General features: G+C 34.3%; 125 protein-coding genes and 1 other annotated feature. Of the genes, 47 read left to right on the top strand and 78 right to left on the bottom strand.

Annotated features, from left to right (window positions below):
• Window positions 1-194 precede the first annotated feature (194 nt).
• On the bottom strand, window positions 195-827 hold the full coding sequence (locus tag QA612_RS16695) for a YpjP family protein (protein ID WP_278284954.1): 633 nt from the start codon (window positions 825-827) through the stop codon (window positions 195-197).
• A 265-nt stretch (window positions 828-1092) separates the two neighbouring features.
• On the opposite strand from QA612_RS16695, the gene QA612_RS16700 reads away from it, so the two are divergent.
• Complete coding sequence (locus QA612_RS16700) at window positions 1093-1290, top strand: hypothetical protein (protein ID WP_278284955.1); 198 nt, start codon at window positions 1093-1095, stop codon at window positions 1288-1290.
• 171 nt (window positions 1291-1461) lie between these two features.
• Here QA612_RS16700 and QA612_RS16705 read toward each other — a convergent pair whose 3' ends face one another.
• Window positions 1462-2619 carry a glucose-1-phosphate adenylyltransferase gene (locus tag QA612_RS16705; RefSeq protein WP_278284956.1) on the bottom strand — a complete coding sequence of 386 codons (1158 nt, stop codon included), beginning with the start codon at window positions 2617-2619 and terminating at the stop codon, window positions 1462-1464.
• Between the two features lie 541 nt (window positions 2620-3160).
• Between QA612_RS16705 and yjcZ the strand changes: the two genes are divergently transcribed.
• Together yjcZ and QA612_RS16715 are read left to right on the top strand one after the other, a co-directional pair.
• A complete protein-coding gene (gene yjcZ, locus QA612_RS16710; RefSeq protein WP_278284957.1) occupies window positions 3161-3268 on the top strand; it encodes a sporulation protein YjcZ in 108 nt (35 codons plus the stop codon).
• Window positions 3269-3419: 151 nt separating this feature from the next.
• Window positions 3420-3563: a YjcZ family sporulation protein gene (locus QA612_RS16715; RefSeq protein WP_278284958.1), complete on the top strand. Its 144-nt coding sequence runs from the start codon at window positions 3420-3422 to the stop codon at window positions 3561-3563.
• Between the two features lie 62 nt (window positions 3564-3625).
• On the opposite strand, the gene QA612_RS16720 is transcribed toward QA612_RS16715, so the two are convergent.
• The 3 genes from QA612_RS16720 to QA612_RS16730 form a co-directional block, all read right to left on the bottom strand.
• The gene (locus QA612_RS16720; RefSeq protein WP_278284959.1) at window positions 3626-5392 is read right to left on the bottom strand and encodes a Rieske (2Fe-2S) protein; all 1767 of its coding nucleotides are present in this window, start codon (window positions 5390-5392) and stop codon (window positions 3626-3628) included.
• A 132-nt stretch (window positions 5393-5524) separates the two neighbouring features.
• Window positions 5525-6247: an HAD family hydrolase gene (locus QA612_RS16725; RefSeq protein ID WP_278284960.1), complete on the bottom strand. Its 723-nt coding sequence runs from the start codon at window positions 6245-6247 to the stop codon at window positions 5525-5527.
• Window positions 6248-6283: 36 nt separating this feature from the next.
• Window positions 6284-7417, bottom strand: a complete 1134-nt coding sequence (locus QA612_RS16730; protein ID WP_278284961.1) for an NAD(P)/FAD-dependent oxidoreductase — start codon at window positions 7415-7417, stop codon at window positions 6284-6286.
• Window positions 7418-7597: 180 nt separating this feature from the next.
• On the opposite strand from QA612_RS16730, the gene QA612_RS16735 reads away from it, so the two are divergent.
• Window positions 7598-8200: a hypothetical protein gene (locus tag QA612_RS16735; RefSeq protein WP_278284962.1), complete on the top strand. Its 603-nt coding sequence runs from the start codon at window positions 7598-7600 to the stop codon at window positions 8198-8200.
• Between the two features lie 190 nt (window positions 8201-8390).
• Here the strand turns inward: QA612_RS16735 and QA612_RS16740 are convergent, their stop codons facing one another.
• A complete protein-coding gene (locus tag QA612_RS16740; protein WP_278284963.1) occupies window positions 8391-9140 on the bottom strand; it encodes a sulfite exporter TauE/SafE family protein in 750 nt (249 codons plus the stop codon).
• Window positions 9141-9390: 250 nt separating this feature from the next.
• Between QA612_RS16740 and QA612_RS16745 the strand changes: the two genes are divergently transcribed.
• Together QA612_RS16745 and sda are read left to right on the top strand one after the other, a co-directional pair.
• Window positions 9391-9504 carry a sporulation protein YjcZ gene (locus tag QA612_RS16745; RefSeq protein ID WP_278284964.1) on the top strand — a complete coding sequence of 38 codons (114 nt, stop codon included), beginning with the start codon at window positions 9391-9393 and terminating at the stop codon, window positions 9502-9504.
• Between the two features lie 375 nt (window positions 9505-9879).
• Window positions 9880-10023 carry a sporulation histidine kinase inhibitor Sda gene (gene sda, locus QA612_RS16750; RefSeq protein WP_278284965.1) on the top strand — a complete coding sequence of 48 codons (144 nt, stop codon included), beginning with the start codon at window positions 9880-9882 and terminating at the stop codon, window positions 10021-10023.
• Window positions 10024-10289: 266 nt separating this feature from the next.
• Here the strand turns inward: sda and QA612_RS16755 are convergent, their stop codons facing one another.
• Window positions 10290-10430, bottom strand: a complete 141-nt coding sequence (locus QA612_RS16755; protein ID WP_278284966.1) for a hypothetical protein — start codon at window positions 10428-10430, stop codon at window positions 10290-10292.
• A gap of 342 nt (window positions 10431-10772) precedes the next feature.
• On the opposite strand from QA612_RS16755, the gene QA612_RS22520 reads away from it, so the two are divergent.
• Both QA612_RS22520 and QA612_RS16760 read left to right on the top strand, forming a co-directional pair.
• A complete protein-coding gene (locus tag QA612_RS22520) occupies window positions 10773-10877 on the top strand; it encodes a YjcZ family sporulation protein (RefSeq protein ID WP_481804452.1) in 105 nt (34 codons plus the stop codon).
• A 197-nt stretch (window positions 10878-11074) separates the two neighbouring features.
• On the top strand, window positions 11075-11170 hold the full coding sequence (locus tag QA612_RS16760) for a YjcZ family sporulation protein (protein WP_278284967.1): 96 nt from the start codon (window positions 11075-11077) through the stop codon (window positions 11168-11170).
• A gap of 118 nt (window positions 11171-11288) precedes the next feature.
• On the opposite strand, the gene QA612_RS16765 is transcribed toward QA612_RS16760, so the two are convergent.
• The 4 genes from QA612_RS16765 to QA612_RS16780 all read right to left on the bottom strand — a co-directional run bounded on the left by QA612_RS16765 (window position 11289) and on the right by QA612_RS16780 (window position 14559).
• Entirely contained in the window at window positions 11289-11939 is a 651-nt protein-coding gene (locus tag QA612_RS16765) for a glycoside hydrolase domain-containing protein (protein WP_278284968.1), read from the bottom strand.
• A gap of 160 nt (window positions 11940-12099) precedes the next feature.
• A complete protein-coding gene (gene fosM / locus QA612_RS16770) occupies window positions 12100-12522 on the bottom strand; it encodes a FosM family fosfomycin resistance protein (protein WP_278284969.1) in 423 nt (140 codons plus the stop codon).
• 996 nt (window positions 12523-13518) lie between these two features.
• Window positions 13519-13851 carry a metal-sulfur cluster assembly factor gene (locus QA612_RS16775; RefSeq protein ID WP_278284970.1) on the bottom strand — a complete coding sequence of 111 codons (333 nt, stop codon included), beginning with the start codon at window positions 13849-13851 and terminating at the stop codon, window positions 13519-13521.
• A gap of 201 nt (window positions 13852-14052) precedes the next feature.
• Complete coding sequence (locus QA612_RS16780; RefSeq protein ID WP_278284971.1) at window positions 14053-14559, bottom strand: DoxX family protein; 507 nt, start codon at window positions 14557-14559, stop codon at window positions 14053-14055.
• A gap of 397 nt (window positions 14560-14956) precedes the next feature.
• Between QA612_RS16780 and QA612_RS16785 the strand changes: the two genes are divergently transcribed.
• The 3 genes from QA612_RS16785 to QA612_RS16795 all read left to right on the top strand — a co-directional run bounded on the left by QA612_RS16785 (window position 14957) and on the right by QA612_RS16795 (window position 17300).
• On the top strand, window positions 14957-16345 hold the full coding sequence (locus tag QA612_RS16785) for an MFS transporter (RefSeq protein ID WP_278284972.1): 1389 nt from the start codon (window positions 14957-14959) through the stop codon (window positions 16343-16345).
• Window positions 16346-16721: 376 nt separating this feature from the next.
• Window positions 16722-16991, top strand: a complete 270-nt coding sequence (locus QA612_RS16790; RefSeq protein WP_278284973.1) for a hypothetical protein — start codon at window positions 16722-16724, stop codon at window positions 16989-16991.
• A 57-nt stretch (window positions 16992-17048) separates the two neighbouring features.
• A complete protein-coding gene (locus tag QA612_RS16795) occupies window positions 17049-17300 on the top strand; it encodes a hypothetical protein (RefSeq protein ID WP_278284974.1) in 252 nt (83 codons plus the stop codon).
• Window positions 17301-17452: 152 nt separating this feature from the next.
• On the opposite strand, the gene QA612_RS16800 is transcribed toward QA612_RS16795, so the two are convergent.
• The 4 genes from QA612_RS16800 to fabI form a co-directional block, all read right to left on the bottom strand.
• Window positions 17453-17695, bottom strand: coding sequence for a hypothetical protein (locus tag QA612_RS16800; RefSeq protein ID WP_278284975.1), 243 nt, complete (start codon window positions 17693-17695; stop codon window positions 17453-17455).
• 100 nt (window positions 17696-17795) lie between these two features.
• Window positions 17796-18155 (bottom strand): hypothetical protein, encoded by a 360-nt coding sequence (locus QA612_RS16805; RefSeq protein WP_278284976.1) that lies wholly within the window; start codon window positions 18153-18155, stop codon window positions 17796-17798.
• A 134-nt stretch (window positions 18156-18289) separates the two neighbouring features.
• Entirely contained in the window at window positions 18290-18640 is a 351-nt protein-coding gene (locus QA612_RS16810) for a DUF1360 domain-containing protein (RefSeq protein ID WP_278284977.1), read from the bottom strand.
• A gap of 616 nt (window positions 18641-19256) precedes the next feature.
• The gene (gene fabI / locus QA612_RS16815) at window positions 19257-20036 is read right to left on the bottom strand and encodes an enoyl-ACP reductase FabI (protein WP_278284978.1); all 780 of its coding nucleotides are present in this window, start codon (window positions 20034-20036) and stop codon (window positions 19257-19259) included.
• A gap of 352 nt (window positions 20037-20388) precedes the next feature.
• On the opposite strand from fabI, the gene prpE reads away from it, so the two are divergent.
• Window positions 20389-21135, top strand: coding sequence for a bis(5'-nucleosyl)-tetraphosphatase PrpE (prpE, locus tag QA612_RS16820; protein ID WP_278284979.1), 747 nt, complete (start codon window positions 20389-20391; stop codon window positions 21133-21135).
• Window positions 21136-21226: 91 nt separating this feature from the next.
• On the opposite strand, the gene QA612_RS16825 is transcribed toward prpE, so the two are convergent.
• The 4 genes from QA612_RS16825 to QA612_RS16840 form a co-directional block, all read right to left on the bottom strand.
• Entirely contained in the window at window positions 21227-22138 is a 912-nt protein-coding gene (locus QA612_RS16825; RefSeq protein WP_278284980.1) for an RluA family pseudouridine synthase, read from the bottom strand.
• A gap of 2 nt (window positions 22139-22140) precedes the next feature.
• Entirely contained in the window at window positions 22141-22935 is a 795-nt protein-coding gene (locus tag QA612_RS16830) for an NAD kinase (protein ID WP_278284981.1), read from the bottom strand.
• Window positions 22936-22963: 28 nt separating this feature from the next.
• Window positions 22964-23593: a GTP diphosphokinase gene (yjbM, locus tag QA612_RS16835; protein WP_278284982.1), complete on the bottom strand. Its 630-nt coding sequence runs from the start codon at window positions 23591-23593 to the stop codon at window positions 22964-22966.
• A 243-nt stretch (window positions 23594-23836) separates the two neighbouring features.
• A complete protein-coding gene (locus QA612_RS16840) occupies window positions 23837-24226 on the bottom strand; it encodes a UPF0738 family protein (protein ID WP_278284983.1) in 390 nt (129 codons plus the stop codon).
• 711 nt (window positions 24227-24937) lie between these two features.
• Here QA612_RS16840 and QA612_RS16845 point away from each other — a divergent pair.
• From QA612_RS16845 to QA612_RS16860, 4 genes are all read left to right on the top strand, one after another.
• The gene (locus QA612_RS16845) at window positions 24938-25534 is read left to right on the top strand and encodes a CYTH domain-containing protein (protein ID WP_278284984.1); all 597 of its coding nucleotides are present in this window, start codon (window positions 24938-24940) and stop codon (window positions 25532-25534) included.
• A 10-nt stretch (window positions 25535-25544) separates the two neighbouring features.
• The gene (locus tag QA612_RS16850; protein ID WP_278284985.1) at window positions 25545-26201 is read left to right on the top strand and encodes a lytic transglycosylase domain-containing protein; all 657 of its coding nucleotides are present in this window, start codon (window positions 25545-25547) and stop codon (window positions 26199-26201) included.
• Window positions 26202-26509: 308 nt separating this feature from the next.
• A complete protein-coding gene (locus tag QA612_RS16855; protein WP_278284986.1) occupies window positions 26510-26890 on the top strand; it encodes a globin domain-containing protein in 381 nt (126 codons plus the stop codon).
• Window positions 26891-26922: 32 nt separating this feature from the next.
• Complete coding sequence (locus QA612_RS16860) at window positions 26923-27846, top strand: ClpXP adapter SpxH family protein (RefSeq protein ID WP_278284987.1); 924 nt, start codon at window positions 26923-26925, stop codon at window positions 27844-27846.
• An 826-nt stretch (window positions 27847-28672) separates the two neighbouring features.
• On the opposite strand, the gene pepF is transcribed toward QA612_RS16860, so the two are convergent.
• The 4 genes from pepF to mecA all read right to left on the bottom strand — a co-directional run bounded on the left by pepF (window position 28673) and on the right by mecA (window position 34749).
• On the bottom strand, window positions 28673-30487 hold the full coding sequence (pepF, locus tag QA612_RS16865) for an oligoendopeptidase F (protein WP_278284988.1): 1815 nt from the start codon (window positions 30485-30487) through the stop codon (window positions 28673-28675).
• A gap of 89 nt (window positions 30488-30576) precedes the next feature.
• Window positions 30577-31845 (bottom strand): competence protein CoiA, encoded by a 1269-nt coding sequence (locus tag QA612_RS16870; RefSeq protein WP_278284989.1) that lies wholly within the window; start codon window positions 31843-31845, stop codon window positions 30577-30579.
• Window positions 31846-31996: 151 nt separating this feature from the next.
• Entirely contained in the window at window positions 31997-33508 is a 1512-nt protein-coding gene (gene cls / locus QA612_RS16875) for a cardiolipin synthase (protein WP_278284990.1), read from the bottom strand.
• A gap of 587 nt (window positions 33509-34095) precedes the next feature.
• Window positions 34096-34749 (bottom strand): adaptor protein MecA, encoded by a 654-nt coding sequence (mecA, locus tag QA612_RS16880; protein WP_278284991.1) that lies wholly within the window; start codon window positions 34747-34749, stop codon window positions 34096-34098.
• A gap of 323 nt (window positions 34750-35072) precedes the next feature.
• On the opposite strand from mecA, the gene QA612_RS16885 reads away from it, so the two are divergent.
• Window positions 35073-35768 (top strand): TerC family protein, encoded by a 696-nt coding sequence (locus QA612_RS16885; protein ID WP_278284992.1) that lies wholly within the window; start codon window positions 35073-35075, stop codon window positions 35766-35768.
• A gap of 61 nt (window positions 35769-35829) precedes the next feature.
• Here QA612_RS16885 and spxA read toward each other — a convergent pair whose 3' ends face one another.
• The 4 genes from spxA to QA612_RS16905 form a co-directional block, all read right to left on the bottom strand.
• Window positions 35830-36231: a transcriptional regulator SpxA gene (gene spxA, locus QA612_RS16890; RefSeq protein WP_278284993.1), complete on the bottom strand. Its 402-nt coding sequence runs from the start codon at window positions 36229-36231 to the stop codon at window positions 35830-35832.
• 437 nt (window positions 36232-36668) lie between these two features.
• Window positions 36669-36797, bottom strand: a complete 129-nt coding sequence (locus QA612_RS16895; protein WP_278284994.1) for a hypothetical protein — start codon at window positions 36795-36797, stop codon at window positions 36669-36671.
• Window positions 36798-36830: 33 nt separating this feature from the next.
• Window positions 36831-37394, bottom strand: a complete 564-nt coding sequence (locus QA612_RS16900) for a GNAT family N-acetyltransferase (protein WP_278284995.1) — start codon at window positions 37392-37394, stop codon at window positions 36831-36833.
• A 260-nt stretch (window positions 37395-37654) separates the two neighbouring features.
• Window positions 37655-38866, bottom strand: a complete 1212-nt coding sequence (locus QA612_RS16905) for a putative glycoside hydrolase (protein ID WP_278284996.1) — start codon at window positions 38864-38866, stop codon at window positions 37655-37657.
• A gap of 804 nt (window positions 38867-39670) precedes the next feature.
• Here QA612_RS16905 and QA612_RS16910 point away from each other — a divergent pair.
• Both QA612_RS16910 and QA612_RS16915 read left to right on the top strand, forming a co-directional pair.
• Window positions 39671-40216: an HD domain-containing protein gene (locus QA612_RS16910; RefSeq protein ID WP_278284997.1), complete on the top strand. Its 546-nt coding sequence runs from the start codon at window positions 39671-39673 to the stop codon at window positions 40214-40216.
• Between the two features lie 297 nt (window positions 40217-40513).
• Window positions 40514-41521, top strand: a complete 1008-nt coding sequence (locus tag QA612_RS16915; protein WP_278284998.1) for a sodium:calcium antiporter — start codon at window positions 40514-40516, stop codon at window positions 41519-41521.
• Between the two features lie 71 nt (window positions 41522-41592).
• Here the strand turns inward: QA612_RS16915 and QA612_RS16920 are convergent, their stop codons facing one another.
• Window positions 41593-42150 carry a TlpA disulfide reductase family protein gene (locus tag QA612_RS16920; protein ID WP_278284999.1) on the bottom strand — a complete coding sequence of 186 codons (558 nt, stop codon included), beginning with the start codon at window positions 42148-42150 and terminating at the stop codon, window positions 41593-41595.
• A gap of 103 nt (window positions 42151-42253) precedes the next feature.
• Window positions 42254-42504: a binding site (T-box leader), on the top strand.
• Between the two features lie 52 nt (window positions 42505-42556).
• On the opposite strand from QA612_RS16920, the gene trpS reads away from it, so the two are divergent.
• The gene (trpS, locus tag QA612_RS16925) at window positions 42557-43543 is read left to right on the top strand and encodes a tryptophan--tRNA ligase (RefSeq protein WP_278285000.1); all 987 of its coding nucleotides are present in this window, start codon (window positions 42557-42559) and stop codon (window positions 43541-43543) included.
• Between the two features lie 116 nt (window positions 43544-43659).
• Here the strand turns inward: trpS and QA612_RS16930 are convergent, their stop codons facing one another.
• The 3 genes from QA612_RS16930 to QA612_RS16940 form a co-directional block, all read right to left on the bottom strand.
• Entirely contained in the window at window positions 43660-44418 is a 759-nt protein-coding gene (locus tag QA612_RS16930) for a YjbA family protein (RefSeq protein ID WP_278285001.1), read from the bottom strand.
• Window positions 44419-44566: 148 nt separating this feature from the next.
• Entirely contained in the window at window positions 44567-44776 is a 210-nt protein-coding gene (locus QA612_RS16935) for a YuzI family membrane protein (protein ID WP_278285002.1), read from the bottom strand.
• Window positions 44777-44930: 154 nt separating this feature from the next.
• On the bottom strand, window positions 44931-45761 hold the full coding sequence (locus tag QA612_RS16940) for a DUF2268 domain-containing putative Zn-dependent protease (RefSeq protein ID WP_278285003.1): 831 nt from the start codon (window positions 45759-45761) through the stop codon (window positions 44931-44933).
• Between the two features lie 500 nt (window positions 45762-46261).
• On the opposite strand from QA612_RS16940, the gene QA612_RS16945 reads away from it, so the two are divergent.
• Window positions 46262-46975, top strand: coding sequence for a Crp/Fnr family transcriptional regulator (locus tag QA612_RS16945; protein ID WP_278285004.1), 714 nt, complete (start codon window positions 46262-46264; stop codon window positions 46973-46975).
• 49 nt (window positions 46976-47024) lie between these two features.
• Here the strand turns inward: QA612_RS16945 and QA612_RS16950 are convergent, their stop codons facing one another.
• The 11 genes from QA612_RS16950 to QA612_RS17000 form a co-directional block, all read right to left on the bottom strand.
• Window positions 47025-47654, bottom strand: a complete 630-nt coding sequence (locus QA612_RS16950) for a response regulator transcription factor (protein ID WP_278285005.1) — start codon at window positions 47652-47654, stop codon at window positions 47025-47027.
• Window positions 47647-48816: a sensor histidine kinase gene (locus tag QA612_RS16955; RefSeq protein ID WP_278285006.1), complete on the bottom strand. Its 1170-nt coding sequence runs from the start codon at window positions 48814-48816 to the stop codon at window positions 47647-47649. Before QA612_RS16955 ends, QA612_RS16950 begins: the two co-directional genes overlap by 8 nt.
• Window positions 48809-49630, bottom strand: a complete 822-nt coding sequence (gene liaF, locus QA612_RS16960; protein ID WP_278285007.1) for a cell wall-active antibiotics response protein LiaF — start codon at window positions 49628-49630, stop codon at window positions 48809-48811. The genes QA612_RS16955 and liaF overlap by 8 nt, the downstream gene beginning before the upstream one ends.
• Before the next feature lie 300 nt (window positions 49631-49930).
• Window positions 49931-51172 carry a beta-ketoacyl-ACP synthase II gene (gene fabF, locus QA612_RS16965; RefSeq protein ID WP_278285008.1) on the bottom strand — a complete coding sequence of 414 codons (1242 nt, stop codon included), beginning with the start codon at window positions 51170-51172 and terminating at the stop codon, window positions 49931-49933.
• Window positions 51173-51225: 53 nt separating this feature from the next.
• Window positions 51226-52158, bottom strand: coding sequence for a beta-ketoacyl-ACP synthase III (locus tag QA612_RS16970; protein ID WP_278285009.1), 933 nt, complete (start codon window positions 52156-52158; stop codon window positions 51226-51228).
• Window positions 52159-52339: 181 nt separating this feature from the next.
• On the bottom strand, window positions 52340-52726 hold the full coding sequence (locus QA612_RS16975; protein ID WP_278285010.1) for a hypothetical protein: 387 nt from the start codon (window positions 52724-52726) through the stop codon (window positions 52340-52342).
• A 128-nt stretch (window positions 52727-52854) separates the two neighbouring features.
• Window positions 52855-53187, bottom strand: coding sequence for a hypothetical protein (locus tag QA612_RS16980; RefSeq protein WP_278285011.1), 333 nt, complete (start codon window positions 53185-53187; stop codon window positions 52855-52857).
• 100 nt (window positions 53188-53287) lie between these two features.
• On the bottom strand, window positions 53288-54247 hold the full coding sequence (locus tag QA612_RS16985; protein WP_278285012.1) for a BMP family ABC transporter substrate-binding protein: 960 nt from the start codon (window positions 54245-54247) through the stop codon (window positions 53288-53290).
• A gap of 378 nt (window positions 54248-54625) precedes the next feature.
• Window positions 54626-55378 (bottom strand): hypothetical protein, encoded by a 753-nt coding sequence (locus tag QA612_RS16990; protein WP_278285013.1) that lies wholly within the window; start codon window positions 55376-55378, stop codon window positions 54626-54628.
• A 554-nt stretch (window positions 55379-55932) separates the two neighbouring features.
• A complete protein-coding gene (locus tag QA612_RS16995; RefSeq protein ID WP_278285014.1) occupies window positions 55933-56112 on the bottom strand; it encodes a YjzC family protein in 180 nt (59 codons plus the stop codon).
• A gap of 72 nt (window positions 56113-56184) precedes the next feature.
• A complete protein-coding gene (locus tag QA612_RS17000) occupies window positions 56185-56910 on the bottom strand; it encodes a YwiC-like family protein (RefSeq protein ID WP_278285015.1) in 726 nt (241 codons plus the stop codon).
• A gap of 171 nt (window positions 56911-57081) precedes the next feature.
• On the opposite strand from QA612_RS17000, the gene QA612_RS17005 reads away from it, so the two are divergent.
• A complete protein-coding gene (locus tag QA612_RS17005) occupies window positions 57082-57615 on the top strand; it encodes a hypothetical protein (protein WP_278285016.1) in 534 nt (177 codons plus the stop codon).
• A 66-nt stretch (window positions 57616-57681) separates the two neighbouring features.
• On the opposite strand, the gene QA612_RS17010 is transcribed toward QA612_RS17005, so the two are convergent.
• The 10 genes from QA612_RS17010 to lpdD all read right to left on the bottom strand — a co-directional run bounded on the left by QA612_RS17010 (window position 57682) and on the right by lpdD (window position 67209).
• The gene (locus QA612_RS17010) at window positions 57682-58392 is read right to left on the bottom strand and encodes a Crp/Fnr family transcriptional regulator (protein ID WP_278285017.1); all 711 of its coding nucleotides are present in this window, start codon (window positions 58390-58392) and stop codon (window positions 57682-57684) included.
• A gap of 165 nt (window positions 58393-58557) precedes the next feature.
• Window positions 58558-60075 carry an MFS transporter gene (locus QA612_RS17015; RefSeq protein WP_278285018.1) on the bottom strand — a complete coding sequence of 506 codons (1518 nt, stop codon included), beginning with the start codon at window positions 60073-60075 and terminating at the stop codon, window positions 58558-58560.
• A 112-nt stretch (window positions 60076-60187) separates the two neighbouring features.
• Window positions 60188-61480, bottom strand: coding sequence for a NarK family nitrate/nitrite MFS transporter (locus QA612_RS17020; protein WP_278285019.1), 1293 nt, complete (start codon window positions 61478-61480; stop codon window positions 60188-60190).
• A gap of 63 nt (window positions 61481-61543) precedes the next feature.
• Complete coding sequence (locus QA612_RS17025; protein ID WP_278285020.1) at window positions 61544-61744, bottom strand: hypothetical protein; 201 nt, start codon at window positions 61742-61744, stop codon at window positions 61544-61546.
• A complete protein-coding gene (locus QA612_RS17030; protein ID WP_278285021.1) occupies window positions 61737-62270 on the bottom strand; it encodes a QcrA and Rieske domain-containing protein in 534 nt (177 codons plus the stop codon). The genes QA612_RS17025 and QA612_RS17030 overlap by 8 nt, the downstream gene beginning before the upstream one ends.
• A gap of 36 nt (window positions 62271-62306) precedes the next feature.
• Window positions 62307-62849, bottom strand: coding sequence for a 4Fe-4S dicluster domain-containing protein (locus QA612_RS17035; protein ID WP_278285022.1), 543 nt, complete (start codon window positions 62847-62849; stop codon window positions 62307-62309).
• 22 nt (window positions 62850-62871) lie between these two features.
• Window positions 62872-64995 carry a formate dehydrogenase subunit alpha gene (gene fdhF / locus QA612_RS17040; protein ID WP_278285023.1) on the bottom strand — a complete coding sequence of 708 codons (2124 nt, stop codon included), beginning with the start codon at window positions 64993-64995 and terminating at the stop codon, window positions 62872-62874.
• Window positions 64992-66137, bottom strand: coding sequence for an MFS transporter (locus QA612_RS17045; RefSeq protein ID WP_278285024.1), 1146 nt, complete (start codon window positions 66135-66137; stop codon window positions 64992-64994). Before QA612_RS17045 ends, fdhF begins: the two co-directional genes overlap by 4 nt.
• Window positions 66138-66486: 349 nt before the next feature.
• Entirely contained in the window at window positions 66487-66774 is a 288-nt protein-coding gene (locus tag QA612_RS17050) for a HesB/YadR/YfhF family protein (protein ID WP_278285025.1), read from the bottom strand.
• Window positions 66775-66867: 93 nt separating this feature from the next.
• Window positions 66868-67209, bottom strand: a complete 342-nt coding sequence (gene lpdD, locus QA612_RS17055) for a prenylated flavin chaperone LpdD (protein ID WP_278285026.1) — start codon at window positions 67207-67209, stop codon at window positions 66868-66870.
• Between the two features lie 253 nt (window positions 67210-67462).
• Here lpdD and QA612_RS17060 point away from each other — a divergent pair, with 253 nt between their 5' ends.
• The 5 genes from QA612_RS17060 to QA612_RS17080 all read left to right on the top strand — a co-directional run bounded on the left by QA612_RS17060 (window position 67463) and on the right by QA612_RS17080 (window position 71089).
• Complete coding sequence (locus QA612_RS17060; protein ID WP_278285027.1) at window positions 67463-67705, top strand: DUF2249 domain-containing protein; 243 nt, start codon at window positions 67463-67465, stop codon at window positions 67703-67705.
• A gap of 117 nt (window positions 67706-67822) precedes the next feature.
• Window positions 67823-68236 (top strand): hypothetical protein, encoded by a 414-nt coding sequence (locus QA612_RS17065; protein ID WP_278285028.1) that lies wholly within the window; start codon window positions 67823-67825, stop codon window positions 68234-68236.
• Between the two features lie 714 nt (window positions 68237-68950).
• Window positions 68951-69478: a DUF2249 domain-containing protein gene (locus tag QA612_RS17070; RefSeq protein WP_278285030.1), complete on the top strand. Its 528-nt coding sequence runs from the start codon at window positions 68951-68953 to the stop codon at window positions 69476-69478.
• A 14-nt stretch (window positions 69479-69492) separates the two neighbouring features.
• On the top strand, window positions 69493-70767 hold the full coding sequence (locus QA612_RS17075; RefSeq protein ID WP_278285031.1) for a hypothetical protein: 1275 nt from the start codon (window positions 69493-69495) through the stop codon (window positions 70765-70767).
• A gap of 19 nt (window positions 70768-70786) precedes the next feature.
• Entirely contained in the window at window positions 70787-71089 is a 303-nt protein-coding gene (locus QA612_RS17080; protein WP_278285032.1) for a metal-sulfur cluster assembly factor, read from the top strand.
• Between the two features lie 95 nt (window positions 71090-71184).
• Here the strand turns inward: QA612_RS17080 and moaD are convergent, their stop codons facing one another.
• The 6 genes from moaD to ctaG all read right to left on the bottom strand — a co-directional run bounded on the left by moaD (window position 71185) and on the right by ctaG (window position 75459).
• Window positions 71185-71421 (bottom strand): molybdopterin converting factor subunit 1, encoded by a 237-nt coding sequence (gene moaD / locus QA612_RS17085; protein ID WP_278285033.1) that lies wholly within the window; start codon window positions 71419-71421, stop codon window positions 71185-71187.
• Window positions 71418-71885, bottom strand: a complete 468-nt coding sequence (locus QA612_RS17090; RefSeq protein ID WP_278285077.1) for a molybdenum cofactor biosynthesis protein MoaE — start codon at window positions 71883-71885, stop codon at window positions 71418-71420. Before QA612_RS17090 ends, moaD begins: the two co-directional genes overlap by 4 nt.
• Complete coding sequence (mobB, locus tag QA612_RS17095) at window positions 71878-72429, bottom strand: molybdopterin-guanine dinucleotide biosynthesis protein B (protein WP_278285034.1); 552 nt, start codon at window positions 72427-72429, stop codon at window positions 71878-71880. The genes QA612_RS17090 and mobB overlap by 8 nt, the downstream gene beginning before the upstream one ends.
• Window positions 72426-73721 carry a molybdopterin molybdotransferase MoeA gene (locus tag QA612_RS17100; protein WP_278285035.1) on the bottom strand — a complete coding sequence of 432 codons (1296 nt, stop codon included), beginning with the start codon at window positions 73719-73721 and terminating at the stop codon, window positions 72426-72428. Before QA612_RS17100 ends, mobB begins: the two co-directional genes overlap by 4 nt.
• A 155-nt stretch (window positions 73722-73876) precedes the next feature.
• Window positions 73877-74506 (bottom strand): SCO family protein, encoded by a 630-nt coding sequence (locus tag QA612_RS17105; protein WP_278285036.1) that lies wholly within the window; start codon window positions 74504-74506, stop codon window positions 73877-73879.
• A gap of 32 nt (window positions 74507-74538) precedes the next feature.
• Window positions 74539-75459: a cytochrome c oxidase assembly factor CtaG gene (gene ctaG, locus QA612_RS17110; RefSeq protein ID WP_278285037.1), complete on the bottom strand. Its 921-nt coding sequence runs from the start codon at window positions 75457-75459 to the stop codon at window positions 74539-74541.
• Window positions 75460-75667: 208 nt separating this feature from the next.
• On the opposite strand from ctaG, the gene QA612_RS17115 reads away from it, so the two are divergent.
• From QA612_RS17115 to QA612_RS17130, 4 genes are all read left to right on the top strand, one after another.
• A complete protein-coding gene (locus QA612_RS17115) occupies window positions 75668-76480 on the top strand; it encodes a Cof-type HAD-IIB family hydrolase (protein WP_278285038.1) in 813 nt (270 codons plus the stop codon).
• Between the two features lie 512 nt (window positions 76481-76992).
• Window positions 76993-77121 carry a hypothetical protein gene (locus tag QA612_RS17120; protein ID WP_278285039.1) on the top strand — a complete coding sequence of 43 codons (129 nt, stop codon included), beginning with the start codon at window positions 76993-76995 and terminating at the stop codon, window positions 77119-77121.
• Entirely contained in the window at window positions 77122-77355 is a 234-nt protein-coding gene (locus QA612_RS17125) for a DUF3813 domain-containing protein (RefSeq protein WP_278285040.1), read from the top strand.
• Window positions 77356-77595: 240 nt separating this feature from the next.
• Entirely contained in the window at window positions 77596-78048 is a 453-nt protein-coding gene (locus QA612_RS17130; protein ID WP_278285041.1) for a GNAT family N-acetyltransferase, read from the top strand.
• Window positions 78049-78111: 63 nt separating this feature from the next.
• Here QA612_RS17130 and QA612_RS17135 read toward each other — a convergent pair whose 3' ends face one another.
• From QA612_RS17135 to QA612_RS17170, 8 genes are all read right to left on the bottom strand, one after another.
• Window positions 78112-78417 carry an AzlD domain-containing protein gene (locus QA612_RS17135; protein ID WP_278285078.1) on the bottom strand — a complete coding sequence of 102 codons (306 nt, stop codon included), beginning with the start codon at window positions 78415-78417 and terminating at the stop codon, window positions 78112-78114.
• A 2-nt stretch (window positions 78418-78419) separates the two neighbouring features.
• On the bottom strand, window positions 78420-79145 hold the full coding sequence (locus QA612_RS17140) for an AzlC family ABC transporter permease (RefSeq protein WP_278285042.1): 726 nt from the start codon (window positions 79143-79145) through the stop codon (window positions 78420-78422).
• 126 nt (window positions 79146-79271) lie between these two features.
• Window positions 79272-79829, bottom strand: a complete 558-nt coding sequence (locus tag QA612_RS17145; protein WP_278285043.1) for a hemerythrin domain-containing protein — start codon at window positions 79827-79829, stop codon at window positions 79272-79274.
• A 342-nt stretch (window positions 79830-80171) separates the two neighbouring features.
• Window positions 80172-80435, bottom strand: coding sequence for a NifU N-terminal domain-containing protein (locus QA612_RS17150; RefSeq protein WP_278285044.1), 264 nt, complete (start codon window positions 80433-80435; stop codon window positions 80172-80174).
• A gap of 197 nt (window positions 80436-80632) precedes the next feature.
• Complete coding sequence (locus QA612_RS17155; RefSeq protein ID WP_278285045.1) at window positions 80633-81256, bottom strand: hypothetical protein; 624 nt, start codon at window positions 81254-81256, stop codon at window positions 80633-80635.
• Window positions 81257-81470: 214 nt separating this feature from the next.
• Complete coding sequence (locus QA612_RS17160; RefSeq protein ID WP_278285046.1) at window positions 81471-82037, bottom strand: BsuPI-related putative proteinase inhibitor; 567 nt, start codon at window positions 82035-82037, stop codon at window positions 81471-81473.
• Window positions 82038-82100: 63 nt separating this feature from the next.
• Complete coding sequence (locus QA612_RS17165; RefSeq protein ID WP_278285047.1) at window positions 82101-82943, bottom strand: YitT family protein; 843 nt, start codon at window positions 82941-82943, stop codon at window positions 82101-82103.
• Between the two features lie 179 nt (window positions 82944-83122).
• Complete coding sequence (locus QA612_RS17170) at window positions 83123-83395, bottom strand: hypothetical protein (protein WP_278285048.1); 273 nt, start codon at window positions 83393-83395, stop codon at window positions 83123-83125.
• Between the two features lie 125 nt (window positions 83396-83520).
• Between QA612_RS17170 and QA612_RS17175 the strand changes: the two genes are divergently transcribed.
• Window positions 83521-83658 (top strand): DUF3941 domain-containing protein, encoded by a 138-nt coding sequence (locus QA612_RS17175; RefSeq protein ID WP_278285049.1) that lies wholly within the window; start codon window positions 83521-83523, stop codon window positions 83656-83658.
• A gap of 86 nt (window positions 83659-83744) precedes the next feature.
• Here the strand turns inward: QA612_RS17175 and QA612_RS17180 are convergent, their stop codons facing one another.
• Both QA612_RS17180 and QA612_RS17185 read right to left on the bottom strand, forming a co-directional pair.
• Complete coding sequence (locus QA612_RS17180; RefSeq protein WP_278285050.1) at window positions 83745-84119, bottom strand: rhodanese-like domain-containing protein; 375 nt, start codon at window positions 84117-84119, stop codon at window positions 83745-83747.
• Window positions 84120-84200: 81 nt separating this feature from the next.
• Window positions 84201-85337 (bottom strand): AI-2E family transporter, encoded by a 1137-nt coding sequence (locus QA612_RS17185; RefSeq protein ID WP_278285051.1) that lies wholly within the window; start codon window positions 85335-85337, stop codon window positions 84201-84203.
• Between the two features lie 288 nt (window positions 85338-85625).
• On the opposite strand from QA612_RS17185, the gene QA612_RS17190 reads away from it, so the two are divergent.
• Together QA612_RS17190 and QA612_RS17195 are read left to right on the top strand one after the other, a co-directional pair.
• Window positions 85626-86657 (top strand): TAXI family TRAP transporter solute-binding subunit, encoded by a 1032-nt coding sequence (locus QA612_RS17190; RefSeq protein WP_278285052.1) that lies wholly within the window; start codon window positions 85626-85628, stop codon window positions 86655-86657.
• A gap of 708 nt (window positions 86658-87365) precedes the next feature.
• Window positions 87366-89327, top strand: coding sequence for a TRAP transporter permease (locus QA612_RS17195; RefSeq protein WP_278285053.1), 1962 nt, complete (start codon window positions 87366-87368; stop codon window positions 89325-89327).
• A gap of 52 nt (window positions 89328-89379) precedes the next feature.
• On the opposite strand, the gene QA612_RS17200 is transcribed toward QA612_RS17195, so the two are convergent.
• Window positions 89380-90234, bottom strand: a complete 855-nt coding sequence (locus QA612_RS17200; protein ID WP_278285054.1) for a MurR/RpiR family transcriptional regulator — start codon at window positions 90232-90234, stop codon at window positions 89380-89382.
• A 12-nt stretch (window positions 90235-90246) separates the two neighbouring features.
• Entirely contained in the window at window positions 90247-91650 is a 1404-nt protein-coding gene (locus QA612_RS17205) for an aspartate aminotransferase family protein (protein ID WP_278285055.1), read from the bottom strand.
• 411 nt (window positions 91651-92061) lie between these two features.
• On the opposite strand from QA612_RS17205, the gene QA612_RS17210 reads away from it, so the two are divergent.
• Window positions 92062-93231, top strand: a complete 1170-nt coding sequence (locus QA612_RS17210; RefSeq protein ID WP_278285056.1) for a KamA family radical SAM protein — start codon at window positions 92062-92064, stop codon at window positions 93229-93231.
• A 93-nt stretch (window positions 93232-93324) separates the two neighbouring features.
• Here QA612_RS17210 and QA612_RS17215 read toward each other — a convergent pair whose 3' ends face one another.
• Together QA612_RS17215 and QA612_RS17220 are read right to left on the bottom strand one after the other, a co-directional pair.
• Complete coding sequence (locus QA612_RS17215) at window positions 93325-93930, bottom strand: hypothetical protein (protein WP_278285057.1); 606 nt, start codon at window positions 93928-93930, stop codon at window positions 93325-93327.
• Between the two features lie 136 nt (window positions 93931-94066).
• Entirely contained in the window at window positions 94067-94960 is an 894-nt protein-coding gene (locus tag QA612_RS17220) for a fumarylacetoacetate hydrolase family protein (protein WP_278285058.1), read from the bottom strand.
• Window positions 94961-95204: 244 nt separating this feature from the next.
• On the opposite strand from QA612_RS17220, the gene QA612_RS17225 reads away from it, so the two are divergent.
• From QA612_RS17225 to QA612_RS17235, 3 genes are all read left to right on the top strand, one after another.
• On the top strand, window positions 95205-95759 hold the full coding sequence (locus QA612_RS17225) for a GNAT family N-acetyltransferase (RefSeq protein WP_278285059.1): 555 nt from the start codon (window positions 95205-95207) through the stop codon (window positions 95757-95759).
• Between the two features lie 133 nt (window positions 95760-95892).
• A complete protein-coding gene (locus QA612_RS17230) occupies window positions 95893-97638 on the top strand; it encodes a B12-binding domain-containing radical SAM protein (protein WP_278285060.1) in 1746 nt (581 codons plus the stop codon).
• Between the two features lie 36 nt (window positions 97639-97674).
• Window positions 97675-98607, top strand: a complete 933-nt coding sequence (locus QA612_RS17235) for a DMT family transporter (protein WP_278285061.1) — start codon at window positions 97675-97677, stop codon at window positions 98605-98607.
• 554 nt (window positions 98608-99161) lie between these two features.
• On the opposite strand, the gene QA612_RS17240 is transcribed toward QA612_RS17235, so the two are convergent.
• Complete coding sequence (locus QA612_RS17240; RefSeq protein ID WP_278285062.1) at window positions 99162-99743, bottom strand: NAD(P)H-dependent oxidoreductase; 582 nt, start codon at window positions 99741-99743, stop codon at window positions 99162-99164.
• A 27-nt stretch (window positions 99744-99770) separates the two neighbouring features.
• Entirely contained in the window at window positions 99771-100196 is a 426-nt protein-coding gene (locus QA612_RS17245; RefSeq protein WP_278285063.1) for a FixH family protein, read from the bottom strand.
• 95 nt (window positions 100197-100291) lie between these two features.
• Here QA612_RS17245 and QA612_RS17250 point away from each other — a divergent pair, with 95 nt between their 5' ends.
• On the top strand, window positions 100292-100816 hold the full coding sequence (locus QA612_RS17250; protein WP_278285064.1) for a thioredoxin domain-containing protein: 525 nt from the start codon (window positions 100292-100294) through the stop codon (window positions 100814-100816).
• A complete protein-coding gene (locus QA612_RS17255; protein ID WP_278285065.1) occupies window positions 100813-101502 on the top strand; it encodes a cytochrome c biogenesis CcdA family protein in 690 nt (229 codons plus the stop codon). The genes QA612_RS17250 and QA612_RS17255 overlap by 4 nt, the downstream gene beginning before the upstream one ends.
• 106 nt (window positions 101503-101608) lie before the next feature.
• Here QA612_RS17255 and QA612_RS17260 read toward each other — a convergent pair whose 3' ends face one another.
• Window positions 101609-102502: a phosphatase PAP2 family protein gene (locus QA612_RS17260; protein ID WP_481804453.1), complete on the bottom strand. Its 894-nt coding sequence runs from the start codon at window positions 102500-102502 to the stop codon at window positions 101609-101611.
• Between the two features lie 282 nt (window positions 102503-102784).
• Here QA612_RS17260 and QA612_RS17265 point away from each other — a divergent pair, with 282 nt between their 5' ends.
• Together QA612_RS17265 and QA612_RS17270 are read left to right on the top strand one after the other, a co-directional pair.
• Window positions 102785-103273, top strand: coding sequence for a PCYCGC motif-containing (lipo)protein (locus QA612_RS17265; RefSeq protein ID WP_278285067.1), 489 nt, complete (start codon window positions 102785-102787; stop codon window positions 103271-103273).
• Between the two features lie 298 nt (window positions 103274-103571).
• The gene (locus QA612_RS17270) at window positions 103572-104084 is read left to right on the top strand and encodes a hypothetical protein (RefSeq protein WP_278285068.1); all 513 of its coding nucleotides are present in this window, start codon (window positions 103572-103574) and stop codon (window positions 104082-104084) included.
• A 36-nt stretch (window positions 104085-104120) separates the two neighbouring features.
• Here the strand turns inward: QA612_RS17270 and QA612_RS17275 are convergent, their stop codons facing one another.
• Window positions 104121-104552, bottom strand: coding sequence for a GIY-YIG nuclease family protein (locus tag QA612_RS17275; protein WP_278285069.1), 432 nt, complete (start codon window positions 104550-104552; stop codon window positions 104121-104123).
• Window positions 104545-105183 carry a pyroglutamyl-peptidase I gene (locus tag QA612_RS17280; RefSeq protein ID WP_278285070.1) on the bottom strand — a complete coding sequence of 213 codons (639 nt, stop codon included), beginning with the start codon at window positions 105181-105183 and terminating at the stop codon, window positions 104545-104547. The genes QA612_RS17275 and QA612_RS17280 overlap by 8 nt, the downstream gene beginning before the upstream one ends.
• A 207-nt stretch (window positions 105184-105390) precedes the next feature.
• Here QA612_RS17280 and QA612_RS17285 point away from each other — a divergent pair, with 207 nt between their 5' ends.
• The 5 genes from QA612_RS17285 to QA612_RS17305 all read left to right on the top strand — a co-directional run bounded on the left by QA612_RS17285 (window position 105391) and on the right by QA612_RS17305 (window position 107619).
• Complete coding sequence (locus QA612_RS17285; protein ID WP_278285071.1) at window positions 105391-105603, top strand: DUF1659 domain-containing protein; 213 nt, start codon at window positions 105391-105393, stop codon at window positions 105601-105603.
• Window positions 105604-105647: 44 nt separating this feature from the next.
• Entirely contained in the window at window positions 105648-105863 is a 216-nt protein-coding gene (locus QA612_RS17290) for a DUF2922 domain-containing protein (RefSeq protein WP_278285072.1), read from the top strand.
• A gap of 119 nt (window positions 105864-105982) precedes the next feature.
• Window positions 105983-106204 carry a YvrJ family protein gene (locus QA612_RS17295; RefSeq protein WP_278285073.1) on the top strand — a complete coding sequence of 74 codons (222 nt, stop codon included), beginning with the start codon at window positions 105983-105985 and terminating at the stop codon, window positions 106202-106204.
• Window positions 106205-106519: 315 nt separating this feature from the next.
• The gene (locus tag QA612_RS17300) at window positions 106520-107236 is read left to right on the top strand and encodes a Crp/Fnr family transcriptional regulator (protein WP_278285074.1); all 717 of its coding nucleotides are present in this window, start codon (window positions 106520-106522) and stop codon (window positions 107234-107236) included.
• Window positions 107237-107382: 146 nt separating this feature from the next.
• Window positions 107383-107619, top strand: a complete 237-nt coding sequence (locus QA612_RS17305; protein WP_278285075.1) for a hypothetical protein — start codon at window positions 107383-107385, stop codon at window positions 107617-107619.
• Between the two features lie 102 nt (window positions 107620-107721).
• Here the strand turns inward: QA612_RS17305 and QA612_RS17310 are convergent, their stop codons facing one another.
• Window positions 107722-108342: a TetR/AcrR family transcriptional regulator gene (locus QA612_RS17310; RefSeq protein WP_278285076.1), complete on the bottom strand. Its 621-nt coding sequence runs from the start codon at window positions 108340-108342 to the stop codon at window positions 107722-107724.
• Between the last annotated feature and the right edge of the window lie 549 nt (window positions 108343-108891).

Raw genomic sequence — 108891 nt, forward strand, 5'->3', positions numbered from 1 at the left:
AAGTATGATAAATAAATTTTTACGTTTTTTCATAATCCCGCACCTTCATCTCTATATCGAATTCATATATAAGATAGACGTAAAATATTGAAAAAAGTTTCAAAGCAAGAATAAAGAATGACTTCGTTTATGCCTAAAACACCTAGGATTTATTTTTCCTAGGTGTTTACCATAAATTATCTTTCGTATTGTATTTACGACATCCATTTCGGAGGAGTATTTTTATCCCAGTAAACCTCTCCTAAATCATGGTGTTCTTCAAAATTATCATCATTCAAGTGATAGTGAAAGTTAAACCAATAGCCGTCTTTCGGACGATTATCCCTTCTAACATCAAATCGAACAACATCCTTATTTGTCCTATGGTCAAGAATTTTAAAGATCTTTTCACCGTACCCTTGGGCAGGTTGCTCTGTAATACCGAAATGCTGTAAGTCTTCTCTACCAACCTCTTCAAGAAGATTTCTAATTACTTCTTCCATATTAGGTAAAACGGAGGTTACAAGGTCATCCTCTACTTGATTAACGATTTTTGGGCCAAGCTTATAGTAAGTTTGATCCTTTGCTTGATCTGTTAGATAATCTATAAAGTCGTCAATAGAATCATTATGACTACTTTCTTGATCATAGGTATTGGTAAAATCTATTTCTTCTATACTTTCGTCTTCCAGAGAAGAAAGTAGGCCATTCGTTGGTTTTGAGTTTGAAGAAGCGATAAGGTCGTTTTCTTGATTAGCATTTCCATCCAAATATGTAGGTGGTATATACATACCTAACGTGATAAATGTGATAAGGATAACGGATATTTTTTTGAACCAAAGCTTCATAGAAAAATCCCCTTTTTCTTTGTCCTTATATAAATTCTATCACGATTAATAGAAAAGTCTATATACATTACCATGTTTTTAGACGAATACATTATTTTTTACATTTTGTTAATTATTAAGGGAAGTGAAAATTAATGATCAACAGCATAATAATTTTTTCAATATTTAGACACACTACTTCTCTAGATTTTGTTATATATTTAAACTAAGAATCAAAATTATACATGCTTAATCTCTATTTTTTTATGAAGGGGGGTTGAGGAGAATGATGGGAGAGCATTATCAAGATGTTAAAATAAAGTTACATGCTAGAGATAATGTTTTTCAAAGTGTTGTTGTTGCACGAGAACATAAAGTACCGGGTCATGTAATCATCAAAAATGAAAACGAAAAATATTTAATTATTCCAGAAAATTGTGTTTACTCTGCCCGTTCTCTTGGTTTTTTGATAGTGGAATGTTAACTAACCTTACCTTTACTATAAAAAAGCCGAGAGCAGGTTATTAACACCTGCTCTTTTTTTATTCCTAATTATTTACTTCTGAAAAATGTTAACCGCGCTAAAGTTTGATAACAAATTTAAAAGCAGAGCTATTCCATACTGCCTTTCTCAAGAGTTGTCATTGTCACTCCTTTAGGAATTGACACTATATACTTTTTGACTTTCCTCAATCGTTTTTCCTAATAATATAATTCCATTTCGTTGTCTTGGTACTTCATAGTTATTTGGAACATTAATTCCTTCACCAACAATTGAATTTTCTAATCTTACATTCTCTCCTATTACAGCATTTGGTAATATGACGCTATTATTAATCGTTGAACCTTTTCCTATCGTTACATTATTAAATAAAACAGAATGATTAACATGACCATATATTTCATTTCCAGCACTAATTAAAGATTCCTTTACTACAGCATTACTATCGAGATATTGAGGTGGGCTTGTGAGTTCCACTGTACTAATATCCCAATCTTTATTTGTCAAAAAGATGTTTGTTTCTTTCTTTAACAAATCCATATTGGCTTCCCAATAACTTTCAATTGTGCCTACATCTTTCCAATATCCGTTAAAATTATATGCATAAAGTAAACGATTATCATGAAGTACCTTTGGTATAATGTCTTTACCAAAATCCTTTGTTGAAAATTCATTTCTTTCTTCTCGTTCTAAGTATCCTTTTAGAACATTCCATTTAAATATATATATTCCCATAGATGCTAAATTTGATGAAGGAAATTGTGGTTTTTCTTCAAACTCTACTATTCTATTTGATTCTTCATCTACATTCATAATTCCAAAGCGATTAGCTTCATTCCAAGGAACCTTCATCACAGAAATAGTAACATCCCCATTTGATTCAATATGCTGTTTTAGCATTTTCGTATAATCCATTTTGTAAATGTGGTCTCCTGAAATAACAAGTACATGCTCAGGATTATATTGATCAAGAAAATGCATATTTTGATAAATAGCATGGGCTGTACCATTGTACCAATGGTCTAATTTCTTACACTGATATGGAGGTAGAATGGTTAATCCACCATTTTTATTATTTAAATTCCATGCCTCCCCTCGACCAATGTATTGATGCAATATATGAGGTTGATACTGGGTTAATACACCAACGGTTTCAATACCGGAATTTTTACAATTACTTAATGTAAAATCAATAATCCGATACTTGCCACCAAACGGAACTGCAGGTTTTGCATTATAATCTGTCAATTCTTTCAATCTCGTTCCTCTTCCACCAGCTAACAACATCGCCACACATTGCTTTTTTTTCATAGTACGCCTCCTTTGTATTTTAAATATTTTGAATAGTTCTTGTTAGAAAAATAAATAATATTAGTTGGGCATTTTCTTCTCATATTCTCTCTTCTCTCTATTAAAATTTGTTAAATTTGCTTTTTTTGAAAATACGAAACACTATAACGAAATTTATAGTAACACATTAAATCAAAATTCTATATCAAAAAATTCAGACTTTTTTTGACTAAAAACGATAAATTTTAACATGAAAATAAATATTAATCTAACGTTTTTTGTTAGAAGTGAGGTATTTTATCTTTACTTATCAGCTCATGTCAAAAAGATTTTTGTAATTATGAACAATCTTAGTTACTGAATGTTCACAAAATTGTAATAAAGAAGGTAAACTAAAGAACATTTACAAAAAGATAATCGATTTAATTAGTGTCCAATTCTTTATTTTTTTTAGGCAGCCGTACAATCACTTTATTCCATAAATCATAAAGTAAAATTAGAGAGGGTGATTTTCTAAATAAAAATTACCCCCTTTCAAAAATCTTAAGGAGGCAGATACGAGATGTCACATACACAATCTCATTTTGGTGGATTTGCATTCGTATTAGTAGTGTTTGTTCTCTTAGTAATCATTGGAGCTGTAGCTTTAGGTAGCGGATACGGTTACTAAAAATAAGATTCTATCTTAAATGAGGGACGTTCCTATAACGTTCCTCATTACTTTTGTCCGTAGAAAAAAATTAAATATAAATTTGCAATTAATATAAACGAATTAATCTTAAATATAGGCAAATAATGTGTCAATAAAATAGGTTCACCATATGGTGGAAGTAAGGGAAATAAATTTTCCCACTACGACAAAGAAAAAGGAGGCTGAAAAAATGGCTTACGCTAGTGGTTTTGCGTTAGTGCTTGTATTGTTCATCCTCTTAGTAATTATTGGTACAGCAGTAGTCAAATACTAATAATAAGCACACTTATAAAGGTGGAAATGACTAGATCATTTCCACCTCTCCTCTATCCATTATTATTCATCTTCAAACAATTTTTCTCCTCTATGAAGTCGCATAGCAATTCTTGCAGTATGAGGAATTTCCCTGGAGGTAGGTGCATGTGCCGCTAAATATCGCGTAACGGAAAGAATCATTATTTCTTGGGCATAAACTGAGATTGAAGAGGATTCTAATGACCATTTTTCGTGCTCCATCAGTGCCCCTTCAAACATTTGAAAGGAATGGAACTCTGCATCCTCCCGCAATAAAGCATGACCTAATCCATTAAACAACTCACCTTTATCACCTTTTCGTTCTAAAAACGTAGCAACCCATTTTGCCGCTTCATCTGTTTGCTGCTGTTGATTCAATAGCTCTAAGAGTTCCTCTACATTAGGAGGTATCTCCTCCGATTGGCCTATTCTAGGTAATCTGGCTGAAGGCGTATTTAAAAAACGATCTAAATAAATACTCATGGCACCGTGAAAAATAGCTCTGCATAATTCAGGCGTTACGGAGCGCTGTAACCCTTTATGAACAGCATGAGCATGTGTGAACGTATGAAGAACAGTTATCCAATCTCTAAATTCATTTTGCACATGAAAACGGGCTACTCGTTCTGCTGCTGCTAAAGTCACGAGCTGAGCTAACCTAACAGGAGACATTCCTTTTTTCATGGCATTTGATATATCATCAATTGTTTCTAATGGACGATCACTTAACAATTGTTCAACTAATTTTTTTTCATTCACACCATGATCAGTTGTACTCGTATTCTTTGCATCCTTGTGCAACTTGTCAAATGCTTTGTATAATGGTCTCACTAAATTAACTGGGGACTGCCAACTATGTGATTCTTCACTTCTAGAAGCGCTAGCGAAATCTGGTAATAAGGAGGATAATACATATTCTTTAAGACCATGATCCTCTTTCTCTCCTAGGCTTTCCAGTATTTCAAAGGCTTTATTATGAAAATCTAATGAATGTCCGATATTCATGTAAAAATGATCTGTAACTGCACACATCATCATGTTTGACAATTCCTCTTTTTTAGCTCCCATCTCAATAGCTGTTAATAAAACTCTTTCCGCACCTTGAACATCACGGACCTCTATATTATGGCGATACCATTCAGACAACTGATCGAAAGATGGTTGATTCTCTGACGTTGGTAGTGGTCCAAGTAAAAAACGAGTTCCCATACCAGCTGTTTCCCGACTTACATGAACGATACCCTGATAAAGTGCTAGTATCTTACCGTTTTTATCTAAAAAAGGAAGCACGTTTGTCATAGCAGTTAGGATTGTTAATCCTGAACGCCAACCATTTCTTCTATGTTTTGTACCAAATTCAACACCAATTTTACTAATGCTAATAGGTGATTCTCCTGCCTCAACTAAACCAACAACAGCTTTTGCAATAACTAAGCTTATATTTTGTTCCAATCCTTCTTGAAGACGTTTTCGAAGCTTTGTTACTGTATGACGATTTACTGGTATAGTACTTACCAAAACTTCATCACCAATTACTTCTACTGGGTATGTGGCTACATCATCTGCCCAAGGGTCTAATGTACCTCCACTTTTAACATCAAATCGGGCGTGATGCCAATGACAAGTTAATATTCCATCACATGAGCTTCCCATATGTAACGGAAACCCTAAATGAGGACATCGGTTATCAATGGCATATACATTGCCATCCTCATATAAAACAGCTATTCCATGTCCTCCACCTTTAACGACTTTAACACCTTTGTTTTTTATTTCAGAAATTGTACCAGCAGTTATCCGTTCTGCCATTTATACTACCTCCCTCAGTATATATTCTGAATATTAAAACTAATAATATATAATTACTATTCTACCTTATCAAGTAACTAAAAAACAGGTTTCCTATATAAGGAAACCTGCTTATTGAACCAAACTAAATCATTATTGATTGAATATTCCTTGCTTCTTTCTAATTTTCTCAACTAATTGCTCTAATGTCCCTTGTTCGTCTATTTGATAGGTAGGTTCACCACGATCAATTACGCATCCTTCTACAAGGAACGTTTTGATACCTATTGTTGCTGCAACCATATCCTCTTGTTTATCATTTCCAACCATTACGCACTCTTGTGGAGTTACTTGTAATTGGTCACATATATATTGATAATATTGTTTATGAGGTTTTGTAAACACACTTTCTTCATACACAGTTACAATTTCAAAGGGTAAGTCATCAATGCCAGCCCAAGTTAATCGATGATAAATAGCTGCCTTCGGAAAAACTGGATTTGTTGCAACCGCTATTCGGTACCCTTGTCTTACCGCTTCCTCTACTACTTGTCTTGCTAAAGGGGTAGGTTCACACAAATAGGAAAAAGTAGGAAATACCTTGTCATAAAAATCATCTAATGTAGGCCAAATATCTTCCTTTTTTACATTTACTAATGATAAGAATGTTTCTTCGAATACTTTTTCATTTGTTTTTTCATGGTCTAAATTACGTAGCATTGCTTCCGTCCCAGCCCAAAGTGCCTTAACAAAATCATTTGGATCTATAATGTGTGCCACTCTCGGTGCTAATTCTTTTATATAATTTTTTACAAAAGAATCTGTATCCATAGGTAGTAATGTCCCATCTAAATCAAATAAAATTACCTTAGTCATGTTTCACAAACCTCCACTGAACGATTTTATAATTGATTAAAAGCTCCTATATAATTGATTAAAAGCTCCTAATACGTCGTAATCCTTTAAGGATAATGTTGTCCTACCACGTAAAGCTAAATTTGCTAGTTCCATCCCTAAATATGGACCGACTGTTAAGCCAGATGCTCCAAGTCCATTTGCAATAAGTAAACCATCATAATGGGGAACTGGACCAATAACTGGAAGAAAACCTGGAGTCATAGGACGAAAGCCTACTCTTGTTTCAAGCAATTTACAACTCTTTAGTCCTGGAGCTATCACGAAAGCTTTTTCAAAAATTTCATAAAGTCCTCCTGCAGTCACATGAGGATCAAATCCTACTTCATCTTCATGTGTTGCTCCTATAACAATTCGTCCATCTTCAAAAGGGACAATATAATGATTGTTCGGTGGCATAATAACAGGCCATTCCATCGTTTCTCTATTTTGAAGCTCTAGATGAACAATTTGTGCTTTTTGTGGTTTTACATTGAAGTGTAAATTTAAAGGTTTTAATAGTTCTCCTGCCCAAGCTCCTGCTACTAAAATTACCTTATCCCCATACAAGATCTGTTCTCCAACTTTAACTCCAGTTACCTTATTACTTGTATGTTCTAATGCTACATTTCCTTTAACTAGCTTTGCCCCATTATTTGTAGAGGCCTGAACGAGGGCATCACGTAGAGCTCGTCCATTTACTCTTGCTCCACCACTAATATGTATAGCACCAAATCCATCTGCTAATGGAGGAAACAAACACTTTGCTTCTTTCGGTGACAAGCGGTTAATCTCCCCTATTTCAGGTGCTTCAACCTTCCGTAAATTTGCCCTTTCTTCCATTTTAGCTAGCTTGTCGTCATCTGTATGTATACTAATAGAACCAACCTTAGCATAACCTGTATTTGTTTCCCCAGCATCCTTTAATTCATCTATTAAAGAGGGGTAATACTTCGCCCCATTTTTCGCTAAGTGATACCAAGCTTTGTTTCGTCGTTGTGATAGCCATGGACAAACTATTCCCGCTGCCGCATCTGTTGCCTGGCCAATATCATGACGATCAACTAAAGTAACCTCAGCCCCTTCCTTCGTTAAATGATAAGCAGTTGAAGCACCTAAAATGCCACCACCTACAACAATATATGTATTCATCATAGCACCTTCTCAATTATTTGCCCTAATTATTATTACTATCTATTTTACAAAACATGGAACCTATTATTCAAACATTATCAGTTATTATACTTTTGGGTAATAGGAAAAAGACTTCTCTAACGATATGATGAATATAATATGTCTTGTTTTACAACTATTTAGTAGGGAGGAATAAGAATGTCGGAACAATCTGAGTTAAAGGAAGAACAGACAGAACAAGTGGAAGAGGTAGGTAAAGAACAAAAATTAAATTACTTTCAATTCTTACTTCAAATGTTTAAAAAACCAGAAGACATTTTAAGTAAAGAATTTAAAGGGTATGAGCTATTTGGACTAATAAATGTAGTGGCAATTCTTATGTTAATCTTTTTTAGTTATTTTGTTCAAAATGTAACTCTTTTCACAGGCACCGCTTGGTTTGCATGGGGATTTTCTCAGAGTATTAAGCATGCTATTTCCTTTACCATCCCACTTGTTACCGTTATTTTCCTTTTTAATTGGTATGGAAATAAAGAAGGAAATAAACAAAAGATTGTTTATTACTTTGAAAAACTAGGAGCTTCCCTTTCATTATCCTGTGTTTTGCTATTGCTCAGTATTCCCCTAAATCTATTAAACATCACGTTGCATAGTTGGTTTAGAACAGGTGGGATAACTTTAATGTATATTGCAATATTTATGATCTCCTATCTCTATGTAGCAAAAGGGAACTTTAAAGTAGCCACTGTTTTTGTATTAGGGTTTTACTTTGTATACAGACTATTTTATTTTATTTTATAAGTTTCATATTTTATACTTTTTTTCCAACGTTGGTAAAGGTGTCCCATGCTGGGACACCTTTTTATATAGAGAGAATTTATAAGTTTTTTTCAAAACGTTGTCTAGGAGTCAGGAGGTCGATGATTTAACCGTTGCCCACAGGACGTAGGCTGTACTTAGGTGTAATTGGGGCGCATTACGCTTTTCTTTTTTATGGAATTAATAGTCTTATACCTCCAATTGTTGCTAATATAAGGATAATAACATTAAAATGTTTTTGTGGTATAAGAGGAAGAAATTTTATTCCAATATAGGTACCTACTAGTATAGCTGGAATAAGCATCGCATTAAAGCTTATCGTGTCAACTGTAATTAGACCTAAGCCAATGTACATAGGTACTTTTATTAAATTTACAGAAAGGAAAAACCATGCCCCAGTTCCAATAAACTCTTTCTTTGGTAAGGCAATAGCAATTAAAAAGATTGCCATAATTGGCCCTGCAGCATTACCGATCATTGTTGTAAACCCAGCTAACGTTCCCATAGTTGCAATAAACCACTTTGATTGTGGTAATGCATCTAACCATTTAGATCCCCATCGTTCCCTAGAAACTTGAACGCCAATTAATGTAATAACCATAACACCCAAAATAATTTCTATTGGTCTACTTGCTTCAACAAAATATAGGAGAATAAAACCACAGAAAATTCCACCTAAAACCCATGGTACTAATCTAAATAATGTTTTCCAATCTACACTTCTACGATAGTATGTAACAGCTATAATATCTGCAGCAATTAGCATAGGTAAGACAATTCCGATTGAATCTCTTGCTGGAAAGATTGTTGCCATTGTAGCTACAACAAATATCCCTAATGTTGGTAATCCCGTTTTTGATACACCAATAAAAATAGCGCAGAGCACTACGATTACTAATTGTGTCCATTCTAAACCAAGCATAAGTATAGTCTCATCTCCTTAAATAAATATCTGTTTGTTTCCCTATAGTCGATTCTTTCATCTGTCAAAAAATAGTTTAGATTTTTATACACCGCTAGTTTGGAGCCTTAGACTATTTAAAAAAATAAAAAAACGAGTATATATATCTATCAGTTAATCCATCATTTTTTCTTTTTAATAGATTCATAACTATACGAAAAAAATAAAGTTACATATAGTGTATTATTCTCATATAAAAGGGGGTGTTGGCATGAGCTACTACCCAACTCATCATCAAAGACCAAGAACAGATAATTTCGCATTTGTTCTAGTTATTTTTGTGTTACTAGTTATTATTGGTGCTGTTATCGTCCACCGATGGTAGCATAGTAAACAAGGTAAAAGGTTTCAAATGAGTATCAATTCTATTCATTTGAAACCTAAAAAATACATATATTATTTTCTGGGTTTTGTTTTTCCATCAATATTAATAGTAACGAACTGCAATTATATAATACCATGTTGGAAATAAAATTAATTATTATTACTAAATTCCATCCTTTTGAATGAGACTAAAGTCACACCTCACGTGTTGTATCTTATAGTCATTTACTATAAATAGTTAATTTCCCCTTCTATTTTCACATAAAATACAAAAAAATAGTGATTTTTTTACAAATTTTTCTGGCTAATGGTTTATTATTAATATAGACTTTTGTTAGGATTTACTTTCGAAAAACTTTTGAAGGAGGTATTAATCATGAACAAGTTAAGTTACAAGGCTCTGATTGAAGTATATCATCAAGCAAAAGAACTGCAACTTTCTGAAGAATTTATTACATTAGTGTTAAATGAGATTGAAATAAGAAAAATGAAAAATGAATCAGGTCAAAGTGTTCACTAAATAGAACAATCCTGTAAGTTACTATACTCCAATTCTACAACAAACTGTCAACTATTGTGGGGATGAAAGAGTTGTTCCTGTTGTATTGAAGTGTTGAAGAAGATGCGTATTATTCATCGTTCGGATATCATTATACCCCTACAAAAATTCGTTCATACTTGATACATTTATGTATAAGAGTCCTCCTTATTGTATTAAAGGAGAACTTAATATCTTAGCTTATATAATACATGTAATATTTTCTAATTGATCTTATTAATTATGAATTAAGACCATTTCTTAAGAAGCCTTTCTCCTTTATCAGTTATAAAAGCTTTTCCCTGTTTTTTTGCTTTTTTAAGCTGTTGTACTACCTCTGCACGATCTCCAGTTTTTTCACTGTTAACTCTTTTCTTTAATAACTTCATATTTCACTCCACTCCTTTTCATTCATTCCCTTGACACAAAAACAAGATTACATACGTTCAGTTTCAATAAACACTTTATGTTTAATGGTCTAAATGTGTGAATGCCTATTAACCAATCAATTGTATTTTTCCATTTTTTAGTTTTCTTCGTTACCTATAAATTTCAATTGGCCATAATGTTTAATACTTCTATGAACGATCGTCTAGTAAAATATCTATATTTTCATAATATTTCTCTATGAGACAAGTCCCTATTTTTAATAACTTCCGCATCTTCTCTATTACATCTTATCTTTTTAAACATATTGTATATTATCTCAATAGAAAGGAGTGTTGAGATATATGAGTGGTTACTGTCCATCGCCACGTACCGATTCATTCGCCTTTGTCTTGGTTATTTTCGTTTTACTAGTGATCATTGGCGCATGTTGTTGGTATGGTTACTAAATCCTAGGTGCACTCCAAGGTGTCCAAAGTGACTCAAATAGCCTCCCTCCTTTTAAAGCGCCCAGATACGGGCGCTTTTTATATTATCTTTAATCTTTTTTCAAAATAATTTATAACTTTTCCTAAAACCACCTACACATCTAATAGCGAACATACATAAATTGTACTATCCCTAACAAGAAAGGGGGGGACAGGATATGAGTCACTATGCAGGAGGTCACGCAGCTGGATTTGCATTAGTGTTAGTTCTGTTTATTTTGCTCGTTATTATTGGAGCAGCATGGGCTTACTAAACAGAAGCATTAAGCCTCTCATTACTAAAAAAAGCGCCTTTCAAAAGGCGCTTCTTTATACATACTTTAGTAATGATTTATTATACACGTTAAAAATTGTTGAGATCACTTTCACCTATTAATACAAATGATCATATAACTTTTTTTCCAAAAGTACTGTATCAATTGGACATTCCTCTGCATCACGACCATATTGCCATGCCCACACATTCCCTTCACAGTCAGGTGTAATAGGACTATAAGTAGGTATATTAGCTTTCGACGTCGTACCAGTCTCAGGTTCGGCACTCCATAGTACCGTTTGATGTCGCACGAGTTCACTTCGTTCAATCGCTTCACAATATGCATCGTTAAATGGACCTTCCGTTGGGTCGTGATAAATTCCAGGTCGATAATCACTATTATAAATTCTCTCTACCCATGCAATAATCCAATTAGCATCTACCTCAAAAAACCTTTCCACATTTGCAAAAACAAACACACCACTTGGGATACCTAACCTCCGTGATTGATAAATAGCGTTTTGTGCTGCGACTCTTCCAGCTTGACTTCCTACAGCTTCTCGGAAGTTGTTATAAATTGGTAAAATTTTAATTCCCTTTTCCTTTAAAAAAGAAATTTCTTGTGAAGACAAGCCATCACTAACATTTGGAATTGTATTTAAATACCTCCCCCATATGTCAGGGTGTCCAAAGTTTGCTTCAACACATTCATATAGCTCTTGCGTAGCTGCTGAAGCAGAGTCTACTCCCCAAATTATATTTACCATCGATTCCCCTCCTTCACACTTATTAATATATGTAACTACTAGGCTTGAAGGTGAATAAAAATTTTATAATAAATATCATGAAAGACCTCGATCCAAGAATCTTAAGAAAGACCTGCTGGCTCTTGAACTAAAGCGATCGTTTATTTAAAAGGTTATTCTCTTAATCAAAAAATTCCATATGTGTTTTCTCTTTTTTATAGTAATCCAATCTATCTTGTAGTGTACCTGTATGAAATTCAAATTTATGACCATCTGGGTCTGTAAAATAGATGGACTTTTTATCTCTTTCATCTCTTGGACGACCTGATAAAATGTTCACATTCAATCTCCTTAGTTTCTCATACATTTCATCAAACTTATTTTCTTCAATTGTAAATGCTATGTGTGTATAGGAGTGGTGTATTTCATTACGAGGTATATCTGTCTCTACATTGAGAGCAAGCCACATTCCATTTAAATCAAAGTACGCAGTGTTTCTGCCTTTTACTAACAAATTAGCATCAAATACATTTTTATAAAACTTAATAGAACTTTCTAAATCAGAAACTGAAAATAAAAAATGATTAAGTCCTTTTACCGACATAGTATCACCCCAATAATATAGTACCTTAAAATCTGGCAAAGACAGAAATCCCATTTCAAGAAACACGTTCGTTTGTTCAACAAGAGCAGCGACAGATTTTTTCCCTATCGATCCCCCGTTTGTTTAAGAAGAAATTTTAATCTATTAGTAAGATGCAAATAATACAGTAATAATTATTTTACGCAAAAGTATCCCCTCCTGTTTCAGATTAACTTTTCATTATTCAACAAAGATTCTCTCAACCGAAACATAAATCTCTATTTAATTAGATTAAAAAAGGAGGGAGTACTTTACTTAAGTATTCTCTCCGTCTGTTGAATATAAGAACTCCTCCTTAAAAACTTTATATTTAATTTTTTTCTAATATAAATCTACTATCTTTCTTTACCTTTTCACCTGATTAATTAAATTTCCATAAACTATCATTGGAATGAGTACCACTAGTGCACAGACAAAAAAAGAGTACATGTATTTAGGTTGTATCAAAGGAAGGAATCCAAAATATGGTAAGCTATTTATAAAATCAAAGTACCATCTTAAAATAAATAAAGATACGAAACTAAAAACCAAGCTTGTAGAAACTGAAGTGATTATTAATTTCTTTAAAAAATCAATTTTAATTATTTTAGCAAGGTAATTAACAAATAAAATAGAGAAAAATAAACCAAAGAAAAGAGATACGTATGGATGGTACCTAATCGCAAGATCGTTCTTATCACCTAAATAATTACTTGGTAATAGATGGACTCCAATAACGTAAGCCAAAATAAAATTTAATATTGCTGCAACTGCTCCAATGGATATTGAAAGGGCTAAGATTTTATTTATATCTACCACTCCTAATATTAAACATTATGTATAATTTATTATAACAACAAAAAAACACATGTGATTTCACTCAATAGAAATCACATGTGTTTTTGCTTGCGAATGGCTTGTTTGCACCTCATTAAGTAAACCTGTTATCTAAACTTGTCTAGGTTTTTCTATCTATTCCTAACTTTCGTGGACCCCTAGTGCAAGTTTAGCATATCGTGACATCATACTTTTATTCCATACTGGTTTCCAAACAATGTCTACATCCACTTCACCAATTTCACCAAATTGCTGTAATTCACTTAAGGCTCTTCTAATATCAGATACAATTGTACCTGCTAATGGACACCCCATAGATGTTAATGTCATCGTCACCTTTACGTTATTGTCTTCATCTAAATCTACACCATATATGAGGCCAAGGTTGACTATATCCACACCTAATTCAGGATCCATTACATTTTCTAACTCAGCTTTAATGCGATCCACTTTCTCTTGATTGTCATTTGTCATAATATCACCCTTCCTATTACTATTTTAACAGGATTACTCTTTTCCTAAAAGGGGGAACGAATAGAAGCATGATGCCTCATTTCCACAAAAATAAAGCCGCATGTGATAAGAATCACTGCGGCTTTATTTTTGAAGGTTTTATTTCCCTTCTTTAAGATACTCTCATTAATTTCATCAATAGACACCATACTTAAGTTTCTATTATGCGGCGTTCGTTGCTGTATCTTCTTTTTTAAGAAGTTTCTTGAATTGAAGTGAAAGGTAAGGAATAACCCAACGGTCTCCACCAAATTTACCTGCATTGTATCCAGCAGCTAGAATAAAGATTGTTAAAAGTACCATCCATGGGTTTGATGAAATAGTTCCTGCAAACATGAAAGCAAAATTCATCATAATTCCAAAGAATGCAGCTGCAGTTGTCAAGATACCTACAAGTAAGCCGATTCCTACTAATAGTTCACCCCATGCAACCATGAAGCTAAATACTCCTGCATTAGGTAAAGCAAAACTCTCGATAAACGCATGGTATGTTGGATATTGAGACATTACAGTTTCGTTATTCACAACTCCGTTTAAGTAACCTGCAGCACTAAAATCTCCAGTAACTTTACCCCAACCAGCTGTCATCCAAGACCATCCAAGATAAATACGTACAATTGTTAAAATACCAGCAGCAATAACATTGTTTCTTAAGAAATCCATAAACATTTGACATTCCTCCTAGATTCGATTTTTTAGTAAAAAATAAGTGCAAAAACATTTTAAGAATACGACATTCAAACTGTTGATGATATTCATGTTGTTTAGTGATCACTAACTATCTTCACTAACAGTATATAATGTGAGATCCCTTAACGAACGTCTCAACTGTGAACAGTCCGTTGCAAAACGGTGTCTAATGTGTGACAAAAATCACTTCTCCTCCAGATAATACTTTTTCTCTAATTTTTGATTTATTGACATACTATTTAGCATTACGTAAAATTAAAAAGGATATTTCTATACTCGAAATATATTAAAAAAAGTTGATCATATATTAAATAGCCCTTTTCGGCGAATTCGATGGGGTAACACATCTTTTCTACATAGAAAGAAGGTTGTCCCTTTGACAAAATCAGTGGACTCTCTTGAACTTACAAAGGAACAGAAAAATAAGCTAACGTTATTATTGTGTATTATACTTACTTTTACTGTAATGAATGGAACCATGTTTAATGTTGCTATCCCAGATATTTCAGAGGAGTTTCAGCTCCTTCCTTCACAGGTGAGTTGGGTAATGACTGGATACATATTAGTTTTTGCCATCGGATCACTTATGTATGGAAAGCTAGCTGATATTTATCCTATTAAAACCCTTTTAACCTTTGGAATCATTCTCTTTGCAAGTGGTGCAACCTTAGGATTTTTTTCACAAAATTATCCTATGCTCCTTGCTGCTAGGATTTTACAAGCAATGGGAGGCGCTACAATTCCAGCACTTTCCTTTATCATTCCAGCTCGTTTTATGCCAAATGAACGAGGACGAGTTTTTGGTATCGTTTCCTCAACAGTTGCTTTTGCTTCCGGCATTGGACCAATCGCTGGTGGAATGATAGGGGGTTCTCTTAATTGGCGTTTTTTATTTGTTTTTTCTATTCTTGCCCTTATCGCTTTACCATTTTTGAGAAGGTGGTTGCCTAAGGAAGAAAAACGTCCAGGGAAAGTGGACATTCTTGGAGCAATTTTTATTGCTACTGCCATAATTGGTTTACTTTTATTTATAACAAACGGAGATTGGTATGCCTTATTCCTTACTGCTACTGCCTTTTTGTTATTTTGTTGGCGAACTCTATCCATTGAACAGCCATTTATTCAACCTTCCATGTTAAAAAACAAATATTATTCCTCGGCAATTATTACTAGTTATTTAGGTACAACAGCAATGTTTGGGATGATATTTGTTATACCTATCATGGCACGTGAACTATACAGTTTAAATACAATACAAATTGGACTTCTTCTATTTCCTGGTGCCATGGCAGCTGGAATTATTGGGCAATTCGGTGGAAAACTCATTGATAAACACGGAAGCTATCCTATTACACGTATAGCATTCTTATTTGTTATAGTCGGAACATTCCTTCTATCTACTTTTATCGGTTTTTCACCGTGGATAGTAACGTTATGTATTTTAGTACAGTACATTGCTTTTCCATTAATTCAAAGCTCTACAGCAAATTTATTAACGCTTATTGTTCCAAGAGAAAATACAGGAATTGGTATAGGTATGTTCAACCTGCTAAATTTCTTGGCTGGAGCAATAGCTAGTGCCATATTTGGATCAATATTAGACTTAAAAGACGTGTCAATCTTGTTAAATCCATTGGCGGGAAATGGTACTAATACAATTTATGCTAATCTATTTATAGGATTAACTGTTTCATCTATTATTGCTTTTCTATTTTTCTCCATTATTTTTAAAGGTTTTGAAAAAACAAAAACTCCCTCCAATTAATTATATTGAAGGGAGTTTTCTAATTATGGTTTAGCTACGCAACATATTCCACAAATTTCTTCTGGTCCATGAAGTTGATTTGGAGGAGGACCACCCCACCATCCAATCTCTGTAGGACATTCTTCAGACATGTAACGTCCTTTCACCAGAATAAAATAAAATTCCTTCATTAATCTATGTATGAAAGTTTATACCTTTTCTTTCATCTCCCCCTATTGTTACAACAGTACAGAGACTAGAAACTATTTATTTCAAATAGATAGTAGTCTTATTTCTTAATTTTTATTAAATCAATTACTTGACCACTTAGTTTGTCCACTCACTTTAAGAAGTTCTACATAAATTACAACCATGAAGGAAGAAAGGAGGGAAAATCATGGTCTTTAGAAAGAAGGATCAAGTTAACTCTATTGCTGAAGCATTAGCAAAAGCATTATCAGACAATGAAAATGAAAACACAAATCGCAATAAACTAGACAACGAAAATTTTTTAAAAGACAAAAACTACAACTTTAACTTTGCTGAAGTTATTAATAGTGGAAATGCTTATGTAGATGTCTATGTAGATGCTGAAGCTGCTGCAAAAGCTCGACAAGCACAAGCAGCACGCCAAAAACAGCAACAAGCTCAGGCAGACATCGGTTAACTGAAAAAGGGTGTTAGCACAATGCTAACACCTTCTTTTCATAGGAGGTGAAAAGTAGTGAAATCTGAAAATATTAATGCGAAAGCACTAATAGAAAAAAGCGGAAACTCCGATGTTGATGTGACAGTTGTTGTGGATACAACCCCATTGGCCATTGCTTTTGCTAGTTATATGTTGGTTGATGGAAAAATAAATGAAGAGCAATACAGACAAATGGTAGATGAAATAGATAAGCATTCCAGTAACAACAAAAAGAATAAATTTTCGAGAATAAAGGATCTAATTACACATATAAACCAAATTCAATAAACTGTCCTACACCATAATGAATTAATTTTATCGATAAGTTCATCATGATCCAGATTTTCTTCCAGAAGCAAATAATTAGATCTATAAATGGCAAGAGGGTCTTTCCAAATAGTATATTCCACCATTGGTACAGACCCTCAGACTATATTTAACTATATTGTTTCATCTAAATATGAACCTTTTCCCGTTAGCTTATTTTCATAATACTTAGCAATATTCATTACATCATGTTTTCTCTTTTTACTTTTGTTATAATGAGAGTCATTACCATCTTCTGTCTTCAAAAATGATATTTGTTGAACAGGTTGTAAAGTAGGGATTTGATGATCATCTTTTCTCATGCGATTACTATAGACAATAAATTGATCGTCTTTAACCGGTGGAATGTAACCCATAATCATCACCTCTTCTATTATTTACCCTAAATACTGAAATATAACACCATATATGAAGAACTTAATATAATAATATACGAATATACAAACTATTAAAATACTATTTTGAATTCTCTAATAAATTATTCCGTTCATTTTCTAATGCTTCAACTAGTTTTACTTTTTCTTGAAGTTTTTTTATAATCTCAAGTTTTTCTTGTTTACCTGCTTCTAATTTTGACTTTACCTCATCTAGATCTTTAATGAGTTGTTGTTTTTTCTCATACGTTGCTTGAAAGCTTTCTCTTAACAATTGGTTTTTAGCTAATAGTTCATCTTTCTCTTTTGTTAATTCTTCAATCATTTTATAGTGATAGTTCTCTTCATAATCCTTTACCCTCTGTTGAAACTTTGCTAATTCTGCTTGAAGATGAATGATTTTTTGCTTTAATTGAACTTTAGACATTCGATCTCTGTCCATCATAGTTCCCCCTCATATTAGTAATTTCCATAAATCATTTATGTCACTATCTTATGACCATACTTTTGAAACTTGCTATTTATTGAATAATTAACATATTAATAGTAGAGTCTGTGAATAGGAGACACTTTCCTTTAAAGCCATTTAAGTACGATAGAATCAAGAATCGAGGCAATTCCTGCTGCTGCAAAAACGAATATTACGATAGAAAAAACGTTTGGTAGAAGAGAATGCCCACCCCATAAGAAGAAACTTACCCATATTCCCATACACCAGTGACAGCTAAATAATTCTCCCATCCATTTTTTCCATCCCTTATCTGCAATAATAAGAAATGTTTCTAAACTCCCATCTTCATCCACCTCTTCTTCAAATTCAATAAATACTCTTCTTATAAATTCAGTAATCTTATCATAAATGATGAGATGGGTAATCCGAAAAACAGCTAATGCGAATAAAATAAAATGAAAAGCTTCAATTGACATTTCATCACCTACCACTTCAGTATCGATAACCTCAAAGATCCTCACTCTTCTATCTATATGTAAATAAACGTCTAGTTGAGATCAAAAAATGCAAAAATTTACAACAAAATTAAAGTAAAAAGGTTTGTCGTCCGTATTAAGAAAAGTGCAAGGCGCCCCAATTACGCCTAAGTACAACCTACGTCCTGTCTCCTAGACTTACGTACAGTGAAAGTTTTATACTTTTCTTTTGAAAAAAGAGCAAAGGTTTCCCTTTGCTCCTCTTAACAGAGAGCTATTGAATTAAATTTGTTTCCATAATGACAGATGGTTTAACCATTACCAATATATAGGAAACGTCATTGTAGAAACCCACTATTTTCACCTCCATTATTGAAGGGAAAAGCCTCTCAATATAAAATACGCAATATGCTTAAAAATGGTGACAGTGAACAATATAAATAAAGTGCAAGGCGGCTCAATTTCCCCTAAAAACACCCACGTCCTAAGGGAAACTGTAAAATCATCCACATCCTAACTCCTAGACAAAGTTAAAAACTTATAAATTCTAATTATCTTTGAACAAATAGTAAAAACCTCAGTAACCATTGGTTACTGAGGTTTCATACGTATGTTTTTACATTAATCCGATTGTATTATATCCACCGTCAACATGAAGCAGTTCACCTGTAATTCCTCTACTCAAATCACTCATAAGGAATAATGTCGTATCTCCTACTTCTTCTGTTGTTACCGTTCGTTTTAAAGGTGCGTTTTCTTCCATTTCTTTTAACACATCATTAAATCCACCAATCCCTTTAGCTGCTAATGTACGAATAGGACCAGCAGAAATAGCATTAACTCGGATATTTTCTTTTCCTAGGTCGTTAGCTAGATACTTAACACTTGCATCTAATGAAGCTTTTGCAACACCCATAACATTATAGTTCTTTACTACTCGTTCTCCTCCAAGATATGAAAGAGTAACAACACTTGCACCTTCTGTCATGAAAGGACGAGCAGCCTTCACAACTGCAGTTAAGGAATAGGCACTTATATTTTGTGCCAATAGGAAACCATCTCTTGTCGTATTTAAATATTCTCCAGTAATCTCATCCCGATTAGCAAAAGCGATACAGTGAGCAATTCCATGAATAACACCAGCTTGTTCGTGAATTTGATTAAATGCACTTTCTATTTCTTCATCATTTGTAACATCACAAGGTAAGATAATAGAATCTTTTCTTTCAAGGGTTTCCGCTAATTCCTTTACATTCTTTTCTAAACGTTCTCCTTGATATGTAAAAACTAATCGAGCTCCTGCTTTCGCTAACGATTCTGCTATACCCCATGCAATACTTCGTTTATTGGCAACGCCCATTATTACAAATGTACGATTACTTAAATCAATCTTCATTGATTAATCTCCTCCAAAATATTTTTTAAACTACAAAACAAAAAAGACTAAATCTACACACTTACCACGGAGAAACCAGAGCTTTATTTTCCGTACCAATCTAAGTGGTCTTCTGTCTACTTTTTCAAAAGAGTGCAAGAGTGCATCTAGCTTAAAAAAAGAAAATTTTCATCATTACTTTTAGTTTTAGGAAGTAGTTATTAGTACTTGGTCATAATTTTACCTATATTTATGACATTCGTCAATGATGTACTATAATAGATGTAATATTCCTTAGAATTTCCAATGATTAAATAGGATAATTTATTTTTTTTCACACACATTATAACGTATTAATATATAGAGGTGATTCGTGGTGTACGATATTATGGGAGACATCCATGGATGTTACGAGGAAATGATAAGATTAATTAAAAAACTAGGCTACCATATTCATGATAAACAAATTTCTCACCCAGACAATCGAAAACTTGTCTTTTTAGGTGATTTAACGGATCGAGGACCTAACTCCCTCTCTGTTATTACTTCTGTGTGTAATTGGATAAAAAAAGAATCGGCTCTCTATTGCCCTGGAAACCATTGTAATAAGCTTTATCGATATTTTTTAGGACGAAATGTTGTAGTAAGTCACGGGCTTGAAACAACTGTAGGAGAGTTAGAAAAATTAAAAGACAAGGACTACCGCCATATTTCTACCTTATTTCGTTCAACATACGAAAAGTCACCATTATATTTAATATTAGACGATGGGAAACTTGTAGTAACTCATGCTGGAATAAGACCTACAGATATAGGAAAAACAAATAAAAGTGTTAAGACTTTTGTACTTTACGGTGATATCACCGGAGAAAAGCATCCTGATGGCCGTCCTATTCGTCGTGATTGGCCAACAAAATATTCCTATAATTGTACCGTTGTTTATGGACACACTCCTGTAAAAGAACCGCGTGTCGTAGGTAACACAATAAATATAGATACTGGGTGTGTATTTGGTAATCGTTTAAGTGCCTTACAATGGCCTGAAAAAACGATTGTTACCGTTCCATCAGATCAACCTTATGTGGAAGAAAAATTCCGTCCATTTGATCCATATGAATAAGAAAAGCACAAGGGCCTGGAGCTAAAAGAGTTTTTGGAAAAAGTTATCCACAACGAGTGGATTTTATAAATTAAAACAAAAAACGAAGCACTCAAATATTTTCGATTTTGAGTGCTTCTAGCTTTTTTTCCATATCAGATGGTAGTGGAGATGAAAATGTAAACTCCCTCTTCTCTATTGGGTGAAAGAAACGTAATTTAGAAGAGTGTAATGCTTGTCTGTCTATCCCCTCCCTCTTACCACCATACAATGTATCTCCAAGGAGTGGATGACCTAAATAACTAAAATGAACACGAATTTGATGTGTTCTTCCTGTTTCTAAAGCGATTTTTACTAAAGCTCCGTTTGAATATTGTTCTTCTACTGTGTAATGAGAGATTGCCCTTTGACCAGCGGAAGAAACCTCTCTCTCAATAATACTTGTAGCTTTTCGAGCAATAGGAGCATCTATTGTTCCTTTACATTCTGTTATATTCCCATGGACTAGAGCTTTATAGATCCTATGTACTTTATATTCTTGTTGCTGTTTCATAAACAAATCATGAATATACCTGTGCTTAGCTACCATCATAAGCCCGGATGTATCTTTATCGAGTCGATTAATTCCGTGAAAGGTGTACGAATAATCATTTCTTTGATAATAGTGAATAACCGCACCTGCCAAAGACTCTTCCTTTACATCTCGAGAGGGGATTGTCGGTAAGCCCGGTGGTTTATTGAGTACAAGAAGATGTTCATCCTCAAATAATATATGTAAAGGAATAGGTGATGGCTTAATCCATTCACTTACTTCTTCTTTTGGAAAAAATACCCTTACAACATCCCCCTTATTAAGGATATATCGAACGTTCTCCTCCCTATCATTTACCGTAATTTTTCCATCATTAAACTTTATATCTGCTAAAGCTTTCCTTGATATATGTTGATTAAATCTTAAAAAATCCCGTAAAAGCAATCCTTCTACTTCCTCTGTTATGATCCATGTAAAATGTGCTTTTTTCATCATTATCCTGTTACAAACGACTCCTTCACCCTTTTCCAAAATGGAAAGGGTCGAAATCGAGCAAAGCGAACTTTTTCTTCTGCTACTCGGCATTGAATTGATTTAACATCTTGTTGCAATAAAGTAAGATGATCAATGGTAACTTGAAAATCCGCTTCCTTAATTGGCCTTAATAGACAGGTATGATGCTGTGGCAGTACTAGTGGCGAGCCAACTGTACGATAAACTCGATTATTAATGGACGCCATTTCTGCTAGCTGAATGGACGCTAAGGAAGGATGAAGGATAGCTCCCCCTAATGCTTTGTTATAAGCAGTACTTCCAGACGGAGTTGAAATACATAACCCATCCCCACGGAAGGTCTCAAATAATTCCCCTCTTATTTCTATATCCATCACGATAGAACCTTCCGTACTCTTAACCGAACATTCATTTAGAGCAAGGTAACGTTCAGATTTCTTTTCACCATAGTGACGAATAATCACCTCAAGTAAAGGATATTCTACAACTTTAAAGGGGGTCTTAGCAATATGAATGACAAGCTTTTCAACCTCATCTGGCTGCCAATCAGCATAAAAACCTAAGTGTCCTGTATGTACACCAACGAAGGACATTTCATCAAGTCGATGATTATATTGGTGAAAAGCTTCCAGCAGTGTACCATCTCCTCCAACAGAGATTACAATATCAGGAGCTTCCTTACTTTCTATTAACTGAAACTCCTGTAAATAATTTTTTATTTTTTGTGAGATCACATTTGATTCATGATCTCCCCTTGAACGAACAACATATTTCATTTACGTCGCATCCTTCCATTACTTCATTTTACCCAATGGAATCTCGCTTCTTCGATATTATTTTATGTGCATCCTGTACTTCTCCACGAATTTGAGACATTTCTTCATCAAGTCGAAAAGCAGCCTCTGCAGCTCTTTGTAATCGCTTTTCTACCTCTTCTGGGATTTTACCAGAATACTTATACTGAAGGGAGTGCTCAATTGTAGCCCAAAAATTCATAGCTAACGTACGAATCTGTAGCTCTACTAAAATACGTTTTTCTCCCCCTTCAATCATCTGAACCGGATAACGTAGTACGAAGTGATACGAACGATAGCCACTTTCCTTTTTATGCTTAATATAATCCCGTTCTTCTATAATTTCAAAATCAGTTCGTGCCCTTACTAACTCCACAACCGTATCAATATCCCCTACAAATTGGCACATAACACGGACACCAGCAAGATCCTGCATTTCCTCTTCAATACTATTTAAATCGATATTCTTCCGCTTAGCTTTTTCTAAAATACTATTTACAGGCTTTACACGACCCGTCACAAATTCTATTGGGGTATGCTTTGAAGATAGATGATACTGTTCCCGAATCCCTCGGAGCTTTATTTTTAACTCATCAACTGCCTGCTTATATGGTGCGAGCACTGTATTCCAGTCCTTCAAGGAGATCACCACCACCACAATTCATTTTTTCTGATTAGGCTCTGTTAAACTTTGTTGTTGATTTTCGCTTCAGATACTCCATTTCCGCGGGCAACGGAGTAATGTCGCCATCGTAGCTCCCAGCCCTGCGGTGTATTTAGTAGTTGCTTTTCCCACAGGAGTCTTGTATCTTCCGCTTCAATCAACAATGCAAAAAAATCAACATTATCCTTTAACAGAGCTTCTGATTAAACAAAGATAATATTATAATTTAAAATATTGTTCTACTGCATCAACCATTTCTTTTCCATAATTACTGTTACCTTTAATGTTATCTAAAACAAAATGCAATTCATCTAAAAATTTTACTAGCTCAATCCTAACTTGATCTTCTCGAGAGGTTAGGACTACATATAATGGAATCTCTTTCTCTTTTAATGTATTTAAATTCTCCCATTGTTCAATTGAAAATCTTAAATGGACAAAGGAATTTTCATCCTCTAATATGTATACAAATGTTTTATTATCTGAGTCTACAAGTAATTGGCCCTGAGGTTTTAGTTTCTTTATGTATTCCTTTGTTTCATTCGTTGAAACAACAGCCTCAGCGTTTTGTTCATTAATAATAATCTTTTCTACTTCCATTCCGTTCATTCCTTCAACCCCTCATTCAATCCTAATATTCACGTATAAGTTTATCATAATTTATTCAAGACAGCTAAAGATTCCATGTCGTCTGCCTTGAAAATAGTTGTTATCTAGCTTAATACTATTAGCAAATAAAGAGCAGGTTAAACATTCGTTCCACACCACTTCGCATTCACCACAAGGGTATAAGTGCGGCATCTGCTCTGCTTCACTCCGTTTGCAATCGCAGTGTCTTCTTTACCGCGGGCAACGCCTCAGCTTCACACTTCGCACACTATGCCGAAGTCGGGATCTTCACCTGTTGCTTTTCCCGCAGGAGTCTCGTGGGTTTCCACTCATTCCAATTGAATTAAATTATTTTCATCCTCCATGGTGAAAATTTACACTTGCATGGGCGGTCTACCCTGAAAATAAGAAACGTTCTAGAAGCCCGGAAAGCAATAAAAAACACAAATGCGGTATCCAAGAAACGTTCTAGAAGCCCGGAAAACAGTGAAAAAAGCAAATGCGGGATGAATGAAGCCGATATTCTTACCGCAAATGGAGGAAAAATTGAAATGCGGGAAGGTAGTATACCTTAGAAAGAACATTTTCATCCCCCCTAGTGCAGAAGCTTACATCCAAATAATTAAAATAATACAGAAAAGGCATATTGTCAAAAAAATAGGTGTATGAAATAATAAACTAATATTATGTCAAATAATTAGGTGGTATGTAATGAATCAAGAAATAGAAATCGAATTTAAGAACTTACTGTTAGAGGAAGAATACAATCGTCTAATTAAAACATTTGCTTTACATTCTGAAGCAAGGAAACACCAAACAAATCACTATTTTGATACGAAGGATATGGATTTAAAAGAAAAGAATTCAGCCCTCAGAATACGTGAAAAAGGAAATGAATTTATATTAACCTTGAAAGAGCCACATATAGAAGGCTTATTGGAAACCCATCAAAGTCTTTCAACCGAGGAAGTTCAATTAGCATTAAATGAAGGACTCATTCCAGATGGCCTAGTAAAAAAACAAATTGTAAAACTGCTAGAAAAACATACCATCACCTTCACTTATTTAGGTTACTTAACAACGGAGAGAATAGAAAAAAAACTAAATGATGGGTTACTTGTTCTTGATAAAAGTACTTATTTTAATGTTGTCGATTATGAGATTGAGCTTGAATGTTCCAAAGCTAATTCTGGACAAGCTTTTTTTAATGACTTATTAGATGTAAATAAGATACCTAGACGAATGACACCAAATAAAATTGAACGCTTTTACAAAGAAAAATTACTACGAGAAAGCGAAAGGTATTAGGGGGAAATCAATGAATACAAATGGTATAAACCATTATTATCAATGGTTAGCGTTAAGATCCTGGGGAGATAAGCAACAGTCAGCATTTGATTCTTCCGCTAATTCAGTAAACTCCATTTTTCAAAGCCTTTTACAGGAGGAGTTAACGAAAGGTGTATCCAATCTAAACCAGTTTGAACAATTATCCCACCATTCTTTATCAAAAACTGGGGTAGAATCAATTAACCATCACTTCTATTCAGAAACTCCATTACGTGCGTCAAAGGGGGCTGAACCATTTATACCAATGATTGAAGAAGCCTCTAATAAATACGGTATAGATCAACAACTAATATATTCTGTTATACAGCATGAATCAAACTTCCGACCTCAAGCCGTAAGTCATGCAGGCGCAAGAGGTCTAATGCAGCTAATGCCTCAAACCGCTAAAGGATTAGGAGTAGTAAATAGCTTCGATCCTAAACAAAACATTGATGGTGGTACTAAATATTTACGTTCCATGCTGGATCGATATAATGGTGACATTAAGCTTGCATTAGCAGCGTACAACGCTGGTCCTGGTAATGTGGATCGTTATGGAGGTATACCACCATTTAAAGAAACAGAAAACTATGTTTCCAAAGTAATGAAAACATATAACACAATGATAAATAATAAAGTAATCTAAAGAAAAGCTCTATCTAGTTTTCAATCTGTCTTTTCTCTCCCCTCATTTTGAGGGGTTTTTTATTATTATTTTTTATATTAAAGATAAAATAGCATCTATTTTATCTAATGTTAACTCTTCTCACCATTATTTCACCTCATTTTTTATCATAAATAACGTTTTTAACGTATAAATGTGTTATAGACAATTCACTTTTGTTGATGACATCCTTGTTGCTTGCTACAATAATCATTAAAGATGTCGAAATTAATAAAATTTAGCCCAATATGTAGTACTAGGTAAAACGTACGTAATAAAAGGAGATTGTGATGGATTTGCAAAATGAAAAATCACCATTTGAATTGTTAGGTAAAAAAAAGCTCGAGGATTTAGTTGATATCTTTTATGAGCTTGTTTCAGAACACCCTGATTTGACTCCTATTTTTCCAGAAGACCTGACGGAAACAGCTAGAAAACAAAAGCAATTTTTAACTCAGTTTCTTGGCGGACCACCTCTTTATACAGAGGAACACGGACACCCCATGTTACGTGCACGACATATGCCATTTCCAATTACTCCTAAGCGAGCTAATGCTTGGTTAGGGTGTATGGAAAAAGCAATGGAACATACTAAGATTGAAGAACCTCTAAGGTCACAAATTTTTAGTAGGCTAACTTATACTGCTAAACACATGATTAATAAACCATAGAGCTGTAACTCTCTTTAAAAGGGGGAATAGTAATGTCAACAAATGATGAGAGTTTTGTATGCTACGATGATTTAGGTCTTTGCTGCCCTGAAGAACCTTCTTCTTTTTATAAACCAGACAAAAAGAAAAAACCAATTGAAATTTATATGTTTATTGATCTCCTATGTCCTGAATGCTGGGCTTTAGAGCCAATAATAAAAAAACTACAGATGGAATATTCACCTTACTTTACTTTAAAAACCTTACTTGGCTACGAAATGAAGTCATTAAATCAAGCATGCGGGTCAAAAAAGGCAGCACATATTAAACAGCTTGCCCGTATTTTTGACGAAACTGCCACTAGAACTGGGATGCCATGTGATGGAGATGTATGGTATGAAAACATGCCAACAACACCATACTCTGCCATTATTGCAATTAAAGCAGCGGAACTCCAAGGAAAAGCAGTTGGTTCTAAATACTTAAGACGTTTACGGGAAGCATTATTTTTACACAAGAAAAACATCGCTTCAGAAGAAGTCCTTGTTGAATGCGCAAAAAAGGTAAAAGGAATGGATGTAAATGAATTCACATTCGACCTTCATTCTCAAAGCGCTACAAAGGCATTTAAGTCTGATGTTTGTACAACAAAGGAAATGGATGTTACCGCAGTTCCAACACTGGTTTTTTTCAATGATAATGTTGATGAACCGGGGGTCAAAGTGTCAGGATTATACGATTATGAAGTTTACGTAAATATAATGAAAGAAATGATAGGGTATGATCTAGAAAAATGTCCACAGATGTCTTTAGAATCTTTCCTACAGTTTTATTCTGTTGTTGCTACTAAAGAAATAAGCGTCGTGTTTGATTGGAAAATTGAAGAGACTGAAAAGGAAATGAAAAAACTACAAATTAAGCAAAAAGTAGAAAAAGTACCATTAAAGTACGGTACTTTGTGGCGATATATAGGGTAGTATGTATAACATGAAGAACGAAAAAAACCAGGTGGGGTAACCTGGTTTTTTTCATCGGAACATTGTCAATGTTTATCATGAAAGGGTACGTCCAGGGGTTTGTGACGTTATAAAATACACATAAACTTCTAGGGGGAGTTATGTGAATCCTCTCATGTTTTAAATTTATCAAAGGAAAGTACATTATTCAATAGTCACGTGAAACATTTCACATTTTTGCCATACTCCTAAAAAATGTGCATTCATTCTTAACTTTTCAACTACTATGGCCTTAAGCTCCTTAATAACTTCTCACCCCTTCAAATAAAGTAGTTTGTCTATTTTCTGAATGATTAGCATATATGTAAGAATAACTCGTACATTTTCTTATTTCGGACACTGAATTATAAGAAAAGCGCAAAGCGCCCCAATTACGCCTAAGTTCAGCCCACGTCCTGTGGGCAAAGGTTAAATCGTCAACGTCCTGTCTCCTAGACAACTTTCAAAGTGAAAATTTTATAAATTCTTACCTTACAAGAAAGGAAGATTTACATGCTTTTTTTTCTTATTTTAGGTGGTGTAGGAGTCCTAATAGGCTTTTATTTACTTCTTTTAAGTCTAATGAACATATTTCCAAAGTGGATAGCCATTCCATTTTTGTTAGTATGCCTTACATTTTGTATACATTTACTTAATGAACGACACCGATTTAAAGGCTTCAAAGGCCCACGATATTAATATGGGTCTATATTAGAGGATACTGTTGATTTTAATAAATAAGAAATAAGAAAGGTGATCCAATGAAAATTACATTTTCTTAGATCACCTTTCTCTTTAGATTATTTTATTATGCCTCAAAAAGTAATTCTTCTAGTTCTGTAAGGGTTTCTTCAAACACCTGAAGCGCTTGTTTAATTGGCTCAGGGGACGTCATGTCGACTCCAGCTTTTTTCAATACTTCAATTGGATAATCTGAGCTTCCAGCCTTTAAGAAATCAAGATATCTTTTGACAGCCGGTTCTCCTTCTTCTAGGATTTGTTTTGCTAATGCAGTAGCAGCACTATATCCTGTTGCATATTGGTAGACATAAAAGTTGTAATAAAAATGTGGAATTCTAGCCCATTCTAATGCTATTTCTTCGTCAATAACAATATCATCACCAAAATATTTTTTGTTTAATTCATAATACATGTTGCTTAATAGCTCAGGTGTTAACGGCTCTCCATTCGACGCTTTCTCGTGCATTAACTGTTCAAATTCGGCGAACATTGTTTGACGGAACACGGTTCCACGAAAACCTTCTAAGAAATGATTTAATAAGTAAAGTCGTTTTTGTTTGTCCTCTGTCACCTTTAATAAGTGATCATTCAACAGTGCTTCATTACAAGTGGAAGCTACCTCTGCAACGAATATAGAATAATTCGCATATGGGTATGGCTGATGCTTTCTCGTATAATAGCTATGAACAGAGTGACCGAATTCATGAGTTAACGTGAATAAGTTATTCACATTATCTTGCCAGTTCATTAAAATATAAGGCATTGTTCCGAAGGCTCCTGAAGAATAAGCACCACTTCTTTTTCCGACGTTCTCTTCTACATCAACCCAACGATTGGTTAGGCCTTCTTTCACTATTGACGCATATTCTTCACCAAGGGGCTCAACTCCATTTAGAACAAGCTCCTTCGCTTCATTATACGGAATCTTCATTTCTACTTCTTTAACTAACGGGGTATAAAGATCATACATATGAAGCTCCTGTACACCTAGTACTTTCTTTCTCAACTTCACGTATCGATGCAATAAATGCAAATGATCATTTACTGTTGAGACCAGCTGATCATAAACCACTTCAGGGATATGATTTTTACTTAAAGCAGCTTGACGAGCTGAATCAAAGTTCCGAACATTAGCATTAAAAATATTTTTCTTTACATTACCACCAACTGTACTGGCAAATGTATTTTTATATTTTTCATACGTCTCATAAACAGCTTTGAAAGCATCTTCTCGGACTCGGCGATCATCGCTTTCCAAGAATCTCAAATACCGTCCATGTGTTACTTCTATTTCATTTCCATCTTCATCCTTCACTGAAGGAAATTTCATATCTGCATTGTTAAGCATACCGAAAGTATTTGAAGGACTATCTGTTACTTCACTTACTTGCGCTAGGATAGATTCCTCCTTTTCACTTAATACGTGAGGACGTTGATAATTTAATTGCTCTAATACATGTTCATATAATTTTAATTCTGGTGTATCCTTCAAGAAACTTACAATCGTTTCTTCAGGAATAGCTAGTAGCTCAGGTGTAACAAAGGAAGCTGCATGCTGTACCTGTGAAAGTAGTTGACTTGCTCGATCATTCAAGCCTTGGTAATAAGAATTTGTCGTATCCTGATCATAACGCATATGTGCGTATGTATAGAGCTTTCCTAATTTTTTTGAAATTTCGTCTTGGTATTGAAGCAATTCATATAATGTTACCCCAGATTTTCCTAACTCTCCTTTATATTCCTTTAATTTTGGAAGCATTTCTTTAATTTCAGAAAACTCCGTTTCCCAATCATCATTCGTTTCATAAATATCTTCAAGATTCCATGTTAAATCCTCTGGAATCTCTTCTCTTTTTGGTAATGCTGTAGATTGACTTGCCATAGTAAGTTGGCACCTCCATCGTTTATTCTCAATTCAAATAGCGTACTTTATTTTATAATATACACTTCTATATTTCTAGAGATTAGCCTTTAATCCTCTATACAATAGAAATTTTCGTTATTCATTTTATGACAATTATTGAGTTTTTTCATCCATCCTTCCCTATATATTTTCTGAACATAACTATCATCAGTACATAGTGTATCCAACTGTTTACAAATATTAATATGATTTTTAATTAGATACACACCTGGATGAGTCTTTACAACAACATGAAAACAGATTAATGCATTAAAATAATCTAATATTGCTTCACGTACTAATGTTTTAGGATGAACTAATAAAGGACGCATTTGAAAGTTTCTTAATTCTACTTGGAAATAGAGACTTTTAATAACTTTGCTTATTTGAAGAGTTTCACCAATGGGGGTTTTATTTATAAAGTTAATAATTAGCCAAGATTGCCACCACTCTGGCGGGGACAAAAAATTAAAGTTTTTTTCAAGAGGTAATACAGCTAAGGCTGGGAAGTAATTTAGATTTAATTGAAATTGCTGGAACAGTTTGCTCATATATCTTTCTAATGTATTCATGGACAAGTACATTTTCAACCTCTTTTTTCTTACTTCTTTTTCCCACTTCGAAAAATAAAGAGAAGTATAGTTTTCTAGAGTTAAACTAGAATGAAATCCATTTAATTGAAATAGTTGATTTGGGGTGATTGATAATGAAGAATTGGTGCGGAATACCATTGCATTTCTATAAGTTATGTAACGAAAATGTTGAAGGATGTACCATGCTGGAGTTTCTACATCTAAATAAATGGAATGAGAAATAGGGGAAGATCTAATGAGAAAATGATCTAACATTGAGGTAGTATAGGAAGGCCTATAGTTCTTTTCTAGATTTCTTATAATTCCTATCCATATAGGTTCGAACCCATATTTTATATAGGTTTCATTTCGTTTTTCATATTCCTCTTGTGAGATAAATGATTGTTGAATTTCAAATACATACGTTTTACCTCTTATTGTAACCAAAATATCTGGTCTCTGTTTAATTTCCTTAATGTAATATTCTATTTTCGGAGCATAACCATGATCAATTAACCATTTGATAATAAGCTTTTTCCCTTTAATATGTGATTCTGTTTCACCTGTTTGAGATAACACGCATGAACTCTTGGGGTAATGAGCAAAATGCCAAGTCTGTTGATTCCCGAGCTTTAATATTAACGGTTCATTGCATTGAGGACAATAATAAGATTGGTTTTCTCGATCCGCCTGTAGCTCCTCCCTTCTCCAATTTTTTTCTACTAGGGATATAATCGATCCATCTTTACGGTTTGCAATAAACATATCAATCCTCCTCGTTTTCTTAATATATAAGAAGCTTTTGTGAATTTCTCTACCAATTTGGGAAAAAGCAGGATTTTAGAGATATTATGAAGTGCGACCTCATAGAAATGAATATTTTTACTTTACCTTCTATGAGATCACTTTTTTGTAGTTATAAGAGGGGTGACAATAATCGTGAAGTTGATTCGATGATTTTATGGGTGAAAGATCGTTTCTTAAATACATCGCGACGGATGATTGTTGAATGCTCCATATCGTAAATGAAATCACTTACTAATTTCTCCACACTTCTAGTTTGATATAAAAAGGCATTCGCTTCAAAATTTAAATGAAAGCTTCTCATATCCATATTTGCTGTACCAATAGATGCTATTTCGTGATCTACGATAATTAATTTACTGTGCATAAAACCACGGTGGTATTCGTATATTTGTACACCAGCATCTAACAACTCTGGAAAATACGATCTTGAAGCATAAAAAACAATTCGTTTATCCGGTCTACTAGGAACTAATATTCTTACATCTACTCCACTAAGAGAAGCAATTTTTATTGCGCTTAATATATCATCGTCAGGAATAAAGTATGGGGATGCTATCCAAATGGAACGCTTTGCTGATGTAATCATGGTAAAAAATAGCTTTTTTAATATTTCCCACCTCGTATCAGGTCCACTAGCAATGATTTGTACTCCCCCTTCATCTACCCTCTTAGGTAAATCAGGAGATAAGTAGCTTTGCTTTAAGGCTGCTTCATTTGTTGCATAATACCAATCTCGTAAAAAGATAAGTTGTAGACTTCTAATTGCTTCTCCCTGTACAAATAAATGAGTATCTCTCCAATGACCGAAGTAGCGATTTTTCCCTAAGTATTCATCACCGATATTTAGTCCACCAATAAATCCGTACTTTGTATCTACTACTATTATTTTTCTATGATTTCTGTAGTTAATTCGATGATTAAATAAAGGGATCTTTACAGGTGAAAATGGAACCATGTTTACCCCTGCTTCTTTTAATTCCTGAACATACTCTTTTTTTAATTTCCATGAACCCACAGAATCGTACAAAAAACGAACGTGCACTCCTTCTTTTGCTTTTTGAATTAAAATATCCTTAATTTCATACCCTATTTGATCGTCTCTAACAATGTAATACTCCATATGTATATGATCTTCAGCGTTTTTTAAGGCTTGTTTAATAAATGTGAAGGTTTCCTTCCCATCTGTAAGTACTTTCGTATCTGTTTGAAAAGAAATAGGAGTATTGGCTAATTTATGTGCCAAGCGGAATAATTTTTGTTGATGAGATGCCATCTCATTAATTTTCGATTCATCTATTGGTCGATTCCCTTCAATGCGATGAAAAGCTTGTTCATCCAAAATAGCTTTTTTCGTAAACGACTTTCGTTTCCGGAAATTTTGACCAAACATTAGATAAAAAAAGAAGCCGATAATTGGAAATATTGCTAATACCATTAACCATGTAACTGTTTTTGATGGATCTCTATTTTCTAAAAAAATGACGATAGCGATAAAGAAAGCTGACAAGGAAAAAATTATACTAATTCCCCCTACAAGCCAGTTCTCCCAATATTCATTAGTAATCAATAAAATGACTACCATAATTGCTAAAAAAAAGATGATTTGTAAGCGCTTTAACATAAATATCTCCTCATATCTCTTTATGGAGTATTGTTTGTTGCTATAATCTAATACTACTATAAAAATGGAGGTACTACTATAAAAAACATCTTATAAATATGGATCTTTACTGTAAATAACGTGTTTCAAAGTACTTTTCTAGACCATCCATTAACACAGCCTATAATATTAGAAAAGCGTAGGGTACTCTAATTTCGCCTAGGTGCAGCCTACCGCATGTAAGCAACAGCGCAATGTCGACATCCGCGATCTCCAACCACAAGCAAATGTTCTGGCAGATAAATAGTGCGATCTTATACTTTTACTGCATGCATAACTGCAACTAATGCTTTCGCCGTTCTTGGCGATAAAACAAGTTTGTTTATCGGCCAGGTTATTTGACCTCAAATACAAGTATTGCCTGAATACACTTCCTCGCACATTTGCGATCGAGTTTACCCAGGAGTAGATGGGCAAAAATTTAGCCGATCATTGAAAAAAATGTCCATATGGGGGAATTTTATAAACAATATACAATAAAAGCACCACACAAGTTTTTATATGAAAAACATGTGTGGTGCTTTTAATTAATTGATAAGCCATAAGCATTATGAAAAATTCGCTTTAATATTTTCTAGAGCATTTTCTTCGATAATTACCTTACCATACTCCTCAATACGATGAATGGTAATATCAGATTCATAGCCAAATTCAAGCATACGACTTAAGAGATCGTCTTGTTCTTCATCACTATACTTTTCATCCAACGTAACATAAATATAGTAAACCCCTTGGAAGTGGTAAAGGGCAGTTTCTACATCCTCATCAAATGCATGACTCAATAAAATGATATCTTCAAAATCTTGAAACCCAACAACAACACTTAATGAGTCTTCCCTTATAATATCAGAATCCTTTTCCGATGCAAATTGGCTATCTAGCATTTCAACAATGTTATCATCCACAGGCATCTCATCCTTTTCATCATCTACTGGAATTTCAATTTTCATATTTCCATCACTCATTTGTCCGCGAGTTACAATGATTTCAAGTCCGTTTTCTAGTGCATGTACTTGAACCCATAAAGGGCCTGACATTTCAAAGTTTTCTTGATCATTTGCTTCATTCATCATTTCAAAGAATAATTCCTCACCACGTTCCCGATTATACCAAATTTCATCTTTATTAAATCCTCGGTCCTCCATGTCGTGATAAGTAATATAAAACTTTATGGTAGTATCATTAATTCTTTCTATCTCCATTTGTTCTCACCCTTCCTTCTGTAAAATTTCGAGAACAATCTCCTACACAATGTATGAGTATTTATTACCCATTAGCATTTTAAGTAAACCTATATAAAACTTATCTATATTCTAAGCTATTCAGTTTAGAAATGAAATAGAAACATTTATAAATTTTCATTTAACAGCTTTAATATAGATCATCTATTACTAGCAGGTTAGTGTTCTTAAATGATACAAGCTTGTATATATATTATAGAAGATTCCTTGTCTTCTTTCGATGGCAATGACTTATTTTGACTTATATACCTATTTTAATTGTTTGACCAAGGAGGAATCAACCTTTGAGCTCAGAATTTCTAATTTCGCTATTAACTATTATTGGAATTGACATTATTCTTGGTGGTGATAATGCTATTGTCGTAGCTCTAGCATGTAGGCAATTACCGCCACATTTAAGGAATAAAGCAATCATTGCAGGTATATTATTTGCAATAGCTGCAAGAGGTCTCCTAACAATCATTGCTGTTCAATTGTTAGCCATTCCATATTTAATGACAATTGGGGGCGTTTTATTGCTTTGGATTGCTTTCCGGTTATTAACTACAACAGAAGAGGAACATAACATCTCAGGAGAAGCAAAGGTTAGTGATGCTATTAAAACGATTGTAATTGCTGATGTAGTAATGGGATTTGATAATGTTCTAGCTGTAGCTGGAGCAGCGAATGGTAATATGGTCCTCGTTGTAATTGGATTACTTGTCTCCGTTCCAATTATTATTTGGGGTAGTAAACTTATCTTATTTTTAATGAATAGGTTCTCCTTTATCGTTTATATTGGAGCAGGAATTCTCATATATACTTCTAGTAGGATGATCTTACATGAAATAAAAGTTGCTGAGATGGTATATCAGATTGGAATAAATGGTCATATTTTTACATTGCTTTTAATTGTAGCTGTACTAATGATTGGCTGGCTATATAATCACATTAAAGGCATTCAATGGTTCCATACATTTCGAAATAATAATAAGAACTAAATAGTTCTTGTCTACAAGGATAGCAACAGGCCTCCTACCTATTTAGTAGAAGGCCTGTTCATTATTCATTAACTAATTTTTTTGTAGCTTCCTGAAGTTGGAATGTACGAACTTTCCTTGGTAAGAATCGACGAATTTCCGCTTCATTATAACCTACTTGAATTCGCTTTTCATCCAAAATAATCGGTCTACGTAAAAGACCAGGGTGATCACTAATCAACTTAAATAAATCTTGAAGTGGCATGGAATCTAGTTCCACTTCCAACTCTTGAAACACTTTTGAACGTGTAGAAATAATCTCATCAGTACCATCCTCTGTCATTCGAATAACCTCTTTTACTTCTTCTACTGATAATGGTTCTGAAAAAATATTACGTTCAACAAAATCAATATTGTTTTCCTGTAACCAAGCCTTTGCTTTACGACATGAAGTACAGCTTGGTGATGTAAATAGTGTAACCATGTATCCCATTCTCCCTTCCCTTTTTTATCTTGAAAGAAGTTTATATGTTAATGTTATAATGTATAATTATGTTACAATTTTTATTATACTATAATTATTATAAATTGAGTAGGTGAAATTAATAATTAATTACATTGTTTTTAACTTTAAATTATTGTCCCATGTCTTTATACCCTATAAAATAAAAAATTAAACATCTTCATTTTTTTTTTAATTTCTAACGATTTTATTAGTTACTTCTTATGTAATACCTATTTTCTATATCTAAAAGAGTTACCTTCTTTGTTATAATAATAAATATACCTCTTGTAAACAAAATAAATATATTAAATTAAATAATTTTCAATTAGCATTACATATTATCAATGGTTATAGTTTCTTTTCACAATATGCGAAGAGGATAAAAGTGAGGATGTATAAAACAACCTCACTTATTGTTAAGCAATCGTTTTAGAGTTAGAAACAGGATTCCTTTTAGGCACCTTATTTACTTCATCCCACTTTCTCTTTAAGAGATCCTTCCAAAGTTCCTTTTTTAGCTTTTTTCTTTTTGTACTTCCTTTCATATAAAACACTCCTTTCTATTACTTTTGTCAAGCTTAAGAAGAAGTATGCGCATTTTCCTTATCAAAGGTAAATACTTTCTCAGGAGGATCATAAGCTTCTCCATATAATTGTACATCTTTATACGTGTGAATCATTTTATACGTATGAAGCATTTTTTCATAAATACTCTCTTCTGATTCATCTGTTGGAGACCAGTATAAAATTTCTAATTCATTAATTTCACCTGTATCTAACGATCTCCGTCTATATCCTATAGATTTTGCGTGTGTAAAGCCTTCTCGATTATAGAATTGTTGTCTTTTTCTTGTATCCGTATCTTCGTAATCGATTGGTTCAACCTCTAATATGATTGGTTTTTCTTTTAGCTTTAATTTGTCTAATAATTTTTTACCCAAGCCTTGACCCCGAGCTGCTTTAGAGACAAACAAATAATCAACAAAAATAAAATCTTCCATCTCCACATACATTAGAACGTGATTTGAACTTTCATCCTTCTTATAAATGTCCTTCTTATCCTTTAACAAAAGCTCCATATGCTCTTGGGATTTCATTTCTTCAATTGGAAAATACTGATTTAATTTTTCATACCAATTCATGAATTGTAAAACCTCCATAAAATTACAAATGTTCACCATGTTGTTCCTTCTTACTTATATTATATGCGATATATATGGAATGATAAACAAGGTTCCTTCCAGTTTAACCTTTATTTTCTTATCTGTAGCTTATTCTACAGTTGCTAATATTCAAATGGATAGAGTTACACAGTTTTCCTATGGAAACCTCCCTTATTCTTGAATAATAAATTAAAACGGCTAGTAAACATGAAGTATGCTCCTAGCCGTCAATGAATCAATTATGGATTTAAATAATTTACCCCTTGTGTATATCTATTATTGGCATTCCAAAGAAGGAACTCATTAACCCCATTTTCATAAAGAGCTCTTATTTGAGCCTCAATCTCATCAGTGCCATACGGGATATAATTACCCGATCCTAGCCATGAAGCAGTAAAATCTTGTAGCCATGGTCTAGAGGTTGGTGGATCATCAAGCTGATTTAATAAATCAAGCTCTCGCGTAATATATTCTGACATTAATTCGTACGGATACAGGTCTGGTTTATCTATACCAAAATGCGGAGTCCAATGACTCGGATAAGGCATCGACGAAATAACATCCAATGGTTCTGATATACGTAAGAAGTTTTGACCTACACTTGGCGATTCTTCAATCGTTACTGTATATCCAAAAATATCAACTGAAACATCCACTCCGTAAGGCTCTAGTCGTTCCGCTGCATATGCAACAAAGTCTGAAACGGCATCAACACGTCTCTTTACATTATCTTCACCATCTTTATATTTTCCAGTATCATAATCTAAAACATCTTCTCGACTGTTAAAGCCTTCTGCAAAGCGTACATAATCGAATTGAATTTCCTGAAAGCCCATGTGAACAGCTTTTTCTGCAATATCTAAATTATATTCCCAAACTTCCTCTAAGAATGGATTAACGAATGCCTCTCCTCGATTATTCTTCCACACTTGACCATTTTGTGTAAAAGATAGATCTGGCCTTTTTTCTGCTAAAACAGAGTCTTTAAAAACAACGATTCGAGCAATTGGATAAATTTGATGTTCCTCTAACGTGCGCATCATATTTTCCGGATCACCAATCATATTTTGAGAAATTTCATAAAAAGGAGAATCCTCGTCAGGTCTAAATGTTAAATAACCGTGATCATCTTTTACATCAATAACCATTGCATTCAAATCGGTACTATCAACAAAATCAACTAAATCGGGAAACCTTGTTGGGTGTCCAGCAGAATGTCCTGTCAAGAAAATTCCTCGAACAGCATCAGGATATTCAAAAGCAAATCCTGAATCAAATGAAAAACGAGCAATACTTTCAGGCCAAGGCTTTTCTAATAAACGAACATTTTTTTCTGTATGGAAATTACCATTAAGAACTTCTTCCCCTTCATTTGCTTCGTATACATTTTGTCCAACTGATAAAAAGAACAACATCGAAGTAAGAATTAAAACAAATTTTAGTTTCCCCATTCTCTCACAACCTTTTCTATTTCTGTCTTTCTTAAGTTGCTTTAATAAGCTAACGATTATGCTGGTAATGTTTCGACGAACTGCATAATCTTTTTAGTCTACATTAAAACGGTTTGTCTTTTTCTTTTCTGAGTTAATTATACAATGTTAATCGATAAGAACCAATATGAATTTTTTACAAAGTATTTTATTATGTTCAAATGAAAAGTTTCATATCCCTCCAATCTATTCTAATCTTCTTCTCCAAAATGGCTATCCTGCTCAGGCTATGTTGTCGTATCTCGTCTTGATCACTCGCAGGAACTTTGTATTGCTTCTAAGAGTAATCCCACGCACGATCCGAAAATCCCCTAGCACTTACCGAGTAAGTGCTAGGAAGTTGAGGCCGTGCCCCACGGTAAAGAAGACACGAAGCATGAACAGATGTCGCACTTATGCCTGTGGTGAAAGCGTCCGCATGTAACGGATGAACCACACTTGAAAGGATCATTTCATCCGACGTGATGCAAATTTTTCATTAGTATAAAGGTTTTCTGTTATTGGATGGGATAAATTTAATTTTGACTAGAGTATTAGTTACTTTATTATTATGAGTAAAGACAAAGTTTCATGAAATTGTTTTTTAAAATGGTTATGTTAAAAAACTTGTTTTTCAAAGAGATTAATAACTTTATCTTTTATCAACAAAAGGTGTTTAAAAGTCAGGATAAAAATTTTTTCATTGACACTCACAAAATAATCAGATATAATATTGAACAATATACACTTTTATCATTGCAATCAATATTAAGGAGGAGATTATGTATGGAACGTGTCACTTTGCTTCGTATATACGGTCATCCTATTGCCCAAAAATATGTGAAACGATCTGGTCTTGCTCACGCTATTTCCACAGCAAACATCGCCTTCGACTATGCTATTGAAAGAAAGATTAATCCTGATTTAGCTGTCAAAGCAGCATTTTTACATGATATAGGACATTTTAATTGGTATAAAAATGGATCGTGGGATTATCACACATACAGAGAAAATGATATACATGCTATAAAAGGGGCTGAAAGAGCTCATAAATTACTCATTAGACTCGGTGAAGAACCCGTACACGCAAAAAAAATCGCCCTTGCAATCCTCCTCCATACTGATTCTTATTTACCTGATGGAAAGCTAAAATTAGAACCACTTCAAGAAATTGTTGCATTGGCTGATGAAGCAGACGAAGAGCCTGGTGGAAATCACCATTATAAACCAATTTCTGAAAAAGAAGCCATTGAAAAAATTAAAGAATTAGATAGGAAAATTGAAATGAAAATACCAACCTATTATAACGAGAATGGGCAACCAGCTTCTTAGTGATAATGACTCTTTTAAGGTCAATCACTCTTTTTTTTATTGACGACTTTAACGTTTGGTGGTAGATTAATAGTATCAACTACAAAAAGATACTTTCTTTAAAAAGGGGAGTAGCGACCAAACGGTTAATGAGTCGTCATTTCAGTGGTATATTCCGCTCGGTTCATTAAGCTTTGTAAGTTTATTCTTTACAGAGTACGCAAGACCTTTTTATGAAATATTCCTTTACTTCAATTCAGTAAAGGCTATTTCATAAAGAGGTCTTTTTTTGTATGTAAATTAGGAGGAAATCAGATTATGATGTACTTATTATTTTTTATTGCAGCAATTATTACCGTTTTTTCCGCAATTAAACTATCTACTTATGCCGATGTATTAAGTGAACGTACGTCACTTGGTGGGATGTTAGTCGGGACATTATTACTTGCAGGTGCAACATCGTTGCCTGAAGTAACTACTAGTGCCACAGCTATTTTTGTTAATAACCCAGATATTGCAATCGGGAATGTTCTAGGGAGTAACCTCTTCAATTTATTAATTTTAGCAGTAATTGATATTATTTATAGAAGAAGAAAAATGATGACTCATATTCATAAAGACCATTTAAGTGTTGGATTTATCGGTCTAGGATTAACTGCCTTAATATTTATGTCTATTATTAATCCTAGTAATGTTGTTATTTTTGGAGTTGGAATCGAATGCTATCTACTCATTATTTTTTACTTTATAGGAATGAAATTAATAGCTTCTAAACAGAATGAAAATACTGAAGCTATGTTAGAAACAGCAGCTACAGAATTAACTGAATCACATCATACACGGGCTATATCATTAAAAAGAGCAAAGATTGGTTTTGCCCTTGCAGCATTTGTCATTTTTATTTCCGGCTCTCTCTTAACCATTTCAGGTGATGCTATTGCTGTATCAAGTGGTATGAGCTCTAGTTTTGTCGGCAGCTTTCTCATAGCTGGGGCTACCTCCCTTCCTGAGCTAGTAACAGTAATTGTTGCTATTCAATTACTAAATTACAACCTGGCTATCGGTAATATACTAGGAAGTAACATCTTTAACATGTTAATTTTAGTATTAGTAGATATTCTATATCGAGATGGCAGCATCCTTGCAGCAGCAAATCCTGTGTCTGCCATTACTGCACTAGCAGTCATAATTCTCAACATCATTGTACTTGGTGGAATTATTATGTGGCAATTGAAATCAAACTCTAAAGGAATTTACAGTATCCCTTCTCTATTACTAGTAGTCGTTTATTTTGTATCAAGTTACCTCATTTTTTCCTTTAGTTAAATCTACTTTTATTAAATCATTCAGAGGGTACTCCGAACTTAGTGGCACCCTCTGTTTCTTCTACTTCCACATTATCTAGTGAAAAAATCTTCTTCTATCATTTTTTCAACAGTAACTAACTCATGAAACCTTTTATCTATCACCCCATCTTTATCTATAAATAAACCGGTTGGAATACCATAGACCTGGTAAAGGTCTTGCACCTCCCCTTCACTGTCTAATAGTATTACTAAATCATCTGAAATTGGAAGAGATTCAGCATAGGACAAGATATCACGTTTACTTCTTTCTGCCTTTGTTAAATTAATAGCAATGACTTTCGTATCATCTAGTATTCCTTCTTTTTGGGCAATTTCTAGCTGCTCCCACTGTTGAGCACAAATATGGCACCATGTTGTGAAAAAAAATAAGAAAACCTTCTCATCAGTAAAATCCTGTAAATGTATAATTTCCCCGTCCATTGTTTTTAATGAAAATGGGGTAGCCTTTTCATTTTGCTGAATTCCCTCCGAAACCTCTGACATTGTCCTTTGAGTTAAGGCAAATTCATGGTCAGACTGTAAATAAAAGGCACCCGAAATAAAAAGTACTAAACATAACACTCCCCACTGAAGCCTGTGCTTCCACATGGACATCCCCCCTTTTCACTATCCTATGATTTGAATTTTAATGTCATGATTACATTTGCACTTAACATAAAAAGGACGTATAATAAATACAAATTTTATAATAGAGAAAGCAATGAGAAAGAGTAGTACTTTTCTAACTACATTTCCAGAGAGTCTGTAGTAGCTGTGAGCAGACAATGTAAGGAATAGGAATGGACTTTTGAGCTTTCAAGCTGAACAGGTATAACTAAGTAGGTTATGAACGTCATTCAAACGTTACATTGAAGCCTTTTATATAAAGCATAAAAGGATATAAGTGATTTCATATTACATATGAAATAATCAGGGTGGCAACACGGTCCATTCGTCCCTATTTAATAGGGATGAATGGGCTTTTTTATATATTTAACGAAAGGTAGGACTTAACATGAAAACTATTTTTTCAGGTATTCAACCAAGCGGAACTTTAACATTAGGAAATTATTTAGGAGCAATGAAGCATTTTGTTGATTTGCAAGAAGAGAATCATTGTTATTTTTGTATCGTTGATCAGCATGCCATTACTGTTCCTCAAGAAAAATTAAAGCTAAGAGAGAATATTAGAAACTTAGCCGCACTTTACCTAGCTGTAGGGATTGACCCTAACAAATCTACTTTGTTTATTCAATCAGAAGTACCTGCTCATGCACAATTAGGTTGGATAATGCAGTGCGTCAGCTATATTGGTGAATTAGAACGAATGACCCAATTTAAAGACAAATCAGAAGGAAAAGAAGCTGTGTCCTCTGCTTTATTGACTTATCCTCCACTAATGGCAGCAGATATTCTTCTTTACAAAACAGATATTGTACCTGTTGGAGAAGACCAGAAGCAGCACCTAGAGCTTACAAGAGATTTAGCTGAACGTTTTAATAAAAAATACAATGACATCTTCACAATCCCAGAAGTAAAAATACCAAAAGTAGGGGCAAGAATCATGTCATTAACAGAACCAACAAAGAAAATGAGTAAATCCAACCCAAATCCTAAAAGCTATATATCCATGCTGGATGAGGAAAAACAAATTACAAAAAAAATAAAAAGCGCTGTAACGGACTCTGAAAATGAAGTTCGTTATGATAAGGAAGGGAAACCAGGGGTATCTAATCTTCTAACCATTTATTCCCTCTGTTCAGGAGTTCCTATCGATGAGCTAGTTGAAAAATATGCAGGAAAAGGCTACGGTGACTTTAAAGCAGATGTTGCAGAAGCAGTAGTAACGACATTGAAGCCTATTCAAGAAAGATACGAAGAGTTGATTAATTCTAAAGAATTAGATGACATTTTAGATTTAGGTGCTGAGAAGGCAAACCGATCAGCTTATAAAATGTTAAAAAAGGCGGAGAAAGCTTTAGGGATAGGGAGAAATAGATAATAAAAATACATCCCTTATGTTAAGTAGCTTGTACATGTCGTATAAACTACTTAAACAAAGGGATGTTTTTCTTCTACATGTTGAGATTATAGGTTATTTTCTATATGTAACATTAGTTAGCGGACATTCTTTTTCTCAGCCTCACCGTAATGTAACTCCCACAACTTTTCAAAAAATGGTTGTCCTTTAATCATGGTAAAACAATAATCTTCGTGCTTTTTTGACCAGCCATGTTTAATTTCTTCAAACAAACTATTCCATACCTCATCAAAGTTCATCGCCTGAATTTCTGAATATTTGTCCGGAGACCACTCTGTATACCAATAACGTAATTCAGGAAGTTCCGCATCATGATAGAGTTGATCCATTACCATGAAAAGTAATTGCTTAAGCAGACGTTCCTTCCTAATTAATCCATTCATTAATCTAGGATCTGGAGATAAAATATGGTATTCCTTTTCACAATCCAAATAATCCATGTAATATTCTCTTGGCTGCTCTGATTCCACAAGATTTAGTAATTGCTCCTCTTGACGAGGAACAAGTCTACTCTTTCTAACAGGCGTGTGATAACCAATTGTATCTATAACTATCGAACGTTTCCCATCTGTAGCAACAAAGCAGTATTCAAGTTCCTCCCGTTGACTCTTTCTTCGAACGTAGCTTTGCTTATACACGTCAGCCAATAACTCTTCAGGTAATTCCTGCAAAGAGTTTTCAATATAATCAAACAAATTTTCATACATTTTTACTACTGCTACTTGATCCAATAGCTCAATTCGATCTTCTTTACGCCATTCAAAAAATTCACAAACATTATATCCGTTTTCTTCTCCTTCAAACCAATTTACCCATACATCCCGCATATGGAGCATTGATATTACCCCCCTTACACGAATCTATTAGAGGATGTTCAAACAGAATTAATACTAACTAAATTTATTCTTTTTGAACATTGATCTATTTAAGAACAGTATGGGCAGGACAAAACCAGTTTATTCCACAAATATCAATTCTTTTTCTCTACTTCTTTCGAAATGGGAAATAAATAATTCCCCAAATGATAAACAATCCTAGGAGAAAAACATAAAACTCTATTCTTCCAATTAAAAATTGTAAATAATCTAACAGCGTATATCCAACCGTTAATAGGTTTAAATAAGCAACAATACTTACTCCACCTATTACAGCAAGTCCAAAACCAATGAATAGCATTGTAACCCTTACAATCAAGTATTTCTCCTCCTTCCCTCCTTTCTTTTCTATACAGTTTTTAAGGTTCAACTATTACTATTACTATTTCCACTATTGAATAAAGTAAGAATAACTTCTATTAAATAGTATGTAAGTAAGATGAGAAAAAAGACCATATATCTATAAATTTGTTCTAGTTTTTCTCATCCTTATTTATATTAAAACAAGAGTTTTGAAAAATAACCGTTGGTTCAGTTTTTAATAGTTGCAAAGAAGATATTTTTTTATAATTTGCCATATACGACTTCACCATATGAAATCCTATGCTATAGCCAATCCATTTAGGGTAGCCATTAGTTCCACCATAAAGATAAGGGACATGCTTCTTCCTTCCTTGTAACATCTTTCTGTCCCCGATCCCTCTTTTCCACCAATTAATTAATAATTCTTCCGAGTATAATGTCATCCATGGAGCAACATAATTATTTCCTAACCTCTTTTCTACCTCCCATTCTGCCAAACCCTCCATAATAATGGATTCTAATAAAGTAACATTCTTTTCATTAACATCTTGATGGAATAAACGACAGGCATGATGATATTCATGCAAGAGCAATGCTTTTTTTTCTTTAATTGGCAATTTATCTTTTATAAATAAAAGGATAAATTCAGGAAATGTGATCCCATTCTTTCCTTTCATACCCTTCATTAGCCAATTATTATTCCAATCAATAGGGAATAAAAAAATATCTACATCTGGACCTTTAAACTCTAACTGAAGTTCCTCAAAATACTCCTGCACTCCTTTACTTTGGCCTTTTTTTTGCCAACGAATCCATTGCTCCTTTGTCTCCAAATTTACATGCAACATTCCTTGTCTATACAAAAAATGAAGCCATTCTTCTTCCGTCCATTCCGGGAAATGGTGCATCATTTTATTAAAAGGAGGAACATCCATAAGTCTCCCCCCTTCCACTTTATCAAAAAGATGCTTTAACCAAACTCTTGTATTAATAAATGGCAAAAAACATTTCCCCTTTCTAGTCTTTGACTACCCTGAAAATAAGAATGTGCAGCATTAGAAAAATATAATATTGTACCAAAAATAGTTCAGTAGTGAAGGGCAGCGACTCCAGTGGGATCAGCACGATCCGAAAATCCCCTAAAAGCTTACTGTGTAAGTTTTAGGAAGTGAGTCCGTGCCCGCGGTAAAGAAGCCACTATGATTGCAAACGTAGTGAAGCAGAATAGATGTCGCACTTATGCCTGTGGTGAAAGCTGTCACCTGTAACGAATGAACTCCCTTGGAAGAATAATTTCAACCCCCATGGTGCAAGTTTCACTTGTATGGAGGTATACCCTAAAAATAGCTAAGAATAAATTTACAACAAGATTAGCAGAATCATTTTCATTACTATATTTTTATTCATTCAAGTGATTTCTGTCACACTTTCACCATGACTAGTATGATATGCTCAAATTATCATCTTACTAATAAGCATTGTTGGAAGGGAGTTAATGTGTATGGATCAATTTTCTAAAAATAATGATACCTTTTTACAACAATTAACAGATGAAAATAAGAATATTTTATTTCTACACGGAAAGGAAATAAAAGCTAGAAAGGGACAAATATTATTTTATGAGGGGGAAGAAGGGAATTTTATTTATCTTATTCGTTCTGGTCAAGTTCGTCTAAGTAAGATGACTATTGAAAATAAAAAATTTTACCTTCATTTAAAGCAAAAAGATAATATTGTTGGAGAATTCAGTTTATTTAATGAAATGAAGTCAAGTATGACTGCAGAAGTAGTGACTGATTCTAAGTTAATAAGATTCGAACGTAAAAATTTAGAAGCATTATTTACACAAAATGGAGATATTGCAGTTGCATTTATAAAGTTATTTGCCAAGAATACACAAGCAACGCAGGCAAAATTCTCTGATTTACTCCTATACGGTAAAACAGGAGCATTTTATTCTATATTAATTCGTTTTGCTAACACATATGGTATACCTCACAAACAAGGTATATTGATTAATATAAAACTTACAAATCAAGAATTAGCTCATTATATAGGAACTAGCCGTGAAACAATTAATCGTTTACTTAGTGATTTAAAACGAGATAGCATTGTTGATGTATATAAAGGAAATATTGTAATAAAAAATATGGATTACTTAAAAAGACATTTGCATTGTGGCAAATGTCCACTACAAATATGTACTATTTCTTAGATCGGTTCTTTCCTTCTACGATTTGTTTAGTCTTTAAAAGTAATAAACCTCATTCTTTTGTTAAATGATGCTTATTAGCATAGATTGCTGCCTGTGTTCTGTCCTCCACTTCAAGTTTTGATAGTATATGACTAACATGCGTTTTTACTGTTTTAATACCAATATGAAGTGTTTCCGCAATATCTTTATTCGTTTTTCCTTGACCGATTAAAGCTAACACTTCCTTTTCTCTCATTGTAAGCTCATCATGTTTTGGTTTAGCATGCATATGTCGAAACATTTTTTGTGTCACTTGCCCCTGAAAAGTAGGAAGATTTTTTTGGGCATTTCTTATGGCACCAGCAATTTCATTAGCTGAAGAAGTTTTTAACAAATAACTAAAAGCACCAGCCTCCATGACAGGGAAAAGCATCTCGTCATCAAGGTAGCTTGTTAAAACAATAATCTTCATATTTTCATTCGCTAAAGCTTTTGTTGCTTCAATTCCATTCATTCCATCCATTAATAAATCCATTAAAATAACATCAGGCTTTAGCTCTCTTGCCTTCCTAACAGCTTCATGACCATCAGACGCTTCACCTATTACCTCTATATCATCTTCAATACTTAAGTATGTGATGAGTCCCATTCTAACCATGTCATGATCGTCAACAATTAACAATCGAATTGGTTCAGTCATCAAAGTTCATCTCCTCTTTTTGATTTGAACGAACAATTGGTATACGAAATTCCAATTTTGTACCTTTATTTGGATATGATAATACAGTAAAATGTCCACCAATCTCGACCATTCTTTCCTTCATGGAATTTAATCCATAACTAACATTTTGTTTATTTGATACTGCTTCCACATCAAAACCAGTACCGTCATCCTCTAAAATGAGTAGCACTCTTTCCCCATTAAAATGAGAATGAAATTGTAGCCTATTCGGATTCCCATGTCGAAGGGCATTTGAAATACCTTCTTGAATTACTCGAAATAATTGTTCTTCCATACCAGGAGCTAAATCTGGTAATTCAGACAAATTACAATGAATATCTAAATGAGGATGCTTTCTCTTTAATTCATCAAATAACATAGTAATTGCTTGCTCCAATCCTTTTCCCTCTAAAGTAACTGGACGTAAATGCATAATTAGTGCACGCAATTCCTGCTGAGCATGGTGAACCATTTTCTCCGTTTGTTGAAAAACACCTTTTGCTTTCTCAGGCTTTTGTTCTAGTAATTTTGGCATAGCACCCAGTGACATTGAAACGGCGAATAACTCTTGACTAACGGCATCATGTAAATCCCTTGCAAGCTTTCGCCTCTCTTCTAAACTAGCTGCTTTTTCCGCTTCTGCTATTAGCTGAACATTTTCATCTAAAATTCGCCTCATAGAAACGATTTGCTTCTCTACATCAATTGTTAGATCATTAAATTGTTCTGCAAGCTTTTTTATTTCATCGTCCCTCTCCACTTTTATTCCTTGCCCCATTGAACCACGTTGAAATTGTTTTAATTGATGGATGATATATGTGATACTTCGCTTTAAAGAGATGGCATAATTATACGTAAAAAACCAAGCAGTACCTAAATATACAGTAGAAAAAAGTAGTAATAAACTAACATATGACCCTAAAGAAGTAATCGTTGATTCCATTTGAGGTTCATTTCCAATTAAATGATTAATATAATCAGGTGCAACGGAATAAATAATAAAAATAATGACAATGGATAACGCAAAAGCTATTACTGTAATTTTGAATTGTAGACGTAGTAAATCCCAAAGAATACCTTTTAAACCTTTTTCTCGTTCAATAATTGGATTTTTGATTTCCCTTATTACTTTTTTAGTCAACGGTTAATACCTCCACATCTCCAATATTTAAATTAACGTGAAGGATTACCTTTTTCTCCGCTTCATGAAAATTTGGACTGGTATATGTAGCATTTCTCCCAGTACCTGAATAAGAATCGTCAAATAGTGTAACGTCTCCTAATCGTACATTCACAAAAGCTTTAATTGCCATTTCACGAGGCACTAGGATTTCCACATCACCAATCCACCCTTGTATATCTACATGGTTTTCACCTGTTTTAAGGATTGCTCTGGTTAAGTCCACTTCAATACTACCAATCGTCATGGATATGTCTGCATCATCTATTTCGAAAGGTTTTTTTCCTAATGATACTTCACCAATAAAGGTATTATACTTTACTCGATTCCTATGCTTTTTTTTAATATAATTCTGATTCCGGTTAGACATATTATTTCTATTGTCATTATCTTTCGTTTCTAAATTAATGACAACATCTTTATTACGATCAAATATTATCTTAAAACCCACATATACAATGAGAAGCGGCCATGTCCAGCTCCATAGATCTGACAAACGAAAGTAAAACCATCCAGCGTTGTTCCCTAAAATAACAATACCTACAGCAAGAATAATTGCCCCCCAAATCAGTTTTCCTACGTTCAATTTACTCCTACGTAGACTATGGAAAAAAAATACAACCCCTTCAATAAACACTTTCATCCCAATAATGACGATCAAAATTGGCCAGAAAGTAGATAATAAACTTGCTGCATTAGTATCTATAAGGCCCATATTCGATAATAGAAAGATAATTCCAATTGTTAATATAAGTAAGCCAATTATTTTTTTCATTTTATATCTCCTTTATGGTCACTAAAGCCATTATCTTTATTGTAGCCTTTTCAACCATACCCGCCAATGCTTTTAACTTAATCTAACTTATAAATTTCACGATTTATATAGTATAATCATACCTTTAAACAATTCATTCCAAAACAGGCCTTGGACCGTTCTTATCTACATCTTGAGGCGGAGAAACCTCACCTTCTGCTAATGATAAATGCACAAAAAGCCATTACCTCTCTAGAAGTATTCTAAAAGGTAATGGCATAATTTAACTTTAAAAATCAATAGAATACACTAAACTTGATCTTATTGTTCATACTTCTTAAAGGTTAACGCAACGTTATGGCCACCAAATCCAAGGGAGGTACTTATTACTGCGTTTACTTCCTGATGGCGTGCTTCATTAGGTACATAATCTAAATCACATTCAGGGTCAGGTGTCTCATAGTTCATTGTTGGAGGAATAACATTTTCTTGAATAGCTTTTACAGAGAATAAAGCTTCAATTCCACCAGCAGCTCCTAATAAATGTCCCGTCATAGATTTCGTAGAACTAATGGCTAGCTTGTACGCATGATCACCAAATACTGTTTTTGCTGCAATAGTTTCGTATTTATCATTATACTCTGTACTTGTCCCATGAGCATTCATATAAGTAATTTCTTCAGGCTTTAACCCTGCATCCTCTAGAGATTGCTTCATAGCCCGAACTGCCCCTTCTCCTTCTGGTGCTGGAGCAGTTACATGGTACGCATCTCCTGTTGCACCATAACCACATATTTCGGCATAAATATGTGCACCTCGTGCAAGTGCTGAGTCTAACGATTCTAGAATTAATATTCCTGACCCTTCCCCCATGACAAATCCATCACGATTTTTATCAAATGGACGACTAGCTGTTTTAGGATCTGGGTTTGTTGACATAGCTTTCGCTGAACTAAAACCAGCTAATGCCATTTCTGTAATAGGTGCCTCCGCACCACCTGTAATCATGACATCTGCATCCCCTCGCTGAATTACCTTAAAGGCATCACCAATGGAGTTTGCTCCAGAAGCACAGGCTGTTACGGTACAGGAGTTAATTCCTCTAGCACCAAGAGTTATGGATACTTGTCCTGAAGCCATATCAGGAATCATCATCGGTACGAAAAAGGGGCTAACTCTGCGATGACCTCTTTTTTCATACATTCTGAATTGCTTTTCATATGTTTCCATTCCACCAATACCAGAACCAATCCATACGCCTACACGGTGAGAATTAGAATCATCAATTGTTAACTTTGCATCCTTTACTGCCATTAATGAGGCTGCCACCGCAAACTGTGTGAAACGGTCCATTTTCCTAGCATCTTTCGGATCCATAAAAACACTTGGATCAAAATCCTTTGCCTCCGCTACAACTTCTGAAGGAAACTGCGCAGATTCATATTTTGTTAATTTATTTAATCCGGATTCACCTTTAATTAGGCGATCCCATGTTGTATTTGCATCATTTCCAAGAGGAGTGACTGCTCCTATCCCAGTTACTACGACACGTTTTTTATCCATAATACTTATCTCCCTTCCTATATACACTTTTCCTTATTATTGCTAAATAAATTCTATCGTCCCCACTTCATTGCAACAGAACCCCACACGAGACCAGCACCGAAGCCCACTAGAACAAGTATGTCACCATCATTAATTTTACCATGTTCCACCTCATACATTAATGATAATGGTATAGAAGCAGATGATGTATTTCCGTAATAATCAACGGTCCTTGACATTCTTTCAACAGGAAGTTCTAATCGTTGTCTAGCTGACTCCATAATTCGGATATTTGCTTGATGTGGAATTAAGAAATCAACATCTTCCTTCGTTAGTCCTGCCTTGTTCACTACATTCATGGATGATTCACCCATTTGTCGCACTGCAAATTTAAAGACCTCTCGTCCATTCATATGAAGGAACTCTTTTTGTTTAATATGTTCGCCGCCACTTCCATCTGAACCTAATTCAAAAGATAAAATTCCGCGATCTTTAGCCACTTCTCCCATAACAACGGCACCTGCACCATCTCCAAAAAGAACAGCAGTATTTCGATCTTTCCAATCCACTAATTTTGAAAGTTTTTCTGCTCCAATAACTAATATATTTTTATAAGACCCTGTTTCAATAAATTGCTTTGCTGTAACTATTCCATAAATAAACCCAGCACATGCTGCACTTATATCCATTGCAGCTGCTTTTTTACACCCTAATTGATGCTGTAGCATAGAAGATATAGATGGAAAAGCTTGATCTGGAGTTACTGTTGCAACAAGGATCATATCAATCTCTTCAGGGGAAATTCCTGCGTTTTCTATAGCATTAACTGCAGCATAATATGACATATGAGAAGTATCTATATCATCAGACGCAATACGTCGTTCTTTTATTCCTGTCCTAGTTCGAATCCACTCATCATTTGTATCAAGTTTTTTTTCTAAATCGGCGTTTGTTACAATTGTTTCAGGTACATATTTTCCAATGCCGATAATTCCAGCGTTCATAAATGGTTCCTCCTTAAATATGTTAACTTATTTCTACTTTATGGTGATTATACTTATTATTATGACCTAGTACTAAAAAAAATGCAATCGTTACTTACTAACACTCTAAACCTGAGCAATTTCCAAATAAGTAAACAAAAACTCCGTATTTATACGGAGTTTTTGTTTTGAACAACATTTTCTATCTCGGACCATAGTGAGGGCCAAAATTTGGTGCATAATCAGGACCATAATTCGGACCATAATTTGGACCGTAGTTCGGGCCATAATCAGGACCATAATGAGGGCCATAGTTCGGGCCATAACCAGGACCGTAATTTGGACCATAACTTGGGCCATAGCCTGGACTATGAGGGGGTGGATAAGGTCCTTGAGGTGGATATGCTGCATGTGGAGGTGGTGGATTATTATGACCAGAGAATACTGTTGCTAGTAATCCTCCGCCTGCTAACCCAGCTACAAAAGGCAACACTGGTCCAAATCTCCCTGATTGCCCTCCATGATGGTGAGTTCCTGGAGTAGGATGATTTCTATAAAATCCGTGCTGGTACAACATCGGCGAGTGCACGATAAACTACCTCCTTTTTCCTTGAAAACTGACAAGGTCTTCAGTAGTTATCATATGAGGACATTCATCTCTGTGTTCCTGTCCATACTCTGTCGTACTTCCTTTAGTACACCATTATGAAAAAAAAGTTATTTGCCTATATCTTGGTCTTTCAACGCTTCCATTAATTCATGAAACATCTCATCCACTCTAGTTTGTAGTGCTTTTTCTTTATCATTTTTTGGCTTGTTTCTCTTTAACTCTTCATACGTATTCAAAAAGTTATCTACATCCTTCGAACCAATTTGACTGATTGCTAAATAAGCTAAAAATGTAACATTTGGACGATCGTCCTGATGTAATAAAGAACGTAATGGTTCTAATAATTGTTTACCTTTCTGAAAATCCTTATTGTGAATAGCCTCATATCCATCAAGAACTCGTTTTGCCATTTTTTCAATTGCTTTATTTTCTTCCTTCATAGAAATAACCCACTTTCGAATTTTACTTTGTACTTCGATGATGAACTTTTAAAAGAAAAAATGCAAATGATATCATTATCATTTGCATTACATTCCCTGTTCACTTTCCACTTTTTTCATGTGGTAGTAAACCTGAATCTATGTAGACTTCAATAGCACCTTCTATTTGTTGTCGAATAGCATCAGGAACTTCATTACTAAATTCCCCTAATGATATAACTTCTTCAGCAAAATCAAAATACAAATTCCCTTTATCTAAAGTATTATTCACATAGGAATTTGCCACGTATTCATAAAGCTTTTCTACATGTTGCACAGTACTTGTCAAAACGGTAGATTCCCCTAAATCAATATGATCTCCAACATATCCAATAGCATAGTTTTCTGACTCTTTTATTTTTTCAATGATGGCAATATGATATCCATCTCCAGCTGGATAATATATATCTACACCACTTTTATTCATCTCATGAAAAAAATCAATAGCTTTTTGAACGTTTTCCCAGCTGTAAACATAGTCAACTTGCACATCTACTTCAGGGTTATTTAAGGTTGCTCCTTCTACAAAGCCTTCTACTTCTGGCTGAAAAGGAAAAGCAGCAATAACACCTAAACGATCTGTAACTGTCATCTCACTTGCTAAGAGTCCCGCAAAATACCCCATTGCATACCCTTCAAAATGAAGGCTAGTTATATTATCACCTTCCACTTCCGTATTAAAAACAACAAAGTGGATTTGAGGGTGTTTATCATTAAGTTCCATAAATGGTTCACCAAATGAATGCCCATGACCAAAAACTAGATTAATTCCTTCATTACTAAAGCTTTCAATAGCATCAAATATCTGATCTCTTGAATTTACATCCTCTTTAACGAATACTTGTACGTCTAACTTTGATTGTATATTTAATATACCTTGATAGGCTTTACTATTCCAACTGTTATCATCAATAGGATTTGATAATAATAGTCCCACTTTTTCAAGTTGGTTTTCTTCTGCTTGTACACAACCTGACAATAAAAAAACGAGAATGAGACCTATTTTAAGGAAATAATCCATCTTTTTTTGACACTCTCCCTTGTTATGAATCCCTAAAGTAAGATAGCAATTTATTAAAAATCCTTTTATATAATCTTATTTTTAGCTTTATAATAAACTATTTCTGAGATTAGACCTGCAACAATTGCCAATATAGCATTCATACTGTTATGTAAATTAGTAAACTGATTTAAAATAACATAAAAAATAAGAGTGACAATTGCAAACAGGATCAATCCAGTAACAGCTCTCATATTGTCACCCCTTTCTCCATCTTCTTTTTAAACATATCATGACAAAAGTATACGGAATTGACAAGTGAATCATTTCCATTTTTGTTATAATTTAATGGTAATATATAAATTGTAATACATATTTAATAAATTCTACTATTTAACTCTAAATATTACTCTTTCGTTCATTCTTTTTATAAAATTTTATTATATCCTTTGAAAATTGATTCATTAATTTTTCCGGCATAAAAAACGTTGTAGACAAATCTACTTGTTTTTTTTGTCTTTCTTCTAAGAAAGGATATACATGGTAATCTGGAGAATATGCTCCTTGATATACAGCTTGAAAAATTCGAATAGGAATATCGTACGGAATACAATGAATGTCGTTCGTTTGATTTTTACAAATAACATCTACTTCACTTTCATCAATATCATACGCCTCTTTCATTTCTTGAATAAATCTTTTTAAGAAGAAACGATTGCTTTTTTCCATTTCATATTGTTTAGTTAAGTAGATACAAGGATTAAATAGAATAGTAGATCGTACATTAATATTTAAATCATTTAACAAAGGAAAAGCTAGTAATGAACCCATTCCTTCTGCAAAAATATGAATGTTTTCGTTTATAATTTCTGTTTTTAATACATAGTTAACTAATCTCTTACTTAATTCAACACTTTGATTGCTTCCCCAATGTGCCTCACCTTGGTCGAAATAAAAAACAGTGTATCCATCATTTAAGAGTTTGCTTAATACTGAACTTCGAACCGTATGCTGCTTCCATAAACTATTTCCTTCTTTTACGAAATGATTTCGATCTCCTAAAATTAAAACTGAATATCCATTCGGCTTTCTAGGAAGATGGATGAGGCACTCTTTGTTATCGATTGTCGTTGATCTTATACTTATTGACATGATCATCCCTCTCCATTATATTTCATACGAAGGTAAATAGGAATTAATCCTAAATGATGCCTTCGTTCATTTCTTCTCATTACATATTATGATATTCATCTTAATAGAAGTCGTTCATTTTTTTGTTTACTCTGTTTTTCTTAAAAAAAGTAAGGTGAAAAGTCCACATGTAACGGATTAACACCCTTGAAGAATATATTCATACCTCAATGCAAATATAAACTTGCATGGGCGGTCTACCCTGAAAATAAGAATGGTTCAGGAGTGAATGCGGTGACTCCAGCGGAAAAGCAATAGGTGAAGACCCGACAATTCGGCACGTTAGTGCGAAGTGTGGAGGCTGAGGCATTGCCCGCGGAAAGCTTCCGCATAGAACGGATGAACTTCTAGATGAATATTTTCATCCCCCATGGTGCAAATCTCCACTTGCATGTGAGGTCTACCCTGAAAATAGCTATTCCTAATTTCACCCATATCATAACTACAGTCCAAAATAAAAGAGATTGCCTCTTAAAAGAAAAGTTAATCCTTTAAGAGTCAACCTCTATAGCTTTCTACGGTTTTCGTTTGTACGTCCAGATTCTATCATCGTTAGTCGTTTCAGGAAATGTTTGGCCAGCCTCTAAATGAACTTGTTTTGGTTTATTTACCATGCTTTCTGATTCCCCAATTTCTACATACATTCCATTATTAGGAGCCTTATCCCCTGGTTTAAACTGTCTTTTTTGTGGCATATCCATCACCTCTATTAGATTCTTCCTTATCATACTTCCCAACAGTGAAAGAAAATATGTGACGAACGATTGTTACCAAAAAAAATAGCCAATTACAACAAAAATAAAAAATATTGCACTGTTGATAATCTCAACAACCCCTATTTGTACTGGTTTTTCCAAGTATTTTTTTGGTACAAATAACGTTTTTAAAAGGCTAGTGAAATATGCAATTGCCACACCGATAAAGTTGAAGGTGAACGCTAAAACGACAGTAATAAAATGATATAAAATTGAGGTAAATCGGAATGGTTTATTATTTTTTTCCCTAATTAAAGACTTAACATGAAAAACACTACCAATAAAAAAGACAGCATTAATAACTAAATATAAATATGCTTCCCATTCTATTGCTTGTTCTGTTAAACGATAAGAAATTATCAATAAACTTGATAATGCCAATATAGCTACTACATCATTTATAAACCATCTTTCTTTTTTTAATTTGGCAAAAATTAAATTAATCATAAATAATGGAAAAATAGCAATACAAATGAAAAAAATTACTGGTTTTACTATCATTATAGGAATGGTAAATAATGCTCCTATTGCTACATAAGTAAAAAAAGAAGGCCAAACATCTGTTTTTTTCGAATTTCTAATATATGTCAGTAGAGGTGCTTGTGCAAAGTAAATTGAAAATAGTCCAATGAAGAAAATAACATGAACAATTTCTATACCACTAATAGCAGCACCAATCCAATATGGAATAATAAGCATTGCCCATGCCCCATGCTCTCTTGGTATATACCATTTCATATAAGTCACCACCTAAACATTTCTTCTACTTTATTTTACAGAATGTGATCATTTAATAATGTGATTGTAATCACACTTTCATACAATTTTATCCTATTGTGACCTTTTACACAGCTAAACATTTGATTGTTTGATACTATGAACTAGGAAGAGGATAGGAGGTTGTAAATAATGCTACAAACGAAGATAACGTATAAAGATTATAAAGAAATAAATGACTTATTATTGGAGGAAGGCTTTATAAGGAAGGACAATTATTTTTTATTACCTTTACCTTCTCATCCTAAGATACAGTTAAAAGTAGAACATCATGCAACGGAGCAATACCTCCAATTATTATTTCCTGATAACGTGACCATGGATGACTGTGAAGCTGTAAATAAAGTCATACAAAATTTGTCAAAATATCTTGATGGAGATATTGATGATAGTAAAGGGCAACTAGGCTATGATGAAAATGGAGATAAAGTATTTATATACCACGGTTTTGATCAGTGGAAGGATTACATTGAAAATGCGAAGCATCATTCACTTGAGGGGCAGCATGTGAATGTTTTTCACGGAGATGAATTGTTAGGACGTGGAATTTTACTAACATACAACCAAGAAAGAACCCATAAACAAACAACTACCTGTACCCTATTAACAACAACAGGTGAGCAATATTTTGTAGGAGATAACCTTAAAATAATAGGTGTTATGTAGCTATTTTCAACAAAAACAGGCAGAAAAAAATCGAACAAGGTTTTCCTTGTTCGATTAATGAATAAATTAAATAGTACAAATCTCTACTGGACAATCTCCACAATGTAAATAGTCTTTTAAAAACTGTATATTGTGAATGACGATATATCCGTCCTTCATTGTTAAAACCTTTGATTTTTTTAATTCATTTAACATACGGTTTATGCTTTCTCTTGAGGTTCCTATATAGTTAGCAATATCTTGATTCGTAAGCTGTACATTTATTAAAATGGAACCATTTTGTTCCACACCGTAGGAGTTACTAAAGCGAATAAGAGTTGAATAAAAAGCACCAGTTTTCCCACAAAGTATTAGGTCGCGAAACTTAGCCTGTGTGGATTGTGTATGACGTGCAAACCATTTCATAAATGCAACGGCTATTTCACCGTGTTCACGGAATAAAGCTTCTAATGTATGGCGATCAAAGCGGACGAGAGTAGCCTCCTCAATCACTTCAGCAGTTACACTAATAGACATTTCATTAAATAAGCCTACTTCCCCTACTAACTCATCCTTTTGCTTTAAATGAACGGAGAACTCTTTTCCTTCAGCAGTCATTTTACTTAAACGAACTCTCCCTGTACGAACAAGGTATACATGCTCTGGAAAGTCTCCTTCATAAAATAGGAACGCCCCACTTTTCACTTTAATTTCCAATCCATATGTCAATAATAATTTCTGGTTTTCCTCTGACAACTCATTAAAAAACCTTTTCATTTGTAATTGTTTCTTTTCCATGGAGAAAACCTACCTTCTAGTATATCGTTTAGAAAAGCGGACAATTTTCTACCTTTATGTTAACACTGTTTTTACTATAATAATGCATGGAAATTTGTATAATTATTGACTAATTTGTGAAAGTGGGTTAAATTCGACTAAATATATGTTGTTACATTTAACTATTTATGCTGATTTTGATTTAGAATTTGAACTGTTTGCAAGTGTTTGTTCTTTCTTTTGTTGCTCTATATCAACCGAAGATAGTTCATACTCCTCGCTATGTGCCCCTCTAGGTTCATCCATAAATATCCAACAAAATAAGAAACTTCCCAGTGCTCCTGCTGCTAATATAAAGAAAAATGTTTGCGGTGTTACAAGAGTAAATATGGTTAAATAAACAACCGCACCTACATTTCCGTAAGCACCTGCCATCCCTGAAATTTGACCAGTAATTCGTTTTTTAATTAATGGTATTACTGCGAAAGTTGCTCCTTCAGCTCCTTGAATGAATATAGAAGTTAGTACTGTAATAGCTATCGCTAAAGCAACAGGCCAACCTGAATCAATCATGCCCATGCCAATTAACCCAATACCAATCCCAAACATATAAATCAGCATTACCTTTTTTCTATTTTTCATTCTATCTGAAAACCAGCCACCAAGTGGCCTAGCAAATAAATTAACAAATGCAAAGGATGAAGCTATAAGTCCTGCAGCAGTTACAGACAAATCAAAGGTTGTTAAAAAGAACAATGGAAGCATTGAAACGATGGCTAATTCAGCACCGAAATTCGCAAAATACGTTGTGTTTAAGGCAGCTACATTTTTAAATTTATACTTATCATCTTCTGGAACACCTTTACGTAATATTGGCATATTCACTCTTAAAATTTGAATAATCTGATAAATAAGAGTAATAAATAATATGATAAAAATGCTATACATTGCATTTATTGATAGAAAGTTTAGATTCTGCAATCGCCACGATAGTAATCCTAAAGCTCCAACTAATGGTATTGTCCAGAGGATTAACTGTATCATATCCTTGTAAGAACTAACCTCCATAGCAGCAATCTTTCTTGGTTTTGTATACGTTTTACCTTCAGGAGTATCAGATACGGAAAACCAATAAATAACCCCGTATATAACACAAGCCACACCACTAAATGCTATAGCATAGCGCCAACCATCGTCTCCACCAAAAAGTGTAATTGCCATCCATGGTAAAACGATTGCAGCAACAGCAGAACCAAAGTTCCCCCAGCCGGCATAAAAACCTTCTGCAAAGCCTACGTTTTTAGGTGGAAACCATTCAGAAACCATTCGAATACCTACAACAAAACTAGCTCCGATTGAGCTCAATAGTAAGCGGGAAATAAACAATTGCATCCACGTATTCCCAAATGCAAACATAAAAGTAGGTATAGCCATTACTACTAATAGAATAGAAAACACTCGTCTAGGTCCATATTTATCTAGTACCATACCAATAATAATTCTTGCAGGAATTGTTAATGCCACGTTTAAAATGGCTAATGCTGCAATATGGTCATTTGTTAACCAACCAACGGATTCTACCATCGATCCAGCCAATGGAGCCATATTAAACCAAGCAAAAAATGAAACAAAAAATGCCGCCCATGTTAAGTGTAATGTCTTTGTTCTTTGGTTTTTGAATTGAAATAATTCTTTTACACTCATATTATAACTCCTTTCTTACGAAAGATTAATTACTCTCCCTACTTATTCACCCTCTATTTATATAAAGAAAAGCTACTGTAATAATCAATACAATAGCTCTTCTTCATTAAATTTAGCACTTTACTTCTGCATTTTTTCTTGAATAGTAATACCAGTTCATTACTAGGCTAATTACATAGTAAGCAATGAAAATATATAATGCTAAGTTTGCAGTACCTGTTGTATCAATAGACCACCCAAAAATACTTGGAATGATAAATGCCCCGTAGGCTGCAATAGCTGCTGTAAATCCAAGTACCGCTGCTGCTTCTTTTTGGTTAAAAATAAACGGAATCATTCTAAAGGTTGAACCGTTAGCTATTCCTGTAGCAAAGAATAGTATGATAAACATAATAAGGAAACCAGTAAAATTACCTGCATTATAGAAGAAAATAACCCCTAAAGTAGCAACAATCATTAAAATGATATCCCAGAATGTTACAAATGCTCCGCCTAATTTATCAGATAACCAGCCCCCTAACGGTCGTATTAATGCCCCAATTAACGGTCCAATAAAAGCAAAGGCCATAGCGTTTACTTCTGGAAACTCTGTACGAATTAATAATGGAAAAGCTGCTGCATATCCAATAAATGATCCGAAACACATTGTATATAGCCATGTCATTATCCACGTATGCTTGTTCTTAAAAATGACTGCTTGTTCTTTTATTGAAGCCTTCGTCCCAGGAAGATTATCCATACCGAACATTGCAGCTATCACTGTTAAAATAATTGGAATTACCCAAATGAATGCAGCATTTTGTAAATAAACCTCTGTTCCATCACCTAAATATTGTGGAGCCCCGGCGAATGCTCCAAATAAAGCAAATGTGACTACGATTGGTGCTAATAATTGAACAGCACTTACCCCTAAATTACCTATTCCAGCATTTAAACCTAGCGCTGTACCCTTTGCTTTTTTGGGATAAAAGAAGCTAATGTTAGACATACTCGATGAGAAGTTACCTCCTCCAAAACCACAAAGTGCTGCTAGAATTGCCATTGTAATAAATGGTGTATCTGGATTTTGCACCGCAAAACCTATTCCAATTGATGGAATTAGCAAGGAAGCTGTACTTACTACAGTCCAATTTCTCCCTCCAAAGATCGGAACTAAAAATGTATATATAATTCTTAGTGTTGCTCCAGTTAAACCTGGCAAAGCAGCAAGTAAGAAGAGCTCACGATCAGTAAATGTAAAACCAACATCATTCAGGTTTACCGCTACTACTGACCAAATTTGCCATACTGCAAAGGCTAAAAATAGTGCAGGAATGGAGATCCATAAATTTCGTCTCGCATGATTTTTTCCTTCCAATTCCCAAAATTGTTCGTCCTCTGGATTCCACTTCGTTATTCGTGCCATGTTTTTCCCCCTCAAAGTCAATACAGCATTTTATGAAAAAGAATATTGTATATTTTTATCTCTTTATTTGTCTTCTTTATACTCGATTTTTCTCCAATTCCAATACGTCAAAAATGCAACAAATGCCATAACAATTCCTATTCCAGAGTAAATAAGTACAAATTCGTTATCTCTACCTAAAAATGCTTCAATAGTCCATTGCAACATCACCACATTCACTGAAATAGTAAAAATGATAATTGCCCAGCAAGTTTTTTTACCCATGACGGTACTGCCTCCCCGTTGCATATACTACCCCGTTATCCACTTCAATTTCGATCAGTGGCAACTCCCTTTGTGGAGGTCCTTCAATTGGGTGTCCATCATTAACATCAAAATAACCTTTATGACATGGGCAAAGTAGTACATCCTTTTCCGCTTGATAAAAAACAGGACACATTAAATGGGTACAAGCTGAGTTATAGGCTACTAAGTTACCTTCTACTGTGTGGATTAAAAGTGCAGGATCGTTCTCCGTAGGATAGTAGAATGTTACTGACTCTCCTTCTGGCAGTTGGTCTAACCTTACAATTTCAACTCTGTCATGATCCGGCTCCGCTAAACCCATCATAGCCCGAACACTAAATGGAACAGTAGCAAGACCAAGGGCCATGGACGCACCAACAGCTGACTTTAAGAACGCACGCCGATTATATTTTAAGTCATCCTTTTGCTCTACATTATCAATGAGATTTACCATATCTTCTTTTGATTGTTTAGCCTTTCTACCTTTTGGACATTCCTTCGTCATATTCGCCACTCCTTTCTATAGAGATCATTAAAAAAATTAGTCAGAATATACTCCGAAAAACTCCGGTACGTATTGCCATTTATCATTTTCTGAAGGCTTCTTACCTTCAATTAAATTCATTTGTGTTCTCTTGCGACGCAGCTCCATCATTTCTTCATGATCGATAAAACGAATGGCATCACTTGGGCAAACAGAAGCACACATTGGTGCTATTTCATGCTTCGTTCTGTCATAACACATGTCACACTTATACATCTTGTTTTCTTCAAAATCGAATTTAGGTATTCCAAATGGACAGCCGAATGTACAGTTCCTACATCCAATACATTTTTCTTCCATTGCTGAAAGTACAACACCCTCTTCTGTAATTTGGATAGCATTTGCAGGACAGACTTTCGCACATGCAGGATCTTTACATTGCATACAAAGCATTGGAAAGGTTTGACGACTTTCTGTAAAATCGATATATTCGACATAATTTCTTTCTTTCATATCATGACCGCCACATTCTCGACAAGCAGCTTGGCAGGCCCGACACCCGATACATCGTTCAAATTCTAAATACATCACTTTTTTCATGGTTGGTTCCCCCTTCTGCTATTTATGCCTTCATTAATTTAACGGCACATACCTTGAATTCTGGCATTCTTGACGTTGGATCTAATGCTGGATTTGTGAGCTTATTAACGGAAAGCTCCTTTCCCCAGTGATATGGTATAAAAACATGATCTTGACGAATGGCTTTTGTTATTCGCGCTTTTACTGTCATTGATCCTCTCTTTGTTTCTAAATACACATTGTTACCATCAGAAATAGCATAATATGCAGCTAGATTCGGATGCATTTCCACATAAGGTTCAGGACATTTTTCCATTAAAAATTGTGTCCTTCTTGTTTGTGTACCGGATAAATAATGAAAGACTACTCGACCTGTCGTTAACGTGTGTGGGTACTCATCTGTAGGTTCCTCTGCCGGCTCCTGCCACTTTACTGCAGCTAAGTTTGCTCTTCCATCTGGAGTTCCAAAGCTTTCTTGGAACATCGTTGGTGTACCAGGATGATCTTCAGATGGACAAGGCCAGAAAACACCATCATTTTTTTCAATCTTTTCATAAGTAATTCCGTAGTAATCCGCTTTTCCACCTTTTGAAGCTAAACGGAATTCTTCATAGATTTCTGGAACATTTTTATATGGAAAGAACTTTCCTTTCCCCATTCGTTCTGCGATGAGCTGCATAATTTCCCAATCTGTTTTCGCTTCGCCAATTGGGTCTTTGACTTTTCTAATCCGAATGACTCGCCCTTCCAAATTCGTTGTTGTTCCTTCATCCTCAGCCCAAGTTGTTGCTGGTAGCACAACGTCAGCAAATTCAGCAGTCTCAGATAGGAAGAAGTCACTTACTACCATAAAATCGAGCTTGTTAAAGCCATCCCAAATGTAATGATTATTTGGAGCGGATACTGCTGGATTACTACAGATAACATGCATCGCTTTAATTTTTCCTGCTTGGATTTCATCAAACATTTCATATGCAGAAACACCAGCTTCTGGCATATCAGATGGATCAATTCCCCAAACATTTGAAACATATTTCACATGATCTGGATTGTCAATTTTACGATAACCTGGTAAAGCATCAGCCTTTTGACCGTGCTCCCTTCCACCTTGCCCATTTCCTTGACCTGTGAATGTAGCCACTCCAGATGCAAATTTTCCTATTTGTCCTCTTAGAAGTGCCATGGAAGTATAAAGACATACATTATCTACACCTTTTGATTGTTGTTCAACTCCACGGGCAAACATGACAACAGAACGGGGAGATCGACCAAATATATGTGCAGCTTTTATTAATTTTTCAATTGAAACTCCAGTGATTTTAGAAGTATACTCAGGAGTAAACTCTTCAACAGCTTCTTTTAACTCGCTAAAATTATTACATCGTTCATTCACATATTCATAATCTACGTAACCTTCTTTAATAAGCAAATGCATCATTCCATTAGCTAGAGCTGAATCTGTTCCAGCTTTAAGATCAAGGTGAACGTCCGCAATTCTAGCTGTCGGTGTTTCTCTAGGATCAGCAACGATCATTTTAGCTCCCTTATCTCGTGCTCTCCATAGCCACTGAATCGTCGTTGGGTGACATTCTGCAGTATTTGACCCAGCCATAAAGAAGCAATCTGTATGTTCAAGTTCAGGCCATGGTAATGTGGACCCACGATCAATTCCTAGCGTTTTCATAAAGCCACCAGCAGCAGATGACATGCAAAATCTTCCGTTGTAATCCACGTAACGAGTTCCCAATGCAATCCTTGCATATTTACCAACGAGGTAGCATTTCTCATTTGTCATTGACACACCACCAAAAACAGATAGTGCATTTTTTCCGTGTTTATTTTGAATTTCTTTAAAATTCTTCTCGATAAGATCGAGTGCTTCTTCCCAACTACTTTCAACAAATTCCCCATTCTTCTTAATTAAGGGCTTTGTTATTCTTTCTGGATGATCAACCGTTTGGTAAGCTGTTACTCCCTTCGGACACATCTTCCCCATCGTAACTGGCCAATCATAGCGAGGTTCCACACCAACAACCTTGCCTGTTCGTTCATTCACACGTATATGCATTCCACATTGCATTCCACAGTAACAGCAATGTGTCGTAATCATTTTTTCCCCTTCATGATGAAGGTTTTTTACTCCTGGTTTAACAACAAATTGTGTCATTTTCTTTCCTCCTTAACCCGATTATCATAGAATGCTTCTGACCTACCTCTTCCAAACCCAGGTAGGTGTATTCCATTGTTTGTCTGAACTGGACCTGCAGCCTCTCCAAGAGGAGAATTCATGTTTAACTGACTCATGACACGGATTTTTCGACGACACCCTGTACAGTAATCAGATAGTTGATGTCCATCCTTTGTTTGAAAATCAAATGCTTGCTTTCCTAAAATTGTTTGAACATCAGCAATTTGGTCATCGTTTGAATATAACTCCCCACATCCTAGACATTTTTTTGTATCTACACCTGGCTCCTCTTGATAGTTCATCGGAACCGATATTGCCATTGGACGAATCGGTAAATGAAATAGCTTTCCAAAAGGAAAATAAACTAAAAATAATACCGTTGTTATTTGATGGAGAAGCTGGAGTTGAGGGTGCATCCAACCTCCTAAAAGCTTATAAGAAATGGTTAAAAATAAGCCCGTTGCTGTCATAGCTAGTAAAATATACAGTGGTAATAAGTCAAACTCAGGTCGTTGTGTTACTTGAAGATCATGGTTCTTAATTCGCCGTACGATAGCCATTATGACACCAATTAACAGCATCGTTGCTGTAATATTTAAACCCTCAAAAACTAAAGAAGCTAATAATCCATCTGGATGCATGGATATGGATGGTATTCCGAACACAACCATTTGATAGGTCGTTGCATCTACTAATCTAAAATGCATCCAGCCAAATGTTAATCCAAAGGTTATAGCTAATGAACCTATACAGCCCCATGCAATAAGCCAATGTTGAATTCCTCTGTAAATCCCCCGCTTGAAAATATATTTTTGAAGGATAATATTATCGAAAAGTGTTTTTGCAATAGCCTTTGTATTTCTTTTTTGTCTATTTCTGTTTTTCATGTTCTGAATGGATCGTTTAATGATCTCATGGGTTGCTGGTCGCATAGTCCAGGCCGTTATTCGAACTGTCATTCCGATGAAAAAAATGAATGAAGCTACCATGTATCCGAACAACATATAATCTACCTTTGTAAATTGTCCTGTTCCGATCCACATAGAAAAAAACAAAATCATAACTACGAAAAAGGAATACATACTTGCTTTTGAATAAAAGGATTTTTCTAAGACCTTCAAGTTTCCTCACTCCTCCTAAAGCTAAACTCAGTAAATAAAATTTATCTTACATTCATGAATGTTATTATTAATTCTATTGTAAAAATCGACGCACTCCTCCACTGTGCAATTCCTCACAGTAAAAGTGTGATTTTGATCACACCAAGTAGCGTTTACGTACTTATATAAGAAGAGTCATTACTTTGGAATGTTGTCAGAACAACAATAAGCTATAAAAAATAATAAAAACACCCGTTCACAAAACTGTCATTTAATACACAAAATTGTACGGGAACAGGTCCCGTACAATTTTGTGAACGTAAAAAAAACGAGGGGATATCCTCTCGTTTTTTACATTTTCCATCCTAATTTAATTGTGTAAATATTTTATTTCATTTATTTGGGGATCGTAGGCTACTTTTAAGTCTTTATTATCAAAGTACCATTCATCTTTTCTTTCAATATAAAAGTGAACTCCATTCTTCTTTATCTTTACAGCAGGGTCATCTGGTTTCTTTACTGTTACACCTAGAGAAAAACCAGTTTGAAAGTCCCCACATCCGCCATATCTAACAAAAAATTGTACATTGTCATCATTCGATAATTCAAGCTCTTCTTTAAACCATTCAAACGCTTGATCTGTTATTTCTATATTCATCATATCCTCCAATAGTTAGAAAAAATAGTCTGTTTTCTTACTCTGCTTTGTATCTATTTTAACAAACATTTGATAGGAATGATAATGATTAAATTATTCCTGTTCAAGCGTTGCTATGGCTAACTTGTTATCTGCCATTAAGAGATAAAAATTTTCCCAAGTTTTATCTACAAGCATAGTTATATCCTCTTTCGTAGCATTGTCTATGTGAATTCCCCCGGAAATAACTACAGTTTTTTTGAAAGTATTACACCACACCTTTGCTAACTCAGTAAACAGATCCTCTTCTTTATGATGAGGAAGTCCGTAGCTAACAACCTTTGCATATTCCCCTTCCCAAGTTCCTACAACTACAGCTCCTATATGTGGGTGTGTTCCACCAGTAACAATTATTATGTCATCATTACCAATATGATTTATTTCACAGTGAATCAATTCTATTTACCTCCTCTTTTAAATTTGCAAGAGATCTCAATTAATTTTAATAAATTTCTCAAAGAACGATGTTTTACATAATTTTATTTTACTCTACCAAAAACAAACAACAAAAAATGTTAATTAAATCACATAGCGAGGACTTTCCGTAATCTTTAAAACTTTTATTTATAGTGACTTTCATCACTGATGTTAGCTCAAAATTTTTCTATTATAAAAATGTAAACATAACTTTAGGAAAGTAGGGAAAATCATGTCAAATACTATTGAATTAGATGTAAGAAACGATATTGCTCAAAAAAATGACCCCTTCCAAAAAATCATGACGGAAGTTAAAGTAATGGAAACTGGAGATGAACTAATACTTCATACCCCATTTGTTCCTAAGCCTCTATTAAAGGTAATGGAAGGGAAAGGATTTTCACACGAAGTAGATCAAAAATCTACGGAGCATTTTATTACAAGGTTTGTTAAGGAAAAGAACACAGCATTATAAAAAACGTAAGCCACTATGATCGTACACTCATAGTGGCATTTTTCCTCACTCGTATCATTCCAAATGTTAAGACAATACCTAAATCCATCCAATAATGGTAATTAGGAGTGTGTACATATGAACTTCCTATCACTTATATTCATTTCTGGTTATATTGCATTATTTCTAATATTATGGAATATTGCTTTGTATTTCTTATTTCTTACGATAAGGAAAGGAAAAAAGCGTTCTTTTCTAATTAAGGTAGCTAAAATTAGTCGTATCTGGATGAAGTCTCATCGTCCAATAGGAGGAATCGCAGCACTGTTTATTATTTGGCACGGTTATACCGCATTAAGTAACTACGGATTGTATTACACCTCAAAATCTATAACAGGAATTTTAGCCTCTAGTGTATTTGTTCTACTATTTATATCTGGAGTATTACGCCATAACAAGGCAAATGGTAGTAGAAGGAAAATTCATAAATATATGGCTTTTACATTTTTATTTTTTGTACTTCTGCACCTAGTTTTACCTAAATTCTTATAAAATCATTATCGTCATTCTTACTTCTGAACATCTATGGTTAATGAAAATTTGTCATATAAGAAAACGCAAGGCGTCCCAATTCCGCCTAGTACAGCCCACGTCCTGTCTCCTAGACACCTTTCAAAGTAGAAATTTTATACTTTCTTTTAAAGAAAAACAGCTGCTAAAAAAATTAGCAGCTGTTTTGTTCATATGATTGGGGGTCATAATGAACTAAATTCCATGCATCTACATGGGGGTTTGGGTTTGTAATACGCTATGCTTTGGCAACATTGCTGGTTTTGGGGTAACCAGCCATTTCAAATAAGTAACATTGGGTCTCTTATTAAAAGGAAGAGAAAACTATGAATCGCAGTCGTTTAATAAAACTAATCAGTAGTATTTATTAAACTTCTACTTTCATAACTTTATTCTAAATCCTATACCTCCTTCAAACTGTGACTATCATCACATAAAGGCATTAAATTTATTGTATTGTTTGAACATTTTATGGATAAATGCAATATGTTTAATTTAATAGCTACTATAAAAAATAAGTAAATTTTAGTCAATCTTTGTCGAATCCGCTAACATTTCTGTTTATCAAAGAAAAGAAACTGTTTTCTAAAATAATTATTACTTCCATGCTAATTATTGTGAGTTGAATCACTTCCTCCTATCAAAAAAAACACTACAGTAATAGTAACAATATTTCAAAGTGAGGGAGGAACAATCATGAGTAAGGAAATTATTTTAGATGTTCGTAATGATTTAAATAATAAACGAGATCCGTTCAAAAAAATTATGACTACAGTTAAATCCTTAAAAAAAGACGAGATATTTATACTACATTCCACAATCAAACCAACTCCACTACTGACGATTATGAAGGCAAAGGGTTTTGAAGGTAAAGTAAAAAAAATTGGAACAAAACATTATGAAACAACGTTTATTAAGCGTAAAGGTCGTATTTTTTCGTTCTTTTCTAAAAATAAAAAGGACATGGAATCGACTAAAAAGGACAATCCCTTAAAGAAGGAAGAAACAACTGCATATTTTCTTGACAATAGAGGGCTAGAACCACCACAGCCAATGGTTAGAACAATGAAACGACTAGAGACGCTTCAAAGTTCTGAAACGTTGACAATTCATAATGATCGTGTGCCAGTGTATCTTTTAGAAGAATTAAAAGATGTGAATATTCAATATTCCGTTGAAAATTTACCTGATGGAACAGCAAAGGTTCATCTTACGAAGATATAAGGGAGAGAACTTACATGCAAGGAATACAACAAACATTATCAGCGAATAAAGCAGATCAATTTATTTTACCTTTTTCATTTATCATAACTAGTTTTTTTTCACTAGTGATTTTTTCAGTATCATTAATTATTACACCATCTGCTTTTTTATCCACCGTTGTCCGTCAACCAGATGGGCTATCACTTAGTCACCTATTTATTTTAGGGTGGGCGACGATGCTTGCAATGGGAGCAGTCTATCAATTAATTGCAGTAGTTACACAGCAATCTATCTATAGCTTAAAACTAGGTTTTTTCCATTTTGGGTTTTACATTATAGGAGTTATGGGTTTGTTTCTATCATTAAAAAGCTTCCATGTTCAAGGAATGGCTATTTTCGGAACAAGCACTGTCATAGGTGTAGCGCTTTTTCTATTTAACGTATTGTCCACAATTAAACAATCTAAGTTAAAAAATCCTGTAATTACAGCATCCACTAGTGCTTTAATTTACTTAGGACTAACAGTTTTTACAGGATTAGTTATGGTATTAAATTTTCAATTTTCCTTCCTAGGTTCATCCCATAGCTCTATCTTGATTATACATTTATGGGTAGGACTAGTTGGCTGGTTTTTATTTTTAATTGTCGGATATAGCTTTAAGATGTTACCCATGTTTTATCTTTCTCATGGACATTCAGAAAAGTGGCAGAAGTGGATTTTATTTACCCTACACGGTGCCATTATAGTAAGTGCCATTGCAGCTTTATTAGAAAGAGCAACCTTACTTTTTCCATTAAGCCTCGGTTTACTAAGTCTAAGTTTAGTCTTATTTATCTTACAAATAAAAGAGATTCAGAGTAAAAAATTCAAAAAAAATCCTGGTAAAGGAATTAGCTTTTTCGTTTTTCTCGTCTACTTGTTCACGTTCATGACATGCTCCACCTTCCTTGCATCCATTTTCAATACAGAATTAATAGTTAATAACACAGTTATTGCTCCACTATTGTTCTTCTATATATTTGGCTTTGTAAGTATTTCTATTCTTGCGTATTTATCGAAAATCATACCCTTTTTATGGTGGACCTTCCGGTATGGGAACCAAGTTGGGAAAACGGATACTCCATCATTATCTGCAATGATGAATGAAACAATTGTACTTAGAAAATTAATTCTCATTTTTATTTCGTTACTAATATTTATTTGCGGACTCATAATCAACATACCAGCAATCAGTTTCCTTACTTCAGGATTATTTGCCTTTAGTATCGTTTACTACTTAGGAACATTAATAAAAGCATTTACCATTTAAAACTTTAGGAGGAATTTTTATGACAAAACAAATTGTAAAAGAAGAATTGATGAAGCAGCTTGAATCAGTTATTGACCCTGAGTTAGGGGTAGACGTAGTGAATTTAGGGTTAATTTATGAAGTTATCATAAAAGAAACAGACGTAAAAATTGTAATGACATTAACAACTCCAGGATGTCCACTTCATGACACCATGATAAATGGGGTGAAATCGGCCATTCAGCATCATCCAAATGTCACAAGCTGTCATGTTGAACTAGTATGGGAACCAGCCTGGACTCCAGAACGAATGTCTGAAAAAGTTCGCGATATGTTTGCCTAATAAGAAAAGGACCTCTAAAAATATTTGTCTTAGAGGTCCTTTCTTTTGTTTACATAACCACTACATATCTTTTTTACAATCCCTTTACTGCTGCATTACCCACCACTTACAGGGGGAATGAACGCTACCGTATCTCCACTTTTTGCTTCGTCCTGCTCCTCTGCATATTCTTCATTAATGGCAGGCATAGCAGTTTGGAGCCCAGTCAGCTGTGGGTATACTTTTAAAAGACTGTTTTTTATTTCATAAATAGTCTTGGTGTTGGCATCCATTTCAATTTCACCCTTACCTGCTTTTTCGGCTAATTCTGCAAACAGCAATATTTTTATCATGACAAATCCTCCTCACTTGGCTTCCCACTAGGATAAGACTTTGTTTCTAACTGATCTCCCATCCATTTTTCACCGTCATCCCAGTGCTCTTTTTTCCAAATTGGAACAATTTCTTTTATTCTTTCAATAGCATAGCGACTTGCTGTAAATGCATCATTTCTATGTGGTGTGGAAACAGCAATTACTACTGCTATATCTGATATAGCTAACTCCCCAATTCGATGAGTAATCGCTACTTTTGCTTCCGGAAAATCCTTTAGAATTTCATCACCTATTTGTTCTAGCTTTTTCTCTGCCATCGGTATATAAGCATCGTATTTTAAATACAATGTCTTCTTACCTTTTGTCATCTCTCGAACAGTACCAATAAAGGTATTTATGGCACCTGCATTACGATCAGATACTTTATCTACAACTTCTTGAATATCCACTGCTTCATTCGTTATTAAAAAATGTTTATTTATTGACACGTCCATCACTTCTCCCTATTAGATGGTTTATTAACCAGTCTATATAGTTTGTATCGTCATTTATTGTAAAAATAGGTATAGATAATTTAGCTTGAAGCTCTTTCTTATCTTCTTCACTCCAACAAATTATACATTTCATGTTCGTACATTTTTCTAATAATGGTAGATCCTCTTTATTTTTTATTAAAACGACCTTTTTGTAGTTTTCCCACTTATACCCTTCCACAATAATGGCATCTAATAAAAAATTTTTATAGAAGGTAATCAAATCCTTTATAGGAGGTGGGGTATCAAAGGACATACTCCATTGAAGCTCTTTGTTACTTACAACTAAAGAACCAAGGGCACCAGATTGACGATGACTCTCTGAATCTTTTCCAACATCCATCGGTTTAAGTGGAACAGAATGACCGTGATGTTTAATTGTTGCGGCTTTTATGTTTCTTTCAGTCATTCTTTTAAGTAGTTTTTTTATCAGTGTTGTTTTCCCACTATTTGAATAGCCTATTATTTGGATAATAATGGGAGATTCAGTCATTTCCACTCATCCTTTAGCTTCGTTGGATCCTTTAAAATTTTTTCTGAACCCTCCCGATTTAATAACAGAATATCTACTTTATCCCCCTCTTTATACCCTCTTGTTCCACCAGGTAATGCCACAAGAGCATCAGAATGCGCTAATGAGGAAACTACCATTGATTTATCTAAGCCAACTGGTGATGCTGTAATACGCCCACCTTCGAAATTCACTTTACTACGAATAAATCGTGTAAAAGGATTTGCTTTCGGGAAATCATGTGTTAATGTCCCTTCTACCCATTCCACAAATGGAGTTGGAGAATGTAAATATGATTTTATCCAAGGACGTGTAAACAGCTCAAATCCTACAAAACATGCAGATGGATTTCCAGACAATCCGAACAATAGTTTTCCATCTTTTTCAGCAACAGTCGTTACGCTACCTGGTCGCATGGCAATTTTGTTAAATAAAACCTTCGCACCTAATTTCTCGTAAATTTCTGGTAAATAATCAAAATCTCCTACCGAAACTCCACCAGTAGTGATCAGTGCATCTACCTTCTCTAATGCTTGTTTAACTGCTTCATAGCATTGATCAAAGTCATCGACTAACTGACCAAAGTATATTGGTTCAGCCCCAGCTTGACGAATTTGTGACTGAATCATATAGGCATTACTATTTCGAATCTTCCCTGGAACTAATTCATCGTCTAATTCTAATAGTTCAGTCCCAGTTGCATAAATACCAATAACCGGTTTTTTAACAACTGGCACTTCCTTATACCCAAAGGTTGCTAATACTGCAATTACTCCTGCATGGATTCTCGTACCGGCTTTTAAAAGCACATCTCCTTCTTTCGTCTCTTCTCCTTCGAAAGAAACAAAATCACCTGGTTGAAAGGAACGCTTCAACTCAATAAAAGACTTACCATCCTCTTTCACTTCTTTTGTTAATTCAAACATGGCGATTGCATTTGTCCCTTTCGGCATCATTGTTCCCGTCATCACTCGAATAGCTTGGCCTGATTTTACTGTTTCCTCTGTAACGCCTCCAGCCCCAATCGTTTCGATCACTTCTAATCGCAAAGGATTGGAAGAACTAGCACCTATAGTATCTTCACTACGAATGGCAAATCCATCTAATGGAGATTTATCAAATGCAGGTATATTATGATCTGCATAAATATTTTCTGATAAGTATCTTCCTTCTGATTTTTCGATATGTATATATTCACTATTTCCTTCCTTTGTAAATTCCATGACACGCTTCACTGCTTCACTAACTAGAATAGCTGTTCGATGCTCAAACATGTTGACATTACATCCTTCCTAATACACTTTTCTTAAAGTATAAACAAAACTTGGCTTATCGCCAATACTTTATAGAAAAGCAATAAACTCCTAGGGCGAAAGAAGAGAAAAGAAAACTGCGCTAGTTCATTGACTAGCACAGCAAATAGTATTAGTTATTCATTTAATAATATTTTTAAATCCTTTACATAATTATCAGGATCAAAATCTCTTTCTCCACTATACAAACGAACGATTTCTCCCTCTGGATTTACAACGAAAAACCTCGTTGGGTGAGAAATATCATTACGTTCTGGATCCTTCGTGACAGGAAGACGAAAGGATTCTAACACCATTTCCTGTATATCTTCAAAGCTATAACCAGTAATGAAACTCCAGTTTTCAAAATTAGCTTCATAATTTTCTCCATAGTTTTCAAGCCGTTCAGGTTCATCAAATTCTGGGTCTACTGTAAAGGAAATAATTTTTATATCTAATTCCTCATCTGCAATTTCTTGCTGAAGCTGACTCATATTTGGAGTCATCGTTAAACATACTGTAGGACACCGTGTAAAAATTGTCTTTGCAATCCACCACTGTCCTTCCATATCTTCAGTAGCCCATTCTTCATTAAATTGATTTACTCCTGAAATGGATGACATCCACATTTCCGTATCCGTTTCAGTAACATTAATGATAGAACTTGACTGTGGTGGTGATGGTTCTCCATATAAAAAGCTACATCCTTGTAACAAAAATACAATCAAAACCGTCCCCAAAAGAACCTTTATCTTTAAATACTTCATCTCCTCGCCTCTCATTTCCCCGTCATCTTGAATTATTTTACAATATTTGGTTGAACCATTTCATATTCCTTAAATTTTACTTTTGCATTTGTTTCTTTATCTCTTTTCATCCATTGTCTAAAAACATATCCAATCGCAACACCATAAACAAGTTCTTGAATGACCTTCATTGAAGCTCCTCCTAATTGCTGATCATGAAGAGGGCTTAACAATGCAAGAGACTGGTCACCTGAAAAAACTTCGTAAGGAATGTCGGCTCCTGGTGGTAAACAATAGCTAATTGCCATAGCCCAAACAGCTGGATCTGTATATGTTGCATACAGTGGAGAGCCTGCAAATATAATTAATGCACATGCTGGTGTGAATAATGCACCACTGGCAAACATGTAACCTATTTTTTTCAATTCAGATAACTCATACCTCGTTTGAAGTCGTGGAATAAGATGCCACCACATAAGCATAGCGGCTCCAAGCATAGCAATTTGATATATGTTATGCCAGCCTTCATTTGTTAATAATAAATCGAATGTATAAGGTAAATGATAAAAGGAGATCATGGCGTTAAATAAAACTAAACCTAAAATGGGAAACCCCACAATAACAAACATCCTTCTAATAACCCTTATTTTTGCAAAATGTTTAAAAATCCAGGAAGGAATTCCTAATAATAGTAGCGGTGGTGCAATTAAGTAAACAATGGCCATAGATAACATATGCATACTTAGCATTAAATGGCCTAACACATATAATGGACCTCCAAATCCAAAGTATATAGCAATTAGCCCAAGATGAAAATAAACCTTTCTCTTTGTTGGTACGTTTTCTGATTCCTTAAATTTATGACGATAAGGACCTATTATGCTAAAATAGACCATGCTAATAATAATTAATACAATAATTAATTCTGGTGTCCAGATTGTCCTTGCAGAGAACGTGGAAAAAAATTGCTCCACCGTCCTCACCTCCTAAATATATGATATGTACCTTTTTCTATTTTTAAATGAATAAACAAATTTATACAGTTAATTTGGCTTATAATATAAACTTCATGCAGTCATTGTCTAGTATAGTATATTTATAACATGTTTGCATTGTAAAACCCATCAATATGCTTTGGGAAAGTTTACAACAGATGGAAAAAAACAAAGGAGGAAATTAGTTTTGAAAACACATTTAATAGCTCTAGATCTTGATGGAACTCTTCTAGATAATAATAAAAATATTTCCTTAAGAAATCGATCCATTATATCGAAACTTAGAGAATTAGGACATAAGGTTTGTATTGCAACTGGCCGTCCATACAGAGCAAGTAAGGACTACTACAACGAATTACTATTAGACTCACCTATCGTTAATTTTAATGGAGCTTTTATCCATCATCCAAAAGACCCAGCAAATTTCCCTGCAAAGCATACACCACTGGATATAGGAATTGCTAAAACTATTATCGAAACATGTGAAGCCTTTCGAGTAGAGAACATTATGGTTGAGATCATTGATGAATATTATTTACGTTATCGCAATAGGGGCTTTTCAGATGCTTTTACATTAGGGGAATTACCCATTAAATATGGTAATTTAACAGAACTTATTAAAGAAGACCCTACTTCTTTACTTATTCATCCAGAAGAAAATAATCACCAACAATTAAAGGCTTTGTTAGAAGATGCACATGCAGAGGTCATTGAACAACGTTCGTGGGGAGACCCTTGGAATGTAATTGAAGTTGTAAAAGCAGGGTTAAATAAAGCAATTGGCTTAAAGAAAATTGCAGAGTATTATGACATACCTAGAGAAAGAATCATCGCTTTTGGTGATGAAGACAATGATTTAGAAATGCTTGAGTATGCTGGGAATGGTGTGGCCATGGGGAATGCCATTTCAGAACTAAAAACAGTAGCAAACGAAGAAACTGTAACAAATGAACAGGATGGAATTGCTGTATTTTTAGAAGAGTACTTTTCAATAAAATAAAAAAGACTCTGTTAAAAGATGGAGTTATTTTAAAAGGGGGCTAGAGCCGCGGAAAGCTGCAAAACCATAAGATGCGGTAGTCACTCCCTTGCCCCTTACGTCTCCCAACTCCACAGATCGATTCTTCTATAGGTTCTCTATAAAAAAAGCATGTAAACATGATTACCTTATAATATAGAAGATATTTTTAATTAAACCTCATGATAACTTTTCTCACTATCCCCCATCTTTCCAGCGTACCAAAATCCACTGTTACACTAAATTAACTCTATCCACCATTGCTTTCTTACACATTGCAGAACCAATACAGCGATATAACGCCGTTGCCCATACGACGTGGGCTGACCATAGATGAAATTTTAACAACTTGCTGCATAAATCAAAACAATAACTTGAGGTTGTTGTTGTTGGAAAATTGTTTTTTTATTTTTTACACCGTTTTGATACATTCTAATAATGAGGTTTTCAAAAACTCATGTTTAACAAAATTGCTTTGACATTGGAGGCCAAAAATGAGTAAACGTTCAAAAAGTAAACGCTTCGTTAAGCAGAGTAAAGACGCAGTTCAACCTAATAACGAAAGAGAAAGAAATGTAAAGTCCTTAGCTGAGGTAGAAAAGCAACGTGGGGAGGACTTGTAGATGGGAAATCGTTATTTTCAACAAGCTCGTTCGGCAGTAGAAGAAGCAACAGAAGCTATGTCAAATTCATATACTCCACTGAACCAATCTGAAGCTAATGAAAAGATCCAAAGAGCTAAACAAGCTTTATCTCAAGCATTTGCCGATTCTACTTTAGCTGAAAGAGAACAATTAATGAATTTACAAAATCAGCTATATGAATTTTCAGAAGAATTTTCAACTGAAACACGGTAATGATAAAAGTTTCTAAGGTATGAAGGACTGTCTCTTAATGATGTCAATAATTAATGAGACAGCCTTTTTTTAATTGGTGACCTAACAGTTACATTCTTTTTCAGCTCAATTCAGTGCATAGCTTCCATAAAGATTCGTATTCATAATGAAGAAAGTTGTACATAACATTAACAAACTCTTTATTAAATAAAGGAATTCCATTCGTTTTATGGAATGGTATTAAGGATTGGGGGGAATTCAATGAAAATATATAAGGTAAATAAACTAAATTACGGGGATGTTGGTTATAAAATTGCAAAGCTTATGATGGAACAAATGGATGCATTAAGTGAGAACATTAGGGAAGAAGAGCTTTTTGAAACAATTGAACTTGCCTTAACACCATCAACTGGAACAGAGTTTTTTGTTGCAGAGAAGAATGAGGAGATTATTGGGTGTGCTTTTCTAAATTCAGGAATTAGCTTAGACAAAGGGGGAAAGTATATTTGGCTTAACGATTTGTATGTACAAAAAAAACACCGTCGAAAAGGTGTTGCAAAAAATTTATTATTAAAAGTATTATATTGGGCAGAGCAAGAGGAATTTAAAGGGATTGAATTAGAAACTGGAATTAATAATGAAGCGACGAAAAAGCTATATAATTCATTAGGATTCTATGACATTGTATCTAAGAGGTACGGCCGACATTTGTAATTGAAATAGTTAGAGGGAAGTGATCATATAAATCTATGCTCAATTCCCTCTACACTTACTGGACTAAAAAATATATGTCATTGCAGCTAAGCTCACAATAGTTCCACCAACAACAACTATTAAAGGCATATTTAAATATGCAAATAAAATAGCAATTATTCCACCAAACAAACCGTAAAATACATTCTCATGGACGGAAAGAATTCCAGGAAAGATTAATGCCCCAAGAACAGCATAGGGTACACGTGAAAGCATTTTTTTGGACCAAGTTGGCCAATTTTCTGTCTGTAATAATATAAGAGGCAATAATCGTGGTATGTAAGTAACAATACCCATTCCAACTATCATCCATACAATTGGTATACTCAAATTCATCTTGTGTCTCTCCCCTTAAAAAATACTTGTTCTATTCCCTCTAATATAACCACAGCTGCAATAGTTCCAAACATGATTGCCCATCCAGTAGCCATCCACACTTGAAAAATAGTATGAAAAATTCCACCTAAGAAGGCTAGGGCAATGACAATTTTACCCTCTTTCTTTATGGAAGGAATTAATAAAGCAATAAAAAGTGCATAAAGGGCAATTGCCATGCTTTCTTGTATGATTGCAGGTAAAAACGATCCTGCATAAAATCCAACACCTGTAAAAAATACCCAGCTAGTATAAGCAGAAATACCAAGTCCAATAATATAATGAGAACGAATGGGGGCTTCTTTCGTTGATGCAACAGCAAATACCTCATCTGTTAATCCAAATGCATATAATGCCCTCACTTTTTTTGAGGATTTCTCCCCCATCTCACTAATTGCTGCACTCATAAGTAAATGACGAAAGTTAACAATAAATGTAGCAAGTATAATCTCTAGTGCTCCAGAACCTAAGGCAATCATCGTTAACGCCATATACTGAGAGGCTCCAGCAAAAACAATCATACTCATTAAAACAGCTTCAGCAACTGATAACCCTGTTGAACCAGCAATGAGTCCAAACGTAAGTGCAACAGGCATATATCCAATAGCGATGGGCAGACCATTTACTATTCCCTTTTTAAGTACGCTTTCTTCTTGATGATATAGATTAGATACACTCTCCAAAGTAATCTCCCCAATTCCCGTTAAGAAATAGTTATTTCAAATCATCATATATTTTACTCCTATATACTAGAATACTGTCAAGTAATACATTTCAGACACAAAAAAAGCTCCAGGTTATGGAGCTTTTTACGCAAATTTTTTATGATCATATGAATTTACAACATCTTCCAATTGCTGTTTTTCTTTTTCAGATAGCAATTGTTCTGCTAATGGAAAGAGTATTTCTTCTTCCTTTAGTAAATGATCTGTTAATGTATGAAAAATGATGGAGATATAATGTGTCATCTCTCTAATCTCGTCCGGATTATTTATATTAACATTCGTATATTTTTCAATAAAAAGAGTGATATTTTCCTTTACAACAAGGTGCTCTTGTTCCATGCTTGAAATTGGCCCATTTTCAGCACCTATATATCTTGTTAGTAATTGAAATAAATAATCTTCCTCTTTGAATGCATGCTTCTTCATCAATTCATAAAATACCTGAACTTCATTATATAAATCATCTAGAAGCTTCCTACGATCAGCTCTAGTGGGTTTATATGCTAAATGAGAAGCAATATAGTAAAAATCTTTCATTTTATTCTTAAGGAGAGGATGTTCATCTAATAAATGTTGAATTGCCTTACAATAGTTATCAGGTTTACTAAAATCTGAACTAAAGCAGCCTATTAATTCCGACATTTTGATTGGCTCCTTTCTTAATTGTACTTTAACACTATCTTAACCTTTTTTAATAAAAATAGGGGTGATTTTACTCACACGTCACTTTATGTTCACAGTAATTTATCAAAAATGTGAACAAGTGAAATTATGTATCTAGATTTCCAAAAGAAAAACCTTCATTTATAAAATCAACGTTAGATTTTCTTCCACTTCTTAATTCTACTTGAAAGCAATAATATCCTTCAAATAAACATTCAGTGTAGAAACAATAAAAAACATGTAGCTATAAACAACTACATGTCCAATACATTATTTTCTTTAGATAAAATCAAAACTACTTAAAAGGTATTACTAGTCATCTTAACTTTTATTAAATGCAACTTCAATTTTAGGTAACAATTCATCCCATTCAACACCAGGTTCTTTATTAACCGTTACAAAATCCTGGTAACCAAAAATATTATCAACCCCATCAATTGCTAACAACTCTTTTGCTAATAGGTGATCTGGTTCATCACCTTTTTTAAATGACGCACTTCCCGTACCTTCAAAAAGTACTTCTGATGCTGTGAATTTCATTGCATTTGGGTTCGGTGTAGGCTCAGCTCTTACTTCGATTGCCATAAATTCATTCCTCCTTTATATCAATATTATTATCTTATCACGTATGTATTATGAAGTTCAAAAAAATGGCATAGAACGTATCGAAACGATTAAGTCATTATTCTTTAATTATAAAGAAAACTCGGCTATTGCCGAGCTTATAAAGCATTTTTAGGTTATTAAAGTTTTATTTGAAATCAGACTTAGAAATCAATTGATTAATTTCGATGGGCAACTCCATTCATAGACATACGTAGCTTTTCTCTTTCTTTGGAGAGATAACTTAGTTCTTGTTTTATATGATTAACCTCAGAAATATCTCTTTTTTCTAATGCTTCTACAAGCTCCATTAATAAGTAATCTATTTCTGTTGAAACAACATATTCTTTTACTTCTGGGTCGACACCATCCATTGGACTACGGTTTTTTTTAATCGTCCGGTATGACCCCATTTCCGCTTTTTCACCTCCACCTATTTTCATCACAGAAACAATTTTCCCTTTATCAAAACAGCTTACATAAATCCAGCCGCCTGTTGCTGTTTTAACTATAGCTCTCCCTTTTGTTTCTGTAATCAATTCCTCTAATAAAATTGCCAAATCCTCCATCCAAATACATAACTCATTTAATTGAATTACCGTTAAATTCTCATCTGGTCGTTTTATTGGAATGATTACTTGACCATCTTGTGATTTAATAACTAATTCAACTGTCTCCTTCTCATGGCGCCATGATATTCGAAATTGTGCTTGGAGCAATTTATGAATAAAGGACTTCAGTGCTGGTTTTGGTAATTCAATAAACACATCTTGAAACTCAGCCTGGAAGCAGCTCTCCTTCATGATCACGCTCCTTTCATGATTCTTATAGATATCGTATGTATTTCGTGAAAAAAAAAGAAGAATTTTTTTCCTTTTAGCTTATCTTTTTTCTAAAGTAATCTATACTTTTTACTTTAAAAGCAACAGTGTTTTTGAAAAATGACAAAATAAAAAAAGATGTCTCGGTAAATTACCTTTTAGACATCTTTTCGTTATCTGCTTTTTCCTTAAAATATTATAACGAAACAGCTATCGTTTGTTGAAAAGTACTTTTGTCAATTTCTTCACCGTCAAGTGCATATGTTACAATGGTTCCTTCAATCAATAACTCATCGTAATTACTTAAATCATCAAATGTCCATACATCTTCATATGATAACGTTTCTCCAGGGTTTATTTCCTTCATTTCCAACATCATTGTAAACATTTTCCCTTCAGCATAATGATACAAAATTTTTCCATCTTCCCCTTTAATGATTACATCGTATTTCTGTCCAGAAGAAAAATCCAATTGTCTTTTCTTGTCTGCTTCATTGGTTAAGTTCATGTGAACGCTAATTGAATTAGAAGTTACATCAGCACTTAATTCAAATAGAATATCTTCGTAACGCATACTGCTAATTACCCCTTCCCCATTAGTCGTATCTTCATTCATATCCTCCTCATGATTAGCTCTTTCATTTATATCCCCTTGTGTCGGAAGAGAACCTAAAGTAGTATTATTATTCGTATCGCCTGTACCACATGCAACTAGCAAAAGTATAAACAAAGAAAACAAGGTATATAAAGCTTTTTTCTTCAATTTAATTCCTCCATGAGATCCTATTTTCATATTAGACGACTATCATTTATATTGGTTTCACTTTTACGAGTCTTTTCGAAACATTCCAAAGATTCCTGTAGTTTGGACGATATTTGTAAAAGCTTTAGGATCTACTTCATCAATAATTTGTTTTAGTAGATATAACTCGTAACGTGTGATAACGATCATTAATATTTCTTTATCTTCCTTTGAATAGCCACCCTTTGCTGGAATTCTCGTTACACCTCTAGTAATTTGCTTGTAAAAGGCTTGTTGAAGTTCATCTGCATTTTTCGTTACAATCATGGCCGTTAATTTCACATGACGAGTATGTAATGTGTCTATAATCCTTGATAAAACATATAGTGTCAATAGTGTATAGAGGGCTTTCTCCATACCAAACATGACACCCGATGTTAATACGATAAATGCATTTAAGATAAAGAAATAGGAGCCAATTGGACGATCACTTTTACGAGCTAAAAGTAATGCTAGTATGTCTACTCCACCTGAAGATGCCCCAAATTTTAATATAACTCCAGCGCCAATTCCCCCTAGTACACCTCCAAAAACAGAATTTAGAATAATATCATTTGAAATCGTTTGAACTGGAATGAGCTCTAGAAATAAAGTTGTAAATGCTACGTTGATAAAGCTATACAGTGTAAAGCTTTTACCAACTTTTAGCCAACCTAATATTGCAACAGGAACATTGAGTATAAAGAGTAAAATACCAGGTGATAAGCCGACTAATTCTGATAAAATTTGTGCAACCCCTGTAAACCCACTAGCAAATACGTTAGCAGGAATTAAGAATAAATTTAAGCTTAAAGCTAGAAGAACAGCACTTGCAACTGCTATAATAATCTTTTTTCCTTCCTCTATCAAATTAATATTAGTAAACATTTTATTCCTCCCTTCATTTTAATTATTGACCAACCAACAAAAAAGTAACAAAATTGATCGTATGTATTAAAAAAATTTAATATGCTTTACTGAAAACAGTTCAATTTAAAATACTTCATCTAGGAAAACAGGACAGCCTTATCAATAAATAATAAAACCATCATGCAGATGCATGATGGTTAGGCGTTATTTTGCTTTTTCCTATTATAATAATTTATGGAATATACTGCTCCTTCATCAACCATAGAATTGTCTTCTACGTCGTAAGGATCAGAATGACCTACCTTTTCCACATAATATGGCTCATGCTCTTCCTTTGTTTCCCTTTTCACTATTGCTTTCATCCGATTCCAATAATGACCTACCTTTTCCCGATTATCTTGTTTATTCATAAGATAGGAACCAACTGCTACTGCTGAAACTAATGCTGTGGAGGTTAACCATTTATTCAAGAATATCCACTCCTTTGTAAAGGGTTAGTTATTATGTACCCACCTTACAAAATAATTAAACAAGTACATATTTTACTCCTTTTAAACCATATTAAGGTTAGAGGGCTAAACGAGGAGGGCAAACAATGGATTATACAAAAGATAACAATAAAAAACCAAGGGATAATCAAGCACTAAATGAACATAAGAATGAAAGAGAAAGAGACAACCATTATAAACAACCACAAAAGAAGTCCTATTCCAAAAAAACAGATCACTTATAAGAAAAGCATCTTAGAATGAATTATCTCCCTTTATAAAAGAAGAAAAGCACCTCATGTTAGACATGAAGGTGCTTTTCTTCTTTTATTTATTTCCACTTCTTTAATTCTTCAGGACTTTGGATGTAGTGTTCTGGACCATTCTTCGTATCCCCATCCCAAGATAACATGCCCCCATTAAAGTTTGTTACTTTATCAAAGCCATTTTCTTTCATATATAGAGAGACGTTTTGTGAACGGTTACCACTACGACAAATAAATACATACTCATTATTTTTATCAAAGCCATCTAATAATGAGGGGATAGTATTCATTGGTAGTAGAGGTACTCCCGGTATATGTCCAGCTTCATATTCATCTAATTCTCTAACATCAATTATTACCTTACCTTTTTCAGGAGATTTTACTAATTCTTTTAATTCTTCTGTATCAATTTGCTTAATTCCATCTTGTTCAAAGCTCACCACTTATCACCTCACTGTGTTAGTTATCACTAACATATTATAAAATACCAACGGTAGATGCAAAAATTTGGTCTTATATTACTACTTTGTCGTATTCACATTGTCATGATTTTTCGTTATATGCTCGTTTTCCTCTAGGTTTTCTTTACGAAGCTTTAACAAACGGTATGTGTGACTTACGACTACCTTTGTGACTGCATATGTTGGTACTGCAATTAAAAAGCCGATAAAACCTAAGAAACGTCCTGCAACTAAAATTAAAATAATAATAGTTAAAGGATGAACAGCCAACTTTCTTCCCATTACTTGTGGTGCAATTAAATTACTTTCTATTTGCTGTACGATAACGATAGCAACAATGACCCAAATAGCTGACATTGGTGCAGTTATTAAAGCAACAATAACTGCAGGAACAGAACCAATCCACGGTCCGATAAACGGTATTAAATTTGTAAACATAGCAACTAATGCTAAAATAAGAGAATATTCAATCCCAATGATTAGATAGGAAATATACATTAGAATACCGACACACAAACTAACTAAAATTTGACCCTGAATATAGGAGCTTAATGCTGTATCCATATCATTTAAGATGCGCTTACCCTCAATTTGCTGTTTTTCAGGAAAATATCGAAGAACTTGATTCGGAGCTTTATGACCATCCTTTAGTATATAAAACAGCATAAATGGAATTAAAATAATCATGAGAACTGCATTTGTAATTGCCCCAACAAACGATGCTACATTTGATGTTATAAAATCAACGGATCTTGCTAAATTTGAAGTGATAGTCTCACTAATTTGTTCAATAGAAAAGTTTTCTGATTCTTGAAATTGTGCAATCCATTCAATTTCCTGGATCTTAATGATTAAATTTTGTAATTCGTTGATTAAATATGGCATATTATCTACAAGGTTCATGACCTGTCTTTGTAATATAGGTCCAATTAAAAAAATGACTCCTGTTAATACACCAATTAAAGCAATGTATATTAATAATATTGCAATTCCTTTAGGAACCTTTTGTTTATGTAATAAATTAACTATTGGCCGAAGTAAATAAAAAAGGACACCAGCAATTAAAAATGGGATAAAGACAGTTTGCATAAATACAACAAGCGGTCGAAAGATAAACGAATTTATAGTACTTAAATAAATAATAACTAATATTAAAATGATATAAATTAGAATTCTAAATAATTTACTTTTAAGCAACGAATGCACCCTCCTTCTTCCAATTGTTGCTATTATACCATAGGTATATCTAGTAAAAACATTCATAAGCATTCAAACCTATTAAGTTATTTTTTATGCAATAAAAAGTTAAATCTCTTTGTTAAAAATTAATTAATAATATATCTATTTCCTACTATTTCGAAAATAAAAATATAATAATATTGCACAAAAAGAAATTTTTGACAATTAGTAGTTTTTTTGATTAAATAATAGAATATCGACTAACTTTTTGTTGGTATAAAACATATTCTTAAGGGGGAATGGAATTTGAGTAAGAAGTTATATTCCATGTTTGCATTGTTGTTAACAGCTATTTTATTTTTAGCTGCATGTGGTGATGGTAACAACAATAACAACGATGATGTAGCAGGTAACAACAACAATAATGATAACGATGCTGCAGATGAAGTTAACATCGGAAATCTTCAGCTAGGAACTGGTGGGACTGGTGGGACATACTACCCATTAGGTGGAGAAATGGCTACAGTTATCACCAACAACATTGAAGGTTATGATGGCTTTGATTTAAGTGCTGTTTCCTCAGGAGCTTCCGTAGATAACCTTGTTATGATTCGAGATGGGGAAGTTGCTCTTGGTATGACTGTGCACATCCCAGCAATCGATTCATTAACAGGTGATGGAGATTTTCATGGCGTTCCAGTTGAAAACTTCGGTTTTATGGGACACATCTATCCTGAAGTAATGCAAATTATTACTCCAGCAGGCTCTGGCATTGAAACAATCGGAGATCTTGCCGGTAAAAACGTTGCAATCGGACCACCTGGAAGTGGTACACAAGCTCTTGCTAAATTAATTCTTGAAGCATATGGTTTAGAAGATGGAGATTATACGGCATTTGAAGAAAACTTCGGAGATGCTGCTGATCGTATTCAAGACGGTAACTTAGATGCTTCTTTCGGTCTTTTAGGTTTACCAGCAAGTAGTATTGAAGGGTTAGCTCTAAACCGTGATATTCGAATGATACCGATTACTCCAGAGGGGCTAGCTTATGTAGAAGAAAATAGTGGCTATGAAGGCATGACCATTCCATCTGACTCTTATAGCTTCTTAGATGAAGATATTCAAGCTATTACAGCATACGCTATTCTTGTTGGATCGACAGATTTAATTGACGAAGATCTAGGATATGCCATTACAAAAGCTTTATTCGAAAATAGAGATCAAATTTCTCACGACCAAGGTGCACACTTAACGAAAGAAAATGCACTTTTAGGTTCGGAAGGACTTCCAATGCATCCAGGTGCTGAAAGATATTTCCAAGAAGAAGGACTTCAATAATCTTTTTAAAAATTTGGCCGGGCTTTCTAACAATGTCCGGCCTTTTTAAAACAAATTTATTCTTATAATGAAATAGTTTATAATCTAATTTCATACTCCGCCTATTAACCCATTTTATCCAAAAAGTACTCATAAATAATTTGGTATTTAAGAATACTTCGCGTAATTCCAAGTCAAAATAAGGGTTGGTCTTGTCGGAATATCGACGAAAACGCAGGAAAGATCCTCCTACATTTTCGTCGATTTATACATTATAAGAGTAATGAAAGATGGAACAAGCTTTTTTATTTTGGATTTTTATAAATAATTTAAGTGTTACATAGGGTTGTATTTATTAGCCATTTAAGTACATTGTTGTTTTAATTTTTTTATAAAAGTAATTCCATAGGAATGTTTAACAGAGACTTCATTCAAGAAAATACTTACACCCTAGAGTATGAAAATACTTTAAAAGGTAACATCAGATCCATGGGGACCCTTTCTGCGGGAAAGTGATAAAAAAGTCTCCGTAACGATGTACAAGCCAGGATGGCAGGATTACGCCGTTGCCAACAGGACGTGGGATGTAACGAATAAACAGTTAACCTATATTAGGCTTAACTATTTTCAGGAAAGCCCCTCCTTACAACTAAATTTTTCCGCTTGTAGAAATAGAAATAAAAAATTATTTTCAGGTTAACTATTACTATTTTTTTAGGTGGTGAACGTATGAAAGAAAAAGAAATCTTAACAGAAGAACAGCAAAAAGAACTCTTAGCTAAATATGATAGAGAGTCATCTTATCGTCAAGATACTGGCAAATGGAAATGGGTTATTTCCTTTTTAGCAATTTCATTAACTCTCTTTCATTTGTGGCGAGCTTTACCCGATAATGGTCCTCTCGTATTTTTATTACAAGGGGCTGTTCATCTCGGGACTGCATTAGGCTTAATTTTCCTCTTATATCCTGCAAGAAAAACAGGCTTTAAAAAGAAGGGAGTTCCTTGGTACGATGTGATTTTAGCCTTCCTTGCAATGGGCTCCGTTTATTATATTATATTCCGATATGAATGGATTACTGGTGCTGCAAGGGTTTTAGGCTTTACAACAATGGATATAACAGTTGCAACCATCGGTATTATCTTATTATTAGAGGCAACTCGTCGAGCAGTAGGTCTTCCAATAATTGTTATCGCGTCACTAGCAATTTTATATGGTTTATATGGAACGAATATACCTTATTTTGGACACGGTGGGTTTGATTGGGCTGGCTTGTCACGTCGATTATTCTTTTCTACGGATGCCATTTTTGGAACACCAATACAAATTTCCTCCACCTTTATCTTCCTCTTCTTATTTTTTGGAGTCATGCTCACAAAAACTGGAGTTGGTCAATATTTTAATGACTTAGCATTCGGATTAACTGGAAAATATACTGGTGGAACAGCTAAAGCTGCCGTAGTGGCTTCTGCCATGCAAGGAATGGTTACTGGGAGTTCTGTAGCTAATACTGTATCCTCTGGGTCTTTTACAATCCCAATGATGAAGCGAGCCAAATTCAGACCAGAATTTGCTGCAGCAGCAGAGGCTTCTGCATCTACCGGTGGTCAAATAATGCCACCAATTATGGGGGCAGCTGCATTTATTATGGCTGACTATGTTTCTGGTGTTACGTACAGTGATATTATTATAATCGGTATTATTCCTGCTATATTGTATTTTACGGGTGTATTTGTAGGTACACACTTTGAAGCAAAAAAATATGGCATTAAAGGGCAACCGAAAGATCAGCTTCCACCTTTATCGGGTATTCTTAAACGGGCTGACTTACTCCTTCCCCTCATCGCCATCGTTTTTATGCTCGTTACAGGATGGACTGCCACAACTGCAGCCTTAACTGGGATTGCAACGGCATTTATAGTGAGTCTCTTTAGAAAAGATACGAGAATGGGACCATTAGATATAGTTAGAGCCCTCGAACAAGGGGCTCGAGTAGCCTTACCTGTTATTGCAGCCTGTGCTTCTGCAGGTATTATCGTAGGAGTTGTCGTATTTACTGGACTTGGTTCAAAAATAGCTGGTGGTTTAATTAACATGGCTGGTGATAGCTTATTCTTACTACTATTATTTACAATGGTCGCTTGTATCTTACTTGGAATGGGTTTACCAACAACAGCGAACTACGTTGTTACAGCAACGATGGCTGCACCTGCATTAATTCAATTTGGTATCGAACCAATTGCAGCACACTTTTTTGTGTTCTATTTTGGAATTGTTGCAGACATTACACCACCTGTTTGCTTAGCTGCATATGCTGGATCTGGAATAGCCAGGGCAAATCCAATGAAGGCTGGTGTAACGGCATTCAAGCTTGCAATAGCTGCCTTTATCATTCCGTATGTATTCGTCTATAACCCTGTACTACTTTTACAGGATGCAAGCTTTATAACGGTAGTGCCTGCTATTCTCACGGCCATAGTAGGAATGATGGCAATAAGTGCAACGATGATAGGATACTTCATTTATAAGCCTTATTGGTATGAACGAATTTTACTATTTGCTGGTGGGATTATGCTGGTCGTTCCAGAAAACCTACCAGTAGAAATAGCTGGTCTAGGTATCATAATTGTTGTTGGCTTGCTTCAATATTTCCGAAAAAGAAAAAAGGAGCAAATCACTGAAACAGCATAATGATTACTAAAAGTAAAGAAACACTGAGCATTTTTGCTCAGTGTTTCTTTACTTAATCATAAAACACATCAAAGGTTTCCCATAAGCCTTCTAGCTCTTTTAAACGCTTTTCCACTTTTTTATGCTGTGAACGTGTTAACGCGGTAATTAAGGCACTTGAAATACTCATAGGAGCCGCAAAAGAATCAATAAAAGAATTAATTTCAGTTGAAGCGACTATCTTTAAATCACCATAAGGAACAAGTGGACTCATTAAATGGTCTGTAATGACTAACGTCTGTGCTCCTTGCTGCTTTACGAACTTCAATACCTCTACTGTCCTTTTAGTGTACCGGGAAAAGCCAAGTCCTATTACTAAATCTTCCTCTGTAATATCTAATACATGCTCAGAAACTCCATCTGCTTGTCGAATCATCTCTGTATTTTGCAATACTAAATCTAGATAAAATTCCAAAAAAGACCCTATACTCGTTGCACTTCGATAAGCAATGATATAAATTCTTTTTGCTTCAATAATTTGCTGAACCGCATTTTCGAAAATTTCTGGTTCAATTTGATTTAAGGTCATTTTTAAATTTTGTATGTCATCCGATAGTACTTCAGAGATAATATCCTCTGTTTGTTCATTCTCCCCTGTCGTTCTAGCTAAAACCTCTGCAGAGGTCATCTTACGTTGCAACGCTTCTTGAAGGTGTCGTTGTAAATCAGGGTACCCTTTATAGTTTAGAAAAAAAGCAAAGCGGATGACGGTAGCTTCTCCTACTTTTACATTTTTAGCAAGCTTAGATGCTGTTAGGAAAGCTGCTGTTTCATGGTTTTCAATTAAATAATTAGCAATTTTTTTATGAGATTTACTCATTCGATCTCTGTTTTGAATCATTCGCTTGTATACTTCACTTTCAAACAAAATATCACCCCATTACAAGCGTCCACCATCCTCCCCTAAATGGTGCTTTAACACTTTTTCGTATGCTTGAATAGTTTTTTCCAGCTCTCGGTCTCCGTGAGCTGTGGAGATACTGTATCGATTTAGGGGTTTCGTATAAATTCCTTCATTAAGCAAGTGAAAGTCAATTGTTTTACGAAGACTTAAGTCTGTTTTTTGAAGATCTCGATAATGCCTTATTTTGTTCTTAGAAGTACAAATGACGCTAAAAATTGTCCCTAAACCGATCGTTTTTAGTGGCACATTTTCTTTGTTCCCTATTTTCTCAATATTGTCCTTCAATATATTAGTATACGTCAAAACTTGTTGAAATTCCTGCTCTAATTTCTCAATAGTAGCTAAACCTGCAGCCAAGATTGTTGGATGTCCGTTATATGTCCCACTGTGGAATAAGATATCCTTTGCAGAAGATCCTTTCCCCTGCCCTACATCAAACACATCTCCTGAAGCTTTAGGACGTGTAATTGTTAAAATATCCTCTCTACCACCTACAATTCCAATGGGAAATCCTCCACCAATTACTTTTCCAAGTGTAGTAATATCAGGATTTATATTATACACCTCTTGGGCACCTCCTAGAGCTACCCTAAACCCCGTTTTTACCTCATCAAATATTAGTAAAATGCCGTACTTTTCAGTAAGTCTTTTTAATTTATTCATAAAGGACTTTTCTGCTGGGATAAATCCACCTTGAACCGGTTCGACGATGACAGCAGCTAATTTAGTTGCGTGTTTTCTTAATAACTTTTCCGTTGCTTTCTCATTATTAAAAGGAAGAATAACAGGTTTTCCATCACCAAATTGATTCAACCCAGAGGATTCAGGTACAGCACTTGGTTCATCTTCACTTCCTGCTTCTGCCATGGAAGGATTTATACTATAGAGCATTTCATTATACCCACCATGATAATGTCCTTCAAATTTTGCAATTTTCTTTTTTCCTGTAAATGCACATGCTAGGCGGATTGCTAACAATGTAGCTTCTGTCCCTGAATTCGTATATCGAATCCTCTCCATTGAAGGATAATACTCTTGAATTTTCTTTGCAAAGCTAACTTCAAGTGAATGAGGTGTTCCAAAAAGAAATGTCCCGTCCTGATTTACTTGATCTGTAATTGCTTTTTTTATATCGTTGTGCCCATGACCTAACGCTAAAGAACCATAGGCCATCAAATAATCTACGTAATGGTTACCGTCAACGTCCTCAAGCCATGCTCCACTACCTTTTTTCATTACTATTGGATATGGAGCAAAATGTTTTATATTGGCTGTAACGCCTCCAGGTAAATATTTTTCAGCTTTTTTCATTTCATCATAGGAATGTTTCGTTTTCGCCCCATATTGAACATACGGATGATTCACTTTTTCAATGGCCATGTTTCTATTTATCCCCTTTCCTTCTTCACTTCATTTTTTTGAAGGATTTATTTCATTTTATGCTATTAAAGCTTGTATGTGAAGGTTTATTCCGTAGTTTTTTGAGAAAATTTGAAATTTCTAACTATACCTATTAGGGAGGAGAATAATGGAGGAAATCCTTCATTTTTATTTAAAAATAGATGTTTTACTCCGTTTTTGACCAAATATAAATACTGTGTTTATAATAGGAAATGGATAGTGTAGTGTCTCATAGATCAATTCGGAATAAATCATAGACGTAGTTGTACATTCACTTTCACTTTTAAAAAAATTTACTACCTATGAGTTAACACACTTATACAATCATCTAGATTTAGTATTCCAAGCATTTATTAATCTATTAATTTAACATATGGAGGTTGATATGAAATGGCACAGCCAAAGTACATTATGAACATCGATAAAATTACACAAATTCCTGAAGAAGAACGTGCGAGACTAAAGAAAATTACTGAAAAGTTTGTCTTTCGTGTAAACGATTACTATTTGAATTTAATTGATTGGAATAATCCGAACGACCCGATTAAAAAACTTATCATTCCTAATGAAGGTGAGTTAGAAGAATATGGTCGCTGGGATGCTTCCGATGAAGACACGAACTATGCTGCACCTGGGTGTCAGCATAAATATGGAACTACTGCACTACTTATCGTATCTGAGGTTTGTGGGGCTTACTGTCGTTATTGCTTCCGAAAGCGTTTATTTAGAAACGATATTAAAGAAGCAATGGCAGATGTTCAACCAGGAATTGAATACATTAAAAACCATCCAGAAATTAATAATGTATTACTTACAGGTGGGGATTCTCTTATTCTTGCAACGAAGAAATTACGCTTAATTATTGAGCAACTTCGAGAAATTCCACATGTAAAGATTATTCGTTTAGGGTCAAAAATGCCTGTCTTTAATCCGATGAGAATATATGAAGATGAAGAACTTCTTGAACTAATCAAGGAATACTCAACTCCAGAACAAAGAATTTACGTGATGGCTCATATTAATCATCCAGTTGAAATTACAGAAGAAGCAAAAAGAGGCTTCGATGCATTACATCAAGCAGGTGCCATTGTTGTTAATCAAACTCCAGTATTAAGAGGAATTAATGACGATCCTGAAGTATTAGCTGAGTTATTAGATAAGCTTTCATGGGCTGGTGTAACACCTTACTACTTCTTTATTAACCGCCCTGTAGCTGGTAATAACGATTTCGTTTTATCCCTTGAAGAAGCATATAATGCTGTAGAAAAAGCGAAAGCGAAAACATCTGGACTAGGAAAACGTGTACGTTTATCAATGAGTCATACATCTGGTAAAATTGAAGTACTTGCCATTGATAATGGGAAAGCTTATTTAAAATATCATCAATCTCGTGATAATGAATACGGAAAATTTATGGTACTTGACTGTCCAAAGGATGCAGCATGGTTTGACGATCTTCCAGGTAATGAGCAATATTGGACTCCGCCGAAGAAAAAGTTAGATACCTTCGTTGGTGCAAATGAAAAAATTGCTCAAAAAAACGAAGAACCAGTAGGATAATATTATTAGAATAGTAACCTAAATACAAAAGAAGATGTCCCTAATGTTCATTCATTGAAATGACATTTGGACACCTTCTTTTTTTACTTTTTCTTATTCAAAATCGTCGTCATCCATTGGCATATACCCATGTGGTGGTAATGCACTTGGTCCTTGAGAAGGAGCCGGTGGTCTAGGTGGTGTCATCTGTTGCGGCATTGTATGTGACGGATATGCTGGGCTAGTTGGACCTCCACCCGTTGATGGATGTTCTACGTGACCATAATGATGGTGTGGACCCATTTCACCATGTTGCTGTGGCATTGGTGCAGTATAGTTAGGTCCCATTTGACTCATTTGTGGATGTCCCATATATTCTGGCTGTCCTGCTGGTACTCCAGTATGACCAGTTTGCATTTCAGGATGTGTTCCTGGCGCTAGTGGCATCCCCATATGCGGACCTGGCATTCCTGGATAACCTCCTGGCATATGACCCATAGGAGGATGACCCATATGTCCTTGTGGCATTGGCATTCCATACCCGTGTCCTGGAGCATAACCATGATGAGGTACCGGTCCATAAGGTAATTGTTGCTGTGGTAATGGGTGACCATGATGCGGAACGCCTGGTACTCCCTGTAGAGTATGCTCATGTTCGTGTCCCATTGGACCAGTCATTTTATTTTGGTGCCCTTTTGGTGAATTACAATTGCAAGTCATTCTTTTTCCCCTTTCATTCATACTATTTAATACCATGTATCAAATCCACTATTCATAATATGAACGGATAGGAAAATTGTGACTTTACCCTAAGTGAAATGCCGTTACGGGACATTGTCCATTATTGTAAAAAATCTTAATCATTAAAATAATTCTTTAATTTTCCAATGCCATCAATTTCTATTTCAACTACATCACCTTTTTGCAATAATTTGGGAGGATTAAAGCCTTTTCCAACTCCTTTAGGGGTTCCTGTAGCAATTATATCACCAGCTTCTAGCGTCATTCCTTTACTTAACGTTTCAATAATGTCTGGAATTGAAAAAACCATCAAATTAAATGTAGCTCGTTGTCGTTCCTCTCCGTTTACTACTGTTATTAATTGTTTTTTCTCTATCGGTAAAAAACTATCACGATCTACAACATAAGGACCTATAGGACAAAATGAATCCAAGCCTTTTCCTAAGAGAAACTGCTGATGTTGTCGCTGTAAATCCCTCGCCGTCACATCGTTAATTATTGTAAAACCAAACACATACTCCCAAGCATCCTCTTTCGAAATATGAAAAGCCTTTTTTCCAATAATAACGCCTAATTCCCCTTCATAATCCACTTCCTTTGTAACATGTTTATGTAGCAGTACTTCTGATTGATGAGCTGTGACTGTTGTTGGTACCTTTGAAAAAATAACTAGATAGGATGGAGCTTCCGTTCCTCCCATTTCCATTGCATGTTCAACATAATTTTTCCCAACAGCAAATATATTCTTTAATGGTTTAGGAATTGGTGCCTCCCATTGAAATAATGGATCATTAACAAAAATGATTTCATCCGTAATTATTTGTTCACTAAGCCAATTTCGTTCTAACTGTTTAGCTTCCTCGAGGTGTTTCTCCCGTTGAACAAATTCTAGAAATGTCTTTGGACCATTCCAATCCTTTGTTTTTGTTAAATTAAGGATTTTTTGTTCTTCAGGATGTACAATCCCATATCCTTGAACTCCATCATATGAAAAACTTGCAAATTTCATAATTTCACCTCACTTTTCTTTCTATCATACAATGAAGCCTTAAATATGAGAAATAAAAAACGCCATTCATCACTCCATCCTCATAGGAACTTGACCCTTCTATGCTTTAAACGAACTTACTCCAGAAATACTGAACTATTTAATAGCTTCGTACATAAATATAAAATGGAGTTTCATTTCGTGATGGTATTACATCATTATTTGAAAGGGATTATTGTTCCTTTCTTAATTTGGAGGTAAAAAAATGGCATATGTCTCCCCCATTGAAAGAAAAACAAATGATAATCACACCATATTGATAAGAACAGCAGATGTGAATGATGGTTTGTCTATGCATGAATTGACAAAGGAAGTAATAAATGAGGAAGATGGTTTGATTATGGTTCATCAGGATTTCACCATGACTGTGGAGGATCAAAGAATTAAGAATGATTGGTATTTACAATTACCTCAAACATTGACATTACTAGCTGAGCATGAAAAGAAGCTAATAGGGATTTTAACCATAGAACCTGGAATATTCGTAAAAACTGCACATCGTGGCAACTTAGGACTGATCATTCGTAAAGATTATAGATCTAAGGGGATAGGGAGAATAATGATGCATGATGCACTTGCATGGGCTAAAAAGAATAATGTGTTTGAGAAAATCGAATTAGAAGTGTTAGAAACAAACAAAAAAGCTATAGCCCTTTACGAAAAACTTAATTTTAAAGTAGAAGGCATTATTAAAAATGCAGTAAAGCAATCAAATAATAACTATGTGAATTTATATCAAATGGGTTTACCTATTAAGTGATCTACCCTGAAAATAAAAACGGGTCAATAGTGGAATGCGGTGACTCCAGCGAAAAAGGACCAATTATTTATTCCATGGTATGAATTATGATATGATTAGCGTTGACATTTATGTGATTGGAGGAAAGGTATAGATGAACATCGTCGTTACAACGCTAAATGCAAAATATATTCATACTTGTCTTGCTCTAAGGCTTTTAAAATCTTACTCTGCACCAGAGTTTGATGTTGATATGGTTGAATATACAATCAAAGATCCTGAACTAAATGTTGTCTCTGATTTATTTAATCGCCAACCAGATGTTATTGGGTTCAGCTGTTATATATGGAATGTGGAGAAAACCATTCAAATTGTAAAAATGCTTAAAAAAGTTTTACCAAACACGAAAATTATACTCGGAGGACCTGAGGTTTCCTATGATACAGAGGAATGGATAAATCGCGTGCCTGGGGTTGATTTTATCGTACGCGGTGAAGGAGAAGAAACATTTAAACAGCTTCTTCACCAAATCGAAGGTGGACAAGACTATGAAACCATCGCTGGTCTTGCTTTTCGAGATAATGGTGAAGTAAAAATGACTCCAAGTCGACCAAATTTAGACATACTAACCATCCCTTCCCCTTATCGCTTTGAGGAAGATAAAAAGGATTTAGGTAAACGGATCGTATACTTTGAGACAAGCAGAGGATGTCCGTTCCAATGTCAATTTTGTCTCTCCTCTATAGAAGTAGGGGTACGATACTTTGAGATAGATAAAGTAAAATCAGATTTACTCTATCTGATTCATAATGGTGCAAAAATGATTAAGTTTATCGATCGGACATTTAATATTAAACGAGACTATGCAATGGAAATTTTCCAATTTCTGATCGACAATCATGGTGGTTGTGAATTCCAGTTTGAAATAACCGCTGATATTATGCGACCTGAAGTTTTGGAATTCTTAAACGATAAGGCTCCTAAAGGAGTTTTCCGATTTGAAATTGGTGTTCAGTCTACAAATGATCATACAAATGACCTAGTTAAGCGCCGTCAAAATTTCAAAAAATTAAGTAGAACTGTCACGTTAATCAAGGAAGGTGGAAAAATCGATCAACATTTAGATTTAATTGCGGGTCTTCCAGATGAAAATTATAATTCCTTTAAGAAAACTTTTAATGATGTTTTTGCTTTACGACCAGAGGAACTTCAGTTAGGATTTTTAAAGATGCTTCGCGGTACTGGTATGCGTGCAATGGCGGATCAATTTAATTATCAATATATGGATCATGCTCCTTACGAAATTCTTTCGAACAATGTTATTAGCTTCGCTGAAATTACTAGAATAAAAAGAGCTGAAGATATTTTAGAAAAATATTGGAATGATCATCGTTTAGACAATACTGTTGAATATTTAATCGAACATGTTTTTGAAACACCATTTGATTTTTTCCAAAGGTTTGGAGATTATTGGGATGAGAAAGGCTGGGGGAAAATAGGTCATCAATTTGAAGATTTATTTTATCGTCTTCAATCGTTCTTAGTGTATGAAAAGACAAAGAATATGAAGCTTATTGAAGGATTTATGAAGGTTGACTATTTACTACATTATAAACAAAAGCCTAGAAAAAAATGGTGGGACCCTTCATTTTCTAAAGGAGATTTAAATACACTGAAAGAAGGTTCACTAAACGATTTAATTCCCTCTGCGACTTTAAATTTAAATGATAAAGGGATACAAAAACACTTAGTAATAGAAGAGGTTCCTTTTGATGTAACAAAATGGATAAATAATCGTTCTCTTCAACTAGGAGATTATTTGTTTATTGTGTATTACCATCCAAAGAATAATGCCAATGAATTCTTCACGTCATTAATGGATCAAGAAATATCTAACTAATTTTAACAGAATAGCAGGAAGTGGGGAGAAAACAAAATGAACAAGGTAGCTTTTTTATTTATTATCATTGGAGCAGCCTTATGGGGTACAATTGGACTTTTCGTTCAGCGACTATATGAATTTGGCTTCTCCCCCATTGAAGTCGTAACGTTACGAGTGTCTATCGCATTCATTGCTTTATTCGCATTTGTATTAGTAACGAACAGACAAACCCTATTAATAAAAATTAAAGATATTCCAATATTCCTAGGTACTGGTATAGGAAGCATCGTTTTTTTCAATTGGGCATATTTCACAGCTATTCAAGAGATGAATTTATCTATCGCAGCAGTCCTTCTTTATACTGGTCCTGCCTTCGTTACAGTATTATCGCGAATTATTTTTAAAGAAAGCTTAACCCCACAAAAGTTCCTTGCCTTAACAGGAACCTTTGTAGGATGCATTTTAGTTATCGGATTATTCCCGTTAAACTTAGGACAGTTTTCGTCAAATGGTATTCTCTTTGGTCTCGGGTCAGGCTTTGGATATGCTCTTTATAGTATTTTTGGAAAAATTGCTCTAAATAAAAACTATTCATCTTTAACAACAACCACCTACACCTTTCTCTTTGCCTCATTATCCCTTCTACCTACTAGTGGACTTATAACAAAGGGAAGTGTATTTTGGAGTGTAGATGCAGTACTTTACAGTGTGAGTTTAGGAATAATACCTACGGTTCTCGCTTACCTATTATACACTCGTGGTCTCCAACTTGTTGAATCTAGTAAAGCGTCCATAGCCACAACCATTGAACCAGTTGTTGCTGCTTTAATTGGAGTATTTATTTTTCAAGATGTTCTAACCCCTTGGCAACTAATTGGAATGCTCCTTATTCTATCTGCAGTGCTCTTTATTCATATGAAAAAAGGAGCACCTAGAAATGTAGCTAGTGAAGAAATAAAGAAAGTACGAAAACAAGGAGCCTCTTAATTAGCAGGCTCCTTTACAAATTTTATTTTTATGGTAGACCGCCAGTGCAAGTGAAAATTTGTACCATGGAGGATGAAAATGTTCTTTCTAAAGTATACTACCTTCCCGCAATTCCAATCTTATACCGTTTGCGGGAAGAATATCGGCTTCATTCATCCCGCATTTGCTTTTTTCACTGTTTTCCGGGCTTCTAGAACGCTTCTTGGATACCGCATTTGTGTTTTTCATTGCTTTCCGGGCTTCTAGAACGCTTCTTATTTTCAGGGTAGACCTCACATGCAAGTAAACTTCCACCATGGGGGATGAAAATATTCTAACTAAGAGGAGTTCATCCGTTGCAGGCGTAATCCTGCCATCCTGGCTGCACGGGCAACGCCTCAGCCTCTTTGGCAATTAGCATACTCTTAAAGTACTTTGTCCTGTCTCTTCCTCTGCTAGTAATTCATAGAAGTTGCATGCGTCAAGATAACTCGAAGTTTATTCGTAAACATATGCTCGTCGCTGGAGTCGCCGACCTTCACTACTGAACCTTCTTTATTTTCAGGATAAATTATTTATTCTGCCTTGTTGGCAAGTTGCTCCACTTTATGTAGCATTTCTTTCCTTCTCTCGTCCCCACATTGAAGAACATCACCAAAATAAAGGACATCAGTAAGCTTGAGACCACAAAAAGAGAATATACTCTTTTCTGTAAGGTCTACAAAATGTGTATACATTTTTGAGTTTCTCATTTCCTCTTCAGGAGTTCCAGATGTAAAGATCATTCTTACTTCTCGCCCTGTAAGAAGGGGAATTGGTGATTCACCTTTTAATCGATAGGCAAAACCATATGAAAATATTCGATCAATATATCCTTTTCCTACTGCAGGAAATCCCCCCCACCATAGTGGAAAAATAAAAGAGATTACATCCGCTTCTTCTATGTAGCTCTGCTCCTTCTTCACGTCTAACTTATAGGTATTTGCCAGTGTATTCTTATATTCCTGTTGAGATAGAAGTGGCTGAAGCTCTTGTTCATACAACGATCTAATAATGACAGTATCACCGTTACTCCTTAATCCATCTACATACGTATCTAAGATTGCTCCATTAAAGCTCTTTTTTGTTGGGTGCATAAAAACGATTAGATGCTTCATATATGAGTACACTCCGCTTCCTTTGTTTCAATCTATTTCATCAGCGTGATAGTCTTGCATATATTTCATTACCATATCTCCTTCAGCAAAAACATGAAAGGGGATCTCTCGTTCCTCTCCCTCATGACGAACATTCACCAACACATACCACTCCCCTGCCATTGCCAGTGGTAAATCAATTTCATATATTCCATCCCTTACTTTCTCCATTTTACCTTCCATAGGATGATTCATGTGCTCCATATTCATGTATAAATAAACGTCATCTACTGAAACTTGTTCCTCTTGTTGACTCTTCAAGGATACTTCATATGTTGTAAATTCTCCTTTTTGAAAAGTCTCCCCCTCTTGTTTCAAATTAACGATTAATGTATCTAGTTCCGACTTATTACACCCAGTCATTGTCACTATTATCACAGTACAAATTGTCATAAAATAGACTATTTTTTTCATCTTAACCCCTCCCCAATTAGCTATCATTGTACTATACCAATATAAATTATGATTCTATATAAAGCACTAACGTTTTGTAAAAAGGAGGTTATATCATGGTAAATAAGATTGGTATTATACTTGTCATTTTTATTTTAGCTGGAATGGGATATACCACTTATTCTTTCTTTTTTGACCAAAGTACAGGAGACATATCTACTGTTGAGAGAATAAATGGAGAAGAGCCAATTTTTTTAGATGATTATATTGGTTCGAAGAAAACAATCCTTCAATTTGTTATCGTACCGTGTGATTGCTGTAGCTATTCTATGCCTTTTATTCAAGAGTTTATTGAACACCAAGATGAAATTGAAGTTATAACTATTGTTTTTTACGGAAGAGAACGGGAGATTTTAGATAAATTTGAAAATGAATATGAAGCTACACATTTATGGGGAGTAGATCTTAATCGGGATATAGCAAATTATTATAATGTTTCCGTATCACCTACGTATGTCTTTTTTGACGAAGACGGAAATTTTCTAGGTACGCATCCTTACATCATAGGTACAAGCGAGGAATTAGGTCGTCGTTATGAAGAAGCTTATGAGGCTTTCCATGAAAATGAGGCAACAGAATGACTATTTGGTTTGCCTTTACAGCAGGATTTTTATCCTTTGCTTCTGCTTGTATTTTACCACTTATTCCTAGCTATATTGCCATTATTACTGGCCTTTCCATAAGTGAATTAGAAAATAACCATATAAAACGATTCATTGTACTTCCAAGGATGATTGCTTTTGTTGTAGGATTAATTATTCCACTTATTATTATTGGAATGAGTGCTACAGCATTAGGTTCCATCTTCACACCAGAAACTTTTACTTATTTATCGCAGTTATTCGGCTTTCTTGTTATATTGTTTGGTTTTCATTTAATGGGACTATTAAAGATAAATCTTTTTCAAAGGGAAGTTCGTTTTCATAAGGTGTTTCAACAAAAAGGTGGATTCTTTACAGTTGGGTTGATGGGTATGGCCTTCGGATTTGGCTGGACACCTTGTATTGGCCCTATGCTTAGTTCTATTCTTATTCTCGCAGCAGATTTAGATACCATTTGGCAAGGTGGGGGATTATTAGTAGTTTACGGTATGGGCTTAGGTCTTCCATTTATTTTAATCGGCATTATGAGTACTTCTAGTTTAAAGTTTTTACACTTTCTCAAGCGTCATATAAAACTACTATCTATTATTAGTGGGCTATTATTAGTAATTTTAGGTCTGTTGCTTATTACTGGAAATATGAATGTAATAACCCCTTCCTTTTAAAAAGCATTACTAGTTTTTTAAAGGTAGTTTAAAGGAGCTTTGGAAAAGGCTTAATCACCTCGTCCAAAAGCTCCTATACTTTTCTTTCAGTGGGATTCTTTTGACATTAATAGCCCCTATCCCTCTCATATAACCCAATTTTCACGAAAACCCAAGGGGCAAACCATAACCCCCACAGCCCTAAGATCATATATCTTAACCCATCATATATAGCTAAGTCTGGTAATATCTCCTTAAGACCCGTTTGTAAACCGAATAAAACTAATATACCAATTATATAAGCAATAATTCTCTTAAACCAAGACACTGGTATAGCCATACGTACATAATGCTTTTCTACAAAATACCCTATACCTGCCCCCAATAAAAATCCACTGTAACTAAACCCTTCAGGATCAGTAAAAAGAAAAACCATCACAATTGGCAGAACAACTGCTAAGACAATTTTCCCTCCATCTGTAATGGACTGTAAAAACTTCTCAACAAAATGACATACTGTAATAATGATAATGGCGATCGCAATTCCACCGATAATATCGGATGGCCAATGAACACCAGTATATACTCTTGCAATAGAAATAAGTAAGATAAGTACTAAAGCAATAATCCATGTAATTGGCTGATTTACTCGGTAAGCAATATATCCCCATAGTGTCGTTGAACCTTGGGCATGTCCACTTGGAAAACTATCATGTGGAAAGCGAGAACCTACTTCTGCAGACTCAACATATAAGGAGTTTATTCCAAGGCCTTCATAGCCAACTGGCCTCGTTACTGCAAAGAGAGTTTTCAGCCATGCGTTTACATAAACAGATACTACAAAGACGTATAATAACCGAATTCCAAACCCTTTTGATACACACCAAAAAACAAATGGTAAAATAATAAAATAAAAGGTTTCATCCCCTAAAAATGTAAGTACCCAGGCAATTTGATCTAGAACTGGCTGCTGTAGATTCGTAAAAAAACGGAGAATTTCAATTTCTATCTCTCGCAACACTTTCTCTCCTTTCTATTTTTAACTTATTAAATTCCTTTTAACTCTATATTATTATACGTTGTTTTTTACACCAATGCATATTTTTTAATAGAATCCCGCTTCAAGCCCTCTATTATTGAAACCATCTTTCACTTAGACTTTTCCAAGAACAAATCGTTCTTTCAATAAATCCCTCATTTAAAAAGTAATGATATTTTGACAGGCTATAATACCTTATCTTTTTCTACACTTTCCTATATAATAATAGGAGAAAATATACTATAGAATAGAGGTAGCATTTTTATGGGGAAAAAACTTCAAAAGAATACCTTTTTTATTGTTTTGTTTCTACTACTTGTGGTTGGATGTAGTTCAGACAATGAATTAGCTAACAACGGAGAAGACTCCTTTAAAGAGAATTCCTTCGACGAATATAACTTTCCGAATTTTGTATTCGAATCATTTCATAGTGGTTCGGTAAGAGCATATCAATATGCAACAAATAATAGAGAGATTCTACGGTACATCCCTTGTTATTGCAATTGTTATATTGAACCATTCAACCATGAGAGTGTGAAAGATTGTTTCATTAACAATGTACATAGTACAGAAGAAACAATCGTTTACGATCCTCATGGTGCTGGCTGAGGAATCTGTATAGAGATTGTACTGGATGTACAACAAATGAAAGAGGATGGAAAACCTTTAACTGAGATTCGTGATTATATTGACAATGAATATTCTAGATTTTCAGAACCAACTGATACACCTTATCCTTATGAAGGATTGTAAAATTGCTTTAACACCGTTAAACCATCCTCTTAATTAAGCGGATGGTTTTCTAGACTAAATGAATATATATCATCTTATAGATTAAAATAATACATGTTAAAGGTAGATGTCCAACTTATACCCTCTTTTAAAGCGAAGTAAGATATAACGAATGATTAATCTTAGCTTTATTTGTTAATGCAATTAATTTAATAACAGCTATTTTCAGGGTAGACGTTATTCTTCTTTTTTGATTTATAATGATAAAATGTTCTTTAACTTTATTTTGGCTTAACTTATAGGAAGGTTCGGTGGAAAAATGCTCTGGTTATATTTATTTTTAGGAACGATCTTCGCAGTTATTTCTTTATATCATCTCTTTGCCCATAAACAAAGAAAAACAACAAGTGATCATATTCTTTATACACTGAAAGACTCAAAAAAAATTAACTCAACATCAAAGCTATATAAATTATCCATTTACTTTTCCTATGTTGTCATCCTTTTAACTATTCTATTATACGTAGAGGTTTTTCGGAATTATGTAGCTGCAACGATCCTGTTTATTATCTTAATGCCATTCGGTATCTTTACATTAGTAGTATTGGATAGATTGTTTGAAATTCGAGGTGATGCCATAGTCTTTTCTGGGTATCATGCAAGATGGGGGAAAATCCGTCACATTACATGGGGAAAAAAGTATAAGAATCGTAGAAAATTGATAATGGAATTAGATAAAGGTACGAAAATTACTACAGCTATTCCAAATGAAGAACAAGATGAACTAGAAGATGTTTTATCAAATTATGTTCACTTTGAAAAGAATGAGTAAAGTATATATGTAAATCCCCTTTAGGAAAAGAGGGAGTCAGTGCCTATTCGTTAGCCACATTTCTCTCAAATGATAAATGTTCTCTGAACCCTCTCGCTTCACTTTTATTAGGTGACTATCACATTTGCAATCTGAAGATCCAAACCTAGGAACAACAACTTCACCAAGCAGTTCATTCTGTAAAAACTCTTTTAGTTGACACTCACCACCATGAACAGGAAAAGTTATGACATGTTGAATAGTAACAAATGGACGAAAATAATCTAAATGCCATCTTTTCACCTTTTCTATCGTTACGTGTCGGTTTATTCTTGAACCAATATTTCGTTTAGCACTTCCTATATAAATATAAGAACCCTTCTGAAAGTCACATTCTCCTAGTCTACCTACTTCTATTTTTATATTTCTATCTAACACCATTTTAATTGCATAGAGCTGGTCTCCCACATTAGTGTTTATACTATCCAAGTGATTTTCCATATTTAATACAATATTCCGCTATTAAGCGTATCCCCTTTTCTTGAAGATCGATGGTCATGCTTGGTACGTTCGGCTGTTTACACACCATATTTGGTGTAGCAGGCACATGAATAAAACCTGCCCTAATAGGAAGCTGATTCTTTTTAATATAATGTAGAACACTATACAATGTATTATTGCAAATATACGTTCCAGCAGTATTTGATATGGTTGCTGGTATCTCGTTTTCTATTAACTTTTCAGTTATTTGTCGTATTGGCAATGTGGAAAATAGTCCATCCGGACCTCCCTCAACTATTAAACGATCTTTTGGACGTAAACCTTCATTATCTCCCAACTTTCCTTCACCAACTGTATCTTGTATATTAATCCCAATTCTTTCAGGTGTAATAGTACTTCTCCCTACTGCCACTCCAAGTGCTAGGACATAATCAGGCTGTATATCCTCTATTTTTTTAATTAGTTCCTTTGCACATTTGTCATATATGACAGGCAGAATGGTAGAATACAGCTGACCACCATCCATTATCCATTCTTTTGATCTAGAGATAATTTCCATCGTTGGGTTACTAGTAAGTTCTCCAAAGGCTTCAAACCCACTTAATAAGATTTTCGTCAATTTGATTTCCTCCTAAAAAAATAAAATTAAGCAATAGTGACTGAACTTATATTATCATTTTGCGTTATTACTTCACAGTATTTCGAATAATCTCTCCAAGACATCTATTTTTCATACGAAAAATTTGTTTACCAAAAAATATTATAGAAATCCTCCTCCTTTTTCCTTTAAAAACGATACATATATAGTGAAAGGAGGTGATAAAAAATGGGAGATATCACTTTCAGTAGATTATCATTATTGTTCATAACAGGCTACAACGACGAAGGAGAACCTGTTATGAAAGCAAAGCACTTCAATAACATTATTCCCCAAGCAGATAGTGAAAAATTATTTCAAACGGCCCTAGCACTAGCTTCTTTACAAAAGCACGATCTTGATATTGTAGAACGAAGTAACACATATGAGCTAGGCAACTAATCACTTCAGAATGGAAAAATTAGTGTGAAAGGAGGTAGATCATAATGACAAAAAGATTAGAGCTATTATTTACTAATGAATCTGGTAGAAGCGTAACCTTATCGTTAGATGATCCAATTGAGCCAGTTGATAATCTTTTAGTATCAGCTGTAATGGACGAAATTATTGATCATAATGTTTTTACAACATTTGATGGTGCATTAGTTCAAAAACGAGGTGCACGTATTGTAGAACGTACAGTTCAGGATATTGAATTGTAATTACTTTAACGATAGCCATCTAAAAAAGCAGTCGGTGTTAAACCGATTGCTTTTTTTATAAGTATTGATGGTGCGAATTGTGACTATAGAAAAGTAATTAATGATTGGAGGTGTACAGAATGGAGCTATGGATGAACATGATCGGTGAATATGGGTTTCCTATTGCTGTTACGTTTTACTTGCTGTATAGAATTGAAAAAAAATTAGATCAGCTAAACCAATCGGTAATTCATTTATCAAAACTCTTGCAACTGAACTCTATTAAGGTTCCACTTTCTCATCCATCATCTCATCATGATATGAACCCTACATTGAAGGAAAAAACAAATAAGGCAAAGTAAATAAGAAAAGCGCAAGGCGCCCTCTCATCACCGATATGCAAATGTTCTGGCCGTTTAAAAGTGCTTTTTACTTTTTATGCGGACAGGTTATTTGACACGAGGTGATGGCGCATGGAGCTAGACAACTTTCAAAGTGAAAATTTTATCTTTCTTTATCTTTTGAAAAAGCATGTATGCTTTTATTATTAAAAAGTTTACAAATTGTTCTAGATTACGTAAGCCAACCTAAATTATCCTATGCTATGCTGATATTAGTAATCATAACCTGAGATATTTAAATATTTTTCTTTGTTTCTAAGGATAAGGGGGGATTAAATGAATACTACAATAGAAAAGAGACATGATTACAACTTTTTTGATAAGCTCACATCTGAGACAAAATATTTATTTGAATCCTATGGTAATGAGATTGAAGTAAAAAAAGGAAGTTTCATATTTCATGAGAGTGAAAAACCAGAACATATTTATCTACTCAAAAGTGGTAAAGTAAGGTTAAGTAAAACTTCTGTTGAAGGGAAAGTATTTTTCTTACAGATGAAAAATTCTCATGAATTATTAGGTGAATTGAGCTTATTCAACGGCTTAAATTATCATTTTAATGCTGAAGTGATACACGATTCCGTTCTTTTAAGATATAATCGTTTAGAAATTGAGCAGCTATTGATGAGAAATAGTGAGCTATCAGTGAATTTTATGAAGTGGTTATCTAATGAAAACCACACACTTCTTGCACAATTTCGAGACTTAATTTTTTGTGGTAAAGAAGGGGCAGTCCATTCCATTCTTATTCGTTTATGTAATGAGTATGGTATGGATGTTAGTACTGGAACGCTAATTAATAAAAAGATTACTAACCAAGAACTAGCTAATTATGTAGGAGCTACGAGAGAAAGTATCAATCGAATACTAAAGAGACTAATAAATGAAAATGTCATTTCTGTAAATACGAAGTATATAACCATTCACAATAAAGAGTATTTAAAGAAGCAACTCCGTTGTAATTATTGCCCCTTTAAGGAATGCACCATATAAAATTAATAATATTGAATACAGAATAAAGCATTTGGATTTTTTCCGATTGCTTATTTTTTTTTTTGCATATATTCTCTCTAGCAAGCATAAAGTTGACTATAGCTATCATGGACAAGCTATTGATATAAGTCTAGGGAGGAAATAAGATGAAAACAATGATTACTTATTCTCCATATTTAGAGAGGTACAGAAGCTCAAGGAAATTGAACGAGGTTCAAACAATAGAAGTGAAAAAGGATAGCAATCATAAATCCTACGAAGTTGATGATTATGTTAATTTATTGGACAAGTTTTTGAAAAAGGTTGTCCCTTATGTTTTTCTATTAACTATTCCATACTTATTGTACCTTATCCTTCAGATGGTAACCATGATGAATATGTGATAACTAGCTTTCACTTTAAACAAAAGCAATTAATCCTTTATTATAATATAGATGGCAGACTATCTTCTTAATAGTCTGCCATAAAACCAACTTACTCTACTATTAATACAATGAATATACTTCTTCTTTACAAATCCCCCGGACAAATGTTTTTACACTTTCTTCTATAAAAATAGATTCTGGAATAACAGCAACTTTATCTCCAGAAATAAATGACGCCATAAAATACCCTAAATTCAACCACAAAAAATTCATTGCTAAAATTTCTGGATCCTGAGAAAGTATTTTATCTTGTCGTTGCATCTCTTTAAAATACTCAATTAGATATTCCTTCAACTTTTTAGGATTTTCAGCAGTTTTCTCTCCAATTGATGGATTAGTGTTTCTTTCCTGAAAAGCTAAAATAACAATCTTCTGATTGTGCTTCAAATAATGATGATATGTTTTACTAACCATAGTCAAATCAGTTATCAAATCATAGGTTACATTAGTTTTTAAAATATTGTTCATATCTACAATGTAAGAATACCTTTCAACAGCAGCATCTAACAGTCTTCTTTTCGTCCCAAAATGACGAAAAAGTGTCATTTCACTAAATCCGGCCTTTGTAGCAATTTCTTTCGTCGTTACTGCTTTATAGCCTTTTTGCTCCATAAGGTCGATTGCAGCAAGTAATATTTTGTCTTCTGTAGAAAAATGTTTTTCATTCTGGTATTGTTCCATCATTGCATCCCACCTTCTATAAGGATACTTCACATTCCCCCTATATACTATTCTATATTTTTGTGAAAGATCGAACAAGAACAATTGGAATACATTTACACATTGTCATAAAACGTTCAAAGGATATACATAATTTTGTTTTAATATACTAAATAGTCCAATATGTAAGATAAGTGTTACCTCATATTTTAAATACAAAACCGTAACTAATCTTCCAATCTAAACCAAAAATTACGTCCTAGAGCCTATTCAGCTTTCGTAGATTATAAATTGATGAAAATATTCTTTTCAAGGGTGGTTCATTCGTTACTGGCGAATCAATTACGCCTAAGGGCAGCCCACGTCCTGTGGGCAACGGCGTAATCCTGCCATCCTGGCTGCGCGGGCACGGCCTCAACTTCCTAAAACTAACACAGTAAGCTTTTAGGGGATTTTCGTCTCGCGCCGATCCCACTGGAGTCGCTACCCTTCACTACTGAACTACTTAAGGTACAATAACTTATTTTTCTAATATTGCACAGTCGTATTTCCAGGGTAGCCACAAATAAA

Source organism: Evansella sp. AB-P1, assembly GCF_029688925.1.
Taxonomy (GTDB): Bacteria; Bacillota; Bacilli; order Bacillales; family Salisediminibacteriaceae; genus Evansella.

Excerpts from the sequence above, each read along its gene's own strand:
- QA612_RS16695 (WP_278284954.1), bottom strand. The coding sequence starts at position 827 with ATGAAGCTTTGGTTCAAAAAAATATCCGTTATCCTTATCACATTTATC.
- QA612_RS16700 (WP_278284955.1), top strand. The coding sequence starts at position 1,093 with ATGATGGGAGAGCATTATCAAGATGTTAAAATAAAGTTACATGCTAGA.
- QA612_RS16705 (WP_278284956.1), bottom strand. The coding sequence starts at position 2,619 with ATGAAAAAAAAGCAATGTGTGGCGATGTTGTTAGCTGGTGGAAGAGGA.
- yjcZ (WP_278284957.1), top strand. The coding sequence starts at position 3,161 with ATGTCACATACACAATCTCATTTTGGTGGATTTGCATTCGTATTAGTA.
- QA612_RS16715 (WP_278284958.1), top strand. The coding sequence starts at position 3,420 with ATGGTGGAAGTAAGGGAAATAAATTTTCCCACTACGACAAAGAAAAAG.
- QA612_RS16720 (WP_278284959.1), bottom strand. The coding sequence starts at position 5,392 with ATGGCAGAACGGATAACTGCTGGTACAATTTCTGAAATAAAAAACAAA.
- QA612_RS16725 (WP_278284960.1), bottom strand. The coding sequence starts at position 6,247 with ATGACTAAGGTAATTTTATTTGATTTAGATGGGACATTACTACCTATG.
- QA612_RS16730 (WP_278284961.1), bottom strand. The coding sequence starts at position 7,417 with ATGAATACATATATTGTTGTAGGTGGTGGCATTTTAGGTGCTTCAACT.
- QA612_RS16735 (WP_278284962.1), top strand. The coding sequence starts at position 7,598 with ATGTCGGAACAATCTGAGTTAAAGGAAGAACAGACAGAACAAGTGGAA.
- QA612_RS16740 (WP_278284963.1), bottom strand. The coding sequence starts at position 9,140 with ATGCTTGGTTTAGAATGGACACAATTAGTAATCGTAGTGCTCTGCGCT.
- QA612_RS16745 (WP_278284964.1), top strand. The coding sequence starts at position 9,391 with ATGAGCTACTACCCAACTCATCATCAAAGACCAAGAACAGATAATTTC.
- sda (WP_278284965.1), top strand. The coding sequence starts at position 9,880 with ATGAACAAGTTAAGTTACAAGGCTCTGATTGAAGTATATCATCAAGCA.
- QA612_RS16755 (WP_278284966.1), bottom strand. The coding sequence starts at position 10,430 with ATGAAGTTATTAAAGAAAAGAGTTAACAGTGAAAAAACTGGAGATCGT.
- QA612_RS22520 (WP_481804452.1), top strand. The coding sequence starts at position 10,773 with ATGAGTGGTTACTGTCCATCGCCACGTACCGATTCATTCGCCTTTGTC.
- QA612_RS16760 (WP_278284967.1), top strand. The coding sequence starts at position 11,075 with ATGAGTCACTATGCAGGAGGTCACGCAGCTGGATTTGCATTAGTGTTA.
- QA612_RS16765 (WP_278284968.1), bottom strand. The coding sequence starts at position 11,939 with ATGGTAAATATAATTTGGGGAGTAGACTCTGCTTCAGCAGCTACGCAA.
- fosM (WP_278284969.1), bottom strand. The coding sequence starts at position 12,522 with ATGTCGGTAAAAGGACTTAATCATTTTTTATTTTCAGTTTCTGATTTA.
- QA612_RS16775 (WP_278284970.1), bottom strand. The coding sequence starts at position 13,851 with ATGACAAATGACAATCAAGAGAAAGTGGATCGCATTAAAGCTGAGTTA.
- QA612_RS16780 (WP_278284971.1), bottom strand. The coding sequence starts at position 14,559 with ATGTTTATGGATTTCTTAAGAAACAATGTTATTGCTGCTGGTATTTTA.
- QA612_RS16790 (WP_278284973.1), top strand. The coding sequence starts at position 16,722 with ATGGTCTTTAGAAAGAAGGATCAAGTTAACTCTATTGCTGAAGCATTA.
- QA612_RS16800 (WP_278284975.1), bottom strand. The coding sequence starts at position 17,695 with ATGGGTTACATTCCACCGGTTAAAGACGATCAATTTATTGTCTATAGT.
- QA612_RS16805 (WP_278284976.1), bottom strand. The coding sequence starts at position 18,155 with ATGGACAGAGATCGAATGTCTAAAGTTCAATTAAAGCAAAAAATCATT.
- QA612_RS16810 (WP_278284977.1), bottom strand. The coding sequence starts at position 18,640 with ATGTCAATTGAAGCTTTTCATTTTATTTTATTCGCATTAGCTGTTTTT.
- fabI (WP_278284978.1), bottom strand. The coding sequence starts at position 20,036 with ATGAAGATTGATTTAAGTAATCGTACATTTGTAATAATGGGCGTTGCC.
- QA612_RS16825 (WP_278284980.1), bottom strand. The coding sequence starts at position 22,138 with ATGAAAAAAGCACATTTTACATGGATCATAACAGAGGAAGTAGAAGGA.
- QA612_RS16830 (WP_278284981.1), bottom strand. The coding sequence starts at position 22,935 with ATGAAATATGTTGTTCGTTCAAGGGGAGATCATGAATCAAATGTGATC.
- QA612_RS16840 (WP_278284983.1), bottom strand. The coding sequence starts at position 24,226 with ATGAACGGAATGGAAGTAGAAAAGATTATTATTAATGAACAAAACGCT.
- QA612_RS16845 (WP_278284984.1), top strand. The coding sequence starts at position 24,938 with ATGAATCAAGAAATAGAAATCGAATTTAAGAACTTACTGTTAGAGGAA.
- QA612_RS16850 (WP_278284985.1), top strand. The coding sequence starts at position 25,545 with ATGAATACAAATGGTATAAACCATTATTATCAATGGTTAGCGTTAAGA.
- QA612_RS16855 (WP_278284986.1), top strand. The coding sequence starts at position 26,510 with ATGGATTTGCAAAATGAAAAATCACCATTTGAATTGTTAGGTAAAAAA.
- QA612_RS16860 (WP_278284987.1), top strand. The coding sequence starts at position 26,923 with ATGTCAACAAATGATGAGAGTTTTGTATGCTACGATGATTTAGGTCTT.
- pepF (WP_278284988.1), bottom strand. The coding sequence starts at position 30,487 with ATGGCAAGTCAATCTACAGCATTACCAAAAAGAGAAGAGATTCCAGAG.
- QA612_RS16870 (WP_278284989.1), bottom strand. The coding sequence starts at position 31,845 with ATGTTTATTGCAAACCGTAAAGATGGATCGATTATATCCCTAGTAGAA.
- cls (WP_278284990.1), bottom strand. The coding sequence starts at position 33,508 with ATGTTAAAGCGCTTACAAATCATCTTTTTTTTAGCAATTATGGTAGTC.
- mecA (WP_278284991.1), bottom strand. The coding sequence starts at position 34,749 with ATGGAGATAGAAAGAATTAATGATACTACCATAAAGTTTTATATTACT.
- spxA (WP_278284993.1), bottom strand. The coding sequence starts at position 36,231 with ATGGTTACACTATTTACATCACCAAGCTGTACTTCATGTCGTAAAGCA.
- QA612_RS16895 (WP_278284994.1), bottom strand. The coding sequence starts at position 36,797 with ATGAAAGGAAGTACAAAAAGAAAAAAGCTAAAAAAGGAACTTTGGAAG.
- QA612_RS16900 (WP_278284995.1), bottom strand. The coding sequence starts at position 37,394 with ATGAATTGGTATGAAAAATTAAATCAGTATTTTCCAATTGAAGAAATG.
- QA612_RS16905 (WP_278284996.1), bottom strand. The coding sequence starts at position 38,866 with ATGGGGAAACTAAAATTTGTTTTAATTCTTACTTCGATGTTGTTCTTT.
- QA612_RS16910 (WP_278284997.1), top strand. The coding sequence starts at position 39,671 with ATGGAACGTGTCACTTTGCTTCGTATATACGGTCATCCTATTGCCCAA.
- QA612_RS16915 (WP_278284998.1), top strand. The coding sequence starts at position 40,514 with ATGATGTACTTATTATTTTTTATTGCAGCAATTATTACCGTTTTTTCC.
- QA612_RS16920 (WP_278284999.1), bottom strand. The coding sequence starts at position 42,150 with ATGTGGAAGCACAGGCTTCAGTGGGGAGTGTTATGTTTAGTACTTTTT.
- trpS (WP_278285000.1), top strand. The coding sequence starts at position 42,557 with ATGAAAACTATTTTTTCAGGTATTCAACCAAGCGGAACTTTAACATTA.
- QA612_RS16930 (WP_278285001.1), bottom strand. The coding sequence starts at position 44,418 with ATGCTCCATATGCGGGATGTATGGGTAAATTGGTTTGAAGGAGAAGAA.
- QA612_RS16945 (WP_278285004.1), top strand. The coding sequence starts at position 46,262 with ATGGATCAATTTTCTAAAAATAATGATACCTTTTTACAACAATTAACA.
- QA612_RS16950 (WP_278285005.1), bottom strand. The coding sequence starts at position 47,654 with ATGACTGAACCAATTCGATTGTTAATTGTTGACGATCATGACATGGTT.
- liaF (WP_278285007.1), bottom strand. The coding sequence starts at position 49,630 with ATGAAAAAAATAATTGGCTTACTTATATTAACAATTGGAATTATCTTT.
- fabF (WP_278285008.1), bottom strand. The coding sequence starts at position 51,172 with ATGGATAAAAAACGTGTCGTAGTAACTGGGATAGGAGCAGTCACTCCT.
- QA612_RS16970 (WP_278285009.1), bottom strand. The coding sequence starts at position 52,158 with ATGAACGCTGGAATTATCGGCATTGGAAAATATGTACCTGAAACAATT.
- QA612_RS16980 (WP_278285011.1), bottom strand. The coding sequence starts at position 53,187 with ATGAAGGAAGAAAATAAAGCAATTGAAAAAATGGCAAAACGAGTTCTT.
- QA612_RS16985 (WP_278285012.1), bottom strand. The coding sequence starts at position 54,247 with ATGGATTATTTCCTTAAAATAGGTCTCATTCTCGTTTTTTTATTGTCA.
- QA612_RS16990 (WP_278285013.1), bottom strand. The coding sequence starts at position 55,378 with ATGTCAATAAGTATAAGATCAACGACAATCGATAACAAAGAGTGCCTC.
- QA612_RS16995 (WP_278285014.1), bottom strand. The coding sequence starts at position 56,112 with ATGCCACAAAAAAGACAGTTTAAACCAGGGGATAAGGCTCCTAATAAT.
- QA612_RS17000 (WP_278285015.1), bottom strand. The coding sequence starts at position 56,910 with ATGAAATGGTATATACCAAGAGAGCATGGGGCATGGGCAATGCTTATT.
- QA612_RS17005 (WP_278285016.1), top strand. The coding sequence starts at position 57,082 with ATGCTACAAACGAAGATAACGTATAAAGATTATAAAGAAATAAATGAC.
- QA612_RS17010 (WP_278285017.1), bottom strand. The coding sequence starts at position 58,392 with ATGGAAAAGAAACAATTACAAATGAAAAGGTTTTTTAATGAGTTGTCA.
- QA612_RS17015 (WP_278285018.1), bottom strand. The coding sequence starts at position 60,075 with ATGAGTGTAAAAGAATTATTTCAATTCAAAAACCAAAGAACAAAGACA.
- QA612_RS17020 (WP_278285019.1), bottom strand. The coding sequence starts at position 61,480 with ATGGCACGAATAACGAAGTGGAATCCAGAGGACGAACAATTTTGGGAA.
- QA612_RS17025 (WP_278285020.1), bottom strand. The coding sequence starts at position 61,744 with ATGGGTAAAAAAACTTGCTGGGCAATTATCATTTTTACTATTTCAGTG.
- QA612_RS17030 (WP_278285021.1), bottom strand. The coding sequence starts at position 62,270 with ATGACGAAGGAATGTCCAAAAGGTAGAAAGGCTAAACAATCAAAAGAA.
- QA612_RS17035 (WP_278285022.1), bottom strand. The coding sequence starts at position 62,849 with ATGAAAAAAGTGATGTATTTAGAATTTGAACGATGTATCGGGTGTCGG.
- fdhF (WP_278285023.1), bottom strand. The coding sequence starts at position 64,995 with ATGACACAATTTGTTGTTAAACCAGGAGTAAAAAACCTTCATCATGAA.
- QA612_RS17050 (WP_278285025.1), bottom strand. The coding sequence starts at position 66,774 with ATGAATATAGAAATAACAGATCAAGCGTTTGAATGGTTTAAAGAAGAG.
- QA612_RS17060 (WP_278285027.1), top strand. The coding sequence starts at position 67,463 with ATGTCAAATACTATTGAATTAGATGTAAGAAACGATATTGCTCAAAAA.
- QA612_RS17065 (WP_278285028.1), top strand. The coding sequence starts at position 67,823 with ATGAACTTCCTATCACTTATATTCATTTCTGGTTATATTGCATTATTT.
- QA612_RS17070 (WP_278285030.1), top strand. The coding sequence starts at position 68,951 with ATGAGTAAGGAAATTATTTTAGATGTTCGTAATGATTTAAATAATAAA.
- QA612_RS17075 (WP_278285031.1), top strand. The coding sequence starts at position 69,493 with ATGCAAGGAATACAACAAACATTATCAGCGAATAAAGCAGATCAATTT.
- QA612_RS17080 (WP_278285032.1), top strand. The coding sequence starts at position 70,787 with ATGACAAAACAAATTGTAAAAGAAGAATTGATGAAGCAGCTTGAATCA.
- moaD (WP_278285033.1), bottom strand. The coding sequence starts at position 71,421 with ATGATAAAAATATTGCTGTTTGCAGAATTAGCCGAAAAAGCAGGTAAG.
- mobB (WP_278285034.1), bottom strand. The coding sequence starts at position 72,429 with ATGACTGAATCTCCCATTATTATCCAAATAATAGGCTATTCAAATAGT.
- QA612_RS17100 (WP_278285035.1), bottom strand. The coding sequence starts at position 73,721 with ATGTTTGAGCATCGAACAGCTATTCTAGTTAGTGAAGCAGTGAAGCGT.
- QA612_RS17105 (WP_278285036.1), bottom strand. The coding sequence starts at position 74,506 with ATGAAGTATTTAAAGATAAAGGTTCTTTTGGGGACGGTTTTGATTGTA.
- QA612_RS17120 (WP_278285039.1), top strand. The coding sequence starts at position 76,993 with ATGAGTAAACGTTCAAAAAGTAAACGCTTCGTTAAGCAGAGTAAAGAC.
- QA612_RS17125 (WP_278285040.1), top strand. The coding sequence starts at position 77,122 with ATGGGAAATCGTTATTTTCAACAAGCTCGTTCGGCAGTAGAAGAAGCA.
- QA612_RS17130 (WP_278285041.1), top strand. The coding sequence starts at position 77,596 with ATGAAAATATATAAGGTAAATAAACTAAATTACGGGGATGTTGGTTAT.
- QA612_RS17145 (WP_278285043.1), bottom strand. The coding sequence starts at position 79,829 with ATGTCGGAATTAATAGGCTGCTTTAGTTCAGATTTTAGTAAACCTGAT.
- QA612_RS17150 (WP_278285044.1), bottom strand. The coding sequence starts at position 80,435 with ATGGCAATCGAAGTAAGAGCTGAGCCTACACCGAACCCAAATGCAATG.
- QA612_RS17155 (WP_278285045.1), bottom strand. The coding sequence starts at position 81,256 with ATGAAGGAGAGCTGCTTCCAGGCTGAGTTTCAAGATGTGTTTATTGAA.
- QA612_RS17165 (WP_278285047.1), bottom strand. The coding sequence starts at position 82,943 with ATGTTTACTAATATTAATTTGATAGAGGAAGGAAAAAAGATTATTATA.
- QA612_RS17175 (WP_278285049.1), top strand. The coding sequence starts at position 83,521 with ATGGATTATACAAAAGATAACAATAAAAAACCAAGGGATAATCAAGCA.
- QA612_RS17195 (WP_278285053.1), top strand. The coding sequence starts at position 87,366 with ATGAAAGAAAAAGAAATCTTAACAGAAGAACAGCAAAAAGAACTCTTA.
- QA612_RS17205 (WP_278285055.1), bottom strand. The coding sequence starts at position 91,650 with ATGGCCATTGAAAAAGTGAATCATCCGTATGTTCAATATGGGGCGAAA.
- QA612_RS17210 (WP_278285056.1), top strand. The coding sequence starts at position 92,062 with ATGGCACAGCCAAAGTACATTATGAACATCGATAAAATTACACAAATT.
- QA612_RS17215 (WP_278285057.1), bottom strand. The coding sequence starts at position 93,930 with ATGACTTGCAATTGTAATTCACCAAAAGGGCACCAAAATAAAATGACT.
- QA612_RS17220 (WP_278285058.1), bottom strand. The coding sequence starts at position 94,960 with ATGAAATTTGCAAGTTTTTCATATGATGGAGTTCAAGGATATGGGATT.
- QA612_RS17225 (WP_278285059.1), top strand. The coding sequence starts at position 95,205 with ATGGCATATGTCTCCCCCATTGAAAGAAAAACAAATGATAATCACACC.
- QA612_RS17230 (WP_278285060.1), top strand. The coding sequence starts at position 95,893 with ATGAACATCGTCGTTACAACGCTAAATGCAAAATATATTCATACTTGT.
- QA612_RS17235 (WP_278285061.1), top strand. The coding sequence starts at position 97,675 with ATGAACAAGGTAGCTTTTTTATTTATTATCATTGGAGCAGCCTTATGG.
- QA612_RS17240 (WP_278285062.1), bottom strand. The coding sequence starts at position 99,743 with ATGAAGCATCTAATCGTTTTTATGCACCCAACAAAAAAGAGCTTTAAT.
- QA612_RS17245 (WP_278285063.1), bottom strand. The coding sequence starts at position 100,196 with ATGAAAAAAATAGTCTATTTTATGACAATTTGTACTGTGATAATAGTG.
- QA612_RS17250 (WP_278285064.1), top strand. The coding sequence starts at position 100,292 with ATGGTAAATAAGATTGGTATTATACTTGTCATTTTTATTTTAGCTGGA.
- QA612_RS17255 (WP_278285065.1), top strand. The coding sequence starts at position 100,813 with ATGACTATTTGGTTTGCCTTTACAGCAGGATTTTTATCCTTTGCTTCT.
- QA612_RS17270 (WP_278285068.1), top strand. The coding sequence starts at position 103,572 with ATGCTCTGGTTATATTTATTTTTAGGAACGATCTTCGCAGTTATTTCT.
- QA612_RS17285 (WP_278285071.1), top strand. The coding sequence starts at position 105,391 with ATGGGAGATATCACTTTCAGTAGATTATCATTATTGTTCATAACAGGC.
- QA612_RS17290 (WP_278285072.1), top strand. The coding sequence starts at position 105,648 with ATGACAAAAAGATTAGAGCTATTATTTACTAATGAATCTGGTAGAAGC.
- QA612_RS17295 (WP_278285073.1), top strand. The coding sequence starts at position 105,983 with ATGGAGCTATGGATGAACATGATCGGTGAATATGGGTTTCCTATTGCT.
- QA612_RS17300 (WP_278285074.1), top strand. The coding sequence starts at position 106,520 with ATGAATACTACAATAGAAAAGAGACATGATTACAACTTTTTTGATAAG.
- QA612_RS17305 (WP_278285075.1), top strand. The coding sequence starts at position 107,383 with ATGAAAACAATGATTACTTATTCTCCATATTTAGAGAGGTACAGAAGC.
- QA612_RS17310 (WP_278285076.1), bottom strand. The coding sequence starts at position 108,342 with ATGGAACAATACCAGAATGAAAAACATTTTTCTACAGAAGACAAAATA.